The organism is Bradyrhizobium sp. UNPA324, assembly GCF_006658635.1.
Classification (GTDB): domain Bacteria; phylum Pseudomonadota; class Alphaproteobacteria; order Rhizobiales; family Xanthobacteraceae; genus Bradyrhizobium; species Bradyrhizobium nanningense.
This window is the reverse complement of record NZ_LFJD01000004.1, coordinates 5,368,741-5,480,209: the sequence shown is the minus strand read 5'-3', so window position 1 is coordinate 5,480,209 and position 111,469 is coordinate 5,368,741. Positions and strand designations below refer to the sequence as shown.

Sequence of the window (111,469 nt, the reverse complement as noted above, 5' to 3'; positions counted from 1 at the left end):
TGGGCCTGGATCGACACGTCGAGCGCCGAGACCGGCTCGTCGCAGACGATCAGCTTCGGCTCGACCGCGAGCGCCCGCGCAATCACGATGCGCTGGCGCTGGCCGCCGGAGAATTCGTGCGGATAGCGCCGCATGTGTTCGGCCTTGAGCCCCACCTTGACGAGCAGGCTAGCGACGCGCTCGTCGCGCTCCTTTGCCGAGGACCCGAGCTTGTGGATGATCAGCGCCTCGCCCAGGATCGCACCGACCGTCATGCGCGGATTGAGCGAGGCGAACGGGTCCTGGAACACCAGCTGCATGTTCCGCCGCATCGCGCGCAGATCATTGCCGCTGAGCTGGCGCACGTCCTGGCCGTCGAAAGTGACCTCGCCGTCGGTCGGCTCGATCAGGCGCAGCACGCAGCGTCCCGTGGTCGACTTGCCGCAGCCGGATTCGCCGACGAGACCGAGCGTCTCGCCGCGGTTGACCGAGAACGACACGCCGTCGACCGCGTAGACCGTGCCGACCTGGCGCGACAGCAGGCCGCCGAGCACGGGGAAATGTTTCTTCAGGCCGCTGACGCGGAGCAAGGGTTCGCTCATGACGCGGCTCCCAGGTTCGGATCGCCGAGATGACAGGCCATGCGATGACCGGGCGCGATCTCGCGCAGCAGCGGCTCCTTCTCGGTGCAGACGTTCATGGCGAACTTGCAGCGCGGCGCGAAGCGGCAGCCGACCGGCGGATTGATCAGGATCGGCACCGAGCCGCCAATCGCCTCGAGCCGCGTCTTGTGCTCGCTGTCGAGATCGATGCGCGGGATCGAGCGGATCAGTCCTTGCGTATAGGGATGGCCGGGATTGCCGAAGAGATCGTCGACGAGCGCTTCCTCGACCACCTTGCCGGCATACATCACGACGACGCGCTGCGCGGTTTCGGCGACGACGCCCATGGCGTGGGTGATCAGCATCACCGCCATGCCGAAGCGCTCCTTCATGTCCTGCAAGAGGTCGAGGATCTGCGCCTGGATGGTGACGTCGAGCGCGGTGGTGGGCTCGTCGGCGATGATCAGCTTCGGCTTGCAGGCCAGCGCCATCGCGATCATCACGCGCTGGCGCATGCCGCCGGAGAACTGGTGCGGATAATTGTGCACGCGGCCTTCGGCGTTGGGGATCTGCACCAGCTTCAGCATCTCGATGGTGCGATCGAGCGCCTGCTTTCTGGTAACGGCCTCGTGGCGGCGCAGGCTCTCGGCGATCTGCTCGCCGATGGTCAGGACCGGATTGAGCGAGGTCATCGGCTCCTGGAAGATGAAGCCGATTTCCTTGGCACGGATCTCGTCGAGCTGGTTGCTGGTCAGCGGCACCAGATCGCGCCCCTCGAAGATGATCTGACCGGCCGCGATCCGGCCCGGCGGCATTGCGATCAGCTTCAGGATCGACATCGCGGTCACGGTCTTGCCACAGCCGGATTCGCCGACGACGCAGAGCGTCTCGCCCCGGTTGATGGTGATGTCGACGCCGTCGACGGCCTGGAGGATGCCGTCGTCGGTGGAGAAGTGGGTTTTCAGGCCCTTGATCTCGAGCAGCGGCGCCATCAGATCACCCGTCGCGCATCGAGCGCGTCACGCAGACCGTCGCCGATGAAGTTGATGGCCACCACCGCGATGAAGATCGCGCCGCCGGGAAACAGGGCCCAGTGCGGACCGATGTCGAGAAAGTCCTTGGCGTCATACAGCAGCCGGCCCCAGGTCGGGGTATCAGGCGGGAAGCCGAGGCCGAGGAAGGACAGCGTCGATTCCGCGATGATCGCGGCGGCAACATCAATGGTGCCGGCGATGATCACCGGGCCGAGCGCATTGGGAAGGATATGCCGCAACACCTGCCGCACCGGGCTGGCGCCGAGCGCCCGTGCTGCCTCGACGAACTCCTTCTCGCGGATCGACAGGAACTGGGCGCGCACGAGCCGCGCCACCGGCATCCAGCGCAGGCCGCCGATCACGAGCACGATCAGGATGAAGATGCCGCCCTCAGGGCCGAACACCTGCTTCAGCCCGTCGCGGAACAGATAGATCAGCAGCAGCAGCAGCGGCAGCTGCGGCAGCGACAGGAAGAGGTCGGTGAGCCACATCAGGCCGTGCCCGAGCGCACCGCGCGACATTCCGGCGAGCGCGCCGATCAGTGTGCCGATGAAGACCGAGACCAGCATCGCGGCGAGGCCGACCGCGAGCGAGATGCGGCCGCCATAGATCATGCGCGCCAGAATGTCCTGACCGAGATCGTCGGTGCCGAAGGGATGGGCGAACGATGGGCCTTGCATGCCCGCGACGATGTCGATCTCGTTGATCTTGATGCGCCACACGAACGGCCCGGCCACGACGGCAAGCACCAGAATGAGGAGCAGGAAAGCGCTGACGACGGCGAGCTTGTGGCGGCTGTAGCGCCGCCACGTCTCGCGCCAGGGCGAGTAGACGCGCCGCTCAGCGGAGGGAGATGCGAGGGTCAAGCCAGCCATAAAGCACGTCCGCGATGAGATTGAACAGCACGACCAGGCACGCGAAGACGAAGGTCACGGCCATCACCACCGGCGTGTCGTTGGAGAGGATAGAGGAGATCAGCAGCGAGCCGATGCCGGGGATGCGGAATATCTGCTCGGTGACGATGGCGCCGCCGAACACGGCGGGCATCTGCAACGCGATCAGCGTCACCACCGGGATCATGGCGTTGCGCATGACGTGCTTGACGATGACCTTGGCCTGCCCGAGCCCCTTGGCGCGGGCGGTGGTGACGTAGTCGAGCCGGATCACATCCAGCATCGCCGAACGTACGAAGCGCGTCATCGACGCCGCCTGGAACAGACCGAGCACCGCCACCGGCATGATCGCCTGGCGGATCATCTCCAGCACCCAATGGATGCCGGTCGCCTTGATGTCGGTGGTATAGACGAACGGCAGCCAGTCCAGCGTGACCGAGAAGATCAGGATGAACAGGATGCCGGTGAAGAAGGTCGGCAGCGAGAAGCCCACGAAGGCGAGCGTGTTGGCGATCTGGTCGAACAGCGAATACGGCTTCGTCGCGGCATAGACGCCGACCGGGATCGCGATCAGCAGGGCCAGGATCTGCGCCGAGCCGATCACGTAGAGCGTGGCCGGCAGGCGCTGCAGGATGAGCGTGTCGACGTTCATCCGGCTGACGAAGGAGAAGCCCCAGTCGCCGTGCAGCATGGCATTGAGCCAGTGCAGGTAGCGGAGGTGGATCGGATCGTCGAGGCCGAACTTGGCCCGAAGTGCGGCCTGCACCTCGGGCGGCACGTTCGGGTTCGTTGCCAGTTCGGAGAACGGATCGCCGGGGGCGAGCGCAAGCACGACGAACAGCACGATCGAGATTCCGAGCAGGCTCGGAATCGCGATCAGCAGACGACGCAGGACGTATTGACTCATAGGGAAATATCCCGCTTACGCCCGCGCGATTACGCCTCCCGGTACCAGTCGAACAGGTTGTCGGTTTCGTTGGCCCAGCCGCTGACAATACAGACGAGGTTGTTGGCCGCGGCCTCCACTTTGAGGCGATGCTGCACGGGGATGAACACGACCTCCTGGATCAACAGGTCGTTGGCCTTGATGTAGAGCGCGGCGCGCTTGATTGGATCCATTTCGCTTTCCGCCGCTGCGATGATCGCATCATAGTCCTTGTTGACCCAGCGCGGATAATTCGTGCCCTGCCACTTGTTTTCCTTGGTTGCCACCCTGTCCGACGTATAGCGGCGCATGTGCTGCGACGGATCCGGCTGGCTCATGGGGATCTGGAACATCTCCAAGTCCGCATAGAACTTCGGATAGGTGTCGGGATTGCCGACGTCCGAGGAGAAGAACACCGAGGCGACGACTGATTTGAGTTCGACCTCGATGCCGGCCTTCTGGCAGGCCTGCTTGACGATCGCCTGGGTCTTCTGGCGCGGGCCGTTGGTCGAGGTCTGGTACAGCAGCTTCAGCTTCTTGCCGTCCTTCTCGCGGATGCCGTCTGCACCAGGCTTCCAGCCGGCGTCATCGAGGAGTTTCGCAGCCTTCTCGATGTTGAATTCCCAGGTGTTGTTCTTGGAGACGAACTTCTCCGGACCGTTGAGGAAATTGGCGGTGGTGCGGCCGGCGCGGCCGTAGATCGCCTTCTTGACCGACTCGCGATCGACCAGCATCGTCAGCGCCTTGCGCACGGCCGGATCGGAGAACAGCGGATGCTTGGTCTTCATCGAGGAACGCTCGCCGTCGACCTCGGTATTGGGATCAGTGAAGTTGAGCGCGATGAACTCGGTGTCGCCGCCCACGGCGTAGATGGCCTTGCCCTTGCCGCCCTTCTCCAGGCGCAGGAGCACATCGTCTTCGACCTGGATGTTGTAGCCGAAATCGTATTCGCCGGTCTGGATCACCGCGCGCGCCGCCGAAACGGCGTCGCCGCCACCCTTCATTTCGAGCGTGTCGAAGTAGGGGCGGTTCGGCATGTGATAATCAGGATTGATCACACCGCGCACGAGATCGCCGGGCTTGAATTCCACGAATTTGTAGGGGCCGGTGCCGATTGGTGACAGGTTGTTCGGCGCCTCGCGTGATTTGGCGCCTTTGTAATCCGCAAAAAGATGCTTGGGGATGATGGTATTGGGGGCGCCGACGAAAGCATCGGCCCAGAAGGGGGTCGGCTTGTTGAAAAGGACGCGCACCGTGAGATCATCGATCTTTTCGACCTTGATGTCGCGGTAGGTGCCGATGGTGACCGCTGCGGTCGCGGGATCACTGGCATATTCCCAGTTGAACACGACGTCGTCGGCGGAGAACGGCTTGCCGTCGTGCCATTTGACACCGGGCTTCAGCTTCCACGTCACCGATTTGCCGTCGGCGGCGAGCAGGCCGTTCTGGATCGACGGGATTTCCGCCGCCAGTACCAGCTTCATGTTGCCGTCGGGATCCCAGGAGGCGAGCGGTTCGTAGAACAGGCGCGAGCCGTCCTGGTCCTTGGTGCCGGTTGCGAAATGCGGATTGAGCAGGGTCGGGCCCTGCCACCACAACAGCTTCAGCGCACCGCCGCCGCCGCGCTTGGTCGGCTTGTAGATCGAGGGGCCCTCGGCCATGGCGACGCCGCCGAGCGCGAGGATCTGATTGGCGAGGGGAGCGGTGAGACCGACCGCGGCCATGCGCTTGATGAAGCCGCGGCGATCCATCCGCCCGTCCTTCACCTCGCCGATCATCGAACGCAGTTCTTTATCCAGCATGGTTGTCCCCCGTCTGGTTCCCATCGTGATGAAGACGGCCGTCAGAGGTGGCCGCCCAATTAGCTGGCAGTAGATGGCACACCGAATGGGGGGCGCGTCAACTGGGACCGTATGTATGCAAACGGTCTTCTGGCTGCCTGTTGGGCAAAACCGCGTTCTGCAGCCCATCCGTTCGGCAATCCAGCATCAAAACATGCTGGATTGCACGCTGCACTGCGAAAAATTTGTTCGCCGGATCAGACGAAGTATCGAGGCGAAATTCTACGCGACGGACATGTCGAGCGGCGGCTCGACGTGATCCGGCAGCGGACAGACGTAAGGTGTCCTGGTCGTCCGCTTCTTGAGGTCGGCCTTGGCCGCCTTGATCAGTTCCGGATCCGCCAGCGCCTTGATGCCGAGACCGGCCATCGCCTTGGCCGCCTGCACCATGGCCTTGTGCGCATGTGGACTCTTGCCCTGCGCCACCACCTGCCAAGTGTGGAACGGCGTGCCGATTGCAACTGTTGGTGCGTGAACCTGCACTGTCGGCACCACCCAGCTGACGTCGCCGACATCGGTCGAACCGACCAGCGGGTTGCGCTTGGCATCGAGCGGCACCAGGAAGTCGGCCAGCGGCCGATCGGTCGGCTCCATGCCGATCGCGTAATAGACCGACGCGATGTCCCTGTCGCTCAGCGTCGCGCGAATCTGGCCGGCAAAGCTCTTGTCAGCGTCATCGAAATGCGGCGGTCCGAGCTCTTCCATGACCCGGTGCAGCGCCTGCTCCAGCGGCGTGTTCGGCAGGATGTTGGAGACCGCGGAGATGATCTTCATCTCCACCTTGGTTTCCGTCATCAGCGCCGCGCCCTCTGCGATCTTGCTCACGCGCCCGACCAGCTCGTTCATGCCGGGAAGATCGCGCGCACGGATCGAATAGCGCACCCGCGCATGGGCCTGAACCACGTTGGGTGCGATCCCGCCGGTATCGAGCAGCGCGTAGTGCACGCGCGCGTCGCTCGGCATGTGCTCGCGCATGTAGTTCACGCCGACATTCATCAACTCCACCGCGTCGAGCGCGGAACGGCCGAGATGCGGCGAGGCCGCGGCATGCGAGGTGCGGCCGGTGAAGATGAAGTCCGCGCGCGTGTTGGCGAGCGACGGCGTCACCGCGACCTCCCAGAAGCTGTGCGGATGCCAGGTGATCGCGATGTCGGCGTCCTCGAACGCGCCGGAGCGAACCATGAAGGCCTTTGCCGCGCCGCCCTCTTCAGCCGGGCAGCCATAATAGCGCACGCGGCCGGGCACCTTGTTCTCGGCCAGCCAGTCCTTCACCGCGGTCGCGGCGAGCAGCGCAGCGGAACCGAGCAGATTGTGACCGCAGCCATGGCCGTGGCCGCCGGCTTCGACCGGACGATGCTCAGCAACGCCGGCTTCCTGGCTGAGGCCGGGCAGCGCGTCATATTCTCCCATGAAGGCGATGACCGGACCGCCCTCACCCCACTCGCCCATCACCGCGGTCGGAATGCCGGCGACCTTCTCGGTGATGCGGAAACCCTGATGACGCAGCTCGGCGAGATGCTCGGCAGCGGACCGCGCCTCGGTGTAGCACACCTCGGGCATGCCCCAGACCCTGTCGCTGAGGTCGATGAAACGCGCCTTGATCGTGTCGACGCCACGCCAGATGTCGCTGCGGTTATCCATGCTTCGATCCGTGATCCCTTGGTCAAACGAAGCGGCAATGGTTAGCAGCTTCACCGCACGGCGCCTAGCACCTCGCCGGACACCAGCCATGCGGCGCGTGCCGAATCGAGAGGCTCCCGCCGCCTACGCGCGAGGCGTTTCCGTGCCTTTCGAAGATTTCACGCGGCGTTCCCATGAATAGTTGGGAACGAGGCTTTCAAGACGGCCTCCCCCGGCCTAAATTATCCGTGCTTCGCGCCTCGCTCTGCAGCAATCTCGGAGCGATGCACTCAGCCAGGAGAGCTCCATGACCACCCTGACCGAATGGAGAGTGCCGCCGGCGAATCAGCCGCGTGCGAGCGACTACGGTTTCGATCTCGACCGCGCGCTCGCATCCGTCGTCGGCCTGCACGCCATCATCCCGCCGGACGCCTTCAGCGCCGAGACGCTGGGCACCGAACGCGCCGGCAACGGCGTCGTGATCGACGACGGGCTGGTGCTCACGATAGGGTATCTCATCACTGAGGCGGAGTCGGTCTGGCTGCATCGCGCCGACGGACGCGTGGTGGAGGGTCATGCGCTCGGCTTCGATTCCGAGACCGGCTTCGGGCTGGTGCAGGCGCTCGGCCAGCTCGACGTCGAGCCGCTGCCGCTCGGCTCGTCGGCGGCAACCCGGATCGGCGACCGCGTCATCGTCGGCGGCGCTGGCGGCCGCACGCGCTCGGTCGCAAGCCAGATCGTAGCCAAGCAGGAATTCGCCGGCTATTGGGAATATCTGCTGGACGAAGCCGTCTTCACCTATCCCGCACATCCGAACTGGGGCGGCACCGCGCTGCTCAACGAGCGCGGCGAGTTGATCGGCATCGGCTCGCTTCAGCTGGAGCGCGAACGCGACGGCAAGGCCGAGCATGTCAACATGATCGTGCCGATCGACCTGTTGAAGCCGATCCTGGAGGACTTGCGCAGGTTCGGCCGCGTCAACAAGCCGGCGCGGCCCTGGCTCGGGCTCTACTCGACCGAGATCGACAACCGCCTGGTGGTGATCGGGATCTCCGCCAACGGTCCGGCCGCGCGCGCCGAGATCAAGACCGGCGACGTCATCCTCGCCGTCGACGGCGACAAGGTCACGAGCCAGTCCGCCTTTTACAAGAAGATGTGGGCGCTCGGCGCCGCCGGTGTCGACGTGCCTCTGACCGTGCACCACGAAGGCGTCACCTTCGACGTCACGGTGGCCTCGACCGATCGCTTCAAGCTGTTGAAGGCGCCGAAGCTGCACTGACTCTCCGCTGAAGGAAGCCGCGATGAGCGAGGCCGTGATCGACGACATCGTGGCCGTGCTGCCGCCGCTGCTCAATGCGCTGGAAGCGCTCGGCTTCTTCGCCCGGCATCTGCACCCGCCGGCCTTTGCCTCCGTCATGAACAAGATCGGCACGCCGGACGCGGCGCTGCAGGCGGCACGCGCTGCGACCGGGGATTGGCCCGAGCAGTTCGCCGGCTTGCGCGCGCGACTGGATCGCGCCTGCGACGAGACGCTCGCCGCCTTTGCCGGCATCCGTGAGGTCGAACACGGCCATGGCGATCTCGTCGCGGTATTCCGCGCGCTGCGCCACCTGCCGCGCGCGCAGGAGGCGCTCTATCCGCTGGCGATGCAGTTTCCACCGGTCAGCAATTTCTTCCTCAACGCTGCCAATCGCGACAATGCCGACCTGTTGTCGCGGCTCGAAGGCGGCACGGGCGAGCACGCCGGCATCTTCCACGATCACAACGAACCCGGCAGTCGCGGCGGCTTCTCGGTCTATGTGCCCGAATATTACACGCCCGATCGCGCCCTGCCGTTGGTGATGGCTTTGCATGGCGGCAGCGGCAACGGACGCGGCTTTCTGTGGAGCTGGCTGCGCGATGCGCGCAGTCTTGGCGCGATCCTGGTGGCGCCGACCGCGACCGGCCCGACCTGGGCGCTGATGGGCGATGATGCCGATACGCCCAATCTCATCCGCATCCTCGAGACTGTACGCAGCCGCTGGGCCGTCGATGCTTCGCGCATGCTGCTGACCGGCATGAGCGACGGCGGCACCTTCTGTTATGTGAGCGGGCTCGACGGCGCTTCGCCGTTCACTCATCTCGCACCGGTCTCGGCAACCTTCCATCCGCTGATGGCGGAGATGGCGGACGCCACGCGCCTTCGAGGCCTGCCGATCTTCATCACCCACGGCAAGCTCGACTGGATGTTTCCCGTGCAGACCGCGCGCCAGACGCAGGCAGCGCTCGCAGCCGCCGGCGCTGATGTCACCTATCGCGAGATCGATGACCTCAGCCACACCTACCCGCGCGAGATCAACGCGGAGCTGATGCAGTGGCTGAATGCAGGATGAACGCCCCGTCCTTGTCCGCGCCGCACTGCCGGGGAACCATCATATCGGGCCAACGTTATTGCCTGTCACCGGAGGTTTCGCCATGCAGACTTTTTTCGGAATGATCCTGGGCGCGCTGCTGCTCGCGGGTAGCGTCTATGTCTATGACTCGATGCAGACGTCCTCGGTCGCCAATGGCGAGGTCGCGATCACCAATCGCACCATCGTGAACTGGGACGTGGCGAAAGCGGATTGGGATGCGTTGCGCGATCGCGCCCATAAGGACTGGGTCCGGATCTCGTCGAAGTAACCGACGCTCCATCATGAACAAGGCGCCGTCGCGGATCCGCGGCGGCGCCTTTGTGTTGGCTGCGATCAACGCCGCGCGTCAGTTCATCTTGGCCTTGCGGGCATCGGCAATGACCTGCTCGAACTCGGCCATGCTGAGCACGCCCGGCACGCGGTACTTGCCGACGATGAAAGACGGGGTGCCGTTGAAGCCGAAGGCTTCGGCCTGCTCGTTGTTGCGCTTGAGGAGCGCATCGATGTCGCTGCCACGGCCGGCAAGATCGCGCTTCAGCCGGTCGATGTCGACGCCGGCCGCGGCCAGCAGCTCGTTGATGCGCGGCTCGGTCAGGCGCGAGCTGACGCCCATCATCGCGTCATGGGCCTGGTGATACTTGTCCTGGAATTTTGCCGCGAGCGCGGCGCGGGCCGCAGTGACCGAGACCGGCCCGAGGATCGGCCAATCCTTCATCACCAGCCGCACCTTGCCGTCGTCCTGGACGACCTGGCGCAGCTCGGGCTCGAGCTTGCGGCAATAGGGGCAATTGTAATCGGACCATTCGACGATGGTGACGTTGCCATTGGGATTGCCGGCGACGGGCGTGTCGGGATCACGAAGCACCTTGGCTTCGGTCAGCACCTCGTCATCACCCGCGGCTGCCAGTGCCGAGGTGATGCGGCCTGCCGCGAGGGCGCCCGCCCCGATCAGCGTCAGCGCCGCGCGCCGCGTTGGCACAAAGCCCTTATTCCCAGATCCAGCCATATCTCGTCCCGTTTCGGTCCCATCTTCCCGAATACGGTTCGGGACCGGGAATTGTTACTGGTCATATAGAGTGTCGCGGCGGTGATGTCATCGCACCAGCAGCGTGACCGCCAGGGGGACCAGGAACGAGGTCACCAAGACGTTCAGGCTCATGGCGATACCGGAAAAGACGCCGGCGATCTCGTCGACCTGGAAGGCGCGCGCGGTCCCGATGCCATGGGCGGCAAGGCCGGCCGCAAATCCGCGCGCCCGGTAATCGGTAACGCCGGTGCGGTTCATCAGCGGTGTCACGATGATGGCGCCCATGATGCCGGTGAGGATCACCGCCACCGCCGCCAGCGAGGGATCGGCATGCAGGGATTCGGCGATGCCCATGGCAACGCCGGCGGTGACCGATTTCGGCGCCAGCGACAGCACCACGTCGCGGGGAAGGCCGGCGAGCTCCGCCAACAGCACCACCGACACCACGGCCGTGACCGAGCCCGCAACCAGCGCCACCAGCATCGGGACGATGGAGGCGACCACACGCTTGCGGTTCTCGTACAGCGGCACGGCGAGTGCGACGGTCGCAGGCCCGAGCAGGAAATGCACGAACTGCGCGCCGGCAAAATAGGTCGTGTAGGACGTGCCGGTCAGCAGCAGGAACGCGCCGATGATCCACATCGCATGCAGCACGGGATTGGCCAGCGGATGGCGCCGCGTCGCCAGCGAGACCGCGTCGGTGGCCGCATAGACCAGCAGCGTCACGGTCAGCCAGAGCAGCGGCGACTGCGAGAGGTAGACCCAAAGCGAGAATGGATTGTCGCTCATCGCGCATCCTGTTGCTTCAACAGGCGGCTGACCAGTCGAAAGGCCAGCACGGTCGCGAGCAGCGTGACGACCACGGAGAGCGCGAGCACCAGAACGATGGCGATGCCGTGGGACGCAAGCAGATCGAGCTTCTGCACCACGCCGACGCCCGCCGGCACGAACAGCAGCGAGAGATGGGCCAGCAGACCCTTGCTTGCCGTCTCCACGCCGTCGTTGCCCAGCGGCCCGCGCGCGATCAACGCAACGCGGTCGCGCACGAGAAGCAGGACCAGGAGCAGCAACAGGCCGAGCACGGGGCCCGGCAACGGCAGGCCGAGGCCGCGCACGACGGCTTCGCCGATCAATTGGCACAGCAGGATGAGGCCGAGACTCGCGAGCATGACCGTCGCATGAAGGGATGGGCCGGCAGGCTTGTCAATCGCCGCTATGCGCCGGACGTGCCCGGCGCGGGCGACGTTGCCATGCGCGGAAGCATCGCCATCAACGTCCCGGTCATCGTGGCGATCAGCGTGATCTTGCCCTCATGCTCGGCAAACGCCCTGGCCTCGCAGAAGGTCAGCGTGCGGCCGGGCTTGACGACCTCGGCCTTGAAGACGAAGCGCTCGCCCCGCGCCGGGGCAAGCAGCGTGGTCTTGAATTCGACGGTGAGGATGTCCGCCTCGCGCGGCATCAGGGTGAAGGCGGCAACGCCGCAGGCATTGTCCAGTCCGGCGGTGATGATGCCGGCATGGATAAAACCGTTCTGCTGGGTGAATTCAGGCGAATGCAGCATCGCCAGCTCGACCTCGCCCGGTCCAAGGCGGACGATCACGATGCCGAGCGTACGCATCGCCGGCTGGCCATCGAACATGGCGACGGCCGCCGCCCGATAGCCCGGATTCTTCGGCTCGTACGCAGCCATGGCTCAGAGCTCGGCCGGCTCGGCGAGATGGCTCAAGGCGATCTCGCGGACGGCATCCGCGAACGGCGCCGATTTGCGCTGGCTTCGGTCCATGTGCACACCCGTGATCTCGCAAGTTGCGGCGATCTCGCCGGTCTCGGCGTTCGCCATGTCGTGCCGGAAGCGGATCGACCTGTCGCGGACCTCGAGCAGATGGCTGCGGATCTCGACGATGTCGCCGGCGAGCAGCTCGCGCCTGTACGTGATGTTCTGCTGGACGGCGGCCATGCCTCGGCCGGAGGACCGTAAGTAGCTCGGCGTCAGCCCGAGGCGGGCGAACAGATTCCAGTTGGCCTCGTCGAACTTGCCGACATACCACATGATGTTCATGTGGCCGACGTGATCGCACTGCCACGGATAGACCGTGCCGCGATAGGTTGCCTCCTGCTCCATCGCCATTTTCTTCCGCCCTGGTTTGTCTTTCGATCTTGATACGGTAGCGTATCAAGTCCGGGAAGGGTTAGCAATACGGCACCGTATCAAGAGTCGGTGAGGCTTCCTTCATGAGCGACGGCAAGGGCGATGTCTGGGTCGAGGCGGGGTTTACCGAGCTCGCCCGCTCGGGGGTCGGGGGCGTCAGGGTCGAGGTGCTCGCCAAGAATCTCGGCGTCACCAAAGGCGGTTTCTACCGCCGCTTCGCCGACCGCGCCGCGCTGCTCGATGCCATGCTGCAACGCTGGCGGGAGGGGCGCTCAGCGTCGATCGCGCAGCAGACGCGCCTCGACGGCGAGGCACCCCGCGAACGACTGAAGGCGGTGATCCAGCTCTATTCGGAGCGGCTCAATCCGGAAGCCATGGCGATCGAGCTCGCGATCCGCCAATGGGCCCGCTCGGACGAGAACGCCGCGGCGGCGGTGGCGGACGTCGACGCCGCGCGGCTCAAGCACGTGGCCGAGCTCTATCGCGCCACCGGGCTTGCGGCCGAGGAGGCCGACGCTCAGGCCTTCCTGTTCTATTGCTTCATCTTCGGCCAGAGCCTCTTGTTCGTCGAGCGCGGCCCGCGCAAACGGTCGCAACTGGTGGCGAAGTCGGCCGAGAAGCTGTTGGACTAGACAAAAAGGCCGGAGCGTTGCCCCGGCCTTCGCATTAGTTTGGAGCTCAGGCGGCGCCCTTCAGCTTCTTGGTGCATTCGCTGTAATAGCCGCCGCCCTTCTGGATCCACTTCAAGCCGCCATTGCCGTTGGTGGTCTTGTTGGCGTTGTACTGGTCGACGCAGGTGTGCATGCGCGCCTTGCCGGGGGTCTCCTTGGCGTATTTCGGATCGACCGCGTTCGGATAGATCGCGGGTCCGGCCGGCAGGGTCGGTGCGGCGGCGGGGGCCGCCTCCTTCTTCGCCTGTTTCGGCTCGGCGGGAGCGGCCGGAGCGGCGGGCGCAGCAGCGGTCGGCGCAGCGGCCGGCGTCGCATCCGCGCCGCACTGGGCCTTGCGGAAGTCATTCCACTTCATGGTGCCGAGCGAGCCGTCCTTCTTGGCCGCCTGGTATTTTGCGCTGCACTCCTGCGAGGTCAGCGCCTGCGCTGGCGCCGCCAACGCCGCAAATCCCGACAGTGCAATTGCGCACAGCCATTTTGATTGAATGGTCATTCTAGGTCTCCTCCTTGATCTTCTCCCGACGGGGAAGCGAAATAACAATTGCTATCCTAGCGTGCCGGCCATTTGCGACAAGAAAGCGACGGCGCCTGCCGCCAAAATATAGTGAGCACCTTGTCCGGATTATTCATGTCGCGTTCAGCAATGCGAGCCGACGTTCGCAACCCCATGCAATTCTCGCAAGATGAGTGCAACACCATGACCCTCGCCTCTCGCCTCGCCGCCGTCGCCCTCGCCTCCCTGCTCGCCACCGGCGCTACCTTCGCGCAGACCGCCGCGCCGGCCGCCAAGACCGACACTGCTGCCACCACCGACAAGAAGGCAACGAAGGAGCGCACGGCCGAGTCGATCGAATGCTCCAAGCAGGCGGACGCCAAGGGGCTGAAGGGCAAGGAGCGCAAGAAATTCCGCCGGGAGTGCAAGAAGGAAGCGAAGGCCGGCACCGCCGCGCCCGCCGCCCCTGCCGCCGACAAGAAGTAATCCCGGCGCGATCCTCCGCACGCGTCAGGGAGAGGCGCACGCATTGCGGCATGACGAGCCTGCAATTGTGCGTCTCTCGCTGATTTGCGATAAGGTGGCGTGAAGCAAACCGCCGCCTCCCTACCGTTCGAATGGCCGAGCCGTGCCAGGCTCTTGAGCACGGCGGAGACGCTCGTCATCGGCACCGCCGGAGGCCTGGTGTTTCTCCTCGCCGGCCTTCCCGGCGGGCTGATCTCGGGCGCGATGATCGCGGTCGGGATTGCTGCCATCGCCGGCCGCCAATTGTCGCTGCCGCCGCTGCTGACCCAGACCGTGCTGGTGCTGCTCGGCATTTCGCTGGGCTCGGTGGTCTCGCGCCATCTGCTGCAGCAGGTCAGTGCCTATCCCCTCACCATCGGCCTGCTTGCGCTCGCGACCTTCTGCTCGACCTTCGGCTCCAGCTATTACCTCCAGCGCGTCCATGGCTGGGACCGCACCTCGGCCTTCCTCGCCGGCAGCCCCGGCGCGCTGTCGCAGATCACGATTCTGGCCGTCGAACGCGGCGCCGACCTGCCGGGCATCGCGGTGGTGCAGACCATGCGCGTCATCATCCTCACCGCAGCGCTGCCGATGGTGCTCGCGATTGCCGGCGTGGCCCCCTCCGCCGCGCCGTCGCTGACGACGACGATTGCCTCGCCGCTCGACCTCGTGGAGCTGGTCGCGGCTTCGCTGGCCATGGCGCTGTTGCTGCGGCTGATCAGGTTTCCGGCGAGCTGGATGTTCGGCGCCATGATCGCCTCCAGCGTGCTGCATGGCGCCGGCTGGGTCGAGGGCGGCCTGCCGAACTGGGTGCGCGGCGTGGCGCTGGTCGGGATCGGCGCATTGATCGGCAGCCGTTTCGCGCGGATGCGGATCAAGACGCTCGCCGGCCACATCAATGCAGCGCTGGGCTCGTTCGCGGTCGCGATCGCCGTCTCTGCCATTTTCGTCGGCATCGTCGCGCTCACCACGCAGGTCAAGTTCTCCGACGTCGTCGTCGCCTTCGCGCCGGGCGCGATGGATGCCATGCTGGCGCTGGCGCTGACGTTGCACATCGACCCGATCTTCGTCGGCGCCCATCATTTGTCGCGTTTCGTGTTCGTGACGATCGCAACGCCAGGCATCGTGCATCTGTTCGGGCGCACGCAAGACGATGTGGATGATTGATCGAGTGCGACTCGCGTCGCGAACTCCGCTCTCGTAGGGTGGACAAAGGCGCATGAGCGCCGTGCCCACCATGAGGATCAACGCTTCGCCGTCCGCACAAATCCCCACGCGGCGATCGCGGCCATCAGCAGCGAGATCAACACGTTGTAGCCGGCGAGCGAGAGGCCGAGAAAGCGCCACTGCACCTCGTCGCAACGCACCACCTTCACGGTGTCGAGCCTTGAAAAAAGATCGCCGGCATTGCCGAGGTTGACGACGGGACCGGTGCAGTCGGTCGGCCCTTTCCAGACCCCCCATTCGACCCCGGAGTGATAGGTGCCGAGGCCGGCATTGGCGAGCGTCGCCAGCGCAATGATCGCGAGCCCCGCCAACAGCAGCGGCCGCGGCGCGCCGCTTCGCGCCGCAAAAGCCGTGAGCGCACCAAGGGGAATCGCGAGGTAATAGGCGTAGCGCTGCTCGAGGCAGAGCGGACAGGGCAGGATCTCCAGCACGAGCTGGAAGAACCAGGCGCCCGCGATGGTCACGGCCGCGATCAGCGTGACGAGCAGCGAAGCCGTCAGCGCGGGACCGCCGGCAGCCGGCTTGAACGCAGGTATCGCGGCACTCTGGGTCGTCACGGCAGCCTCTTTCCGGTGGGTCGCGTCCTTAGGCTCTAGCCCCGGTCCATGCGGCTGTCGAGAACGGCGGACATCACTTTGGCGCGGGTTGACCCCGCTTTGTCCATGGCTATAGTCCGCCGGCTTCGCGACGCTCCCTTCAGGGGCCGACCGAGGGCCCCTGTGGCGGAACTGGTAGACGCGCTCGACTCAAAATCGAGTTCCGCAAGGAGTGCTGGTTCGATTCCGGCCAGGGGCACCATTCCAACGCTAACGATCGCCGGGCGCCCGCGAGATACTTGCTGCGACATCAGGCCGGTTCTTCTCCAGCCAGGCCATAGCCTCCGAACCATCGACGACACACTCGAAGGTTTCCCAGGTTGGGTCCTCCAGCGATTCTGATTGCAGGCGCTGCGCGGCATACTCAACGAGGTCATGCAAGCGCGCATATCCTGGTCGGCCCTCGAGGGATTCCGCGATCGCGGCGCTGGACCAGCCTTGTCGGGCCAACTCGACAATGCTTGGCGCGCCAGCCGCACTGAACCATGGTGTGGCATCGAACTCGAGGCAGAGGACGTTGTCGGCGGTATGGCAGGTCGCGTGAATCATTGGGTCCCTTTCCGTCGTGCATCAACTCTTGACCAGGTCCCCCAGCAAATTGGCCGCCACCGTCAGCTTGGCGAGCGTCAGGCCGCTGGCCGCGATTTCCTCGACCGAGCGGCGGATGCGCGTCGCCTCAGGATGAGCCGCAAGCCAGTTGCCGGCGGCCTCTTGGCCGGACTCGCCGTTTGCCAGCATGTTGGCGACCAGTCTTCTTTCCGCGGCCGCGATCTGGTCGACGGCGCGATCGATCGCGAGACGTTCATAATTGTCGTTTACCGGCACGCTGCGCGCGGCGGCGATGATCCGATCGAGCCTGAAATCGGCCTCGGCGGCGAAGAAGGTCGTGGCGGCGTCACCGATGGCCCGGCTGGCGCCCTCCGCGACGGTGACGATATCCGGTGCGGAGACGAGCACGTCGAGATCGGCGAGCTCTGCGGCAAGTCCTGCTGGGACGCCGGCACCGATCAGATCCTGCCGCCGCTTGGTGCGCCCAGCCTGCAAGTCCTGCGGCAGGGTCTTGTCGAGCCCGGCGGCGACCTCCCGAATTCCGGGACCGAAGTGCGCGATCACGGCGTCCAGACCGGCCTTGAAATCAGCATTGCGCACGTACCACACCATGCGTGAGAGCAGGAGATCCTGGATCGTCGCGTAGAGGCCGAGTTGCAATTGCCCGTCGATGTGGGTGTCGAGTGCATCGATCGCGGCATTGAGCCGCTGAAGGCCGTAGGATTCATCGACCGCGACGAAGGCCATGACGATGGTGGCGACATCGGCATCGGTCTCGTCGGCCAGGCGCACGACACAGGCCGGGCCGCCCCGGTTGATCACGGCATTGGCGAGACTGGTGGCGATGATCTCCCGCCGCAACCGATGCAACTGCACCGCCGTGGGGAATTTCTCCTGCACCTGGCGCGGAAAATACTGGAATAGTTCGCGGGCGAGATAGGGATCGTCAGGCACGCCGGTCGCGAGCAGGTCGTCGTAGAGCGTCAGCTTGGCGTAAGCGAGCAACACGGCAAGCTCGGGCCGTGTCAGGAGCTGGCCGCGCCTGGTGCGCTCGGTGATCGCCGCATCGTCGGGCAAGAACTCCACGGCGCGGCTGAGCAGGCCGCGCTGCTCGAGCGATTGCATCAGGCGGGTGAGGGAGCCGGTCTCGGCCACGCCCTTCCGTTCGGCCAGCGAGAGCGCCAGCGTCTGAAGATAATTGTTGCGCAGCACGAGTGCGCCAACCTCCTCGGTCATCGCGGCGAGCAGGCTGTTACGGTCGCCAGGACTGAGGTGTCCCTCGCGCTCGGGGCGCGCCAGCGCGATCTTGATGTTGACCTCGACGTCGGACGTGTTCACGCCGGCCGAATTGTCGATGGCGTCGGTGTTGAGCTTGACGCCCTTCTGCGCCGCCTCGATACGGCCGCGCTGGGTGACGCCGAGATTGGCGCCTTCGCCGATCACCCGCGCACGGACATCGGCGCCCGCGATGCGGATCGGATCGTTGGCGCGGTCGCCGGCCTGATCATCGCTTTCCGAGGACGAGCGAATATAGGTGCCGATGCCGCCAAACCACAGGAGGTCCACGCGGGCCTTGAGGATCGCTGTCATCACCTCGAACGGCGTGGCCTGCGGCTTGTCGAGATCAAGCAGTGCGCGCACTTCCGGTGCAAGCGGGATCGCCTTGAGCGAGCGCGAGAACACGCCACCGCCTTGCGAGATCAGGGACTTGTCATAGTCCTGCCAGCTCGATCGCAGCAGGCCGAACAGGCGCTTGCGTTCGGCGAGGCTGATCGCCGGTTCAGGCGATGGATCGATGAAGATGTCGCGGTGATCGAACGCCGCGACGAGCTTCGTCGCCGGCGAGAGCAGCATGCCGTTACCGAAGACATCGCCCGACATGTCGCCGACGCCGGCAACCGTGAACGGCTTGGTCTGGATGTCGGTGCCAAACTCGCGGAAGTGACGCTTGACCGCCTCCCATGCGCCTCGTGCCGTGATTCCCATCTTCTTGTGGTCGTAGCCCTGGCTGCCGCCGGAGGCGAAGGCATCGCCGAGCCAATGGTGCTTCTCGGTCGAGATCGCGTTGGCGATGTCGGAGAAGGTGGCGGTGCCCTTGTCGGCTGCGACGACCAGGTAGGGGTCGTCACCGTCATGCCGCACGGTCGCGTCGGGCGGCACTATGGTGTCGCGGTCAAGATTGTCAGTGAGTTCGAGCAGCGTGCGAACGAAGATACGATAGGCTTCGGTACCTTCCGCCATGAAGTGGTCGCGACTCGAGGGCGACGGCAGGCGCTTGGGCACGAAGCCGCCCTTCGCGCCGACCGGCACGATCACGGCGTTCTTCACCTGTTGTGCCTTCACGAGGCCCAGGATCTCGGTACGGAAATCCTGCGGCCGGTCGGACCAGCGCAGACCGCCGCGCGCGACCTTGCCGAAGCGCAGATGAATGCCTTCGACGCGGGGCGAGTAGACGAAAATCTCGTACAGTGGTCGCGGAGCCGGCAGGGCCTCGATCTTGCGCGCGTCGAACTTGAAGGAGATCACCGGATGCGGGTGCCCGTCCTGACCGACCTGCCACAAATTGGTGCGGATGGTTGCCTGCACCAGATTGGTGAAGCGGCGCAGGATGCGGTCTTCATCGAGCGAGGCGACGGAATTGAGCTGCTCCTCGATCTCGGCGACGAGGGCCATCTCGCGCGACGAGCGCTCCGCAATCGTGAGTCCAAGGCGCGGATCGAGGCGGCCCTGGAACAGGGCAACGATGTTGGCGGTAATCGCGGCATTCTTGCGCAGTGTCTCCCACATATAGTCCTGGGTGAACGGAGCGCGGATCTGATGGAGGTAGCGCGACAGCGCGCGGATCGTCGATACTTCCCGCCAGCTCAGGGCTGTGCGCAGGATCAGTGCGTTGAATCCGTCGGATTCGGCGCGATCGCGGACCACCGCCATGATCGAGGCTTCCAGACGACGGTTGAATTCATCGTTGATTGCGATCGGCTTGCCGTCGCTGGTCTCGATTGTCATATCGTGCAGCCATGCCGGCGACTGCCAGGTGCGCGGCACGATCTGATAGGTGCGTTCGTTGACCACGTTCAGGCCGTGATTTTCAATCACCGGCACGCGATAGGATAGCGACAGCGGCGCGGCGTCCGAGAAGACCTTCAGGCCGAATCGTCTGGGATCGTCGTCCCCCTCGAGGCGGTAAACCGAAATCGTCACCGGTCTGGCTGAGGAGAGCTTTTCGATGGTGGCGATGTCGGCGATCGCCTGTTCGGCGCTGAATATCTCGGTGTAGCCGGCGGAAAAGGCCTGGGCATAACGGCTTGCGAGCATGCGCGCCCGCATGCCATCTGCAGACGCAGTCAGCGCGACCTTCAACTTGTCGGCCCAGGTCTCGGCAATGGCGCTGATCCCGGCTTCGAGGGTCGGGCGTTCGACCACCGGAGTTTTACCTTCATATCGGCCGATGATGTAGTGGACGCGCGCAAGCGAACCTTCCGGGAAGGATACGTAGGAGGCCGACAGGGTCCCCTTGTAGACCTGCGACAGGAAGGCGCCGACGCGCGTGCGCACATCGGTGTCGTATTTGTCGCGCGGAATGAAGCAGAGGATGGAGACGAAGCGATCGAACTTGTCCACGCGTGCCAGCACCCGGACGCGGGGGCGCTCATAGAGGATCAGGATCTCCACGACGAAATTGTAGAGCGTGTCGACGTCGATCTGAAACAGATCGTCGCGCGGATAATCCTCGAGAATATGCGTCAGCGCCTTGCCCGAATGGCTGTTCGGGTCGAAGCCGGCACGCTGCAGCACCTGCACCACTTTGTGGCGGGCATAAGGGATTTGCTTGACCGAGCGGGTATAGGCGCCGGACGTGAACAGACCGACGAGGCGCAATTCCCCTTCGAGCCGGCCGTCGGGTGTGTAGAGCTTGATGCCCACGTAATCCATCCGGATGCGGCGATGAACGCGGCTGGAGACGTTGGCCTTGATGATGATGAGGAGGCTCGGCTCCCGCATGAACTCGCGAATTTCCGACGTCATCACCACCATTTCGCGACCGCGGCGCAGGACCTTCACCTCGGGATCGCGCAGGATGCCGAGGCCCTCACCGGTCGTGATGTCGTCCGACGCATCGCTGTCGGGCGAGAAACGATATTCGCGCACGCCCAGAAAGGTGAAATTGTCCAAGCACAGCCATTGCAGGAACTGGCTGGCTTCGGCGATCTCGTCGATCGGCAGCGGAGGCGGATCGGTCGCGAAGGTCTTGATCGCCCGCTCGATGCGGGCACGCATGGGCTTCCAGTCGGTGACGCAGGCGCGCACGTCATTCAACGTCATGGTCAGCTCATCAACCAGCTTTTGGCGGTCGGCGTCGACGTCCATGCGGGCGATGTGCAGATGAATGAGGCTTTCGCGGGCGCCCTTTGCTCCCTCTGGCAGGGCTTCGCCATGGAAGCGCATCAGCTTGCCTTGCTCGTCGCGCTCTACCGCGATGATCGGATGAGCGACCAGGGTGACCTCGATGCCCTGCTCGGCAAGCTCCGCCAGGGTGGAATCGAACAGGAACGGCATGTTGTCGTTGAGAATTTCGAGCACGGAGATCTCGCGGCCATCCGGCATCATCGGATTGACGATGCGAATATCGGCGTGACCCGCCGTGCGCCGCTGTACGTGTTCCCAGGCCTGCTCGGCCAGGAAGGCCAGCGAAGCGGCGTCGTGGTTGGCGAGATCCTCGCTATTGGTGTGGCCGAACAGGAGTTCGGCGAAAGTCCGGGGCGTGTTGCCTAGCTGCACGCTTCCCGCTGCATCGCGAATGAGGGTCGACCGGGCCTTGTCGTCGCGCCACGCTTCCATAACGTTCTCCATCTCTCGCAGCGTCCGATCGCAATCGCGATCATCTGCTTGCTTTTGGAGTTCATCACTTCGAGCGCCGTCATCTTGACCGCGATCCGGCGCCGCGAAATCTGCCCTCGGCACCTGATCTTACCACTCCGAGCGGTCAAGGCGCGCGGAGTCGTGGCGAAGAGCCCTACGACCGCCGCGTCGTCGGCGCCATGAGAAATCGTAAGTACATTCAATGACATACGAGTTCGCAGTTTTGTTTGGAGTGGCGCACCACGCTTCGCCCTTCGGGCTACGCGTGGCGCGGCCATCCTGGACCGAAGGGCGAAGCGTGTCCGCCGAAACCACGCGGAGCCGAAAAGGCGAAGCGTGTCCGGCGAAGCCTCTTGGCGAAGACGGACTGTCTCATCCAGGCCCGCTCCCCACCCTAGCCACACCCGCATCTCCACTGTATAAACCGGTAGCTTCTTCCGTCATTCGAAGGAGCTCATATGAACGACCTGCACGCGTGGCTTTCGCAGCAGCACCACGGTTTGCGGACCTTCCGGACCTTTCAGCAAAAGCTCGAGACGCTCGGCCGGCGCGATCCCGCCCAGCGCGGCCTGTGCCGCCTGCTCAGCGGCATCATCGGCAGCTATGTCGAGGCCTTTGATGAGGCTCCGCTGCCAGTCGAGGTCGCCGCCGGCGCTTATCACCGCCTGCTGACACTGGTCGAAAGCCTCGATCTGCAGGGCGATGCCTCGCGGCGCCTCGCCGACATCAACCGCGTGGCGACCTGCGACTTGTGGCGATGATTGGCAGGACGGCACTTTCACTTGTCAAATAGCAAGACGCGCTGCCACGCTCTCGCGGCGCCTGACGCCCGAGTCCTGAGCTTCTCTCGACGCCCCTTCCCAGGGAAAGGCGCAGGGAAGGCCGGGCGCCGGCTGGCACCCACGGTCCGCTGTGCGCAAATTGCGCGAAGATAGATGCACAGCGGCATACAGGGCAGCCCGGACATCCCGGCCTTTTCCCTGCGCAATGGTTTGACGGCTTATGGCGCGCTCTCCCCGGGGAGCGATGCACTATTGCCCCCGTCGCCTTGCGGATGATCGGTGCGCGTGCCCGGTCGGGCCGCTTCACCACCGCTAGCCTTGACGCACAGACCCCGGGCGTCAGGACCACACGCTTTTGCCGTACGCGGACCGCACCGGTCGTGTGCGCGCCGCCGATCCCTGCGGCCATCCTTCGAGACGCCCGCCGTTGGCAGGCCCTCAGGATGAGGATCGAGTGCGCGGCTCTGGTTCAACGACACCGATGCTGCTGAGCCTCATCCTAAGGAGACCGCGAAGCGGGCGTCTCGAAGGACGAGGCGTGTGCGCTGGTCGCCCAGCGGGCCATGCGTGGCCGCCCTGCCCGTACTGCCGCGAGGTGTTCGACTTCCTCGCGCCAATCCCTATATCCTGTTTAACCGATCTGATGCAGCGGACAGTTTGATGGCCAGGAGACGCACGACGGATACGGACGCCGACGACCTCCCCCGCTATTTCGTCTGGGTTCGGGGCCTCGAAGGCCCCGAGCCGCAGAAATGGATGGCGATGGATTTCGGCATCGGCGATTGGAAGCGGCCGCTCGTGCTGGCGTATCTGGAGTTGCCGGAAGACGAACGGCGTCTGTCGCTGTCGATGCTGGCCCGGCGCTATCCGCCGCCGCGGGATGACCTTTCGTGAGCCGGACTCAACGATTGGACTTCAATCTATTTGGAAAGCTGATAGGTCGTTTTCGTTGTTGATAGTAATCGTACGTCCGTCATCGAACAGGAAAACAACTTGGCTCCCGGTGGCGGTGGTCACCATCCTATAGTCATCAAGACGATGTCCGACAACGCCAGCGATGGCACCAACATCTACGTGAGGACATTCCCAGCCCTCGCTCGCGACGCTCCATGGGTGAGGCTGATTCTCCGATGGCCGCCAGATTATGACGCCGCAGTCGTAGACGAGCTTGTGCCAAACACCGGCGAAACAGGCGTGAACGACGTTGGCATTTGCTACGAGCTGTCCGTTGTGAGCAAACCCCTCACAGATGAATGCGTCCCAGAGCAACCCAGTTAATTCAGGTGCGCGACCAACGATCTCCATGCCGTCTTCCATTGCCCTTTGCTGCTCCGGGTCGCCTCAAATGGCGGCCTCCTTCTAAATCTCACAGGATCATCCCTGTCGCCTTCCGGTCCAACTCGGACGTCTGGTGAGCTGCCGCGATCGGCCGGTGTCCGAGGCAGAACGGACCTCTTACGCGCCCTGAGTGCAGCGCGAACGACGAGCACGCGCTCCAAATCCGGCGCAACTCACGCCTCTCTCTCGACGCCGACCTGGGACCGTGTCATTCCCGCCCCCATGATTATGGGTGTCACGGCATCTCCTCACAGGCTAAACTTGCTCTTGCGCTGCGGGGGACACGCGGGTGCGGGACCATGATCATGACCGAACAGGGCGAGACGGGTGAGATCATCACCATCCTCCTCGTCGAGGACGACGCGCCGACCTGCTGGCGGCTCCAGGATGCGCTGGTCAAGGCCGGCTACGAGGTGCGCAGCGCCGGCACGCTCGGCGAAGCCCGGTCCGCGCTTGCCGCCGGCGCGCCTCGCGTGCTGCTGACCGATCTGCGGCTGCCCGACGGCCACGGCATCGAGCTGATCCGCGAGATGAGGCAGCGCTTCCCCGACACCGAGATCATGGTGATCTCGGCGCTCGGAGACGAGGAAAGCGTGATCTCGGCGATCACGGTCGGCGCCACCGGGTATCTGCTCAAGGACGCCTTCCCCACCGACATCGCCACCACCGTGCGCGATCTGGTCGCCGGCCATTCGCCGATCTCGGCCTCGATCGCCCGCTTCATCGTGCGCAGAACGCAAGGCGCCGCGCAGAATTCGGCGGAGCCGCCGCCCGGCCCCGTGCTCAACACGGCCAGGCTGACCCCGCGCGAGATCGACATCCTCTGGGGCATCGCCAAGGGCTTCAGCTATGCCGAGATCGCGAGCCATCTCGGCCTGTCCAAGCAGACCGTGCCCGGCCATATCAAGAACATCTATCGCAAGCTCGAGGTGCATACGCGCAGCGAAGCGGTGTTCGAGGCGGTGCAGCAGGGCCTGATCAAGCTGTGAGCGAAATCGCGGCCAAAGTACCTACAAAGGCACCTACGAAGGCAGCGGCCAAACCCGCACGGCGCCGGCTGCTGGCCTCGCGCCTCGTGCCCTATCTGCTGCTCCAGGCCCTGATCGTGATCGTCACCATCCTCGGTCTTCGGCTGCTGCAGCCGAGCGACCCCGATGACTTCGCGTTAAGCGACTTTTCGGCTCGGGAGGACGGCCTGATCCGCCCCGTGACGCTGCCGCATTTCACCTCGTCGCGCTATTCCCTGGCCGACCCGCCGTTCTACACTGGCGCCTTCACGTTCCGGAGCGCCGATGCGGCCTCGGGCTGGTCGGTATATCTGCCGCGCTTCAGCAACGCGGTGGAGGTCGCCGTCAACGGCGTCGTCATGCTCGACTCCCGGCGCGATGCCAATGCCAACCGGCCCGACCGCAACACCCCGCAGATCGCGGCCATTCCCACTTCGCTGCTGCGCGAGGGCGGCAACGAGATCACGGTGCGGCTGTTCGTGTGGGGACCGCTCAAGGGCTTTCTCGACACCGTCTATGTCGGGCCGGATGTCGCCTTGCGCCCGGCCTATGAAACACGCACGCTGCTGTTTGTCACGCTGCCGGTGGTGTTCTCGGCCTGGCAATCGATCCTGGCCGTCATCCTCGCCATCATGTGGCTGATGCGGCGTCATGAGCCGGTCTACGGCGCGCTGGCAGCGGCGATGGTGCTCGGCGTGGTGCAGGCGTTCGCGCCCCCGCCGGTGCCGCCGGCCGCCACGTCGCGGCTCGCCGCCGTGCTGCTGGCGTCCGCGCCGATCGAGAGCGCGCTGATCGTCGTGTTCGGCGTGCTGTTCTTCGGCTGGCGCTGGCCACGCTACGGCACGCTGCTGTTCGTGCCTGGCATCATCGTGTTCGTGGTCGGGCTGATCGGGGGGCCGCCACTGCCGCGCATCCTTTTCCTGGTGCTCGGCATTCCAACGGTCGGGCTTTGCCTGATCCTGATGGCTTGCATCACGGCAACAGCGGTGGTGCGGCGGCAGGACGCGGCGAGCTTCACGATCGGATGCGCCGTGACCATCGTGCTGGTCTGCTGGATCCAGGACATGCTCACGGTGCTCGAGATCGTGAGCAACGATCGCATCTTCGTCTCGCGCCTGTCCTACTCGGCGATGCTGGTCGCGATCGGCGCCGGGCTGACCTGGCGCTTCGCCCGCGCATTGAACCAGGTCGACAGTTTCGCCGGCCAGCTCGTGACGCGGGTGCGCGAAGCCGAGGAACGCCTGAAGGCGAGCTTTGCCCGCGAGGAGGAGCGCGCCCGCGCCGCCGCGCTCGCCAACGAGCGTACGCGCCTGATGCGCGATCTGCATGACGGCCTCGGCGGCCAGCTCGTCAGCATCGTCGCGCTCTCCGAGCGTGGCCATGAGGGCGCGTCCATCACCGATGCCGCCCGTGCCGCATTGAAGGATCTGCGTCTCGTCATCGATTCCATGGACGACATCGGCGGCGACCTGATGCTCGCTCTCGGCTCCTGGCGCGAGCGCACGACGGCGCAATTGCGGCCGCACGACATCACGCTCGACTGGCGCGTGGCGACACCGCAAGGCGTGCCGCTGCATCCGGAACTGCGGCCATGGCACGTCATCCAGATCGTGCGCATCCTCGACGAGGCCGTGACCAATGCGGTCAAGCACGCGCAGGCCCGCCGCATCGCGGTCACCATCGACACGTTCGACGCGGGCCAGGGGCCTTACGGCGTGATCAGCGTGACCGACGACGGCCATGGCTTCGCGCCGAGCGGCAACGGCGAGGCCGGACGCAACGGCCAGACCGCCCGCGGCCTGCGCAACATGAGAAACCGCGCCGCGCGCTGCGGCGCCGTGCTCGATCTGAGTTCGGATGCTTCCGGCACGCGCGTGCGGCTGCAATTGCCGCAGCGTTTTCCCGACAGCGACATGGCTGTGGGCTGAAAGACCCCCTCCCCGAACGTGTGGGGCGCACGGAGAGAGGGGACGGGCCGGGAAATCCGCCTGCGGAGGACGGGGGGTGTTCGTCCGCAGGCCCCGTTGGCCCGAAGCGATGCAATCAATTCAATCCAATGGAAATATCAGCGCACGCCGACGCGATTGACCGGGCCGCCGCGATTCATCGGCGTTCCCGCGCGGACGCCGACACCGGGCGCACCGACGCCGGGCGTTGCGACCGCCGCCGCGGCGACCGGCGCTCCCGGCGCCACGACCACTGCTGCCGTCGGCCGCACTACGCAGCCCTTGGGCACGCCGACCGTCTTGCAATAGACCACCGCCTGCGCCGGGCTCGTGCCCAGCGACACCATCGCCGCGCCCGCGAGCGCCATGACCGTCAGCCCTGCGCTCAGCGCTCCAGCTCTCTTCGACATCCTTGCTCTCCTGCTTCCCGTTCGGCGTCCCGATGCAATCACCGGGTTTCGCAGCCGAGGTGCAGCCTGAATGGCAAAAGACGGCGCGCGAATACATGCCATGAAGATGGGGGTAGTGCGGCCGGGAGGGCTTGCCGGTGCCATGAACATGGCATGGACCGGCGCCTCGCCTTTGCGGAATGGTCCGGCCCGATTGATCCCGGTCGGGACCAACGAGGATTCCAAAGAGGTGCTCTATGAAGATTTCGGTTCTTGCCGCGCTGCTGCTCGCCGCCAGCGCCCTGCCCGCTGCCGCGCAATCCGGTCCGTCGCCCCAGGAGCAAATGGCCTGCCGCGGCGACGCCAGCAAATTCTGCGCCGAACATATCGGCAAGCCGCCGCAGATGAACGCCTGCCTGCGCGAGAACAAGTCGAAGCTTTCGGACTCCTGCCGCAAGGTCGTCGAATCGCACGGCGGCTAGTCCGTTATCGTTCTATCCAGAAGACGACAATGAGGGCGGCGCATTGCCGCCCTCATGATTCCAGCGCCGCTATTCCTGCATCATCTCGCCGCTGCCGCCGAATTCGGCCGGAAAATCCTTCAGCTTGGGCAGGCCGTCGCGCATCGGCAGCACGGTTTCGGCATAGTTGACGTGAACGCCGGGCGCGAATGCGAGCGTCGGGATGGTGGCGCTGAAGACGTCGACGAGGCCGAGCGGCGGGTGGTTGGTCATGAGATGACCGCCGCACTTCTTGCAATATTTGCGCTGGCTGAGCGGCGTCTTGGCAAAGGTCTCGACATTCTCGGCGCCTTCGCTGACGCGCACCGCCTCCGGTTTCCACAGGCTGAAGGCATTGACCGGACCGCCCGACCACGACCGGCAGGAGCGGCAATGGCAATAGCCCATCGCCTCCGGTGCACCCGTGACCTCGATCGTCACCGCGCCACAGAAGCAGGTTCCGACATGTTTCATTTGGTCGTCTCCGTTTGATGAAGGGGAGAAATCCTCTCCCCGCCCCCGTTCCACGATAGCTCGGGAAGGCGGGATGCGGGGAGAGGTGTCGGGGCGAAGGGGGAGATCACCCCAAGGGGACACAGAGGGGGACGCTGAGGGGACGGACGCGTGCGATCCTCGCGTACCTCACGCGGCGTGGCCGGGCGTCCTCCGTTCGGCGGACGCGCGCGGTGCCGCTCCGAGGCTAGAGTGACCGGCGCCAGGGAATAAGCATCGACACCCGTTGTTTGTACTGCCGGTACTCGTCACCGAAGAGAGCGACGAGGTCGTGCTCCTCCAGCGCGATGCCGACGAAGATGTAGAGCGTGGTGACTGCCGCGAACAACAGATGGCCCGCGGTCATGGTCGGCGCCGCCCAGAACGCAATGATGAAACCGAGATAGATCGGATGACGGACGAAATTGTAGAGCAGCGGCGTCTTGAAGCGCGGCGGCGGCGTCTCCTTCCCGATCAGATGGTTGGTCACCTGATGCAATCCGAACAATTCGAAATGATTGATCAGATAGGTGCTGGTGAACACCAGGACCCAGCCTGCGAAGGACAGCGTGACCAGAGTCACGGCGAGATCCGGATCCTCGACGCTCCATATGACCGCAGGCAATGGACGCCATTGCCAGAACAGGAGAAGCAATGACAGGCTCGCCAGCAGCACGTAGGTGCTTCGCTCGACCGGCTTGGGGACGAACTGCGTCCACCAGGCCTTGAACTGATGGCGCGCCATCACGCTGTGCTGAACGGCGAAGAGCGACATCAAGAGTAGATTGATGATGACGGCTTCAGTCGTCGAGGCCTGGGTTCCAATGTCGATGTCGATAGTCTTGGGCACGACCAGGCCCGTCACGAAGCCGATGGCATAGAGAATGGTGACGAAAAACGCGAGATACGCCGCAATTCCGTACAGAAAGGCGATGAACTTGAAAGTGCGCAAGCCCGCAACCTCCGGGCCGACCGAATGAACCTGATGATCGAGTTGGGTCATGAAACAGCTCCGTTGTGCCAGAACGCCGGCACTTCGTTGGTTGCTTCACCATGCATCCCGGACGGCCCCGAGGCTTTTGGGAACGATTGATTTTCGCCTGAGACGACTTTGATTTTTGCTTGAGACGAACGACGTGCGATTTCGATTTGAAAACAACGTGCTCGACGGCAACCTGCGGGAACTCACCTGCGGCGGGGCGGCCGTGCCGTTGCAGCCGCAAGTATTCGATCTCTTGCTTTATCTCGTCGCGCAACGCGCGCGTGTGGTCAGCAAGGATGACCTGATCAGCCAGATCTGGAGCGACCGGATCATCTCGGATTCGGCGTTGAACAGCCGCATCAACGCCGCGCGCAAGGCGCTCGGTGACGACGGCGCGACGCAGCGGCTGATCAAGACCATTCCGCGCAAGGGCTTTCGCTTCGTCGGCGACGTCCGGGAAGAAACCGCAGCGTCGATCGTGCCGGCCGAAGCCAGGCCCGCTCTCCCGCGCGTGGCGGATCGCCCGGCGGTCGCGGTGCTTGCCTTCGAGAACATGAGCGGCGATCCCGCACAGGACTATTTCGGCGACGGCATCAGCGAGGACATCCTCACCGCGTTGTCGAAACAGCGCTGGTTCATGGTGATCGCCCGCAACTCGTCCTTCACCTACAAGGGGCGCGCGGTCCACATCAGGCAGATCGCGGAGGAGCTCGGCGTCCGCTACGTGGTCGAAGGCAGCGTGCGCAAGGCGAACAACCGGGTCCGCATCACCGCGCAGCTCAACGATGCCAATTCGGGCAGCCACCTGTGGGCCGAGCGCTATGACCGCGAGCTGGTCGACGTCTTCGCCGTCCAGGACGAGATCACCAACGCGATCGCGGCGGCGATCGAACCGCAGATTCATGCGGCCGAGAGTTTTCGCGCCTACAGCAAAGCGCCGGCGAACCTGGACGCATGGGATCTCTTGATGCGGGCGCTGTCGCATTTTTGGCGCGTGACGAGGTGCGATCACGAGACCGCAACGACGCTGCTCGAACGCGCGATCGCGATCGATCCGAACTACGGCCAGGCGCTGTCGCTGCTAGCGGCCAACCACATGTTCGGCGTGCATCTCGGCTGGGCCGAGCTCGCCGCGGTGGCGCCAATGGCGGAAGCCGCCGCACTGGCCGCGGTGCGCTGCGACCATGAGGATGCCTGGGCGCATGTCGCGCTCGGCAGCGTCTATTTCTCGACGCGCAGGCTTGCGGATGCGCTGTCCGAGTTCGAGCAGGCGCTCGCGCTCAATCTGAACTTCTCGCTGGCGCAGGGCTATTACGCGCTGGCGCTATCCTATGCCGGTCGGCCGAAGGATTCGTTCGAGGCCGCCCAAAGGGCGATCCGGCTGTCACCGCGCGATCCGTCGCTGGCGATCTATCAGGGCATCGCCGGCTATGCGCACTTCACCGAACGCCGTTACGACGAGGCCATCGCGCTCGCGCGCGAGGCGATCCGCCATCGCGGCGATCTCACCGGCGCCTACCGCGTGCTCGCGGTCTCGGCCGGCATGACGGGCGACGACGTGCTCGCGGAGACGGCGCTGGGCGAGCTGCGCCGCGCCCAGCCGGACATCTCGCTGCACTGGATCGCGACCCAGCTGCCGTGGGCCAATGACGCCGATCGCGCGCATTATCTCGAAGGATTCCGGCGCGCCGGATTGCGCTGAGGCGCGCACGGCGGCGCTACGTTCGCTTGCGGCGCAAATGGACGATGACGTCGAGCCGCGCGATCTCGTGGCCGGGAAGCGCTTCGGGAATCTTGGTGAAGGCGAGGCCGTCGGCAACATCGATCAGCACGTCCTCGCCTTCGAGATAGAAGTGCGGATGCACCGACGTGTCGGTGTCGAAGAACGACTTCATCCCATCGGCGGCGATGCGGCGCAGCAGGCCAGCCTCGGTAAACTGATTCAACGTGTTGTAAACGGTCGCCAGCGACAGATACGCGCTCGCCGCCATCGCCTCCTCATAGAGGCTCTCTGCGGTGACGTGACGGTGGCCGTTCAGGAACAGTAATTGGCCGAGCGCGAGACGCTGGCGCGTCGGGCGCAGGCCGGCATTGCCGAGCAGTTGCAGGCAGTGCTGCACGCCCGCATCCGGCGGTGGCTCGAGGCCGGCGACATCAGGCCCGCTATCGTCAATCGCCGGGATATTGGTGGCCTGGATGTCCATCAATCGTCTCACGCCTCTCACGGCTCCAAGGAAACGGGACGCGGCGTGCCGGGTCCGCCAGTTGCTATTGGATCGCAAGAGCGGCGGCCTGACTTTGATCCAGATCAAATCCGGAAGCCGCTCTGACCTATCGCAAGGCGGCCCGGTCCATTCCCGGCCAAAATTGGTCGGCATCGATGAGGGTCACATGTCCAGGCCGGTTCCCGACAAAGCCGAGGTCGCGCTCGAATATCCCGATAAGTTCTATGTCGGCACTTTCGAGCATGCGTCGCGGTTCGAGGCGCGGCTCGACGGCAACGGCGTTGCGCTGGTGCTGCAGCATCCTGGCCCCGCCGACGAACGCAAATCGGTTCACCTGCACATCAATTTCGGCCTGCTCGCGGGCATCCTGCGTGAGCTCGCCGGCAGCGTCGCCTTCATACCCAAGGACGACATCGCGCATCGCGAGCAGCTCGCAGAGGCGCTCGACGAATTGCGACGGGCGCTGCGCGCCTCCTGACGGCTACTTCGTTTTCGCCGGTACCGGCTTTGGGGCCGGCACCGCCGCCCACTCCTTGTCGGCGCGCGGGCCGTTGAGGTCACCGGTCAGGCCGACAAGCTGGCCGGGCAGCACGTCGAAGGTCTGCTGCCAGGTCTGGGTCTGGCACAGGAATTTTATGAGACAGCCTTTCAGCTTCAAGCGATCGGCGGATTCGCGCCAGATCGACACCGAGTAGAACTTGCCGTCCTCGGCATTATAGATCTCGCCGGCAAACCTTCCCTCCGGCGTCGCTTGCAGACCCATGATGAGCTGGTGGCCGAGCAGCATGCGGGCGCGCTTGTCCGGATCCGGATTCTGGCTGTCGCGGTAAGGCTGGCCGCGCTTGTCGGCCGGCTCCTTCATCCAGACGATGAAGCCGCAGAGGCGGTCGCGCGACGGTCCGCAGCGCTCGAGGCGAATGCGGGCGCGGCCGTCCTCGACCAGCCAGGTGCCGCTCGGATCTGCCGGCGCGACGGCGCCGGCGCGGCCGCCGAACGCCAGCATCACGACGGTGATGGCGATGCGCAGCACGAAGCGAAGGAGAATGTTCATCAGCAGCACCTTTCGTTGAATGGATCGCGGCGTCAGTTCAGCTGCGCCATCAGCGCGTCGGCGCCCTTGTCGAGACCGGCCGTAGCGGCCGCGAGCGCGCCGGCGGTGGCCTTGATGTCGTAGGCAGCTGGATATTGCTTGGTGACGTAGGCCGAGAGCAGTCGCGAGCTCGTCGCGTCGAAGATCTCGACGCCGTAGATGACCGATCCGGTCATCGTCCCTTCGCCGTCGCGCGCGGCCTGCACGCCGTTGTAGATCGCGCCCGCCATGTCGAAGCGCGAGAGCGTGCCGAGCACCGGCGTGTTGGTCACCGCGCCGGTGAGCGTCAGCCTGATCCGCAGCGTGTTCGGTCCGCGTTCCCGCACCAGCGCGAAGCGGCCGCGCAGCCGGTCGGCGAAACAGGTTTGCATGTAGGCAGCGAGCGTCGCCTTGTCCTTGCCGGACATGTCGCCGAACTGGTGGTCCTTCCCGCGGTAGACCACGACGGGATCGAGGATCACCTTGTTATAGGCGCGCCAGTCGACCGGCGTGGAATAGCGGTAGGGCACACGGCCGGAGGCGTCCGATTTGTCCGGGGCCAGATAGGCCGAGGATGCCATCTCCGAATAGGGCACCGGAGCGACCGAGGCGCAGCCGCCCAGGCCCGCACAAAGCACCAGCGTTCCCAGACCGCGCACGGCGATCGAGCGATTCATTTCAAACTCCTCTTGGCACTGTCCAGGCGATGGCGACCGCAGCCGCGTCAGGGACCGGACGCGGCTGCGGCGCTCACCATGGCCAGCCCTCAGCTTCGTCCGGGGGCCATGTCGGAAGCCTTGGGGCTGCCTCAGTATCGGGTTTATAAAACCGACTAGGCGGTTTGTAAAGTTCAAAAGTGAAAGCCTGACGCATTTGGCCGCAGGCGCGGCTTTAGGCAGGTCTTGATGCGGTTTCGTTAACGATGAATCAGGCGCGCTTGCGCCGGGTTGCGGCCTTCGCAGCCGGTGCCGTTCCGGATTTGGCGGCGCGCGTTGCATCCGGCTGGGCAAGACCGCTCCATTGTGCGTCGTCGAGCAGGCGTGCGAACAGTCGCTGGTGCTCGCCCTTGCTGAGCGGCGACATGCCGAACAGCGAGCTCAGCAGCAGTCCCATCGCTCCGGCCCAGCGCAGCATCGCAAGATCCGGGTCCGCGGCCTCTTCCCTGATTGCCGCCATCCGCTCCATCTCGCGCTCGCGCGGCAGCGCCATCAGGCGAGGATTCTCCACCATGGCCGCAACCAGCGCCAGCGCAGCGGAATTCGGCGAGGTCGCCGCTTCGCGCAGGGTCGCGAGCTGGGCCGCCAAATTTGGATTCGCGGAGGTCTCGCTCGCCTTCGCCATATAGCGCGTCGAGAACTCCTCGAAATGCGCCATCTGCCGCTCGAGCAACGCCTTCAGCACCGCCTCCTTGGTGCGGAACTGATGCATCACGCCGCCCTTGCTGAGGCCGCTCTCGCGCGCGATTGCATCGAGCGTCAACCGCCCGGGCCCGTCGCGCGCGATGATTGCGATCGCTGCTTCGAGTGCAGCATTGCGGGACCGTTCGGAGCGCGTGGCATTGTCCATCGCGGACTTGTCTGCGTGACCGGAGAATGAATCAAGTGAAAACAGGACGCGCTGTACATTTTTTGTGCGGATAGTGTCGCGACTTTCATCTTGCGGCGCTGAACGAGACTGTGTGAGCCTCGATATCGGATGGGGACTGGGATGGGCCGGCCATAGCTTTGCACGCCATGACGTCGCGAAGCGTTTTCGGCTGGTCACGCTTGAGAAAGATACGACATGCCGAAACGAGTGTTGCTTGGTCTCCTCCTGGCTTGCGGCCTTGCGGCCCCGGCGCTGGCGCAAGAGCCGAAAACGGGAGGCATGGTCAATGCCGTGATCCAGCCCGAGCCGCCCGGCCTGATGCTGGCACTGGTGCAGAACGGCCCGACCCAGATGGTGTCGGGCAACATCTTCGAGGGGCTGCTGCGCTACAGCCCCAAGCTCGAGCCCCAGCCGGAGCTCGCCGAGAGCTGGAGCGTCAGCGAGGACGCCAAGACCTACACCTTCAAGCTCAGGAAGGGTGTGACCTGGCATGACGGCAAGCCCTTCACCGCCGCGGACGTCTTGTTCTCGATCGAGATGCTGAAGCAGACCCACGCGCGAGCACGTAACAACCTCGCGCAGGTCGACAAGGTCAAGGCGCCCGACGATTACACGGTGGTGTTCACGCTGAAGCAGCCGTTCGGCCCGTTCCTCGGCATCTTCGAGGTCGGCTCGATGCCGATGGTGCCGAAGCATCTCTATGACGGCACCGACTTCAAGACCAATCCCTACAACAACGCGCCCATCGGCACCGGCCCCTTCATGTTTAGGGAGTGGCAGAAGGGTTCGTTCATCCGCCTGGTCAAAAACCCCAATTATTACGAGAAAGGCAAGCCCTATCTCGATGAGATCTACTGGCAGATCATTCCCGACGCCGCGGCGCGATCGGTGGCGTTCGAGACCGGCAAGGTCGACGTCCTGCCCGGCGGCTCGGTCGAGAATTTCGACGTGCCGCGGCTGTCCAAGCTGAAGGACACCTGCGTCACCGGCGCCGGCTGGGAGTTCTTCTCGCCGCTGGCCTGGTTGTGGCTCAACAACCGTCAGGGTCCGCTCGCCGACAAGCGGGTGCGGCAGGCGATCATGTTCGCGATCGACCGCGATTTCGCCAAGGACGTCATCTGGAACGGGCTCGGCAAGGTCGCGACCGGCCCGTCCGCCTCGACCATCAAGTATTACACCGATGACGTGAAGAAATATCCGTACGATCCGGCCAAGGCCAAGGCGCTGCTGAAGGAGGCCGGCTACCAGGGCGAGAAGATCCGTCTGTTGCCGCTCGCCTATGGCGAAACGTGGCAGCGCTGGGGCGAAGCCGTGAAGCAGAACCTCCAGGACGTCGGCCTGAACATCGAGACCATCGCCACCGACGTTGCCGGCGGAAACCAGAAGATCGGCGACTGGGACTACGACATCGCCTTCACCTACCTCTACCAGTATGGCGATCCCGCCCTCGGCGTCGGCCGCAACTACGTCTCCAGCGCCATCGCCAAGGGCCAGGTGTTCAACAACGTCGAAGGTTATTCCAATCCGGAGATCGACAAGCTGTTCGCGGACGGCGCGGTCGCAACCCCCGACTCCAAGCGCAAGGAAATCTACGACAAGGCGCAGAAGATGCTGGTCGAGGACGTGCCGGTGGCCTGGATGCTCGAGCTGCAATTCCCGACCATCACGCGCTGCAAGGTCAAGAACCTGATCACCACGGGGATCGGGGTCAATGACGGCTTCAAGGACGCATGGCTCGACAAGTAGCCGCAAGCTCGCTGCACCTCCCCCGCTCGCGGGGGAGGTCGACGCGCTCGCAGAGCGCGGCGGGAGAGGGCTTCCTCCTCTTGGCGCCCTCTCTGCGGAAATACCCTCTCCCCTGCCCTCTCCCGCAAGCGGGAGAGGGAGCACACCGCGGTTCTGGCTGCGTTCAACCTCATCCGATCGCCATCTAATATGCTCTCCTTCATCACTCAGCGTGTCCTCAAGGGCGTGATCGTCCTGCTCGCGATCGTCGTCCTCAATTTCTTTCTGATCCGGCTTGCGCCCGGCGACCCCGCGGTCGTGATGGCGGGCGAGGCCGGCGCCAGCGACCAGGTCTTCGTCAAGCAGCTCCGTGAAAAGTTCGGTCTCGACAAGCCGCTGCCCGAACAGCTCTTCATCTACGTCAAGGGCGTGATCACCCTCGACCTCGGCTTTTCGTTCCGCCAGCAGGCGCCGGTGGCAAAGCTGATCGGCGAACGGCTGCCGGCAACGCTGCTGTTGACGCTGACCGCGTTCGCGATTTCTCTGATGCTCGGCGTGCTTTTCGGCTCCTTCGCCGCCCGCTTCGCCGGAACCTTTCTCGACACCGCCATCACCGTCTTTGCGCTGATCTTCTACGCCATGCCGATCTTCTGGGTGGCGTTGATGGGCATCCTCTTGTTTTCGGTCACCATGGATTGGCTGCCGAGCTTCGGCTACGAGACGGTCGGCGCCAACCTCACCGGCCTCGGCCACGCGGTCGACGTCGCAAAGCACCTGATCATGCCGGCGATGACGCTCGGCCTGTTCTTCATGGCGACGTACACCCGCATGACGCGTGCTTCGATGTTGGAGGTCAAGCGGCTCGACTTCGTCAAGACCGCGCGGGCCAAGGGCCTTTCGGACGCCGTGATCCAGCGCCGCCACGTGCTGCGCAACGCGCTGCTGCCGGTCGTGACGCTCGCCGGCGTGCATTCCGGCACGCTGATCGGGGGCGCCGTCATCACCGAGACCGTGTTCGCCTGGCCCGGCATCGGGCGCCTGATGTACGACGCCCTGCTCCAGCGCGACTACAATCTGCTGCTCGGCGTGTTCGTGATCTGCTCCGCCATGGTGCTGATCTTCAACCTCATCACCGACCTCGTCTATCGCCTGGTCGATCCGCGCATCGAATTCGCTTCATGAAACAGTTCTGGAAATCGATGCTCGGAAGTCCGAGCGGAATCATCGGGCTCGTCATCCTCCTGCTCGCGGTCGCCGTCGCATTGTTCGGACCGATGCTGTTTCCGAACTCGCCCTGGCGCATGGTGCAGCGGCCGTTCCTGCCGCCCTTCACGCTCGGGACCGTGCCGCTCGGCACCGACGCGCTCGGCCGCGACGTATTTGCCGGTATGATTTTTGGCGCACGTGTCTCGCTATTGGTCGGTCTCGTCTCGACACTGGTCGCGCTGGTCGTCGGCATTCCCATTGGCGCGATGGCCGGCTATTTCGGCGGCAGGGTCGACGATGCCCTGATGCGTTTCACCGAGTTCTTCCAGACCATCCCGAGCTTCGCGCTCGCGATCGTGCTGGTCGCGATCCTGCAGCCTTCGATCTATTCGATCGTGACGTCGATCGCGCTGGTGAGCTGGCCGCCGGTCGCCCGCCTCGTGCGCGGCGAGGTGCTGTCGCTGCGCACGCGCGAATATGTCCAGGCTGCGATCGTCACCGGGCAGTCGCACAGCTGGATCATCCTGCGCGAGATCCTGCCCAACGCGCTATCGCCGGTGATCGTGCTGGCCTCGCTGATGGTGGCGACCGCCATCCTCCTGGAATCCTCGCTGTCCTTCCTCGGCCTCGGCGATCCCAATCTGATCTCCTGGGGTTACATGGTCGGCGCCGGCCGCACCGTGATCCGCCAGGCCTGGTGGATCACCGTGTTTCCCGGGATCGCCATCCTGATCTCCGTGCTCGGATTGAACCTGATCGGCGAAGGCCTCAACGACGCGCTCAATCCGCGCCTGTCGCGGGAGGGACGTTGATGATCACCGCCCCGGCCGCCGTCTCGATCAAGGACCTCAAGATCGCGCTGCCCAAGGGCGCCGAGCGGCCATTCGCGGTCGACGGCGTCTCGCTGGACTTGCGCCCCGGCAAGATCGTTTGCGTTGTCGGCGAGTCCGGCTCCGGCAAGTCGATGTGCGCGCATGCGCTGATGGGCTTGTTGCCTGATACGGTGTCTATCGCCTCCGGCGAGATCCAGTTCGAAGGCGGCGATCTGCTCAAGCTCGATGACGCCGGCTGGCGCGATCTGCGCGGCCGGCGGCTGGCGATGATCTTTCAGGAGCCGATGACCGCGCTCAATCCGTTGATGCGGATCGGCGACCAGATGGCGGAGATGTTCGAGGCGCACGGCCTGCTGACGCCGAAGGAGCGGCGCGCGAAGGCGTTGTCGCTGGCGCGCGAGGTCGGCCTGCCCGATCCTGAAAGGATCGTGCGCGCCTATCCGCACCAGCTCTCCGGCGGCCAGCGCCAGCGCGCCATGATCGCGATGGCGCTCGCGCTCGAGCCCGCGGTGCTGGTGGCGGACGAGCCGACCACCGCCCTCGACGTCACCACCCAGGCGCAGATCCTCAAGCTGATCCGCAACCTCCAGCAGAGCCGCAACATGGCGGTGATGTTCATAACCCACGATTTCGGCGTGGTCGCTGACATCGCCGACCAGGTCGTGGTGCTCCGCCACGGCAAGGTGGTGGAGGAAGGCCCGGCCGCGACCGTCTTCAACGAGCCGCAGCACGACTACACCAAGGCGCTGCTCGCCGCCGTCCCCTCGATGGATCCGCCGGCGCGAAAGCCCCTCGACGATCAGGCCAGGGCGGTCGAGGTGATCGGGCTGGACAAGACCTATGTGACATCAGGCGGCTGGTTTCGCGAGGACCGCCGCGTCGATGCCGCGCGCGCAGTCAATTTTTGCATGCTCAAGGGCGAGACGCTCGGCCTCGTCGGCGAATCCGGGTCCGGAAAATCGTCGGTGGCACGCCTGGTGATGCGGCTGATCGAGGCCGACCGCGGCACGGTACGGATCGGCGAGACCGATCTCACCTCACTCTCTGGCAAGGCGCTGCGCGCCGAACGTCATCGCATCCAGATGATCTTCCAGGATCCGTTCGCCTCGCTCAATCCGCGCCGCAAGATCGGGCATATCATCGCCGCCGGCCCGATCGCGGCCGGTATCGATCCGAAAGTCGCGTTCGGTCGTGCCCGCGATCTGCTCAAATTGGTCGGCCTCGATGCCGGTGCACTCGAACGTTATCCGCACGAGTTCTCCGGCGGCCAGCGCCAACGGATCGGCATTGCGCGCGCGCTGGCGCTCGAGCCGGAGATCGTCGTCGCGGATGAAGCCGTCTCCGCACTCGACGTCTCCGTGCAGGCGCAAGTCTTGAGGCTGCTCGAAGACCTCAAGGCACGCCTCGGCCTCTCGATGCTGTTCATCACCCACGACTTGCGCGTCGCGGCCCAAATCTGCGACCGGATCGCGGTGATGCAGCGCGGCGTCATCGTCGAGCTGAAGCCGACGGCACAGCTCTTCGCCGCGCCGGAGCATGCCTATACACGCGAGCTGCTGGCGGCGGTGCCGGGACGGAAAGAGCGCGCTGCCGCGACGTGAAACGTTGCCTGCATCGGATCACCAAACCTCGGGATGGTTCCAAAAACTTGCAGGCCCTCGAAGGTGAAACATATTCGATCCAGCGGCATTTGCTTTCCGAAATGATCCTTGCTGATAAGGCAAGGAGCGAAGCTGAAACCAGCATTCGCTCGCATGGCTGCAAAGAGCCTTGCAGCGAATATGCGTTGGTGAGCGGCTTCTCGACCCAGCACATGAGCGGTGCTGGATGTGTCGAGATGCCCGGGTGCGTTCACGCGTTTTTTATTCCGTCGTGATCGGCCGCGCCGCTTCAACGGCGAAGCCGGCACCATACATCGCGATGGAATGATCGACGTCATCTGATGACGGATGCCAATTGATACGGAGCCAGCATGGGCGAAATTATTCGATTTGTCTCGAAGTCCGAGCGCGAGCGGATGCGTCTCATCCAGGAGGCGCGCGCCATCTACGACAGCATCTTCCCTTCGGCTGATCCGGCCGGCGAAGGTCAGGATAAGACGCCGCTTGGCCGGGCCTTCGTCGGCGACGGGAGCAGCCGGTCGTGATCAAGATCATCGCGGTGCTCTGCAGTCTCGCCTCTCCGACCAATTGTCACGAGCAGCTCGTCACCTCCTCGGATTTCGCCGAGGTCTCGGTGCAGTCGTGCCTGATGGGCGCGCCGCAGCTCGCCGACTGGATGAACCAGCATCCGGCCGAGCGACTGGCAGCATGGCGCTGCGTGATCGGTCAACAGATCCGCCAGGGCATTTAGCTGTTTGCGCTTTACCGGCACACGCTGATCGGCTTTGCTCTACCGGGTGGTGTTGCTCCAGGTCGGAACGGAATTGGTCACGCCGACCGACGGCCAATTGTACGATCCGATCGACGGCGCCGTGACCGTGCCGACCGACTGTCCGGACGATCCGTAGGACGCCCTCGGCTGCGCCGCCGGCGACGCGGCGCCGCCGTAAGTCGGGGCCACCACGCCAGCGCCGTAATGTCTGCTCGCGCGCTGCTTCTTCGCCTCAGCCGCGAACGGCACAAGGAGAAGTCCGGCAGCGATGAAGGCGGCAATGGCGAATTTGATGCCGGTGAATTTGATGCCGGTCATGGCTGATCCCTCCGAAGCTGGCGCCCTTGTCACCATGTGTTCATTCAGCGGACGATTTCCATAGGCACCCGTTCATAACTCCGTGCGCGGGAGGAAGGTGCCCGAGAGCGGACGGCCCGCCTTCGGATGGACCCGAATCAGCGCTAGTGCATTGACCTCACCGACTTCGCGCATTGAGGCGACATGACCGGCCCTGAACTGAAGCAACTCCGCGCCGACCTCTCAGATGCCCTCGAGCGAAAACTCACAGCGGCCGACATGGCAAAGCTCTGCGGATTGCCGGAGAAAGGCGGCAGCGACACCATTCGGCGTTGGGAGGTGAGCGGCCCGACGCCCTCGGCGACCAAGGTGCTGCGCGTGCTCGCGATGGCGAGCGAGCGTTATCCGATCCTGGAGAAGTTCGACATCTTCGATCGCCATGACGTGCGCGAGGAAGACCGCCCCGCAAAGCGCGCGGCGTTCCGCGAGCAGATGCGGGATGAGGCGCGCCGACGTCTTGGTTAACGAAGTGCGCACAGAGGTTACCGCAAGGCTACGAAATTAAGCCTTCCTTCAGCATTTCTTAAGCCGGCATTAAGCACGAAAACTGATTGCAGCCCAATAAGTTAGGTTGGCTGCCGTTGTGCCATGCATGTGACAGCATTTTCGTCAAAAGCGAGCTATCTGCAAAACCAACGCGGCGCGAAAGAGCGCGCCTGCCGGGGACCTTCAAGTGTTGGAGTTTGGACTATGAAGAAGATTCTGTTTGCGACCGTGGCGCTGCTCGCGATGGGCGCGGCTGCGCCGGCCGTCGGCGCCGATCTCGGCAACCGCAACTATTACAAGGCGCCCGCGCCGGCCTATGCCGCGCCGATCTACAACTGGACGGGTTTCTATGTCGGTGGCCATGTCGGCGGCGCGTTCTCCAGCGACAACAATTTCAACGGCCTCTCCACCGGCAACAACGGCAACGGCCGTTTCCTCGGCGGCGTGCAGGTCGGTGCGGACTGGCAGTTCAACCCGAACTTCGTGGTCGGCGTCGAGGGCCAGTATTCCTGGCTCTCCGGCAGCGTCGGTGCGGTGTTTCCGGGCAGCGTCGCCTACACCAACGACCAGCGCGGCCTCGGCTCGATCACCGGCCGCGTCGGCTACACCTGGGGCCCCGGGCTCCTCTATGTGAAGGGCGGCTACGCCTACTCGGACAACAACGAGAAGGTGACGGTCGCCGGCGTGCCGACCGGCTTCGTCATCGATGGCGATCACCGCAACGGCTACACCGTCGGCGTCGGCCTCGAATACATGTTCGCCCCGAACTGGTCGGCCAAGGCCGAGTACCAGTACTACAATTTCGGTGACGCGCATTTCACCGCGCCGGCCGCGCTGGTGCCCGCCGGCAACTTCACCACCGACGACCACACCATCAAGGCGGGCGTCAACTACCGCTTCAACTGGGCCAGCCCGGCCGTGGCGCGCTACTGATCGGTTACCGCAACTTTACCATGACAGAGGGCCGGCGATTTCGCCGGCCCTCTTTTTTCGTCCTGCGGAACGCACGCAACCGTTTGCGGATATTGCGATTTTTTTAACCGGCGGTGCGGATACTGCCGGCCACAAACAGAAGCAAGAACGTTGGGGGAATTTCGATGGCGATCCGTCTGGGCGTTGGCCGTTTGCTTGGTCGATTCACGCCGCGATTCAAAATGCCGACATGGGGCGTGCGGGGCAGCCTGTTTGCGGCGTTCGCGGTGATCGCAGGCATGGGCCTCGTGATTGCAGCCGGCGCCGGCCTGGCGCTGCAGAATCTCGGCGGACGCATGACCGAATTGAGCGGACGGGACATTCCGCGCCTTGCCGCCAGCCTGCAATTGTCGGCGCTGAGCGCGAGCCTTGCGGCACAGGGACCGGCGTTGCTTGCGGCGCAAAGCGAGGACGCCCTCAACGAGCGCACCAAGAAGCTCAAGGAATTGCAGGAGCAGACGCAGCAAAAGCTCACCGAGATCATCCAGCTCGGCGGCGACAAGTCCGTCGTCTCCGGACTCGGCGAGACGATGAAGAGCATCAACGAGGCGGCGCAGAGCCTGGCCAAGGCCGCCCGCGAACGGCTGGATATCGCCGCCCTCCACGACAAGCAATATGACGCGCTGCGCAACGCGCAGAGCGCCTTCGTCGGCGCGGCCAGCCCGGCGATGCTCGACGCGCAGACCCGGGTCAACGCCATCCTCGGCTCGGCCGACCTGTCCGCCGCAGATGCCAGCGACGCCGCGCAGACCGTCGGTCAGCTCGGCAACGTCGTCGCCAGCGGCAATCTCGCGGCTGCCGACATGAGCGCGGCGCTGTCGGCCAACACCAGCGACAAGCTCGACGACATCCAGAAGGAATTCAAGACGGCTCAGGGCCGCCTGCGATCCAACCTCGATCTGTTGCCCGACAACCAGGGCAACAAGATGCTGCGCGACACCGCGGAGAAATTGCTGGCGCTCGGCACCGGCAAGGCCGGCGTGTTCAATCTGCGTGAGAAGGAGCTCGACTCCGTCGACTACGGCCAGACCATCCTGGACGAGACCCGCAAGCTCAATGTCGGCCTCGGCATCAGCGTGCAGCAGCTCGTCGACGGCGTGCAGAAGGAGACCCATGCCTCGACCTCCCAGGCGCAGCAGGAAACCTCGCTTGCGACGACCGTGATGCTGGCCCTCGGAGCCTTGATGCTGGTCGGCTCGGCGCTGTTCGTCTGGCTCTATGTCGGCCGCAACATTCTGCGCCGCATCCGTGAGCTTCAGCGCGCCATGCAGCTGCTGTCGGCCGGCGACCTCGACACCGAGATCGTCCGCTCGCGGCAGAACGACGAGATCGGCGTGATGAAGGAAACGCTGACCGTGTTCCGCGACAGCATGATCGAAGCCCGGGCGCTCGCCAGCGAGCAGGACAAGGACCGCATCGCCAAGGCCGAGCGGGCCGCGCGCATGGAGGCGAAGATCGCGGAATTCGAGAACACGGTGCGCTCCGCGCTCGACAATCTGGCGCAGTCGGCCAATTCGATGCAATCGACCGCGCAGAGCATGTCCACCACCGCCGACCAGTCCAACGCGCTGGTCAACGCGGTCGCCTCCGCCGCCGAGGAGACCTCGGTCAACGTGCAGACCGTGTCGTCCGGCACCGAGCAGCTGTCGTCCTCGATCGAGGAGATCAGCAGGCAGGTCGTGACCTCGGCCGCGATCGCCAAGAAGGCGGTCGACGAAGCCGGCGCGACCGACGCCACGGTGCAGAGCCTCGCCGACAGCGCGAGCCGCATCAGCGTCGTGGTCGATTTGATCCAGACCATCGCCTCGCAGACCAATCTGCTCGCGCTCAACGCCACCATCGAGGCGGCGCGCGCGGGCGAGGCCGGCCGCGGCTTCGCCGTGGTTGCCTCCGAGGTGAAGAGCCTCGCGAGCCAGACCGCCAAGGCGACGGAGGAAATCCGCACCCAGATCGCCAGCATGCAGGACATCACGACATCGGCGGTCGGCGCCATCCAGGGCATCGGCCGGATCATCGGCGAGATCAACGACGTGACCACGACGATCGCGGCCGCCGTCGAGGAGCAAGGCGCGGCCACCCGCGAGATCGCCCGCAACATCCAGCATGCGGCCGGCGGCACCAGCGAGGTCTCCAGCAACATCGTCGGCGTCTCCACCGCCTCCGCCGAAGCCGGCGTCGCGGCGAGCGAGGTGCTGGGCGCCTCCGACGCGCTGCGGCGCGAAGCCGACATGCTGCGCGGAGAGATCGACGCCTTCCTCAACAATATGCGGGCGGCGTAAGGACGCCAGCGGCATCGGCACTGCGCTTCCTCTCCCGCGTGCGGGAGAGGGTTGGGGTGAGGGTGTCTCCGCAATGGGATAGTCGCGACGTGTCGAGAATATCCCCGTGGGCAGAGAGCCCCACCCGGCGCTCGGGACGATGCTTCGCATCGCCCGGGACGCGCCGACCTTCCCCGCAAGCGGGAGAGGTGATCAAGTTCGGAGCACGAGCGTCCCACATCGCGGAAAAACCTTCCCCGGTATGACGGCCATGCGAGGGCCGCCAAGCGCCCTTTTTCGGCTGGCGCCCCGCGCGCGCTGGGTTTAAGCGGGTAGCATGAACGCAAAAACCGACACCGCACAATCCTCGGCCGAGGCCCTGCGCTATCCCTGGGACCAGCATCCCGGCCACGATCAAATCGTCGAGGTCAGGCCCGGCGTGTTGTGGGCGCGGCTGAAGCTGCCGTTCCGCCTCAACCACGTGAACATCTACCTGCTCGCCGACGGCGACGGCTATGCGATGGTGGATACCGGCTTCGGCAACGAGGAGACGATCGAGGCCTGGACGAAGCTGTTCGACGGACCGCTGAAGGGCGTCACCATCACGCGCCTGATCGTCACCCACTCCCACCCCGACCATGTCGGACTTGCCGGCTGGGTCGTCGAGCGGTTCAACTGCCCTCTGGTGATGTCGCAGGTCGAGTATCTGCAATCGGTCTATCACCAGAACCGCGGCACCGCGGAGCGGCAGGAAGCGCAGCGGCTGTTCTTCCGCCGCCACGGCATGGACGAGTCGCTCACCGAAAAGCTGCTGGGCCGCGGCCAGGATTATCTCAAGCGCGTCTCGGTGCTGCCGCCCTCCTACCGCCGCATCTCCCATGGCGAGGACGTCGTGATCGGCACGCGCCGCTTCAAGGTGATCACCGGCGGCGGCCACGCGCTCGACCAGGTGATGCTGTATTGCGCCGACGACAAGCTGTTCCTTTCCGCCGACCAGGTGCTGAGCAAGATCTCGCCCAATGTCAGCGTCTGGGCGGTCGAGCCCGACCAGAACTCGCTCGGCGAATATCTGGCCTCGCTCGCCAGCCTCACCACGACCCTGCCCTATGACGTGCTGGTGCTGCCCGGCCACGGCGTACCGTTCTACGGACTGAAGACCCGCATCAAGCAGCTCGCCGACCACCATGAGGAGCGCTGCCGTCTGATCGCGGAAGCCTGCCGCGAGGTGCCGCAGACCTCGCGCGCTTTGGTGCCCGTGGTGTTCAACAAGCACGTGCTCGACGAGCACCAGATGGGCTTCGCCGCCGGCGAGTTGGTCGCTCACGTCAACTACATGATCGTCGAAGGCCGGCTGACCGCGGAGACGAAGGACGGCGTGCTGCAATTCCGGACGACGTAATGTATTCGCCTCTCCCCGCAAGCGGGGCGAGGGAGCAGATCTCACTTCATGTTCGCGATCGCGTGCAGCGCCGCGATGTAGCCGAATGGTCCGAGGCCACAGATCACCCCGGTCGCCACGAACGAGATCTTGGAGTGGCGGTGATATTCGTCGCGGGCGTGGATGTTGGAGATGTGGACTTCCAGCACCGGGCCTTCGAACGTCTTGATTGCGTCCATGATCGCGACCGAGGTGAAGGAGAAGCCGGCCGGATTGATGATGATGGCGTCGGCATCCTGCCTTGCCGACTGGATCAGGTCGACGAGCACGCCTTCATGGTTGGACTGGTGGAAGGCGAGCTTGAGCCCGAGCTTGGCCGCCGCCTCCTCGCAGCTCGCGTTGACCTCCGCGAGCGTCGTCGTGCCATAGATATGCGGCTCGCGGATGCCGAGCATATTGAGGTTGGGACCGTTGAGGATCATGACACGTTTCATCAGGGGTCCTTTCGCATGAGCTTGCCGGGCGCCGATCCGCGCCCATCGGCGCGACCGGCCCAGCCATCATGAACGCAGCGCGCCCCATGGACAAAATGTCCAAGCCAGCTGCAGCGGTCTCCGGCTTCCCCGGGCGCGCCGGCGGGCAAGTGGTAGGCGTTTGATCCACATCAACTATCGCCCGCGAGACGCCGCTATCAACATACCCGCGCGGCTCGCCACAAATGTGTGCTGGCGCATAGACATTGGAGCTGGAAAAGCTCTAAAAACGAGTGGCCGCCGTGGCCGGGTTCCGTTGCAGGTTTTGCCGATGGATTACAACCAGTTCTTCGATTCCGCCCTCGATCGTCTCCACGCCGAGCGGCGCTACCGCGTGTTCGCCGACCTCGAGCGCACGGCCGGCCGATTCCCGCACGCGGTCTGGCACTCGCCCAAGGGCAAGCGCGACGTCGTGATCTGGTGCTCCAACGATTATCTCGGCATGGGCCAGCACCCGAAGGTGGTCGGCGCCATGGTCGAGACCGCGACCCGTGTCGGCACCGGTGCCGGCGGCACCCGCAACATCGCCGGCACGCATCATCCGCTGGTCCAGCTCGAGGCCGAGCTCGCCGATCTCCACGGCAAGGAAGCCGCGCTGCTGTTCACCTCGGGCTATGTCTCGAACCAGACCGGCATCCCGACCATCGCAAAGCTCATTCCGAACTGTCTCATCCTGTCGGACGAGCTCAACCACAATTCGATGATCGAGGGCATCCGCCAGTCGGGCTGCGAGCGGGTCGTGTTCCGCCACAACGATCTGGCGCATCTCGAGGAGCTGTTGAAAGCGGCCGACCCGAACCGGCCGAAGCTGATCGTCTGCGAGAGCCTCTATTCCATGGACGGCGACGTCGCCCCGCTCGCCAAGATCTGCGATCTCGCCGAGAAGTACGGTGCGATGACCTATGTCGACGAGGTCCACGCCGTCGGCATGTACGGCCCGCGCGGCGGCGGCATCGCCGAGCGTGACGGCGTCATGCACCGCATCGACGTTCTCGAAGGCACGCTCGCCAAGGCGTTCGGCTGCCTCGGCGGCTACATCGCCGCCAACGGCCAGATCATCGATGCTGTGCGCTCCTATGCGCCGGGCTTCATCTTCACCACCGCGCTGCCGCCGGCGATCTGCTCGGCCGCGACCGCCGCGATCAAGCATCTGAAGACCTCGAACTGGGAGCGCGAGCGCCACCAGGACCGCGCCGCCCGCGTCAAGGCGATCCTCAACGCCGCCGGCCTGCCGGTGATGTCGAGCGATACCCATATCGTGCCGCTGTTCGTCGGCGATCCCGAGAAATGCAAGCAGGCGTCCGACCTGCTGCTCGAGGAGCACGGCATCTACATCCAGCCGATCAACTATCCGACGGTCGCCAAGGGCAGCGAGCGGCTGCGAATCACGCCCTCGCCCTATCACGACGACGGCCTGATCGATCAGCTCGCCGAAGCCCTGCTGCAAGTGTGGGACCGTCTCGGCCTGCCGCTGCGCGAGAAGTCGCTGGCGGCGGAGTAGGCTGTTCGCCTCTCCTTGGAGCCAACTTCTATCGAGCCCGTGGCTGGGCGAGGGTCAGAGAGGGGGGTGCCACACGGGGACTGCCTCGGCGCCCTTCAGGCAACGCGCTTAACGACAACCCCAGTTCCCGCCCCAGCCCGGCATTTCGCTGTCGCCTCCACCCGTCCAACGCGCTAGGTTTGCAGGGAAAATGAGCTTGGGCGCCGCTAGCGCCCTTTCGAGAAGCGCGCTCGCCATGCTGCACGACTGGGGCGTGATCGCCGCCGCCTTCGGCTATATCGGCTTTCTGTTTCTGGTGGCGAGCCATGGCGACCGCCGCTCGCCGGCCGGGCGTGGGCGTGCCTCCGGGCTGATCTATCCGCTGTCGCTGGCGATCTACTGCACCTCCTGGACCTTCTTCGGCTCGGTCGGCTTTGCCACCCGCACCTCGACCGACTTCCTCGCCATCTATGTCGGCCCGATCCTGATGATCGGCCTCGGCGCCGGCGTTCTGCGCCGCGTGATCCAGCTCGCGAAAGCCCACAACATCACCTCGATCGCCGACTTCATCGGAGCCCGCTACGGCAAGAGCCAGGCGGTGGCGGCCACCGTCGCCGGAATCGCGATCATCGGCTCAGTGCCCTACATCGCGCTCCAGCTCAAGGCGGTCGCCTCCTCGCTGGAGACGATCCTGAGCGAAGACCAGGCCTTCTCCCACATCCCGATCATCGGCGACGTGGCGCTGATGGTGACGCTGGCGATGGCGGCCTTCGCCGTGCTGTTCGGCACCCGGCAGACCGACGCCACCGAGCACCAGCACGGCCTGATGCTGGCGGTTGCGACCGAATCCATCGTCAAGCTGGTCGCCTTCCTCGCCGCCGGCATCTTCGTCACCTTCTGGATGTTCTCGCCGCACGAACTGATCGAGCGCGCCATGAAGACGCCGGAGGCGGTGCGCGCCATCAACTATTCGCCGTCGATCGGCAACTTCCTGACCATGACGCTGCTGTCGCTGTGCGCGATCATGCTGCTGCCGCGCCAGTTCCACGTCAGTGTGGTCGAGAACTCCAGCGATGCCGAGGTCGGCCGCGCGCGCTGGCTGTTTCCGCTCTACCTCGTCGCCATCAATCTGTTCGTGATCCCGATCGCGCTCGCCGGCCTCGTCACCTTCCCATTCGGCGTGGCCGACCCCGATATGTACGTGCTGGCGTTGCCGATGGAGGGAGGTGCGGATCTGCTCAGCGTCGCCGTGTTCGTCGGCGGCCTGTCGGCGGCAACCGCGATGGTGATCGTCGAATGCGTCGCGCTCTCCATCATGGTCTCGAACGACCTCGTGGTGCCCCTGGTGCTGCAGCGACGGCCGGAGGGGCGCACCGGCGGCGCCGATTTCAGCAACTTCCTGCTGCGCTCGCGGCGGCTGGCGATCTTCGCCATCATGGTGATGGCCTATTTCTATTACCGCGCGCTCGGCAACACCCAGCTCGCGGCGATCGGCCTGCTCTCCTTTGCCGCCATCGCCCAGCTTGCACCGAGCTTCTTCGGCGGATTGTTGTGGCGGCGCGCCACCGCGCGCGGCGCGATCGGCGGCATGCTGGTCGGCTTCGCGGTGTGGCTCTACACGCTGTTCATACCGAGCTTCATGGATTCCTCGACATCAGGCATCCTGCTGCTTCAGCACGGCCCGTTCGGCATCGAGGCACTACGGCCGCAGGCGCTGTTCGGCGCCGATCTGCCGCCGCTGATGCACGGCGTCATCTGGTCGCTGTCGCTCAACATCCTGACCTATGTGCTGCTGTCGCTGGCACGAAGGCCCTCATCCATCGAGCTGTTGCAGGCCGATCTGTTCGTGCCCAATACGCTCGCGCCGATCTCCCCGAGTTTCCGCCGCTGGCGCACCACCGTCACCGTGCAGGACATCCAGACCACGGTGGCGCAATATCTCGGACCCGACCGTGCGCGGCATTCCTTCGAGGCATTCTCCGCACGGCGTAATTTGCGGCTGGAGCCCGGAGCCCCCGCCGATTTCGAGCTGTTGCAGCACGCCGAGCACCTGATCGCCTCCTCGATTGGAGCTGCCTCCTCCCGCCTCGTGATGTCGCTGCTGCTGCGCAAGCGCACGGTCTCGGCCAGGGCCGCACTCAAGCTGCTCGACGATTCACACGCGGCGCTGCATTTCAACCGCGAGATCCTGCAGACCGCGCTCAACCACGTGCGCCAGGGCATTGCCGTGTTCGATGCCGACCTGCAGCTGATCTGCTCCAACCGGCAGTTCGGCGATCTCCTCAATGTGCCCCCGCACATCGTCCAGTTCGGCACGCCCCTGCGCGAAATCCTGGAATTCATGGGCGTGAGCGATCCCGACCATCAGGCCGACCGTGAGGCGATGATCGAGCAGCGGCTCATAGCCTACACCACCGACAGCGAGCCGTATCTCGAACGCCTGCCGGAACGCCACATGGTGATCGAAGTGCTCACCAACCGCATGCCCGGCGGCGGCTTCGTCATCACGTTCACCGATGTCACGCCTAGCTTCGAGGCGGCGGAGGCTCTGGAGCGCGCCAACGCGACGCTGGAAAAGCGCGTGCGCGACCGCACCGAGGAGCTGACGCGGCTGAATTCCGAGCTGGCCCTGGCCAAGAGCACGGCCGAAGACGCCAGCATCTCCAAGACCCGCTTCCTCGCCGCCGCGAGCCACGACATTCTCCAGCCGCTGAACGCGGCGCGGCTCTATGTCACGAGCCTGGTCGAGCGCCAGCACAGCGGCGAGGAGACCCGGCTGGTCGAGAACATCGACGAATCGCTGCAGGCGATCGAAGAGATCCTCGGCGCGCTCTTGGACATCTCGCGCCTGGACGCCGGCGCGATGACGACCTCGATCTCGAGCTTCAAGATGGCCGATCTGATGCGCTCGCTGGAGATCGAGTTCGCGCCGATCGCGCGCGCCAAGAACTTGGAGCTCACCTTCGTGCCCTGCTCGCTGCCGGTCGAGTCGGATCGGCTCCTGCTGCGGCGCCTGCTGCAGAACCTGATCTCGAATGCGATCAAATACACCCCGCGCGGCCGCGTACTGGTCGGCTGTCGCCGCCAGGGCCCTTCGCTCAAGATCTGCGTCTACGACACCGGCGTCGGCATCCCGCCGGTCAAGCGCGGCGAGATCTTCAAGGAATTCCACCGCCTTGAGCAGGGCGCGCGGATCGCGCGCGGGCTGGGGCTCGGCCTCTCGATCGTCGAACGGCTGGCGCGGGTGCTCAAGCATGGCATCGCCATCGACGGCAACAGAAGCGGCGGCTCGGTGTTCTCAGTGACGGTGCCGACGGCGAAGGCGATCACCCACACCGCCGCCGTGACCAGCGCGACGCCGCTGGCGCGCACACCGATCTCGGGCGCGCTGATCGTCTGCATCGAGAATGACGCGGCGATCCTCGACGGCATGCGCACACTGCTGAAAGCGTGGGACGCCGAGGTGATCGCGGTCGCCGATCCCGAAGGCGCGATCGCCGCGATCGAAACCGCCGGCCGCCGCGTCACCGGCCTCCTGGTCGACTATCATCTCGATCGCGGCAACGGCATCGCCGCGATCCGCGATATCCGCCGCCGTTTCGGCGACGGCATCCCCGCTATCCTGATCACCGCCGACCGCAGCCCCGCCGTGCAGATCGCCGCACGTGACGAGAAGGTCGCGGTGCTCAACAAGCCGGTCAAGCCGGCCTCGCTCCGCGCCCTCCTCGGCCAGTGGCGCACGCAGCAGATGGTGGCGGCGGAGTGAAACGGGCTGCTTGAACGCCACCGGCCTCCGCAACCCAGGTCGCGCATCGCATATGACACTTTGCTCGACCTGAGCGTGCGCCTCGTCCTTCGAGACGACCGCTTCGCGGTCTCCTCAGGATGAGGCTAAGCAGCATCACGGCTCTTTCAATCACAGCCGCGCACTCAATCCTCATCCTGAGGGCCCGCCGAGGCGGGCGTCTCGAAGGACGGCCACAGGCGAAATCGATCCCAGATGCGAGTGCCCCTGGCAAGTCAGGGCGCAAGCCGCGTGAAGACGTAGTCGCGGCTCTTGGCGCGAGCTTCGTGACACGCGAAGCAGGTGCGATGCTGCGCCTCGTCGACCGGCTTGCCATCGACGAAGCGGCCAAAACCCCAGCCGCCGGTCGCGGGATATCTTTTGGAATCCTTGACCATCACCTGGACCGTGGTGGCGGCGCCTGGAATTGTCGCGGATGCAAACTCCGGCGACTGTTTCCGTTTCCAGGCACGCTTGACCAGAATGGTGCCGTCGGGGAACGGGAGCTTGCCGGCTTGATAGGCGTCGATGGCGGTCTGGTTGCCGACCACGGCACGAAGCTCGTCGAGCGGCGCGGCTTCTTCGGCCGGCGCGATCAGCTCCCATTGCTTGTAACCCGGCGGAATGGTGACGCCGAAGATCGGCGAGGCGTCTGCCGTGTTTTGCGCAGGCCCCTCGGCGAGAGCGATCGAGACCAGATAGGGCACGCAAGTCAGCAGAACGACCAGAAGAAGCACGGCCAGCGTGATCACCGTGACGTAGGATCGCTCATCCTTTTCAGGTTCGATGGATGGCATGACGTTTCTTCAAGCTGGGATCGCGAGACATCCCCGGTCCAGCCACGCTGGACCGAGGCACGAATGAACGATCAGGCGCCGTCGGCGTCGATGACGGCCTTGGCAAAGGCCTGCGACGCTTCCTGCGGCAGATTGTGGCCGATGCCGCCGGTGATCAGGCGATGCTCGAACCGGCCCGCGAACTTCTTGGCGAAGGCGCTGACATCGGGGTGCGGCGCGCCGTTGGCGTCGCCTTCCATCGTGATCGTCGGCACCTCGATGACCGGCGCCGCAGCGAGCCTCTTTTCGAGATGCTCGTACTTCGCTTCGCCCTGGGCGAGCCCGAGCCGCCAGCGGTAGTTGTGGATCGTGATCGCGACATGATCCTTGTTGTCGAGCGCCGCTGCGCTTCGATTGAAGGTGGCGTCGTCGAACTTCCACTGCGGCGAGGCGAGCTTCCAGATCAGCTTGGCGAAATCGTGCGTGTACTTCTCGTATCCGGCCCGGCCGCGCTCGGTCGCGAAATAGAACTGATACCACCATTGCAGCTCCGCCTGCGGCGGCAGCGGCATGTTGCCGGCGGCTTGGCTTGAGATCAGATAACCGCTGACCGACACCAGCGCGCGGCAGCGCTCCGGCCACAGCGCGGCGATGATGTCGGCGGTGCGTGCGCCCCAGTCGAAGCCGGCGACGACGGCCTTCTTGATATCGAGCTTGTCCATCAGCGCGATGATGTCGGCGGCCATTGCGGCAGGCTCGCCGTTGCGCGGCGTCTCACTGGAGAGGAAGTGCGTCGAGCCGTAACCGCGCAGATAAGGGATGATCACGCGATAGCCAGCCTTTGCCAGGATCGGTGCGACGTCCACGAAGGCGTGAATGTCGTAAGGCCAGCCATGCAGCAGGATCGCCACGGGACCGTTCGAAGGACCAGCCTCGGCATACCCGACATTGAGGACCCCGGCATCGATCTGCTTGATTGCGCCGAAGGACGCTGTCGATCCGGATGATCCCGGCGCTTCCGTTTCGGCGCGCGCGAGGTCGATCACGCCGAGGCCGACGGCGACGGTTCCGGCGGCGACGCCGAAAAACTTGCGACGATGCTGGTCGATGATCTGCTTCATGGTCGTGCTGCCTCTTGATGGTCGGTGCTGGTGCGTCAGATCAGTGCGACCGTGACGTCGATGTTGCCGCGAACGGCCTTGGAATAGGGACAGGTCTGATGCGCATCATCGATGATGCCGCGTGCGATCTCAGGGTCGAGGCCCGGCAGGCTGACATTGAGGCGTGCCCGGAGCGAATAGGCGCCGTCGTCGAGCACGAGATCGATCTCCGCGTCGATCGCGCATTTCCTGGGAAGGTCGATTTTCCGCTTCCGGGCTGCGATCTCCATCGCGCCTTCGAAGCAGGCCGACCATCCGGCGGCGAACAATTGCTCGGGATTGGTGCCGATGCCTGTGCCGCCCGGTGGCGACAGCTTGACGTCCAGGCGACCGTCGGAGCTGCGCGATATGCCGTCGTGCCGTCCGCCGCTGGTGTGGGTCCTGGCCGTGTAGAGTATCTTTGCCGCCTGGGTCATGAAGCTCTCCTTGCCGTCACGCCACTGACTAGCAGCGGCCGCGACGGCACACCCGTTTGGACTTGTGAGAAGTTGTGAGGTCTTGCCTGGCGCGCCTCACAAAGGCCTGCATCCGCGGTCTGATGCCGATGCAGGAGCAGCCTTGCCGGAGCACGATCATCTGGCTATCGAATGCCTCTCGAAGGGACCAAGATTTCGCCATGACCGAGCCGGCCGGCACTGCGACGGGAACATTGTCGTTCGGGCCATTCTCCGTGACGCCGCATGAAAGGCTGGTGATGCGCGACGGCGTCGCGGTGCCGCTTGGCGCGAAAGCCTTCGACACGCTGGTGGCGCTGATGTCGCGGCCGAACGAGGTCGTCAGCAAATGGGACCTGATGGCGCTGGTGTGGCCCGGCATCACGGTCGAAGAGACCAATCTGCGCTTTCACGTCGCAGCGCTTCGCAAGGCGCTCGGCGACGGCAAGGATGGCGCCCGCTACATCACGACGCTCTCCGGCCGCGGCTATTGCTTCGTGGCGCCGATTTCGCAAACAAATATCGCCTCAGCGCAGCGCCTCGCGCCTCGGCCGGAATTGCCCCCCGTGAAACTGCCGAACCGGCTGCAGCGGATGGTCGGGCGCGACGATGCGATCGCCGCCGTCTCCGACAAGCTCCTCACCTCGCGCTTCGTCACGATTGTCGGCCCCGGCGGCGTCGGCAAAACCGCGGTCGCCGTGGCGATCGCGCACGACCTGCTCGAATCATTCTCGGATGCCGCGCATTTTGTTGATCTGGCCGCGCTGAGCGATCCCGATCTCGTGATCACCTCGATCCTGCTGATGCTTGGCCTGCCGGCCCAGACCGACGATCCCCTGCCCGCACTGCTCGCGCATGTCAGCGACAAGCGGATGCTGCTGATCCTGGACAATTGCGAGCACGTCATCGCGGCGGCCGCACCACTGGCCGCGGAGATCTTCCATGCGGCGCCGCACGTCCATATCCTCGCGACCAGCCGCGAAGCCCTGCGCGTCGAGGGCGAGCAAGTCTATCGATTGGCCCCGCTCGCCGTTCCGCCCGACAATTCCGGGCTGACGATCGCCGCAGCGCAGACCTATCCCGCGCTTCAACTGTTCCTCGAACGCGCCACAGCCAGCGGCGCGCAGATCACGCTCGACGACGCAAATGCCACAATCATCGCGAGGATCTGCCGCAAGCTCGATGGCATGGCGCTGGCGATCGAGCTCGCCGCCGGCCGGGTCGAAGCCTACGGCCTGGAGCAGACCGCCGCGCTGCTCGACGAGCGCCTCAATCTGCTCTGGCAAGGCCAGCGAACGGCGCCACCCCGGCAGAAGACATTGCAGGCCACGCTCGATTGGAGCTACGGATTGCTGTCGGATCTCGAACGCCTGGTGCTGCGCAGGCTTGCGGTCTTCGCCGGGCATTTCACCATCGATGCAGCGCTCGAGGTCGTGCCGGACCAGTGCGTCGATCATGCCCGTCTGTTCGACGCCGTCGACGGTCTCGTTGCCAAATCGATGGTCGCGCCGCGACCGATCGGCGCCATGATGCGCTACCGTCTGCTCGACACGACGCGCGCCTATCTGCTCGAGATCGAACCTGATGACGCGGCGCTCGCCGCCCGCCATGCGATCTACTACCAGCGACGGCTGGAACAGGTCGGCATGACGTGGGCCACGGTGCCGAGCGCGGACGAACGGGCGGCTCACTTCTCGGCGCTTCACAATGTGCGCGCCGCGCTCAACTGGTGCTTCGGCGCGGACGGCGATCTCGGCATCGGCATTGCGCTCGTCGCCGCCGCGGCGCCGATCTTCCTGGCGATGTCCTTGCTGATCGAATGCCGGCGCTGGTCGGAACGGGCGCTGCTGGCGATGGCGCCCTCTTCGCGCGGCAGCGCCGAGGAAATGCACATCCAGGCCGCGCTCGGACTGACCTTGATGTTCACGCGCGGCGGCAGCGAAGCGGCGCGCGGCGCCCTGAGCCGGAGCCTTGCGATCGCCGACGCGCGCGGCGACGACCTCAACCAGCTCCAGCTGCTGGGCCGGATGCATATCTTTCACGAGCGGATGGGAGAGTTCGACGCCGCGCTTGGCTATGCGCAGCAGAGCCTCGCGGTCGCGAGATTGTTGGGCGACCCCGCCTCGATCGCCCTCGCCCACTCCCTCCTCGGCGTCTCGCTGCATCTAGCAGGCAGGCATCGTGACGCGCTTGAGATGCTGGAGATGGCTTGGCAGGGACCGGGCACGGAACGAATCAGCACGGTCTACGGCTTCGATCATCGCAACCGGGCCGGCATCACGCTGGCCCGCGAGCTCTGGCTGCAGGGCCGGCCCGCAGATGCGCTGCAACTGGCGCAGCAGACGGTCACCGAGGCCGCGCAGATGGATCACCCGATCACGCTCTGCATCGCGCTGATCTGGGCGGTCTCGATCGACCTCTGGAGCGGAGACCTCGACGGCGCGGACGAGAACATCGACCGCTTCATCGCGCATGCCAATTCGCGCTCGATGGGGCCCTATCTCGCGGTCGGCCGCGGCGTCAAAGGCGAGCTGGCGATCCGGCGCGGCGATGCCGCCGGTGGCGTCGAGACGATCAGGACTTGCCTGCGCGAGCTCCACGATGCCGGCTACGAGCTGCTCACCACGACGTTCAACATCGCGCTGGTTCAGGGCCTGCTGGCGCTTGGGCAAATCGAACAGAGCGCAGAGCTGATCGACGATGCGCTCCGCCTCGTCGAGCGGAGCGGCGACGATCTCTACATGCCGGAGCTGCTGCGGATGAAGGGCAAGGTCCTATCGCACTTGCCGGAGCCGCGGATCGAGGAAGCAGAGAATTGCCTCATGCAGGCGCTGGAACTCAGCCGCGCCGAGGGCGCGAAAGCCTGGGAGCTGCGGGCAGCAACCGATCTGGCACAGCTTCTTGCCGACCGACGCCGCTACGAGGAAGCAAGACTATTGCTCCGATCGGCACTCGCAGGTTTCGTTGCAGGTTCCGAGACTGCAGATATCAGAGCCGCCGATGCGCTCTTGAAGACGCTGTAGCGGGGGCTCACCCCGTCGGCGTGCCCTGCTTCCACTGGCCGCCGGCGATCTTGGCGGCCGCGATCACCGCCTGGGTGCGGCTCTCGACGCCGAGCTTTTGCAGGATCGCCGAGACATGCGCCTTGATGGTGGCCTCGGAGACCCCGAGCTCGTAGGCGATCTGCTTGTTGAGGAGCCCCTCCGACAGCATCATCAGGACCCGGACCTGCTGCGGCGTCAGCGTCACCAGGCGGTCGCGCAGGCGCGTCATGTCGGGATCGCTAGCTGCGGACAGGTCGGTGTCGGCGGGAACCCAGACGTCGCCTTCCATCACCTTGAGGATGGCGTCGCGCAAGGTCTCGACGCCGAACCGCTTCGGAATGAAGCCGGAGGCGCCGAAATCGAGCGAGCGGCGGATCGTGGCATTGTCGTCGGATGCCGAGACGATCACCACCGGGATCGCCGGGTATTGCGCGCGCAGATAGATCAGGCCGGAAAAGCCTGAGATCCCGGGCATCGAGAGGTCGAGCAGGATCAGGTCGACGTCCGAGGTGTGTTCCAGAAGCTTGGTCAGATCCTCGAACGATCCGGCTTCGTCGATTCTGGCCGAAGTCAGAACGCCCGCCACCGCCTGTCGCAGCGCGTCGCGGAACAGGGGATGGTCATCGGCGATGACGAGATGGGTCGAGGGAGCGTTCATCGTTCTCTTGCTGTCGTTCGCAGGCCGGCGGACCGATCCCGGGTGTGGCAATTCTTCCCCGAGCGGCCGTGGCATGCAAGTGCACATTATCCCTTTGCTGCAAAGGGGTTAATCCGGAATTCTCCGCGACTGTGCACCGTTGCCCGATACCGGGCGTCAGCTGCACGTCAGTGCGCAAGGCCGAAAGTCGTATTGGGGCGGGTTTCACGCCGATGTTACCTTGCGGGCAAGACCTGGGTTGATCCGGCATGTCCGGACATCCGGGGCGCGAGGAAACACGTTTCGGGGAGCGACTCAACATGTCGACAATGGCTGTATCTCAAGCAGGCGCAGGAGGGATGACGAAGGACGAACGGTTCGTCATTCTCGCTTCCTCGCTCGGTACCGTCTTCGAATGGTACGATTTTTACCTCTACGGTTCGCTGGCCAGCATCATCGGCACGCAGTTCTTCTCGGCCTATCCGCCGGCAACCCGCGACATCTTCGCGCTGCTTGCGTTCGCAGCCGGCTTCCTGGTGCGTCCGTTCGGTGCGATCGTGTTCGGCCGCATCGGCGACATCGTCGGCCGCAAATACACCTTCCTCGTCACCATCCTGATCATGGGTCTGTCGACCTTCATCGTCGGCCTGCTGCCGAGCGCGGCAAGCATCGGCATCGCGGCTCCGATCATCCTGATCGCGCTGCGCCTCGCCCAGGGCCTGGCGCTCGGCGGTGAGTATGGCGGCGCGGCGACCTATGTCGCGGAGCATGCTCCGAACGGCAAGCGCGGCTACTACACCTCCTTCATCCAGACCACCGCGACGCTCGGCCTGTTCCTGTCGCTGCTGGTGATCCTGTTCACCCGCAGCGCCCTCGGCGAACCAGACTTCGCCGCCTGGGGCTGGCGTATCCCGTTCCTGGTCTCGGTGCTGCTGCTCGGCGTCTCGGTCTGGATCCGGCTCCGCCTCAACGAATCCCCGATCTTCCAGAAGATGAAGGACGAGGGAAAGAGCTCGAAGGCACCGCTGACCGAAGCCTTCGGCAACTGGCAGAACGGCAAGCTCGTGCTGCTCGCGCTGCTCGGCGGCGTGATGGGCCAGGGCGTGGTCTGGTACACCGGCCAGTTCTACGCGCTGTTCTTCCTGCAATCGATCCTGAAGGTGGACGGATACACCGCCAATCTGCTGATCGCCTGGTCGCTGCTGCTGGGCACCGGCTTCTTCATCGTGTTCGGCATGCTGTCCGATCGTATCGGCCGCAAGCCGATCATCCTCGGCGGCTGCCTGATCGCGGCACTGACCTTCTTCCCGATCTTCAAGATGATCACCACCAACGCCAACCCGGCGCTGGAAAAGGCCATCGAGCAGACCAAGGTCGAGGTGGTGGCCGATCCCAAGGGCTGCGGCGACCTGTTCAATCCGGTCGGCACCCGCGTCTTCAGCGCGCCTTGCGATACCGCACGTGCCTTCCTGTCGCAGTCGTCGGTCAAGTACTCGACCACGTCAGGCGCGGCCGGCTCGGGCGTGAAGGTGATGGTCAACGGCAAGGAAGTGCCGTACGCCAACGCCAAGGACGGCAACCCGGCGGTCCTGGCCGCGGTGCAGGCGGCCGGCTATCCGAAGGCCGGCGACGCCGGAATCGTGAAGATGGCGCATCCGCTCGACATCTTCCGTCCGCAGGTGGCAGCGATCATCGGCCTGCTGTTCGTGCTCGTGGTCTACGTCACCATGGTGTACGGCCCGATCGCGGCGATGCTGGTCGAACTGTTCCCGACCCGCATCCGCTACACCTCGATGTCGCTGCCCTACCACATTGGTAACGGCTGGTTCGGCGGCCTGTTGCCGGCGACCGCCTTTGCCATCGTGGCCTCGACCGGCGACATCTATGCCGGCCTCTGGTACCCGATCATCTTCGCCGCGATTACCGTCGTGGTCGGCTTCCTCTTCCTGCCCGAGACCAAGGACGTCGACATCAAGTCGACCTGATCGAAAGCAGCGATCTCAACCAGCACGAACCGGCCGCGGTCTCCGCGGCCGGTTTTGTTTTGTGGGAGCCTTTTGTTTTGACGCGTTTTCCTGATGCGAACCGGCGCTCGCAAACGCTCTATTGATTGCTGCCGACGAATTGCAGCACCACCTCGCGCCGGTGCGGGCGCTTGCGATGCTCGATCAGATAGATCGCCTGCCAGGTGCCGAGTGCAAGCCTGCCGTTCAGAACCGGGACCTGAAGCGAGGTCCCGGTCAACATCGTCTTGACGTGCGCCGGCATGTCGTCCGGTCCTTCGGTGTCGTGGGTCCACCCGGCATTCTCCGGCGCCAGCCGGGACAGCGCCGTGGCGAGGTCGACAAGCACGGAAGGATCAGCGTTCTCCTGGATCGTCAGCGAGGCCGAGGTATGGCGGATGAACAGCGTCAACGCACCGTCGCGTGCGTGAACCTCGTTGATGAATCCTGCGGCTTCGCTGGTGAGGTCGGTGAAGCCATGGCCCGATGTCTGCACCGTCAGCAGCGACGATGAGATGGTGGTGGCCTGCACCGTCGATGGCGCCGAGCGGGTCACGGATTTGCCTGATGTCATGAAGGGCCTCTCAACTCGCAAAGCTGCCGTAGGGTGGGCAAAGGCGCGAAGCGCCGTGCCCACGCCTTCCTTCACCGTCGTGGAGACAACGTGGGCACGGCGTAAGAACGCCTTTGCCCACCCTACGGCCTCTCAACGCATGGAGGGACCGTCAAATCTTTCCCGACACGTCCTTTTGCACCCGGTTGGCCATGTCGATCAGCCGCCGCCAGGCCTTTTCCAGAAACGACATCACGCGATCGACGTCCTGGTCGCTCGGCAACGGGATCTCGATCTTGCGCTCGCCCTCGGCACTCCTGGGCTCGGCTTTCTTCAGCGGGTCGGATTTCGGCAGCGCCTCGTCGATCTTGCCCGACACCGTCGGCCCCGCCGCGAGTTGTCCCTTCAGCTTCTCGACCTCGGCCTGGAGCCTGCCGATCTCGGCATCGAGCGCCGTCCGTTCGTCGGGCACTGCATAGCAGGCCCAGCCGGCGCCGTTCTTGCTGCAGGTCGAAACCGTGCCGGTGCGTGTGTCGAGCCGCAGCACGCCCTCGGGGATCGGCGCCATGCTGTAGCGACCGTTTTCGCCGTCGGGCGCGGATTCCGCGGCCACGAGACCGCCGCCGATCGCCATCGCCGCGGCAAACGCCGCCGCCGCAAGCCAGGAAGTTGTGCAGGATGTTGTGGATGACGTCTCGGGTCTCATCACGCTCTCCGCCACGACGTGCAGGTGGCAATCTGGCAAATTCTACACCCGGGCGAGGCGATCCGCCGCCCAAAACCCACACCGACATCAACGATCCCAGCGGCGTCTTCGATCCCGGCAGCGCGGCGAAAGGGCGGTCGCGTCCGCCGATCATGAGGCGAGCTGCTGCGGTGCGGCGTCACGCTGTGTGCAGCGCTGCCGTGCACGCCAATATTGTCAAATAAATCAGTCACATAACCGAAAGCGACGCAATCGTGACTTGGCTTGACTTGATTATAGGCCATCAGTATGGTCCGCGCGGCTTTTGAGGGTGGCGGGCGTAATTTCCATTCAGCCGCGGCGTTTCGGGTCTTCGTTGCATGACACAGGGCACGGGGCACGGCGAGAATGGGGATCGCGATAGATCGTCCGAGGAAGCTGCGCTTTCCGAACGGCTCGGAAGTCTTGATCAGAGGTTGTCCGAATTTCGCGACCGCCGGATCAAGACCGAGCAACCCGCAGGTGACGGTGGAGACGGAGCGGCCAGAGCCTCGGCGATGGCGCTAGGTTTCCGACTATCCTCGGAGTTGATCGCCGGCGTCGTGGTCGGAGCGGGGATTGGCTGGGGTTTCGACCGCTTGCTGTCGACCTCGCCTTTCGGGTTTATCGTGTTCCTGTTGCTGGGCTTCGTCGCCGGCGTAGTGAATGTGGTGAGAACGGCAGGCGCGGGTCAAAACAGGCGCGGTGGATCATAGCCGATCCGCACCATGAGTGTGATCGTGCCGGTCTTGCCGGTACGGGCCGGCCCGGCCGGCAGACCGAGACCCGCCGGCATTGCCCGGCAGACCAAGAGATGCCGCGCTGATGAAAATCGATCCGATCCACCAGTTCAACATCGAGCCTCTCTTCACCCTGGGCCATATCGGCAATCACACGATCGCCTTCACCAATTCGTCGCTCTACATGCTGGTGGCGGTGGCGGTGATCTCGATCCTGATGCTCGCCAGCGGCACGCAGCTGGTTCCCGGGCGCCTGCAGTCGGTCGCCGAGATCTCCTACGAATTCGTCGCCTCGACCATCCGTTCGACGGCCGGCGCGGAAGGCATGAAATTCTTCCCGCTGATCTTCTCGCTGTTCATGTTCATCTGCGTCTCGAACCTGGTCGGCATCATTCCCTACACCTTCACGGTGTCGAGCCATCTGATCGTCACCGCGGCGCTCGCGCTCCTGGTGTTCTTCACGGTGCTGATCTACGGCGTCGCCAAGAACGGCCTGAAATTCTTCTCGATCTTCGTGCCCCACGGTGTCCCCGGCTACATCCTGCCGCTGGTGATGTTCATCGAGGTCCTGTCGTTCTTCCTGCGGCCGGTCTCCCACAGCGTCCGTCTGTTCGCCAACATGCTGGCCGGCCACATCGCGCTGAAGGTGTTCGCGGGCTTCGTTGCCATGCTCGGCTTCTCGCTCGGCGCCCTGGGCTGGGTCGGCGGCGTGCTGCCGCTGGCGCTCACGGTCGCGCTGTACGCCCTCGAGATTCTGGTCGCGTTCCTGCAGGCCTATGTGTTCGCGATCCTGACCTGCATCTACCTCAACGACGCCATTCATCCGGGACACTGAGCGGTCCGGGGAATTTCCACCCAAAACCCAATCTTTCTTCCAAGGAGTCTAAAATGGATCCGGCAGCAGCAAAACTTATCGGCGCGGGCATCGCGTGCATCGGCATGGGCGGTGCGGGCGTCGGCGTCGGCGTGATCTTCGGCAACTACCTCGCCGCAGCCGTTCGCAACCCGTCGGCCGCTCAGGGCCAGTTCGGCAACCTGATCTTCGGCTTCGCCGTGACCGAAGCGCTCGGCATTTTCTCGCTGCTGATCGCGCTGCTGCTGCTGTTCGTTCCGCTCTGAGAACGACGTTCTTCGCGCCGCTTCAACCGAAGCGGCGCGCATGACAGCAACAGGAGTAATCCATGGCTGAGAGTCATGGCGGGGCGAAGGGTCCGGCGGCGGGCGCCCACACCGAGGCTGACGGTGGTCATCACGGTGGCGGCTTTCCGCCGTTCGAGAGCAGCAACTATGCTTCGCAGCTGGTGTCGCTCGCGATCTTCTTCGTCGTGCTTTACGTGATAGTGTCCAAGCTCGCTCTGCCGAAGGTCGGCGGTGCGATCGAAGCGCGTCAAAACAAGATCGATGGCGACCTCGCCGAAGCGCAGAAGCTGAAGGACCAGTCCGACGCGGCGCTGAAGGCCTATGAAAGCGAACTCGCCTCGGCGCGTTCGCGGGCGCAGGCGATCGGCAACGAATCCCGCGACAAGGCGAATGCGCAGGCGGACGCCGAGCGCAAGGCTCTGGAGGAGCAACTGGCGGCCAAGCTCGCCGGGGCGGAAAAGACCATCGCCTCGACCCGCACCGCCGCCATGAGCAACGTCCGCGGCATCGCGGCCGATGCGGCAGGTCAGATCGTGCAACAGCTCACCGGCGTCGTCCCTGATGCCGCGTCGGTCAATGCAGCGGTCGATGCGTCGCTGAAAGGTTAGTCGAGATGTTCTTCGATCCTGAAACCTGGGTCGCCATCGCTTTCGTGATCCTGATGGTCGTGTTTGGCTATCTCGGCGTCTTCAAGTCGGCGATGACCGCGCTCGATCATCGTGCCGAGCGCATCAAGGCCGAGCTCGACGACGCCCAGCGCCTCAAGCAGGAAGCCGCCAAGGTGCTGGCCGACTACAAGGCGCGCACCGCCTCGGCCGAACGCGAGGCCGCCGAGATCATCGCCAACGCCAGAAGCGAAGCCGAGCGCATCGCGGCTGACGCCAAGGCGAAGATGGAAGACTTCGTGGCACGTCGGACCAAGACCGCGGAAAGCAAGATCGCGCTCGCCGAGGCCCAGGCGCTGGCCGATGTCCGCGCCGCAGCCGCGGAAGCCGCCGTCCAGGCCGCCTCGACGATCCTGTCGCAGTCGGTCAAGGGTCAGGTCGCCGACGATTTGCTGGCCAAGGGCATCAACGAAGTCAGGCAGAAGCTGAACTGAGGGATTTGCCTTCGCCAATCAAAAAGCCGGCGCGATGAGCGCCGGCTTTTTTGTTTGTCGACTACTGAGTGTCATCACCCGCGAAAGCGGGTGATCCAGTACGCCGAGGCTTCTCGGTTCAAGCACCGCGGCCTCTGGAATACTGGACTGCCCGCCCCTGTGCGCAATTGCACACTAGGCGGGCAATGACAGCTGAGATTGCCGCGCGACCTTCCCTACTTCTTCTTCCGCCCCTTCGGCTCGGGCGAGAGCGCCTGCGGGTCGAAGCCGACATAGAAAATGTAGCTATCGGCGACCGCAGGCGGCGGCACCGGATAAGTCATGTCCTCGATCACGAAGGTAAAGGGCACGCTGCCCCCTTCGGTCATGTCGACCGTGGTCCGGTAAGCCTTCGAGGCGATCACCTTCTCGCCGACGCCGCCCTGCACGACGGCGATGCGCAGGGGCACTTCGACGGAGGCAGGCGCACCGGCGGGACCGGCGATCACGCGGCCCTGGATGCCAATCCGGGCGGTGATGCCGCCGCTGCTGCGGGCACATTCGCGCGCCATCTTGGTGATCGAGGCCTGGAAGCGAATCTCATTGCCGACGGCCGGTTTGCCGGCGGCGCCGACCGCGTAGGTCGAGGCCCCCGCACGCACCGTGACCTGCGGGCAATCGAGCTCGTCTTCGGCCGGCTGGCCGGGCGCAGGCGGTGGCTTGGGCTGGGCCGACTCATCGGACTTGCCGCCGAACAGGCTCTTGAAGCGGTCGGTCAGTGACTGGGCCGCCACCGGCGAGACAGAGGCGAGCGCAACCGACAACGCCAGCGCGATTCCCCCTCCCAGCCGCAACGCATTCCGCGATGACCGAAGCTGCTGCACCTTCAACGCCTATACTCCAATGACAATTGTCCGGCCGATTGCCGGCCAGCGCATGCGGTTATATCGCCAAAATCGGCGAACCCAAGGCAGCAAAAAGGGGGACTTGGCCGCATGAATCGGGCGGCTCAGCCGCGGAAATCCTCATGGAGCAGGCCAAACAGCAAATGATCCTGCCAGACGCCGTTGATGCAGAGATAACGGCGGGCAAGCCCCTCGCGGGAGAAGCCGCACTTTTCCAGCACCCGGATCGACGGCGCATTGGTGGGGATGCAGGCGGCCTCGACCCGGTGCAGGTTGAGCTCGCCGAACAGTGTCGGCAGCAGCACCCGCAGCGCCGCCGTCATGTAGCCGCGATGGGCATGAGGCTGCCCGATCCAATAGCCGATGGTGCCGGCCTGCACGATGCCGCGGCGGACATTGGCCAGCGTGATGCCACCGACCATGGCGCCGTCGAGCTCGCGGAAGATCAGAAAGGGATAGGAGCGGTCCGCGGCGATGTCCTCGGAATAGCGGCGCAGACGGCGGCGGAAGCCCGAGCGGGTGAGATCGTCCGAAGGCCAGATCGGCTCCCAGGGCGTCAGGTAGTCGCGGCTGGACTCGCGCAAGTGAGCCCATTGCAGGAAGTCCGACATCTGCGGCGCGCGCAACAACAGCCCGTTGCCGCGCGGCGCGAGGGCGGCGGGTCCACTGGACGGCAGGCGAAAGAGGGCCATGGTGATGCTTTCCGGGGCAGTCTCGCCGTTGCGCGGCTCCTAATGCAGCCGCGCCTTGGCGCGCGCCCGAGTCAATCCTTCCGCAAAAGACACCGCCGTGTCCAGACCCCTGCCACTGCCTAATGCGACAACGGCAGGCCGGCTCCGCGACAACAGCGCACGCGCCGCGTCCCGGGTCGATTCGACGCTGACGGCGTCGATCCGGCCCACCAGCTCCTCGACCGTCTGCGGCCGGCCATAGGCCAGCACGTGCCGGGCGAGCTGTTCGGCGCGGGAAGAGCAGCTCTCCAGCGCCATCAGGAGACCTGCCTTCATCTGCGCCTTGGCCCGCGCGATCTCGGCCTCGGTCAGCGTCTCCACCGAATCGTTCATGATGTCGACCACGACCTCCATCATCTCCGGCGCATCGGCCGGATCGGTACCGGTGTAGAGGCCGAAGAATCCGGTATCGGTATAGGGCGCGTGGAACGAATAGATGGAGTAGCAGAGGCCGCGCTTCTCGCGCACCTCCTGGAACAGGCGGGACGACATTCCGCCGCCGAGGATGTTGGTGAAGACCTGGAGCGAAAACAGCGACAAATCGCTCTGCGGCACGCCTTCCAGCGCCAGCGTCAGATGCGCCTGCTCCAGTTCGCGATGCACCACCTTGGCGCCGCCCTTGCCGAACTGAGCGGTTTGCGGCTTCGGGCCCGGCGTCCCCGCGAAACTGGCAAAGCGCTTCTCGGCCTCGGCGACCACCTGATCGTGATCGACCGCGCCGGCCGCCGCCACCACCATGTCGGGCCCGCGATAATGGGTCGAGAGGTAGCCGCGCAGCATGTCGCGGTTGAAGCTGCGCAGCGTCTTGGCCGTGCCAAGCAGCGAGCGGCCCATGGGCTGGTCGGGATAGCAGAGCTCGTTGAGATGCTCGAATACGACGTCATCCGGCGTATCCTGCGCAGCCCCGATCTCCTGCACGATGACGTTCTTCTCGCGCTCCAGCTCGTCGGGCTCGAAGGCGGGATTGGCAAGGATGTCGGCCAGCACGTCAAGCGCGAGCGGCACGTCGGCCTTCAGCACCCGCGCATAATAGGACGTGGTCTCGGTCGAGGTGCCGGCATTGAGGTCGCCGCCGACCGCCTCGATCTCCTCGACGATCTCGCGCGAGGAGCGCTTCGTCGTGCCCTTGAACGCCATGTGCTCGAGCAGATGCGAAATGCCATGCTCGTTCGGCTTCTCGTCACGGCCGCCGACGCCGGCCCAGACGCCGAGCGCCGCGGTCTCGAGATGGGGCATCTTGTCGGTAACCACGGTCAGGCCGGAAGCAAGCTTGGAAATCTCGACGCTCATCCGGCAACTCCCTGCTTCGCAGCGCGGCTGACCGACAGCACGAACCGCTCGACCTCGGCCTGATCGTTCTTCATCACCTTCATGTGTTCGGATTTGGTCATCAATCCGTCGAGCCAGGCCGGCAGTTGCGGCCGCTGGCCGCAGGCCGCTTCGACAGCGTCGGGGAATTTGGCTGGATGCGCGGTGGAGAGCACGATGCTCGGCACCCTCGTGTCCGTGGTGTCGCGATCGGCGACAGCGAGCGCCACCGCCGTATGGGGATCGACCAGCTCGCCTGCCTCGCGCCAGCCGGCGCGGATCGCAGCCGCGGTCTCGGTCTCGTCGGCGCGCCCGGCGTCGAACTCCTCGCGGATTGCGGCCAGCGTCGCATCGGGCAGCACGAAACGCCCGGACTGCTTCAGCGAATCCATCAGACGGCGCACGCCCGCCGCATCGCGCCGGCCGGCCTCGAACAGCAGCCGCTCGAAATTCGACGAGATCTGGATGTCCATCGATGGCGACGCCGTCGCGTGCACCTCGCGCACTTCGTAGATCCCGGTCTTCAGCGTACGCGCCAGGATGTCGTTGACGTTGGCGGCGATGCGCAGGGTCCGCACCGGCAATCCCATGCGCTTGGCGACGTAGCCGGCAAAGATGTCGCCGAAATTGCCGGTCGGCACGACGAAATCCACCGCGCGCGCCGGCGCACCGACGGCGACCGCCGAGGTGAAATAGTAGACCACCTGTGCGACGATGCGCGCCCAGTTGATGGAATTGACGCCGGAGAGCGAGGTCGCATCGCGGAAGCGGTGGTTGTTGAACATCCCCTTCACGAGCGCCTGGCAGTCATCGAAATTGCCCTCGATCGCGAGCGCATGGACATTGGCCGCGCCCGTCGACGTCATCATCCGCCGCTGCACCTCGGAGATGCGGCCGTGCGGAAACAGCACGATCAGGTCCACGTTCTCGAGGCCGGCGAATGCCTCCACAGCGGCGCCGCCAGTATCGCCTGACGTCGCGACCACGATGGTGGTGCGCTGGCCGCGCTTGGCGAGCACATGGTCCATCAGCCGCGAGATCAGCTGCATCGCCACGTCCTTGAAGGCGAGCGTCGGGCCGTGGAACAGCTCCAGCACGAACTGGTGCGGCGACATCTGGCGCAGCGGCACCACCGCCGGGTGGCGGAAGGTCGCATAGGCCTCGTTCGCCATGCGGCCGAGCTCAGCGTCGGTGATCTCGCCGCCGATGAAGGGACGAATCACATCGACCGCGACCTCCCAATAGGGACGGCCGAAGAACCCGGCGATGGTCTCGGTGGAGAGAAGCGGCCAGATGGTTGGCACATACAGGCCGCCATCGCGCGCGAGCCCGGTCAGCATCACGTCGCAGAAGCCGAGTTCGGGGGCCTCGCCCCGGGTCGAGATATAACGAGTCAAACTGCCCTCCAAAGGCCGAGCAGCCTGAGCCGCTCGTTAAGCCTTTGATTTTACGAAATTACTTGTTAGCGGCCAGAGGCTTTGGGCCACCATAAAGTGTTTTGCGGCATCAGGAAACCGCTTCCGCCTCTACCCGCTCCAACGAAAAAGGGCTGCGGTGGTGGCCGCAGCCCTTCTCTTGGAAGGTCTGTCGTTGATGTGTGCAGACCGGTTTGCCTCTCGGGGTCGCCGACCCGTCAAAACTGTTCGCGCAACCTTTCGTCGCCTGTCACGAAACCGTCAAGGGCGAAAACGATGAGGGCGAGAAAATGTTCCTATTTTTCCCGACCTGGATCCGGCGCTGGCAAGCGCAGCCAAGCAGCGACACGCCGCGTATTGCCGCCATTTCCCGAATTCACGAAGATCTCGGGAACGAATGCCGCCTCCCCTCATTGGGGTCGGCGGATGGGTGTCGGCGGTGTCCATGCATTGCCCGGCTGCACGCTGACACCGATCCGTTCCGCCGAACCGGCTGCATCCTGGAGCGGCCGGTTCGGTGCTTCCGGGCCGCCAGTGCCCGGGCCGCCAGTGCCCAGAGCCGCCAGCATCCAGGACGTCAATTCATCCCGATTTCCACTGCGATCCTGATCAGGTCGGAATGGTTCTTGGCCCCTAATTTCTGCTTGAGCAGAGACGTGGTGTTGGCGACCGTCTTGTAGGAGATGCCAAGCGCCTCCGCGACTTCCACGATCTTGTCGCCGCGTCCGAGCAGGCGGAGGATCTCGAGCTCCCGCGGCGTCATCTGCGAGGCCGGGTTGGCCTTGATCGCCGCGCCGGAAAACGTCACGGCTTCCGCGAGTTGCGGTGAGATGAAATTGTCGCCCGCGACCACCTTGCGCACCGCTTTGAGCAGGATCCTGGGATCGTCGCCCTTGGAAACATAGCCCTGCGCTCCAAGCTCGACGGCCCGCACCACGAAGGCCGGATCGTCGTTCATGCTGAACATGATGATCTTGGCCTCGGGATCGTCCTTGCGAATGCGTCGCATCAGCTCGAAGCCGGAGACATCGGGCAGGCTGATGTCGATCACGGCGACGTCCGGCCGCTTGCTGACATAGGCGCGATGCCCGGATTTGGCGTCCGTCGCCTCCTCGATCCGGATCGAATGGTCGGAAGCGAACAGGGTGCGGCAACCAGACAGCACCACGGGATGGTCGTCGACAATCAGGACCCGGGTCCCCGGCTTGGCAGTATCTTGCATCGCGCGCTCTCTTGTCTTCTTGACTCATAGACCGGCGGGAACAAATGGAAAGAGCAAATTCCGCCGATGCGCGTTAGAATTGACCTAATGTGGCAACGACTCTCGTTCAGAACGCAACTGTTTCTTCCACTCGGCGCGAGTTTTCTTGCAGCGCTGATCCTGGGCGGCATATTGCTCCGGATATTCGCAACCGGGCAGCTTGCCGATGAGAACGAGCCGGCTCGGCGCTCCATCCGAACGATCGCCACCGCACTCAACGACACTTTGCGTGCGTCGGACAACCCGCAGAAGACGCTTGACGCCTTTGTCCAATCCTTGGCCGCCTCCTCGGACGTCCATTTCCGTTCGGCGGAAGGCGCTCCTGCGCCTTCGCCAAAGGACGGCATGCCTAATCTGCGGGGGGTTCCGCAGTGGTTTGTCAACCTGCTTGTGGTGCCGGACACGGACGCTGCGGCCCCGGTGCTGATCGATGGCAGACATATCGGCGATCTCGTGTTTCTGCCGGACCTGTCAGCCGACCTGTTCGAGAAGTGGATCGGCTTCCTCGCGCTGACCAGCCTCGTCGCCGTGCTGATGGTGCTCACCGGCATCATCGCCTACGTCTTCGCGGGATCGGCGCTGCGCCCCCTGCGCCATCTCGGCGAAGGCCTGACGCGGATGCGGCGTGGCGATTTTACAAAGCCGATCCCGGTCGGGGGGCCGACGGAGATTCGGCAAAGCTGTGCGGAAGCAAACGCGCTGGCTGCAACGCTTGCGCAATTGAGCCAGGACAATCGCGATCTGATGCATCGCCTGGTGTCGCTCCAGGACGACGAGCGGCGCGATCTCGCCCGCGAACTGCACGACGAGCTCGGACCGCTGCTGTTCAGCATCCGCGCCGGCACGATCGCGCTGATCGACGCCTCGCCGCGGGTGGGAAATCTCGGCAATTCGGCGGACGAAGTGCTGCAATCGGTCGAAGCGCTCCAGCAGACCAACCGCCGCATCCTCGATCGGCTGCGGCCGCTCTACATCGAGGAGCTCGGCCTTGCGACCACCGTGCAGACGCTGCTCCGGAACTTTCGCAAGCAGGCACCCCATATCATCCTGACGGATACGATCGATCCAGATCTCAACGTGATCGACGGACCGTTGGCTCGGACCATCTATCGGGTGATCCAGGAGGCACTGACCAACGTGCTGCGCCATGCCAAGGCCGGCAGCGCCCATGTCCAGGCGACCATCGCCGGCGAGACATTGCTCATCGAGATCTCGGACGACGGCGGCGGCTTCCCCGCCGACAATGCCTTCGGCCGCGGCCTGACCGGCATGCATGAGCGCGTGCGTGCGCTCAGCGGATCGTTGTCGCTACTGCGCGTGGACGAGCGAACCTATGTCCGCTGCCGCCTTCCGGCCGAAACGACACGCGAGGCGCAGGTCAACCACTGAAGCGCGATGCGATTAGGATGAATCGTCATCGCGCTTTTGGTTGTTGTTCAAGCATGATCTTTTCGGAAGACCGCTGCGCACTTTTCCGGAACATGCTCTAGCACGCGCAGCAATCATGCGCGTTCTGTCGCGCCGGCTCGCACAAGGTGCTGCGGATCTTGCCTTCCGGACTGAAACGAAACGAGGCGCGGATGCGCAACGCGCCGGCCACGGAATATTCGAGATCGACACCATGAGGCACCGGGCGGATCTCCTCCAGCCCGAAACCCGCCAGCGAGAACGCGCTGAGCCGCGGCTGCCAATAGGCCTCGAGCTCGCTCCGGCCGCGATAGCGCTGCGCGCCGTTACACGTACATTCGACCTGGGCGTCGTCCGCATAGAGGTCGAGCAACATCATGAGGTCGCCCTGCCGGCAGGCGTCCACCCAATCGACGACAACTCCCATCTGATCGAAATCGCTCACGCCGCAATCCTGTCTGCCGCGGAAAACCACCGGCGGCTTAGGGCCACACTCGTGAATGTGCGCTGAATAATAAACCCCGGGCGATACCGGGTTCCGGCGTGGAGACCGACCAGCTCAGCTCTGCCGCCGGCCTCTGGCCCACACGACGAAGGCGATCAGCACGGCGCCCGCGAGCAAGAACCAGGTGACGGCGTATTGCAGGTGGTCGTCCTTCAGATGCACGTCGAGCGGCCCCGGACGCGGAATTCCGTTCTCGGGCGCCGGCTGCTCGAGATCGACATAGAACGGCGCCACCGCGCCCCAGCCGAGCGCGCTTGCAATGGCCGAATGATCCCGCACGAACCAGAGCCGCTTGTCGCGGTTCTCCGCCGGCGTCAGCGAGCCGGCCGCCTCGGGAAAGCGCAGATAACCCGTCAGCGCGACCGGCTGCCCGGTGACGAGCTTCTTCACCGCGCGATCCTCGACGCCGCGGTCCTGCATCGTGTTCTCGACGAAGCCCGCGTCGATCACGACCGTCTCGCCGCTTGGAAGCCGCGCCGGCAGGAACGCCCAGGTGCCCGGGCCGGAGGCGTCCTTGCGCACCGCGGAGCCGGAGGAATAGACCATCGCATCGGGCAGGGCTGCGTAGATCGCTGTGAAGCTGACGCGGCGGAATTCATCACGCGCGGGATTGAGCGCGGCCCATTGTGGCGGTGGTGGCAGCGCAATGGGCGCCGCGGCCAGCCGCTCGGTCAGCGCCGCGATCAGCTCGTGCTTGGCGGTCCGGCGCTGCAATTGCCAGACGCCGAGCGCGACGAAGACGGCCGTCAGGAACAGCGTGAACAGCGCGAAGCCGGCCACGCGGGGCTTGCGCGCGGGCTGGTTCATTTCGCGCGGTCGACCAACCGGCCCGGCGCCGCTTTGTGGTGGAATTGCAGCGCGATCAGCAGCGACTTCATCGCACGCAGCGGCAACAGCGTGGTGGCCAGGATCAGCGGCAACCACAGCACCGCATGCAGCCAGTATGGCGGCTGGTATTTGACCTCGACGATGAGCGCTGCCGCAACGACGATCCCACCGGCCAGCATGATGATGAAGATCGCCGGACCGTCGCCAGTATCGATGAAGGCGTAGTCGAGACCGCAGCGGTCGCAGGCGGGCGCGAGGTTGAGGAAGCCCGCATAGAGCTTGCCCTGGCCGCAGCGCGGGCATCTGCAGGCGAGCCCGCGGAGCGCGCTCTGCAGGACAGTAATTTCAGGATCGGACTTGCCGGCTGTGTCGTTCATGATGGCGGACCCTATCACAGTTTTCGCCGAAACTTTCCGGCGGTCCAAAAGCGAAAGGGCGGCCCTGCGGCCGCCCTTTCTGGTCGATTCCTCGCGGCTCAGTGCGCGCCGTGGGCCATGGTCTCGGCACCGTGTCCCCAGACGTAGATGCAGAGGAACAGGAACAGCCAGACCACGTCGACGAAGTGCCAGTACCAGGCGGCGAACTCGAAACCGAGGTGCTGTTTGGGCGTGAAGTGGCCGGCATAGGCGCGGAACAGACAAACCAGCAGGAAGATGGTGCCGACCAGCACGTGGAAACCGTGGAACCCGGTCGCCATGAAGAAGGTCGCGCCATAGACGTTGCCGGCGAAGGAGAACGCCGCGTGGCTGTACTCATAGGCCTGCACGCAGGTGAAGAGCGCGCCGAGCACGACGGTGAGGATCAGGCCGTATTTCAGGCCCTGGCGGTCGTTCTCGAGCAGCGCGTGGTGCGCCCAGGTCACGGTGGTGCCCGACGTGAGCAGGATCAGCGTGTTCAGGAGCGGCAGGTGCCAGGGATCGAAAGTCTCGATGCCCTTCGGCGGCCAGGTGCCGGGGACCGCGCAGGCACCGGCCTGGGTGCCGAGGCCGCAGCCGAACACAGCGTCACGGGTGGCATGGACGGCGTCCGCCGGAAACAGCGCCGCGTTGAAGTAAGCCCAGAACCAGGCGACGAAGAACATCACCTCGGAGGCGATGAACAGGATCATGCCGTAGCGGTGATGCAGCTGCACGACGCGGGTGTGGTCGCCCTTGTACTGGGCTTCCTTGATCACGTCGCCCCACCAGCTCGCCATGGTGTAGAGCACGCCCACGGTGCCGACGCCGAACACGATCGGCGCGGCCGAGTACATATGATGCATCCAGGAGATCGCGCCGACCGCCATGATGAAGGCCGAGAGCGAACCGACGGCCGGCCACGGAGAGGGATCGACCAGGTGATAGTCGTGATGCTTGGTGTGCGCCGTTGCCATTTTGCGGTCTCTCTCCTCAATCCCGTGCCTGTCAGGCACTTATCCCCTTGTTTCCGACCCCCGCGGCGCGAGCCCGGCGATCAGAGATTTCCCTTGCGCTTGTCGCTTTCGCCCGATGCCAGCGGCTTCACCACCGGATCCTTCACCGGATAGAAGGTGTAGGACAGCGTGATCGTGTTCAGCCCGTCGTTCTCGTGATCGTCGACGATCGACGGGTCGACGTAGAACACGACCGGCATCTCGCGCTTCTCGCCCGGAGCCATAGTCTGCTCGGTGAAGCAGAAGCAGTTGATCTTCTGGAAATAGGAGCCGACTGTCAGTGGCGCGACGTTGTAGGCGGCCTGCGCTGCCGTGGTGCGCGCGGCCTGGTTGGTCACGGTGTAGAAGATGGTCGTGACCTGTCCGATATTGACCTCGATCTCGTTCTGCTCCGGCTCGAATTTCCAGGGCAGGCCGGGCGCGACGTTGGCATCGAAGCGCACCGAGACCTTCCGCGCGATCGGCCCCGTGGCCGGCGCGGAGGTCGCGACTTGCGTCGTGCCGTTGAAACCGGTGGCGCGGCAGAACCAGTTGTAGAACGGCACTGCCGCGTAGGAAGCGCCGACCATCAGCGCGACCACGCCGCCGCAGATGGAAGCAACCACCGCATCGCGCCCCAGGGCGCGGTGCTTGGCCGGCTTACGATTGGCCGGCTTGGCGCTGACATCCTGCGATATGGTCGGCTCGTGATTCATCTGTCCTACATCGGCCGCACGAGAACTGCGGGTCCCTTGACCATGGTGACGGCGAAGAACAGCACCACGAGCACGCCGAGCGCGAGTGCGATCGCGATCGAGCGCTGACGACGGCTCTTCTTCTGCGCCTCGGTGAGGACGATTCCGTCTGTCTCGGGTTTGTCGGCCATCGCTGTGATCATGCGCCCCCTACCATCGGAGCAAGCGCCCGGACCACGACCTCGACCAGCAGGGTCGCGAACAGCGCGAACAGATAGAGGATCGAGAAGGCAAACAGCTTGCGGGTCGCGCGCAGCGACGCAGATCGCTCGCGGCGCATATAGACGTTGATCGCGAGCGCCAGCATGCCGGTCCCCAGGATCAGCGAGACGATGCCGTAAATGGCGTCGAAATAGCCGAGCGCCCAGGGCGCGGCGGCGACCGCGATCAGCACGATTGTGTAGAGCAGAATCTGGAGCCGCGTCGCATCGGGACCGGCGACGTTGGGCAGCATCGGAATGCCGGCGCGCGCGTAGTCGTCGGAGCGGAACAGCGCCAGCGCCCAGAAATGCGGCGGGGTCCAGAAGAAGATGATGGCGAACAGCAGCAGCGGCTCGACGTCGACCGTGCCCGTGACGGCGGCCCAGGCCACCACCGGCGGCAGCGCGCCGGCGGCGCCGCCGATCACGATGTTCTGCGCGGTCCAACGCTTCAGGCCCATCGTGTAGATCACGACGTAGAAGAAGATGGTGAAGGCGAGCAGGCTGCCAGCGATCCAGTTGACGAGGATGCCGAGCGTCATCACCGAGAAGAAAGACAGCGTCAGGCCGAACGCCATCGCCTCGGGTCGGGTGATGCGGCCGCGGGGGATCGGCCGGTTCGCCGTGCGCGACATCTTGGCGTCGATGTCGCCTTCGAGCGCCATGTTGAGCGCGCCGGAGGCGCCGGCACCGACTGCGATGCAGAGCAGCGAGGTGAACGCGAGCACCGGGTGGAAGTGTCCCGGCGCCATCGCCATCCCGACCAGCGCGGTGAAGATCACCAGCGACATCACCCGCGGCTTCAACAGCGCGATGTAGTCGCCGACCTCCGCCTCGGAGATGCGGGGATTGATGTCGATGGCGTTCTGGTCGAGGACGGACACGAATTCAACTCGCTTCGTTATAAGAGCCGCGGCGCCCGTCACGGGCGCCGCGGGTGATCGCTTACTGCACGCGGGGCAGCACTTCGAACTGGTGGAAGGGCGGCGGCGAGGGCAGCGTCCATTCCAGCGTGGTCGCACCGGCACCCCACGGATTGTCGCCCGCCGGCACCTTCTTCATGAAGGCGTCGATCACGCAGTAGAGGAAGATCAGCACGCCGAAGCCGGAGATGTAGGAGCCGACCGACGAGACCAGGTTCCAGCCTGCGAACGCATCGGGATAGTCGACATAGCGGCGCGGCATGCCGGACAGGCCGAGGAAGTGCTGCGGGAAGAACACCAGGTTGACGCCGATGAAGGTGACCCAGAAGTGCGCTTTCGCGAGCGTTTCGTTGTACATGTAGCCCGTCATCTTCGGGAACCAGTAGTACCAGCCGGCGAAGATCGCGAATACCGCGCCCAGCGACAGCACGTAGTGGAAGTGCGCGACGACGTAATAGGTCTCCTGCAGCACGCGATCGACGCCGGCGTTCGCCAGCACGACGCCGGTGACGCCGCCGATCGTGAACAGGAAGATGAAGCCCACCGCCCAGATCATCGGTGCCCGGAATTCGATCGAGCCGCCCCACATGGTGGCGATCCACGAGAAGATCTTCACCCCGGTCGGAACCGCGATGACCATCGTCGCGGCGACGAAATAGGCCTGCGTCGCCGAGGACATGCCGACCGTGTACATGTGGTGCGCCCACACCACGAAGCCGATGCCGCCGATCGCGACCATGGCGTAGGCCATGCCGAGATAGCCGAACACGGGTTTGCGCGAGAAGGTCGAGACGATCTGGCTGATCATGCCGAAGCCGGGCAGGATCAGGATGTACACCTCGGGGTGGCCGAAGAACCAGAACAGATGCTGGAACAGCACGGGATCGCCGCCGCCGTCGGGCGCGAAGAAGGTCGTGCCGAAATTGCGGTCGGTGAGCAGCATGGTGATCGCACCGGCGAGCACCGGCAGCGACAGCAGCAACAGGAACACCGTCACCAGGATCGACCACACGAACAGCGGCATCTTGTGCAGGGTCATGCCCGGCGCGCGCATGTTGAAGATCGTGGTGATGAAGTTGATAGCGCCGAGGATCGACGAGGCACCCGCCAGATGCAGCGACAGGATCGCGAAGTCGACGGCCGGGCCCGGATGGCCGGAGCTCGACAGCGGCACGTACATGGTCCAGCCGGCGCCGACGCCGTTGGCGCCCGGCTCGCCCTCGACGAAGGTCGACATCAGGAGCAGGCCGAAGGAGGCCGGCAGCAGCCAGAACGAGATGTTGTTCATGCGCGGGAACGCCATGTCGGGCGCGCCGATCATCAGCGGGACGAACCAGTTGCCGAAGCCGCCGATCATCGCGGGCATGACCATGAAGAAGATCATGATCAGGCCGTGAGAGGTCACGAACACGTTATAGGTGTGCGTCTCGTGGAATATCTGCACGCCCGGATACATCAGCTCGGCACGGATCGCGATCGACATCGCGGCACCGATGATGCCGGCGATGACCGCGAAGACCAGGTACATCGTGCCGATGTCCTTGTGGTTGGTCGAATAGACGTAGCGGCGCCATCCGGTCGGATGGGCGTGCTCGTCATGTCCGTGGGCGTGATCGCCGTGTACCGCTGCGCTCGTTGCCATTTTCAAATCCTGCCTTGCGTCCCATTCGGACCTTTGGAGGTCCCGCCCTTATATCGCTTCCAGTGCCTCAACCCGTCACCCGACGCTCACTGCGTCGGGCCGGCCGCGGAGGCGTAGGTGCTGGCGCCGCCGCTCGCGTATTTCTTCTTCGCCGATTCAACCCAGGAAGCGAACTCCTGGTCGTTCACGACGCGGATCGCGATCGGCATGAAGGCGTGGTCCTTGCCGCACAGTTCCGAGCACTGACCGTAATACATGCCGGCCTTGGTGGCCTTGAACCAGGTCTCGTTCAGGCGGCCCGGAATGGCGTCGATCTTGACGCCGAAAGCCGGCAGCGCGAAGGCGTGGATGACGTCGGCGCCCGTGACCTGGACGCGAATCACCTTGTTGACCGGCACCACCATCTCGTTGTCGACGCCGAGCAGACGGGGCTGCTTGTCCTGCGCCATCAGCGAGTCAAACTCGAACTTGCCGTTGTCCGGATAGGCATAGGACCAGTACCACTGCTTGCCGGTCGCCTTGACGGTGATGTCCGCCTTCGGCACGTCGAGCTCGAGGAACAGAAGCCGGAACGACGGCACCGAGATGCCGACCAGGATCAGCACCGGAACGAGCGTCCAGGCCACCTCGATCAGCGTGTTGTGGGTGGTCCGCGACGGCACCGGGTTGGCCCGCGCGTTGAACTTGATGACCACGACCACGAGCAGCGCCAGAACGAACAGCGTGATCAGCGTGATCAGCACGAACAGGAAGTTGTGGAACCAGACGATGTTGTCCATCACCGGAGAACCCGAGGCCTGGAGGTGCCATTCCCAGGGCTCCGGCTGCCCGACCTCGGCAAATGCCACGCCGCCCGTCGCCAGCGCGACGCCAGTCGCCACCAAGGCGATGGTGGCCAATCCCAGCAAATGCCGGCCCACCCGACCCATCGACATCCTCATGCCGTTCGCGCTCCCCTTACGAAATCACCCCAAGTGCGCCGCCCTATCTGCGGGAAACGCTTATTCGATCCGCCCGTCTGACAAACCGCCGCGCAAGAATACCTCTAAGAGGAATTCGGGCCAGATCGCTAGAACGCCGAAATCAAGCCTCTCAAACCATAGTTTTTGATCTATCGCAATGCAGTCTTGAGCCCGGTCTGCCAGCCATCACCCGCAAGATAATTCCTAGTAACATTGGACAAAAATACCGTTGGCCGGGATGCTGCCGCTTGACAGCGGAATTGCCCGCGTTAGGCACTGGCAGATGGCCGCGCAGGAACCTGATTCGTGCGGGCGGCGGCAGTGCGAGGCGGCGCGGAATTTGCTTGGGAATCGCCTTCAAGACGCCGTCATTCCCGTATCAGTCCGCCGGATTAGTCCGCCGAGCGCGAGCGAGGAAGGCGAGCAGAGGGACCGACCCGATGGGGCTTTCGAAATCGATGGCAAGGCCGGCGAGCAGGCAGGCTAGCCTCCCGGCGCTGGCAGGCCTGCTGGCTGCGATCGTCCTTCTGGCGTTTCCTGGCGTCGTCCATGCGCAGGGCGCGGTGCGCTCCGTCCATGGCGACTGGCAGATTCGCTGCGACACGCCGCCGGGCGCCCAGAGCGAGCAATGCGCCCTGATCCAGAGCGTGGTGGCGGAAGACCGCTCCAATGCCGGCCTGACCGTCATCGTGCTGAAGACCGCCGACCAGAAGAGCCGTCTGATGCGCGTGGTGGCGCCGTTAGGGGTCCTGCTGCCCTCCGGTCTCGGCCTCAAGCTCGACAACCAGGACGTCGGCCGTGCCGGGTTCGTCCGCTGCCTGCCCAATGGCTGCGTCGCCGAGGTCGTCATGGACGACAAGCTGCTCGGCCAGCTCCGCACCGCCAAGACCGCCACCTTCATCATCTTCGAGACACCGGAAGAAGGCATCGGATTCCCGCTCAGCCTGAACGGGCTCGGCGAAGGCTACGACAAGCTGCCGTAGGGGCGGCATCGAATCGCACGCTCTCCATTCCGTCATCCTGAGGCTCGCCTTGCTTTGCAAGGCGAGCACCTCAGGATGACGGTGATGGATTGACGAGTGCGGCACGTTTCGACGAGCGCCCCTGCCCAATCCTATCGTTTCGGTAATGTGACGCCCCGCCCCTCGCGGAACCGATCCGAAACCATTATCTTGCCCCAGATCTTCCGCTAATGGACGGACGCATGACCAACCCTGCCACGACCTCCCTGCTCGACCGCGCCAATCTCGACCGCGACCAGGTTCGCCACGAGGTCGCGCGCGGGCTTTCCGGTGCCGACGACGGCGAGCTGTTCCTGGAGTACAGCCAGACCGAAGCGCTGATGTTCGACAACGGGCGGCTGAAGCAGGCGACCTACGACACCTCGCAAGGTTTTGGCTTACGCGCGGTCAAGGATGATGCCGTGGGTTACGCCCACTCCTCCGACGTGTCGCTGCCGGCGCTGATGCGCGCGGCGGACGCGGTTGCGGCCGTGCGCGGCGGCTATTCCGGCAATTTTTCCGCGCCGCCTCCTCACACCAATGTCCGTCTCTATGGCGACGACAACCCGCTCGACGCGCCGGGCTTCGAGACCAAGGTCAAGCTGCTCGCAGAGATCGACGCTTACCTGCGCGACAAGGATCCGCGGGTGCGACAGGTCAGCGTCAGCCTCGGCGCGACCTGGCAGGTGGTCGAGATCCTGCGGCCGGACGGCGAGAGCTATCGCGACATCCGTCCGCTCGTGCGCGTCAACATCTCCGTCGTCGCCGGCCAGGGCGACCGCCAGGAGAGCGGCAGCAAGGGTTACGGCGGCCGTGCCGGCTATGCCGAATTCATCGAGAGCCGAAGCTGGCGCGACGCCGCCGACGGCGCGCTGCGCGAGGCGCTGGTCAATCTGGAATCGATTCCGGCTCCCGCCGGCGAGATGGACGTCGTGTTAGGGGCCGGCTGGCCCGGCGTGATGCTTCATGAAGCGGTCGGCCATGGCCTGGAGGGCGATTTCAACCGCAAGAAGACCTCTGCCTTTGCCGGCCTGATGGGCCAGCAGGTCGCGGCCAAGGGCGTCACCGTGGTCGACGACGGCACCATTGCCTCGCGTCGCGGCTCGCTGTCGATCGACGACGAGGGCACGCCGACCAATCGCACCGTGCTGATCGAGGACGGCATTCTGGTCGGCTACATGCAGGACCGTCAGAACGCGCGGTTGATGAACATGAAGCCGACCGGCAACGGCCGCCGCCAGGGCTATGCCCATGTGCCGATGCCGCGCATGACCAACACCTATATGCTCCCGGGCGACCGCGATCCGGCCGAGATCCTCGCCTCGGTGAAGAATGGCGTCTTCGCTGCGAATTTCGGCGGCGGCCAGGTCGACATCACCTCGGGCAAGTACGTGTTCCAGTGTACCGAAGCCTACAAGATCGAGAACGGCAAGCTGGGCGCGCCGCTGAAGGGTGCCATGTTGATCGGCAACGGGCCGACCGACCTGCATCGCATCCGCATGATCGGCAACGATCTTGCGCTCGATACCGGCATCGGCACCTGCGGCAAGAACGGCCAGGGCGTGCCTGTCGGCGTCGGCCAGCCGTCGCTGCTGATGGAACGCATTACGGTGGGTGGAACGGGCGCATGAGCGTGGAAAAGATAACTGCGACCTCCAAGGGGAAGAGCAGCGGCTGGGGCGGGCAGATCGTTCAGCTCGCCGGCATCGTCGTCGCCGTGTTCATCGCCAAGGGCGCGCTTGCCGAGCCGTTCTACGTACCGTCGGGCTCGATGGAGCCGACGCTGCTGATTGGAGATGCGCTGATCGCCTCGAAATTCCCTTATGGCTACGGCAGTTCGTCGCTGCCGATCCAGATCAGCCTGCCCGAGACCGGCCGCGTGTTCGCGGAGACGCCGAAGCAGGGCGACGTCGTGGTGTTTCGCTGGCCCGGCGATCGTTCGCAGGCCTGGGTCAAGCGCGTCGTGGGTCTGCCCGGTGATCGCATCCAGATGCGGCAGGGTCAGCTCTTCATCAACGACCGCCCCGCCGAGCTGAAGCCGGACGGTGTCGGATCTGCCGAGGACGACAATGGCGGCAGCGAGCCCGCCTACCGCTATGTCGAGACGCTGCCGAACGGCGTCTCGCATTTGATCTTCAAGATGCGCGACAACGGTCCGCTCGACAACACCAAGGAAGTGACGGTGCCGGCCGGTCACCTGTTCGTGCTCGGCGACAACCGTGACAATTCCTCCGACAGCCGCGTGCCGCTGCGGTCCGGCGGTGTCGGCCTGTTGCCGATCGACAATTTGATCGGCCGTGCGGATGCGGTGCTCGGCTCCTGGGATCTCGGCATGCGCGGCCAGCCGGTGTGGACCTGGCTGTCCGGCTTCCGGCTGGCGCGGTTCTTCACCGCGGTGCATTGACTGGATCGTATATCGTAGGGTGGGCAAAGCGAAGCGTGCCCACGATTTGTCGTAACGCGAAAAGATGGTGGGCACGACGCGCGAAGAGCGCGTCTTTGCCCACCCTACGATTCTCATGACGCGCGACGAATTCCTCGCATTGGCTCTGCAAAATCCCGTCAACGTCGCGATCATCGATGAACTCGATCATCTCGCGCTGCCGGATGCGTGGCTGGTCGCAGGTTGCCTCGTGCAATCGGTATGGAATGGGCTCACGGGCCGCCCGGTCGATCACGGCATTGCTGATTACGACGTGTTCTATTTCGATTTCGATACGTCGTGGGAGGCGGAGGACACGGTGATCCGCAAGCTGCAGGCGCAGCTCGGCCATCTCGGCGCCAAGATCGAGATCCGCAATCAGGCGCGTGTGCACCTGTGGTACCCCGACAAGCATGGCCTGCCCTATCCGCCATTGACCCGCTCGACCGACGGCATCGACCGCTTCCTGACGCAGAACACACAGGTCGGAGTCAGGCGCGTAGAGGATGGCTACGAGGTCTACGCGCCGCACGGGTTTGACGACGTCGCGAGATTGATCGTGCGGCCCAATCGGGCACTGAATTTCTCGGTGGCGAATTACGCGGCCAAAGCCGCCCGCTGGAAGACGCTGTGGCCGGAGCTCACGGTGATTGCCGCGGAGTGAGGTGCCGTAGAGTGGGCAAAGCGAAGCGTGCCCACCCGATCTGTGGCCGGATCGGAAAGATGGTGGGCACGGCGCAAGGGCGCCTTTGCCGACCCTACGGCACCTGCGTCCGTGGCACGCGTCCGAACGCTACCGCACCACGCCCGACGTGAACCCTGCCTTCCGCCGCGGCGGCTTGATTTCCTTTTTCAGGAAGCAGCGCGCCTCGCGCCCGGTGTAGCCGGGGCGGGCATAGGTGAAGGCGCGGCATTTGTTATCGGCGGTGCACGCGGCCTTGCAGGCCTCCACGCTCTCGCCGTCCTTCAGGTCGAAATTGCGCAAGTCCCCACCGGGGCGGTCGATCGACGTTTCCACGCCCTCGACCCGTGGCTCGATCACGCCGGCGCCGCGCACGCCGGAGATACAGCAGCTTCCCGGCACGCGCGCCGGCACGGTGTTCTTCAGCCAGCACACCGCCGAGCCGCCTTCGACGTCGGGATAGCTGAAGCTCCACGAGCGGCAGCGGCGGTCGCGCTCGCACAGCAGCGCGCAATCCTCCGGATCGCCCGACGCAACCGGTGTGCTGAAATAGTCGCCGCCGGGCCGGTCGAACGCGGTCTGGGCGCGCGCCGGCACGCTCGCGAATGCGAGCGAAAGCAGCGTGACACATGCCACGACGCTTGCCAGGACCTTTGCCATGACGGCGCCGGACAGGCGGCCCTTCCCCATCGGAACAGCTTTCGAGTTATTGACGACGCTCAGGTTTTTCAGCCGGTCATTTGATCGCCGCAAACCTGTATGGGCGATGAACGGCTGAACTCCCGATCGGCGGCTGACCGGCCTCAAGCATGATCCGGAAAAGTGCGAACCGCTTTTCCGGAAAGATCATGCGCAAACAACGACCTAAAGCGCGATGACGATTCTTCCAAATCTCACCGCGCTTTAGAACGCGTATTCCGCGTAGGCCGGTTCCACCGAGCCCTTCCAGGGACCGTTGAACTTGTCCAGCATTTCCTCAGCCGGCGTCCGGCCGGAATCGATGATGCGGTCGAGCGGCTCCAGATGCCGCGTTTCGTCGCGGCCGAGCTGGTCGATCCGGCCGCGCCGGCGCAGGCCGGCATGTGCCAGCACGAGGCATTCCTTGGCGATCTCGAACAGGTAGCGATCCTTGATCCGCGCCTTGAAGCCCATGCGCGGCACGTCGTCGCGCAGGGCCTGGCGTTCATGCGCGTTCCAGTGCTTGACGATCTCCCAGGCGGCGTCGAGCGAGACGTCGTCATAGAGCAGCCCGACCCAGAACGCCGGCAGCGCCGGCAGCCGGCCCCACGGACCGCCGTCGGAGCCGCGCATCTCGAGATAACGCTTGAGCCGCACTTCCGGGAAGATGGTCGACAGATGATTGGCCCAGTCCGACAGCGTCGGACGCTCGCCGGGAAGGTTGTTGTTGCGGCCGTCGAAGAATGCGCGGAACGAGGAGCCCGACACGTCGATGTAGTCCTCATCGCGCTTGACGAAATACATGGGCACGTCGAGCGCGTAGTCGACATAGCGCTCGAAGCCCATGCCGTCCTCGAACGCCCAAGGCATCATGCCCGAACGCGCATTGTCGGTGTCGCGCCAGATCTCGGAGCGGAAGGAGAGGAAGCCGTTCGGCTTGCCTTCGGTGAACGGCGAATTGGCGAACAGCGCGGTCGCGACCGGCTGCAGCGCGAGCGACACGCGCAGCTTCTTGACCATGTCGGCTTCGGAGGAGAAGTCGAGATTGGTCTGCACCGTGCAGGTCCGGTACATCATGTCGAGGCCGTACTGGCCGACCTTCGGCATGTAATTGGTCATGATCTTGTAGCGGCCCTTGGGCATCATCGGGATGTCGGCGCGCGACCAGGACGGCGTCATGCCGAGCCCGAGGAAGCCGATGCCGAGCGGCGTTGCGATCTCGCGCACCTGCGCCAGATGCGCCATCAACTCGCTCTGGGTCTGGTGAACGTTCTCGACCGGGGCGCCGGAGAGCTCGAACTGTCCGCCGGGCTCGAGCGAGATCGCACCGCCGCCGGTGACGTCGTAGAGGCCGATGATGTTGCCCTTCTCCATGATCGGCTCCCAGCCGAGCAGGAGCTTCATGCCCTCGAGCAATGCACCGATGCCTCGCGCGCCTTCGTAAGGCACCGGACGGTGGCCTTCGAGCGTGAACGGCGTCTTCTCGTGCTCGGTGCCCATGCGGAATTCGGACGGGTCCTTGCAGCCGGCCTCGAACCACGCAACGAGCTCGTCGCGCGATTGCAGCGGCGTCATATCGATCTGGTCTCGCGCCATATCAAACTCTAATCAAAGGCGCTTCGATCGAATGCGCGCGGGTGACGGGGATGGTCCGCGAACCCACCGGGCGCACGGACGAGCTGGTGTGCCGCGCGATCATCGCGACGGCGAGCTTTCGTTGACGTTGGCGACGGGCGGCAGCTTCATCTCGCCGCACGAGCAGCCCAGCCGGTCGAGCAGACCGCTGAGCTTGACGGCATCGGCATCGGACAGTTTCGAGCCGACATATTTCTCGATCGCGGCCGAATAGGCGCCCCACATCCGCTTTTGCAGCTCGCGGCCGGCTTCGGTGATCTCGACGAACTGGCCGCGCTTGTCGATCTTGCATTCGCGCCGGGAGGCGAGGCCCTCGTCCACCAGGCGGTCGATCAGGCGCGAGGTGGAATATTGGGGGATCAGCATCTGCCGTTCGAGTTCCACCGGCCGCAGTTCGCCCGACGGCGCGCGCGACAATTCGAGCAGCGCGTCGTACCATGCCAACGGCGGGAAGCCGGCCTTCTTCAGGTCCTGCTCGACGCAATCGAGCACGCGGCTCTGCACCCGCATCAGGCGGATCCAGGCGGAGGTCGCCTCGGTCGATGGTTTGCGTTTCATGGTCCCGCTCAAGCTCGTCGCCCGTCTCTTACCTCATTTGATGCAGCTGCATCAATCTTGACTATTCCAAGCAGCTGCATGTAATCGCTGTTTCGGCCGAACCAAGCATCAAGAGAAGGAAATTCCATGAAACTGTACTATTCGCCCGGTGCCTGCTCGCTGTCCCCCCACATCGCGCTCCTGGAAGCCGGCCTGCCCTATGAGCTGGTCAAGGTCGATATCCGGGCCAAGAAGCTCGAAAACGGTGAGGATTATCTGAAGCTGAACCCCAAGGGCCAGGTCCCTGCGCTGGGCCTCGACAGCGGCGAGATCGTGACCGAAGGCCCGGTGATTGTCCAGATGATCGCCGATCAGGCTTCGGCTAAGGCACTGGCGCCGGCCCACGGCAGTTCCGAGCGCTACAAGCTGCTCGAGTGGCTGAATTTCCTCACCTCCGAGGTGCACAAGAGCTTCGGCCCGCTGTTCGCGCCGGCGCTGAACGACGAGGCCAAGGCCTTCTTCAAAGATCGCGTCATGGGCAAGCTGAAATATATCGACAGCCAGCTCGCCGGCCGCGACTACCTGATGGGCAAGCAGTTCACGGTGGCCGACGGCTATCTGTTCACGATGCTGACCTGGGCCGATCGGATGAAATTCGACCTCTCGGCGATGCCGAACCTTGCCGCCTACAAGGCCCGCGTCGCGGCGCGGCCGCAGGTGCAGGAAGCGCTGAAGAAGGAAGGGCTGGCGCAGGCGAAGTAAGGCCAGACTTAACAGACGAGACGATGGAAGAGCCGGATCGATGATCCGGCTCTTTTTGCTTGAATCGGTTGCGGAAGCCCGGATGTTCGAAATGCCCTGGGCATCAATTTTACGAGCATTGTCGGAGTTAACAATAATTCCGCCTTATGTATTCGGCGGAGGTCAGCATTGTTGTGAGAGCAATCCAGTTGGCTCAACTTCAGCCGTGGACTGCGATATCGGCCTGCGAACAGGGACGCTCTGGTGACAACCATACTCCTGCTCTTGCTCGCGAGCATAATCGCTGGATTGTCGACCGGCCTCTTCTTCCGGGTCTGGAGCCTGTTGCTGGTTTCGCCGGCGACCGCGATCCTTGCTGCAACAGTCCTTCAGACCTCGGGCTTCGGATTTTGGACGGGCATTCCAATCGTCGTCGCCTGCCTGATTGCCGGCCAGGTCGCCTATATGGCGGCGACGCTCTACGTGCACAGAGGCGAGCTCTCAATGCAGGACGACATCGGCGACGATCCAGGCAAGCACGGCCATGGCCACATCGACGATGAGAACGAGTAGGGCCAGGCCGGCCCATGAGGGGATTCTTCTGCGCCGCCTGAAGAGCCTGCGGCGGGGCCACGGCCGCCCCATCAGAGAAAGCGGGGCGTATCTTACAGCAACGCCGGCTGCGTTGAGTTGAGACACCGTCGGGATCATTGCGGGACACTTTCAATGCTGATGGTCATCCGTTGGATCCATTAGCAAAAGCGGTGCCACCGCGAAGCGAGCCAGTCTCGACGACGATGCGGTACCAGGCCGCGCGGTCTCGCCATTCGGCGATGGAAAATGAAAAGGCCGGATCAATGATCCGGCCTCTTGTTTCTGCGTAGCCCGGATGGAGCGCCGGGCAATCCGGCACGACGGGCCCCGTCAGGCCGCCGCCTTCTTCGGCGCGAAGCGGCCGTAGAAGGTTTCGCCCTTCGCCGCCATCTCCTCGAGCAACTTCGGCGGCGTGAAGCGCGAACCGTACTTCGCCTCCAGCTTGTGGCAGAGCTCCACGAACTTCTTGGTGCCCATGAAGTCGATATAGGACAGCGTGCCGCCGGTGAACGGGGCGAAGCCGAAGCCGAGGATCGACCCGACATCCGCCTCGCGCGGATCGGTGATGACGCGATCCTCGACCGTGCGTGCGGCTTCCACCGCCTGCACCACCAGGAAGCGCTGCTTCAGTTCCTCGACGTCGAGCGTGTCGGGGTCGAGCTGCTTCGGCTGCAAGGCCGAGAGGCCCGGCCATAGGCTCTTCTGGCCCTTGCCCTTCTCAGGGTAATCATAAAAGCCCTTGCTGTTCTTGCGCCCCAGACGGCCCTGCTTCTCGACCATCTCCACCATCAGCTTCTTCTGATCGGGGTTGATGGCGTTGGGACCGAGATCGGCTTCGGTTGCCTTCATGATCTTGAGGCCGAGGTCGAGCGCGACTTCATCCGAGAGCGAGAGCGGGCCGACCGGCATGCCGGCCATCTTGGCGCAGTTCTCGATCATCGCGGGCGGCACGCCTTCGAGGAACATCTCGTTGCCTTCGGCGACGTAGCGGCCGACGCAGCGATTGGCGAAGAAGCCTCTGGAGTCGTTGACGACGATCGGCGTCTTGCCGATCTGCCGGACGTAGTCGAGCGCGGTCGCGAGCGCGACATCGCCGGTGTTCTTGCCGAGGATGATCTCGACCAGCATCATCTTCTCGACCGGCGAGAAGAAGTGGATGCCGACGAACTTGGCCTGGTCCTTGAAGGATTCAGCGAGCGAGGTGATCGGCAGCGTCGAGGTGTTCGACGCGAAGATCACGTCCGGCTTCATGTGCTCCTGCGCCTTGGCAAAGGTCTCGGCCTTGACCTTGCGGTCCTCGAACACGGCCTCGATGACGAGGTCGACGTCCTTCAGAGCCGCATAGTCGGCGGTCGGCGTGATGCGCGCGAGTAGCGCTTCGGCATCCGCAGGCTTGGCGCGGCCCTTCTTGATCTGCTCCTCGATCACCTTCTGCGCATGCGCCTTGCCCTTGTCGGCGCTCTCCTGGTCGCGATCGATCAGGACGACGTCGAGGCCGGCACGGGCCGAGACGTAGCCGACGCTGGCGCCCATGAAGCCGGCGCCGATCACGGCGATCTTCTTCACCTTGGTTGCGGGCACGTCCTTCGGACGGCGCGCGCCCTTGTTCAATTCCTGCATCGACAGGAACAGGCTGCGGATCATCGCGGCCGCCTCCTTCGAGCGCAGCACCGAGGTGAAGTAGCGCGACTCGACGCGCAGCGCGGCGTCGATCGGCAGCTGCAGGCCTTCATAGACGCAGCTCATGATCGCGCGCGCGGCCGGATAATTGTCGTAGGTCTCGCGGCGATAGATGGCGTTGCCGGCGGGGAACATCATCATGCCGGCCTTGGAGAACACCGGACCGCCGGGCAGCTTGAAGCCCTTCTCGTCCCAGGGCGCGATCGCCTTGCCGCCGCCCTTGATCCAGTCCTTTGCGGCCTTGATGAGATCGGCGGCCGGAACGATGGCGTGGATCAGATTCAGCGCCTTGGCCTTCTCGATCGTGACCGGATCGCCCTTGAGCAGGATCGTCATCGCGTCCTGCGGCGGCACCAGGCGCGGCACGCGCTGCGTACCGCCGGCACCGGGGAACAGGCCGACCTTGACCTCGGGCAGGCCGAGGCGCGTCTTGGGATTCTCGGCCGCGACGCGATAATGGCAGCACAGCGTGATCTCGAAACCACCGCCGAGCGCGAGGCCGTTGATCGCGGCCGCCCACGGCTTGCCCGAGGTCTCGATCGAACGCAGCACCAGCGAGAAGCGACGGCTCTGATCGAACAGCATCTGGTTCGCCGCGGTCTCGCCCTGCTCCTTCAAGACCTTGGCATAGGCCTGGTTCATGCCTTCAAGCATCGACAGGTCGGCGCCGGCGCAAAACGCTTCCTTGGCCGAGGTGATGACGACGCCCTTCACCGCCGCATCGGCCGTGGTCGCCTTGACGATCGCGTCGAGTTCGTTGGTCGAAGTCTCGTCCAGTACGTTCATCGAACGGCCGGGGATGTCCCAGGTGACGAGCGCGATGCCGTCTGCGTCGGTCTCAACCCTAAAATTCTTGTACGACATGTTGGTTGCTCCTCGGTGCCGCAGCCGATCTCAGGCGCGGCGGTTTAATTCGGTTTCGTAGGGTGGGTTAGCGAAGCGTAACCCACCAACTTTGTCGACGCGGCACGGTGGGTTACGCCTTCGGCAAACCCACCCTACGGACTACACCCGCTCGATGATGGTCGCGGTGCCCATGCCGCCGCCGATGCACAGCGTGACGAGGGCGGTGGACTTGTTGGTGCGCTCGAGCTCGTCGAGCACGGTGCCGAGGATCATCGCACCGGTGGCGCCGAGCGGATGGCCGAGCGCGATGGCGCCGCCATTGACGTTGATCTTGGCGCTGTCGATGTCGAAAGCCTGGATGTAGCGCAGCACGACTGACGCAAAGGCCTCGTTGAGCTCGAACAGGTCGATGTCCGACTTCTTCATGCCGGAACGCGCAAAGAGTTTCTCGGTGACGTCGACCGGACCGGTCAGCATCATCGCCGGCTCCGAGCCGATGTTGGCGAAGGCGCGGATTTTTGCACGCGGCTTCAGGCCGTATTTCGCAGCCGCCTCCTTGCTGCCGAGCAGCACGGCGCCGGCGCCGTCGACGATGCCGGAGGAATTGCCGGCGTGATGCACGTAATTGACGCGCTCGATCTCGGGGTGCGACTGCAGCGCGACGCCGTCGAAGCCGCCCATCTGCGCCATCATCGTGAACGAGGGCTGGAGCTGCGCCAGCGACTGCATCGTCGTCGAGGGACGCATGTGCTCGTCCTTGGCGAGGATGGTGAGGCCGTTGATGTCCTTCACCGGCACGATCGACTTGTCGAAGCGGCCTTCTTCCCAGGACTTGGCCGCACGCTGCTGGCTCTGCACGGCGTAGGCGTCGACGTCGTCGCGCGAGAAGCCGTATTTGGTCGCGATCAGATCGGCCGAGACGCCCTGCGGCATGAAATAGGCCGGCACTGCCATCGAGGGATCCATCGGCCAGGCGCCGCCCGAGGCGCCGATGCCGACGCGGCTCATGGATTCGGCGCCGCCGCCGATCACGAGCTCATGCTGGCCGCTCATCACCTGCGCGGCCGCGAAGTTCACCGCATCGAGGCCGGAGGCGCAGAAGCGGCTGATCTGCACGCCGGGCACGGCTTCGCCGAGCCCCGCTTTCAGCGCCGCAAAGCGCGCGATGTCGGAACCTGCTTCGCCGACCGGATCGACAACGCCGAGGATGACGTCGTCGACGGCATCTTCAGGCAGATTGTTGCGGTCCTTCAGCGCCTTCAGCGGCACGGCCGCAAGCGCGAGCGCCGTGACTTCGTGCAGCGCGCCGTCCGCCTTGCCGCGGCCGCGGGGGGTGCGAACGTGGTCGTAGATGAATGCCTCAGGCATGACGCCCTCCTGATGTGATGTTCGATGCGATTGGGAGCAGGCAGCGGAAGCAGGCTCAGAATGCTTCCGCCGGCAATTCCATGATGGTGGCGCAGCCGGCCTGGATGCGGGCGAGATTGGCGGCGGTCTCCGGCAGCATCCGCTCCATGAAGAAACGGCCGGTGACCAGCTTGGTCGAGAGATAGGGCGTCGCCCCGCTCTCGGCAATCTTGGCATTCGTCACCTTGGCCATCTTCGCCCACATGTAGCCGAGCGCGACGAAGCCGAAGAGATGCAGGTAATCGGTTGCGGCGGCACCGGCATTGTCGGGCTTTGCCATCGCGTTCTGCATCAGCCAGGTCGTGGCCTGCTGGAGATGGCCGAGCGAGGTCGACAGCGGGGTGATGAACGGCTTGAGCGCTTCGTCGCCGCCATTCTCCTTGGCGAAGGCCATGACCTCGCCGAAGAAGGCCATGATGGCGCGGCCGCCGTCGCGCGGCAGCTTGCGACCGACGAGGTCGAGCGCCTGAATGCCATTGGCGCCTTCATAGATCATGGCGATGCGCGCATCGCGCACGAACTGCTCCATGCCCTGCTCGGCGATGTAGCCGTGGCCGCCATACATCTGCTGCGCCTGCACCGCGTTGGCAAAGCCGTAATCGGTCAGGAAACCCTTCAGCACCGGGGTCATCAGGCCCATGTGATCGTCGGCGGCCTGGCGGTCCTTCGGGTCTTCGGAGCGGTGGGCGACGTCGCTCTTCAGCGCGGTCCACATCACGAAGGCACGCGCGGCCTCGTTGAAGGCGCGGATCGAGAGCAGCGTGCGGCGCACGTCGGGGTGCACGATGATCGGGTCGGCCTGCTTGTCCGGTGCCTTGGCGCCGGTGAGCGAGCGGCCCTGGATGCGCTCGCGGGCATAGGCGACGGCGTTCTGATAGGCCACCTCGGACTGCGCGAGGCCCTGCACGGCAACGCCGAGCCTGGCCTCGTTCATCATCACGAACATGCCCTGCATGCCCTTGTTCTCTTCGCCGATCAGCCAGCCGGTGGCGTTGTCGTAGTTCATCACGCAGGTGGAGTTGCCGTGGATGCCCATCTTGTGCTCGATCGAACCGCAGACGACGCCGTTGCGCGCGCCCACCGAGCCATCGGCATTGACCAGGAATTTCGGCACCACGAACAGCGACACGCCCTTGATGCCGGCGGGTGCGCCCTCGATGCGGGCGAGCACGAGGTGGATGATGTTTGGGGCGAGGTCATGCTCGCCGGCCGAGATGAAGATCTTGGTGCCCGTGATCTTGAAGCTGCCGTCCGCCTGGCGCACCGCCTTGGTGCGGAGCATGCCGAGATCGGTGCCGCAATGCGGCTCGGTCAGGTTCATGGTGCCGGTCCACTCGCCGGCGACCATCTTCGGCACGTATGTCTTCTTCTGCTCCGGCGAGCCGTGGACGATGAGCGCCGCGGTCGCGCCCATGGTGAGGCCGCCATACATCGAGAACGCCATGTTGGCGGAGATCTGGAACTCGTTGACGGCCTGCGAGAGCGTCACCGGCAGGCCCTGGCCGCCGAACTCGGTCGGCGCCGACAGACCGAGCCAGCCGCCCTCGGCGACCTGCTTGAACGCGTCCTTGAAACCCTTCGGCGTGGTAACGCTGCCGTCATCCGCGCGCTTGCAGCCTTCGAGATCGCCGACACGGTTCAGCGGCTGCAGCACCTCTTCGGCGAGCTTGGCGGCTTCGCCCAAAATGGCTTCGCGCACGTCGCTCGACGCATCGGAGAAGCCCGCCAGGTTGTCGTAGCGGTCGATCTGGAAGACGTCGTTGAGCAGGAAGTTCACGTCTTCGACGGGGGCTTTGTAGATCGGCATGGAGTTCTCCCGGCAATGGGCCTTGCAGTGGTGATATCAGCGTGTTTCCTGCGGCGCAGCCTTGCCCGCGAGCTTAGCGGGTTCTGCAACCTCAGGGCAGTGTCATGATTGGGCGGCCAGCCGCTCCGCCATCAGGCGGTGCAGCATGTTGATCGCCTTGAGCGGACGCACCATCACCTTGAAATGCGTGATGCGTCCCTCGCTGTCGAAAGTGATGATGTCGACGCCGTTGATCTCGATGCCGTCGATCTCAGTCTTGAATTCGAGCACGGCACCATTGTCGCTGCGCCATTCGCCGACATAGGTGAAGGTCGGGCCGCCAAGCACCTGCTCGGCGCTGGAGAGGTATTTGAAGGTGATGTCACGCCCGCGCTGCGGGGTGTGGACGACCGGGCTTTCGAACACGGCGTCGGGATGCAGGAGGTCCCAAAGCGCGGCGCGGTCGTGAGACCTCATGTAGGCGTACCAGGAATCGAGGCCGGTCATTCTCAGCTGCCTCCCTAAAGGCCTGGACAGAAAACGCGAAAACAACCCCATGCACAGTAGCTTGGTGATTGATTCCGCTGGGTTTTTCGGGTCGGATCTTTCGCCCGGCCCGAGATGCCGTAATATGCACATTGACGCATATGCGCCAATACGCATAAAGTCAAGCATGGTGGTTGAGGTTGAAACAAGGAGGCCGGCGATGGCCCTGGGCGACGCAATCCTCGCATGCCTGACGGAACGTCCGATGACGGGCTACGAGCTCGCCAAGACGTTCGACTCCTCGATCGGCTTCTTCTGGAAGGCCGACCATCAGCAGATCTATCGCGAGCTCTCCAAGCTGCGCGACCGCGGCCACATCCAGGGCCGCGAGGTCGTGCAATCGGGCAAGCCCAACAAGCTGGTTTATACGCTCACTCCGGAGGGGCGAACAGCGCTGCGGCACTGGGCCGCGCGACCAAGCACGCCGGCCTCGACCAAGGACGACCTCCTGGTCCGCCTCCACGCGCTCGACAGCATCGACATCGAGCCGCTGCGCACCGACCTGATGGCCCGCCTCGAGCACCATCGCGACCGCCACGCCAATTACGAGCGCATCCTGAAGAAGCGCTTTCCCGACGGCACCGCAGAGGGCCGGCTCGACCTCGGCAACCTGCTCCTGCTCCGCTTAGGAGCCCGTCACGAGCAGATGGTGGCCGACTTCTGCGAGGAGGCGCTCGCCGCGCTGTCGACGATGACCGGCAAGGCCACGGTGGTGCCGCTGGAAGAGGGCAAGCGCGAGGGGAAGGGCTGAAGCGCCAAGCGCTGAGCACTCCGCAGTACGCACCCCGCTTCTACATATTCCGCTGTCATCGTCCGCGAAGGCGGACGATCCAGTATTCCAGAGACGGCGCGGCTAGAACCGAGGAGCCGCGGCGTACTGGATGCCTCGCCTTCGCGGGGCATGACACCGGTTGTTTGGCGACCGGACGAGCGACACGACACCGCCCCAGGTTCCTCCCGCCCAACTTTCAGACACCCGCGCCGCATTCCTTAACTCGTTATTTACCGTAACAGGAAAAAGTCGGTTTTCGAGGCAGACGACCCGCGCCAAATTCGATTGTCTTTGCAACCGGCACGCGTGGGGAGGCTGGAGGCGCCGGGTGGGGCGCCGGAGTCGGAACCGGACAGAGTCATGAATTCGCGCGTATCGTGGAGTGTGGACGGCATCGATCCATCCGTCAGGGAGCGGGCCGAAGCTGCTGCGCGTCGCGCGGGCATGTCACTCAACGATTGGCTGAACTCCACGCTCGGCGAGACGGCCCCGCCAAACCTTCGCGGATCTTACGATCAACGTCAGGATCAACGTCCGCAAGCCATGCCGAGCCAGGAGAGCCGCGAAGTCGCCGACATCCACCAGCGGCTCGACGCGATCACCCAGCAGATCGAACGGATTTCGAAGCCCGCGCCGCGCCAGGAATCGTCGAGACCAGACGTCTCGCGCGAGCAGGGGGTCGCACGCCAGCTCAACGACGCGATCTCGCGGCTCGATGCGCGGCTGTCGCAAATCTCCCGGCCGCAGCAGCCTCAACCGCAGCAGCCGCAGGCCCCGCGCCCCGCGCCGGTCGACACGCGCCAGCGCCAGGCCGATGCGGTCGAGCGCGCGGCCGCGCAGGTCTATCGCAACGCCCCTCCCCTGAGCCCCGCTTCATTCGACGTCGCCGTCGCCGAGATCACCGCGCGCCAGAGCGAGCTCGATGGCTTTGCGCCGAGGCAAATGCCGCCGCGCGCCGCGCCCTCCATTGCGCCTCATGCAGCTCCCTTCGCGCCCCCGATGGCGCCGCCCGCGCCTATCTATGCGCCGCCGCCACCGCAAGCGGGGCCGGATTTCTCCTCCCTCGAGCGCCACCTGCTCAAGATAACGAGCCAGATCGAGGCGCTGCAGCGCCCCGACAATACCGAGCAGGCGATCAACGCCTTCCGCAGCGAGCTCGCCGAGATCCGCACCGCCATCACCGAGGCGATGCCGCGGCGCGCGATCGAATCGATCGAGAACGAGATCCGCTCGCTGCATCGGCGCATCGACGAGACGCGCTCCAACGGCACCGACGGCCAGGTGCTGTCGGGCATCGAGCACGCGCTGTCCGACATCAAGCAGGTGCTGCGCACGCTGACGCCGGCCGAGCAGCTCACCGGCTATGACGAGGCGATCCGCAATCTCGGCGCCAAGCTCGACCTGATCCTGCGCGCCAATGACGATCCCTCGACGGTGCATCAGCTCGAAAGCGCGATCGCGGCGCTGCGCGGCATCGTCTCCAACGTCGCCTCCAACGAAGCGCTGGCCCGCCTGTCGGAAGACGTCCAGCTGTTGTCGTCCAAGGTCGACCAGGTCACTCGCGCTTCCGGCCAGGGCGACACCTTTGCGGTGCTGGAGCAGCGCATTGCCGCGCTCACCGCGGCGCTGGAAACCCGCGAGCGGCCGCAGCCGTCCGAAAGCACCGAGCATCTGGAAGCTGCGATCCGCGCGCTGTCGGACCGCTTCGACCGCATGCAGGTCGGCAACGATTCCGCCTCGACTTTCGCACATCTCGAACAGCGCGTCTCGTACCTGCTGGAGCGGATCGAAGCCGCCTCCGACCCACGCAACGGCAACTTAAGCCGCGTCGAGGACGGGCTGCACGACATTCTCAGGCACCTGGAGCGGCAGCAGGCGACCTATTCCGCGCTGGCCGAGAGCCGCAATTCGGCCCCCGTCGATTCCGGCGTGGTCGATCTCGTCAAGCGCGAGCTGTCCGACATCCGCTTCAGCCAGGCCGAGACCAACCGCAGCACCCAGGACTCGCTCGACGCCGTCCACAGCGCGCTCGGCCATGTCGTCGATCGCCTGTCCATGATCGAGGGTGATCTGCGCGCGGTGCGTACGGCGCCGCCGGCCGCTGCGCCGCAGCCGATGTCGATGCCGATGGCCGCTCCCATTGCTGCTTCCATGGAGCCGGCGCCGGTCGCGCGTGAACCGCGGCCGCAAGTACAGCCGCCGAAATACGATCCGAAGCCCGAGCTTCCGAATCCCGCTGCCGCGCAAGGGCCGCAATCCGCCTTCGCCGCCGCGCCGCGTGAATTCCATGCCGCTGCACCCGCCGCGCCGCCGCCGGTGCCGCCGGCACCGCCGGTTCCGCCGCGTGCGATCAGCGAGATCCTGGAGCCGCATACGGCACCCGCGCGCGCCGCGCTCGCACCCGAATTGCCGCCGGATCATCCGCTCGAGCCCGGCACGCGGCCGGGTGGACGCGCCACGCCGTCGGAGCGCATCGCCGCCTCCGAGAGCGCGATCAGCGGCATTCCCGCTGCTGCGAAAGAGCCGGTCTCGTCGTCGAGCTTCATCGCGGCCGCCCGCCGCGCCGCCCAGGCCGCCGCCGCGCAGCCACCCGAAAAGACCGGCCGCGCCGCCAAGGCTGCGGCCCGCGCCAAGAATGCGGACAAGGGCAAGGACGGCGGCTCGACCATCACCTCGAAGATCCGCTCGCTGCTGGTCGGCGCGAGCGTCGTCGTGATCGTGCTCGGCACCTTCAAAATGGCGATGAACCTGCTCGAGGGCAGCCCGCCGCCGGCGCCGCAGGCCATGGACAATACGTTGAGCCAGCCCGCGCCGCAGGCCCCGCCGTCACCGCCGGTGATCGAGAACAAGCCCGCCACGCCCGAGCAGGTCACGCCATCGATGACCTCGCCGACACCGATCGGACGGCAATCCCAGAACAACGCCGCGCCGGCTCCCGCCGCCAATTCGGGCAACTCGGCCTCGGTTGAAATTCCGCCGGCGCCAGCGACGACGCCGCCCGCGCCTGCGGCGAGCAGCGACGTCACCGGCGCGCTGTCGGGCACCAGCCGCGCCAAGCTCGGCCTCATCCAGGTGCCGCCGAGCGAAAAGCTGCCTGACGGCATCGGTGGCCCGGCCTTGCGCACCGCCGCGATGAAGGGCGATGCGACCGCGGCCTACGAGATCGGCTTGCGCTTTGCCGAAGGCAAGGGCGTTGCCACCAACTACGACGAAGCCGCGAAATGGTACGACCGCGCCGCACAGGCCGGCGTGATCCCCGCGACCTTCCGCCTCGGCACGCTCTACGAGAAGGGCTTAGGGGTGAAGAAGGACGCCGACATCGCGCGCCGCTACTACACCCAGGCCGCCGAGCGCGGCAACGCCAAGGCGATGCACAATCTCGCGGTGCTCGATGCCGATGGCGGCGGACGCGGCGCCAATTACAAGAGCGCGGCGCAGTGGTTCCGCAAGGCCGCCGATCGCGGCGTCGCCGACAGCCAGTTCAACCTCGGCATCCTCTATGCCCGCGGCATCGGCGTCGAACAGAACCTCGCCGAGTCCTACAAATGGTTCAGCCTCGCAGCCGCGCAGGGTGATGCGGATGCGTCAGGCAAGCGCGACGACGTCGCCAAGCGTCTCGACCCGCAATCGCTCGCCGCCGCCAAGCTCGCGATCCAGACTTTCAGCGCCGAGCCGCAGCCCGACGACGCGGTCAACGTCGCGTCCCCCGCCGGCGGCTGGGACACCGCGCCGCAGGCAAGCGCCAAGCCCGCGCCGAAGCCGGTCGCGGCGAAGAAGTCGGCGTCGGCAGCGCACTAAGCGGCTTAATACAACGCTCTCTCATCCTGTCGTCGCCCGGCTTGACCGGGCGACCCAGTATTCCAGAGGCCGGCGTCAAGGAGCTCGCTCTCACAACAACGGGGCGGCGTACTGGATGCCCCGGTCAAGACGGGGCATGACAGCGGAGAAGGTGGCGAGATCGCACAGGATGCACCATCCGATCCCTCGCCACCATTCACCACGCCCAAAATTCCCGGTCCCTCCCCGCTCCGAATTCCGCTATTGAGGGACGCGGCAATCGTTCCAGCCTTCCGGCGAGCATTCCGCAATCGATCCGTCTCGCCGGAGCGTGGTCCTTCGATGCAGCTCTATCTTCCGATCGCCGATCTTCCCGTCAACGTCTTCCTGGTGCTGGCCATGGGCGCCGCGGTCGGCTTCGTCTCGGGCATGTTCGGAATCGGCGGCGGCTTCCTGATGACGCCGCTTCTGATCTTCATCGGCATCACGCCGGCGGTCGCGGTCGCCTCGGTCGCGAGCCACATCGCGGCCTCCTCCTTTTCCGGCGCGCTGTCTTATTGGCGGCGACGCGCGATCGATCCGGCACTGGCAAGCGTCCTCTTATGCGGCGGCGTGACCGGCACCGCACTCGGCGTGTGGACCTTCACGCAGCTGCGCGCGCTCGGCCAGCTCGATCTGATGATCGCGCTCTCTTACGTGGTTCTGCTCGGCACCGTCGGCAGCCTGATGTTCTCGGAAGGCCTGCGCGCCCTGATGCGAACCCGGCGCGGCGCGCTGCCGCCGCGCCGCACGCACAACTGGATCCACGGGCTGCCGCTGAAGATGCGGTTCAAGCGCTCGAGGATCTATCTCTCGGTCATCCCCGTGGTGGTGGTCGGCATCATGATCGGCTTCATCGGCGCCATCATGGGCATCGGCGGCGGCTTCATCCTGGTGCCGATCATGATCTATCTCTTGCGGGTGCCGACCTCGACGGTGATCGGGACCTCGATGGTGCTGACGCTCGTCACGATGCTGTTCGCGACCATGCTGCACGCGGTGACCAATCACCTCGTCGACGCCGTGCTGGCGCTGATCCTGATGGTCGGTGGCGTCACCGGCGCGCAATTCGGGGCACGCGCCGGCCAGAAGATCCGCGGCGAGCAATTGCGGCTGCTGCTCGGCCTTCTGATCCTCTCGGTCGGCGTTCGCTTCGCGATCGAGCTGGTGATCCAACCCTCGGATCTCTTCACCATCCGCGAGCTGGGAGTGAGCGGATGATTCGCCCCCTCCTCGCCTTCCTTCTCGTCCTGCTGCTCGGCTCAGCCGCGCGCGCGGAGCGGCTGATCGTATCGGTCTCCAACCACCGCGTCACGGTGACACCGAACTATTCCGGCGAGGAGCTGGTGCTGTTCGGCTCGGTCGAGAAGGATGCCACCACGCCCCCCGATCGCACCGCCTACGATCTCGTCGTCACCGTGATGGGCCCGCACGCCGACATGGTGACGCGGCGGAAGGAACGCACCTTCGGCATCTGGATCAACACCGATTACCGGCAATTCCTGCAGGTGCCGAGCTATCTGGCGCTGTTTGCCAACCGCTCCTTCGACGCGATCACCTCGCCCGAGATCGCGCGGCGGCAGCAGATCGGGCTGAACAACGTGCTGCTGATGCAGCGGGTCGGCGGCGACTTTGCCGACGTGGTGCCGAACGACGCGTTCCGCTCGGCGTTCATCCGCCTGCGCACCCAGCGCGGGCTCTATCGCGAGGATCCAAGCGCCGTCACCTTCCTGACGCCGACGCTGTTCCGCACCGGCATTCCACTGCCGGCGGAGGTGCCGATCGGCACCTATGAAGTGGAGATCAAGCTGTTTGCGAACGGCGCGTTCATCGGCAAGACCGAGACCGCGTTCGAGATCGTCAAGGTCGGCTTCGAGCAATTCGTCGCCACCACCGCGAGGCAGAACGGGCTGATCTACGGCCTCGTCACCGCCGCGATGGCGCTGATGACGGGCTGGATGGCGTCGATCGTGTTTCGGAAGGATTGACCACATCGTCAGTGCAACGAGGGAGGTTGCGTTTATCGCGTTCCTTCCTCTCGTGTCCCGGACGCGTCGCAACGCTCTTGGCGTTGCGGCGCAGAGCCGGGACCCAGAACGCCATGTGGTGGAATGCGGAGGCATGGGCCCCGGCTCGGCAGCGCACCGCCGAAGAGGCGCTGCGCTGCGTCCGGGGCACGAGACCTGCGTTCGTGCAACGCCGCATGGACTGCGGAAATGAGGGCTGCGGCAACTACGGCGCCTCGATCACTGTCGGCACGCCCGGCTCCAGCAGCCGCAGCCGCGTCCCGAAGCCGAGCGCGTCGAACGTCTTGCGCAGATCCTCGCCGGTCTGGCGGAAATGCGCCCAGCCTTCGGTATGCACGGGCACGATCATCGCCTCGGGAAAGGCGCGCGCGGTCTCGATGGCGTCGTTGGTGTCCATGGTGAGATGGAACGGACCGCGCGTCTGCGCCGCGCCGGCAAACGGCAGCACCACGCCGCATTTGAAGCGGCGCGCGACTTCGGCAACGCCGTCGAACCATGTGGTGTCGCCGCTGATATAGACCGGGCTGGTGTCCCTCCGGCTTGAGGACACCACGAAGCCGATCACGTCGCCCGACAGCGGCTCGATGCCGGCCGGGCCATGGCGCGCCGGTGTCGCGGTGATCGTCAGTGTGTTGCCGTCGCTGTCCTTCAGTTGCGCAGTGCTCCACGGCGCAAGGCCCTCGACATGGCCGCCAAGACGCTTTGCACCCGCTTCCGTCGTCAGCACGCGCTTGACCTTATGGAGATAGTCGCGGCCCGAATTGTCGAGGTTGTCGGAATGCTGGTCGTGGCTGAGCAGCACGGCATCGACCGGGCCGATCGCATCGGGCCTCAATGCGGGGCCGATGGTCTTCTCCAGCTTCACATGCGGCAGCTGGTAGGCGCCGGGCGCATCGAAGGTCGGATCGGTAAGCAGACGGAAGCCGTCGATCTCGATCAGCGCAGTGGGGCCGCCGATCAGGGTGATGGAAATGGGCATGACGAACTCCTGTTACGAGACGGGCTTTGCCGGGCGCGTCACCAGATAGATGCCGAGCGCCACCGGAATGATGCCGAGGAGGTCACGCGCTTCGACGTGTTCACCGAGGACCAGATAGGCGAACAGCATGCCGAGTGGCGGCATCAGGAAATGATAGGCGCTGGCGGCGGTCGCGCCGCACACTTTCAGGAGATGGAACCAGAGCCAATAAGCGAGGATCGAGCCGCCCAGCACGAGGAACGCAGAGGCGCCGATCAGGCTCGGCGTGACATCGATCGCGTGGACATCGGCGAAGGTGAGCGCGATCGGCGTCAGCACGAGGCCGGCGGCGAGGTTCTGCACGCCGTTGCCGATCCACAACGATCCCTTCGGCGCGAGCAGCTTGAACAGGATGGTGCCGGCGACGATCGAGACGAGCGCGGCCAGCGTGAAGACGATGCCGTGCAGCGAGTCCGTGCCGACCGACAAGCGATGCCAGACGATCAGCGTCACGCCGGTGATGCCGAGCAGCAGGCCGCCGGCCTTCCGCCATGTCATGCGCTCGCCGAGCAGCAGGGCGGCGAGCGCCGCTGTGAATACCGGATTGGCCGACACGATCAGGCCGCCGAGGCCGGCGGAGACCGATTGCAGGCCGGTGTAGCCGAGGCCGAGATAGAGCGCGTTGTTGGCGATGCCGAGCACGGCGAAGATCACGGCATCGCGCCAGGTCAATGACCAGGCCTCGCCGCGGATCAGCGTTGCGCCGAGGATCAAAATGCCCGCGAGCGAAAAGCGCGCGGCGAGCAGGATCAGCGGCGGGCAATGGGTGACGCCGATCTTGCCGGCGACGAAGGCGTAGCTCCAGAGCAGGCAGAACAGGCCGATGGCGAGTGGCAGCGTGTTGAAGCGGGTGCGGGGAGCCGAGACCGAGGGGGCGAGCGACATGAGGGGCATTCTCGGATGTTTTCTTCTGCCCCTCGATCTAGGGAGGCCGCTTGCCATTTGGAAATTAAATGATTAACTTCCGATCAGTTGATTTTCGAATGGAGGCGGCGATGCTCGATCTCGAGCTGCTGCGCAGCTTCGTCTCGGTGGTCGAGGCCGGCGGCTTCACCCGCGCCGGCGAACGCGTCCACCGCACGCAGTCGACCGTGAGCCAGCAGATCAAGCGGCTGGAAGACGACATCGGCCAGGTGCTGCTGCATCGCGACGGCAAGAATGTGCGCCCGACCGAGGCCGGCGAGCGGCTGCTGTCCTATGCGCGCCGACTGCTCTCGCTGGCCGAGGAAGCCCGCGACGTGCTGCGCCAGCCGGATGGCGAAGGCGCGATCCGGCTCGGCATTCCCGAGGATTTCGCGGCCTACCGGCTGACCAAATTGCTCGGTGCATTTTCGCGCTCGCATCCGGGCCTGCGGCTCGACGTGCGCGCCGATCAGAGCAAGCACCTGGCGCGTGATCTCGAGCGCGGCGAGCTCGACCTTGCGCTCTACAAGCGCGAGGCCGGCGCGAAGGATGCGATCGCGGTGTGGCCGGAGCGGGTGCACTGGGTCACCAGCAAGAGCCATCCGGTCGATGTCGACGTTTCCTCGGTGCCGCTGATCGGCTTTCCGCTCGGCTGCATCTATCGGGCCGGGGCTATCCATGCGCTGGAAAGCGCAGGCCGCGCCTGGCACACCGCCTACACCTCATCGAGCCTCGCCGGCATCCAGGCCGCGGTCGCTGCCGGAATGGGACTGAGCATCCTGTCGGAGATGGCCATCCAGTCCGATCACCGCGTGCTGACGGCGAAGGAAGGTTTTGCGCCGATCAACAAGACCGAGGTCGCATTGATGGCCGCGCCGGATGCGAGCCCGGCCACGCTGCGGCTTGCGGATCGTCTCGCCGAATTTTGCGATGCGGTGCAGGCCAAGGCTGCCTAGATTGGCGGCCTAGATTCGCGAGGGCCCGCCGCTCAATTCACCGCGGACATCAGCCTGGTGCCGCACGCATTCGCATAAAACTTGCCGCCGCATTGCCGCTTGATGGCGGCGCAGCGGGCCGCGGGCGAGGCATTCTGCGGGACCGTAAAACCGCAGCTCAGACCATCTGCGCTGCGACCGGGCTTGCCGGCGGCAAACGCGGCGCTGGAGGCGCTGATGCAGACGACGAGCAGGGCCGCCGCGGCGATTTCGATCAGCAGTCGCTTCAGCAGTTTCATGGGAACGTTTCTCCACACTGATGGCTGAATTGATCGGCAACCTAGCACGGAAATCCCGGTTTCTCCGTGCTCGTCCGGGTTCCAAAGCGGCCCGTTCCTTGCATAAATTTGCGCCAGCGCAGTGCACGGCCGCGCCCGTGACTGTTCCGGTGCAGGGGCAGGACGCGTAGGGTGAGGTGTGTTGTTTCGACCAGGAAGTGACGGCTTTGCAAGATCAATCGTTCCAGCCCAGTTTTCCCGCTGCCACGCAGCCCATCGACGAGCTCGCGCTGGCTGAGATCAAGGGCGCGATCCTGGCGAAGCTGCGGCTTGCCATCGGCAAGGATGCCGGCATGGCGACCAAGCACGACTGGTATCAGGCCGCGGCGCTCGCTCTGCGCGACCGCATCGTGCATCGCTGGCTCACCGCGGACAAGCACAGCTACGACGCCGGCCGCAAGCGCGTCTATTATCTCTCGCTCGAATTTTTGATCGGCCGTCTGTTCAGCGACGCCCTCAACAACATGGGCCTGCTCAAGATCTTCGAGGTCGCGCTCGGCGATCTCGGCGTCTCGCTGCCGGAGCTCCGCAAATGCGAGCCGGACGCCGCGCTCGGCAATGGCGGCCTCGGCCGCCTCGCCGCCTGCTTCATGGAGAGCATGGCGACGCTGTCGATCCCCGCGATCGGCTACGGCATCCGCTACGATTACGGCCTGTTCCGCCAGATCATCAACCAGGGCTGGCAGCAGGAATATCCGGACGAATGGCTGAGCTTCGGCAACCCCTGGGAATTGCAGCGGCCCGAGGTGATCTACGACATCAATTTCGGCGGCGGGGTCGAGCATGTCGACGACAAGGGCCGCGACCGCGCGATCTGGCATCCGGGCGAGACGGTGCAGGCGATCGCCTACGACACGCCGATCGTCGGCTGGCGTGGCCAGCACGTCAATGCGCTGCGCCTGTGGTCGGCGCGCTCGCCCGATCCGCTCAAGCTCGATGCCTTCAACAAGGGAGACTATGTCAGCGCCAGCGCCGAGCAGTCGCGCGCGGAGGCGATCTGCAAATTCCTCTATCCGAACGACGAGAGCCCGGCGGGCCGCGAGCTGCGCCTGCGCCAGGAATATTTCTTCGTCTCGGCCTCGCTCCAGGATCTGGTGAAGCGGCATCTCGCCTCCGACGGCCAGCTGCGCAGCCTGGCCAGCAAGGTCGCCGTGCAGCTCAACGACACCCATCCGAGCCTCGCGGTCACCGAGCTGATGCGGATCCTCGTCGATTTGCACAATTTCCGCTGGGACGAGGCCTGGAAGATCACGGTCGCCACGCTCTCCTACACCAACCATACGCTGCTGCCCGAGGCGCTGGAGACCTGGCCGGTCGAGCTGTTCGAGCGGCTGTTGCCACGGCACCTCGAGATCATCTACCGCATCAACGTGCAGCATTTGGCGCTCGCCGAGGCGCGCTGCCCCGGCGACATCGATTTCCGCGCCTCGGTCTCGCTGATCGACGAGAAGAGCGGGCGTCGCGTGCGCATGGGCCAGCTCGCCTTCGTCGGCTCGCACCGCATCAATGGCGTTTCGGGCATGCATTCGGACCTGATGCGCGAGACCGTGTTCCACGACCTCAATCATCTCTATCCCGGCCGCATCACCAACAAGACCAACGGCATCACCTTCCGCCGCTGGCTGATGCTGGCGAACCCGAAGCTGACCGATCTGTTGCGCGAGACCTGCGGCGAAGCCGTGCTCGACGATCCGACCCAGCTCTCGCTGATCGAGGCGCGCGCCAGCGACGTCGAATTCCAGAAGAAATTCCGTAGCGTCAAGCTCCACAACAAGGCCGCGCTGGCGCGCCTGATCGGCGAGCGGCTCGGCATCAAGGTCGACCCGACCGCTTTGTTCGACGTGCAGATCAAGCGCATCCACGAATACAAGCGCCAGCTGCTCAACGTCATCGAGACGGTCGCCCTGTACCAGGCGATCAAGGACGATCCCAACGGCAATTGGGTGCCGCGGGTGAAGATCTTCGCCGGCAAGGCGGCGGCGAGCTACCGCTACGCCAAGCTGATCATCAAGCTGATCAACGACGTCGCGGAGGTCGTCAACAACGACGCCACGATCGGCGGCAAGCTCAAGGTCGTGTTCCTGCCCGACTACAATGTCAGCCTCGCCGAGGTGATCATTCCAGCGGCCGACCTCTCCGAGCAGATCTCGACCGCCGGCATGGAAGCCTCCGGCACCGGCAACATGAAACTGGCGCTCAACGGCGCCATCACCATCGGCACGCTCGACGGCGCCAATATCGAGATCCGCGACCATGTCGGCGCGGAGAACATCGCGATCTTCGGCATGGAGGCCGGCGACGTGATGATCCGCCGCAAGCAGGGGCTGGACGCCTCCGACGTGATCCTCAGTTCGCCGAAGCTGCAGCGCGCCATCAATGCGATCGGCAGCGGCGGGTTCTCGCCCGGCGATCCCGGCCGCTTCGAATCCATCGCGCACGCGCTGCGCTATCTCGACCATTACATGGTCAGCGCCGATTTCGATTCCTACTACGAGGCGCAGCGTGCGGTCGATGCGCGCTGGCAGGTGACGCCGGCCTGGACCCGCGCCTCCATCCTCAACGTCGCGCGCATGGCGTGGTTCTCCTCGGACCGCACCATTCGCGAATACGCCGAGGAGATCTGGAACGTGCCGGTGAATCCGAACACGCCGCTGCTGCCTGATCTGCGCGACGTCGCAGGCTGATTTTCCGCACCGTGGAAGCGGCTACTCCGGAGGTAATTGCATAAACCGGCATCGGACGTGATATGACGTCCGTCATTGAAAGCCGGATCAGACAATGCACGCCAAGCTCCCGCACCCCTTCGACGAGGCCACCCGCATCACCGCCGGTGACTCGAGCTGGCAGGGGCACACCAGCGACGATTACTGGGCCTTTGTCGGCCCGTTTGGCGGCGCCACCGCCGCGACCATCTTGCGGGCGCTGATCGAGCATCCGGACCGCGCCGGCGATCCGCTGGCGCTCACCGTCAATTACTGCGCGCCGATCGCCAAGGGTCCGTTCGACCTCGACGTGCGGCTGGTGAAGGCCAACCGTTCCAGCCAGCACTGGAGCGTCGAGCTCAGCCAAGGCGGCGGCGAGGTCGCAACGCTCGCCACCGCCGTGTTCGCCGAGCGCCGGCCGTCCTGGGAGCATCGGGTGGCGCAATATCCTGACGCAAAGCCGTTCGAGGAGACGCTGCCGTTTCCGAAGATCGCGGCGTCCTGGGCCAATCAATATGAATTCCGCTTCGTCGAGGGCGAGATGCGGATCGGCCCGCAGCAGGCCGAGCCCGCCAGCACCTATTCGAAGATCTGGATCGGCGACCGCACGCCGCGCAAGCTCGACATGCTGTCGCTGATGTCGATGTCGGATGCCTTCTTCGGCCGCATCTTCCACGCCCGCCGCGAGTTGGTGCCGTTCGGCACGGTGTCGCTGACGACCTATTTCCACACCGACAGCGAGGAGCTTGCGAGCGAAGACATCACGCGCGTGCTGGCGACCGCTGATTCGAAGATCATGCACAAGAGCTACGCCGACCAGAATGCCGAGCTGTGGTCGCCGAACGGCCGCCTGCTCGCGACCACGACGCAGATTGCGTATTTCAAGGCGTAGCCACGCTGTCGTCCCGGACAAGCGCGCCATAAGCGCGCGCCGATCCGGGACCCATAACCACAGGGAGTAGTTTGGCGAAGATTCCGAGCGTTCTTTTCTTCGCTGGTACTCGCGCCGTACTTCCCCGATGGATCACGCGGTATGGGTCCCCGCGTTCGCGGGGACGACACCAGCTGTATGGCGAGCGACGTGGCCGCAAAAAAAGGGCGGCCCTGCGACCGCCCTTTCGCATTCCAATCGCTGCGAGCCTTACTCCGCCGCCAGCTTCACATCCGGGGCCGCCGCGCGCACGTCGGCGTCGACCTGGGCTTCGAACTTGGCGAAGTTCTTCTGGAACATGCCGACCAGCGCGCGGGCGGTCTTGTCGAACTCGTCCTTGTCCTTCCAGGTGTTGACCGGGTTGAGGATTTCGCTGGGCACGCCCGGCAGCGCGGTCGGGACCGAGAAGCCGAAATACTTGTCGGTGCGGAATTCGACGTTGCGAAGCGAGCCGTCGAGCGCGGCGGTGAGCAGCGCGCGCGTCACCTTGATCGGCATGCGGCTGCCTGTGCCGTACTTGCCGCCGGTCCACCCGGTGTTGACCAGCCAACAATCGACATTGTGCTGGGCGATGAGGTCGCGCAGCATGTTGCCGTAGACGGATGGATCGAGCGGCAGGAAGGGTGAGCCGAAGCAGGTCGAGAATTCCGGCTGCGGCTCTTTGCCGAGACCGCGCTCGGTGCCGGCGACCTTGGCGGTGTAGCCGGACAGGAAGTGGTACATCGCCTGCGCCGGCGACAGCTTGGCGATCGGCGGCAGCACGCCGAAGGCGTCGGCCGCGAGCATCACCACGTTCTTCGGCTGCGGCGCGCGGCCGGTACGCGAGGCGTTCGGGATGAACTCGAGCGGATAGGCCGAACGCGTGTTCTCGGTCTTGGAGCCGTCGTCGAAATCCACCACGCGGGTGTCCTCGTCGAGCACGCAATTCTCGAGCACCGCGCCGAAGCGCGTGCTTGCGGCATAGATCTGCGGCTCGGCTTCCTGCGACAGCTTGATGCACTTGGCATAGCAGCCGCCCTCGAAATTGAAGACGCCGTTCGGGCCCCAGCCATGCTCGTCGTCGCCGATCAGCGTGCGGTTGGGATCGGCCGACAGCGTGGTCTTGCCGGTGCCCGAAAGCCCGAAGAAGATCGCGGTGTCGCCCTTGGCGCCGACATTGGCCGAGCAGTGCATCGGCATCACGCCGCGCTCGGGCAGATAATAGTTCAGCGTGGTGAAGACCGACTTCTTCATCTCGCCGGCATAATAAGACCCGCCGATCAGGACGATCTTGCGGGCGAAATCGATCGCGACGACGTTCTCCGAACGGCAGCCGTGACGTTTGGGATCGGCGCGGAAGCTCGGCATGTCGATGATGGTGAGCTCAGGCACGAAGGTCGACAGCTCGATCGCCTCGGGGCGGATCAGAAGCGTGCGGATGAACAGCGAGTGCCAGGCGAGCTCGGTGAAGACGCGCGTCTTGATCCGGTAGGCCGGGTCGGCGCCGCCGTACAGGTCCTGCGCGAACAGCGTCTTGCCTTCGGCGTGCTTGAGGAAGTCCTGATGGAGCGTCTCGAACTGCTCCGCGGTGATGGACTGGTTGCCGGTCCACCACATCTTCTTGTCGGTGGTGGCGTCACGCACCGTGAACTTGTCCTTCGGGCTGCGCCCGGTGAACTCGCCGGTGTCGGCGCAGAGTGCGCCATCAGCGGACAGCACCGCCTCGCCCGCAGCGAGCGAGTATTGATAGAGTTGCGGCGCACCGAGGTTCCAGTGAACCTGCTTGAGCTTCTTTAAGCCGAATTTGTCGGCGCCAAAGGCACCGTTGCGCACGCCGGTCTCTTGCACGAAAAAATCCTCCTAGAACCCGCGACATTCAGCGGACCAAGTTTGGCGCCGTCGCGGTCACCGTGATTGTGGGCCATTCGGCCTCGGCTGAACGACCTAATAATCATGAACGCTGGCGTTGCCAAGCTGATCCCGTAGGATTTGGTTTATTCAAGGACCGCGCCAAACGTCGCGCATGTCAGCTCTGAGCAGCTGCATCACGAAATCACCAATGATCGCGCAACCAAATGCGTGTTTGTGCGTTACATCGGGTTATTGCGACGCACAATCCGCGTCGTCTTCTTATCTTCCCTCGCCTTCGCCGATCAGCGCGAACGGTCCCCACATCGCTGGATAAGCGTTGCCGGGTGACGAGGTATCATCAACAAACCTTAACATCGCGCGGCGCAAGGCTTCGGCACGACCGATCTTTGGTTCGTTCTTGAGCAGCTCGAACGTCGAAATGGTCAAGCGAGTGGCGGCTTCCGAATCCACGGCCCAATGCGAGACCAGGAGCGCGCGGGCACCTGCGTAGAAGAACGAGCGCGCCAATCCCGACAGCGCCTCGGCGCCGGGCTTGTCGCCTGCGATGGTGTTGCAGGCAGACAGCACCACCCAATCGGCGTTGAGCTTGAGCTGAGCCACCTCGCTCGCGGTCAGAAGACCGTCGTCGAGCTCCGACGGCTGATCGGGAATGGACAGCGCGAGCGAGGGCTCGCCCAGCCCCTTGACGTCGCCGGCGACGAGGCCGTGGGTGGCAAAGTAGATGATGCCGTATTGAGCAAGCGCTGCACGCTTCAGCGTCGTTTCGCTGGCATCGCGTCCAAGATGGATGTCGGCAACGGCGGCGCCGACGTCCCTTGCCACCGCGTTCAATTCGTCCGCAGTGTCGGGCAGTTGCGGCAGCGCCTGCGCCAGCCGCGCGCGATCGACGCCGGCGCCGCGCCAGAAGTCGGTATAGGCCAAGGTCGCAATGTTGCGCGCCGCGACCTTCCCGCTTGCAGCGCCACGGTCGGTGGGGCCTTCGGCTGCCGGATTGAAGACGGGATCGCCGAAGCCGGTCATCGGCTTTGCGCCTTGATCCTTGCGGGCGAAGGCACGCAGCGATTTCAGGCTGATCACCGAGGGCAGCACCGAGACGGCCTGACGCCGGAGCAGCCAGGCGGCGTCGCGATAACCTTCGAGCCTGTCCGGAATCGCAGCCGGCGGCTTCTCGGTCACTAAGAGATGAAACGGCAATGCCGTCAGCGCCGCCGATGGCACCACCAGCAAATTGCGCTTGTCCTTCGTCAAGGCCTCGACCGGGCCGAGCAGAGCGACATAGAGCTCGTTGGCGAGCGCAAGATCGAACAGTCCCGATTTGCCGGAGGCATCGCGCGCCTTGCCAACGTCGAGCCCCCTGCGGAAGGCCGACACCTTCCGCGCCAGCGCATCCGCGCCGAACGAGATCTCTCTCCAGTCGGCACCATCGCGTGTGATCGCGACCACATAGCTCTGCTTGTCACCGACGGAATAGATCACCATCGCCTCGTCGGCCGACAGCAGCGGCTGGATATCCTTGACCGCCAGCGGCAGCGGGTTGGAGAGCGCGGCGTAGTCGGGAAACTCGAGCGTGAGTGTCTTCTGCATGCCCGCGCGCTCATTCGCAATCGTTGCGATCCGCGCGCGGCTGCGCTGCTCGGCCGCGACGTCGCGCTGCGCCGGCGGCTTCGAGACCGCGGTGATGATCGCCTTGTCGAGCGCCTCGGCCTCAGCGGCGAGATCCTGATCGCGGCGCACCAGCTCGGCGAGCCGGTCGCTGCCGGCGGCAAGCCGCACCGCGAGCTTGTTCACGGCAGAGGCGGCGGACGATTGCGTGCCGCGCTGGATCGCGCCGAGCGCGTCGTCGAGCGCCTTGTCGGCAGGTAACAAGGATTGCTGGCGCGCGGCAAACAGCACCGGCATCACCACGCGCAACGGCGCGCGGCTCGTCGCAAGCGTTCTTTCCGCAAGCGGCAGCGCGTCCGCTGTACGCCCGGAGACGTAGAGGAAATAAGCGAGATTGCTCGCCGAGGTCACGACATCGGGATGATCCGGCCCGAGCGCCCGCTCGCGGAGCGCCAGAGCACGGCGGTAGAGCGGCTCGGCCTCGGCATAGCGCTGCTGGTGCTCATAGAGTCCGGCGAGATTGTTGAGCGAGCGCGCCACGTCGGGATGATCAGGGCCCAGCACCTTTTCGCGGATCGCGAGCGAGCGCTTGATTGGCGCTTCGGCATCGGCGTCGCGGTCGAGGTCGCGATCGACCTGACCGATGTTGTTGAGCACGGTGGCAACCGCGGGATGCTCGGGCCCGGCAGCCTTCTGGTAGATCGCAAGCGCCCGCTGAAACAACGGTTCGGCCTCGGCATGACGCTGCTGCTTCACATAGTAAGTGGCGAGGTTGTTGAGGGACTGGCCGACGTCGGGATGCTCGCGCGACAGCGCCTGCTCGCGAACGACCAGCGCGCGCCTGAACAGTGGCTCGGCTTCGGTGAAGCGGCTCTGCCGCTGATAGAGCGCCGCAAGATTGTTCAGGAGCGGCGCGATCTCGACGCTACCCTGACCGGTCCCCTTCTCCATCAGCGCGATGGCTCGCTTGTAGAGCGGCTCGGCCTGATCGTCGTGGCCCTGGTCGGCGTCAATCTGGGCGAGATTGTTGAGCGCTGCGGCGAGGTCGCGGTTGTTGCTGGTCTTCTCGAGCGAGGCCACCATGGCCTGCGCCAGCTGGAGCGCCTCCGAATATCTGCCGGCGCTCCGGAGCGCATTGATGCGCGCGCTCTGCGTCGACAGGTCGGCCTTCTGGGCAAGGCCGGGCGCGGCAAACGACGTGGTGATCGCGACCACCAGACTCGCAGCCAATGTCAAACGACGACGCGTCATGAATCCTCGCGCTGCGAGCCTCAAAACCTTATCGTCTTGGGTCGCAGCGACGGGTCGCAGCGTTCAAATCGTTGCGTTCCAAGGCGTGATGAGATCAGGTTTATAGCTACAGCGGAGATGCGCTCCCTCTCCCGCAAGCGGTAGAGGTGAACGAGCCGCAGCAATCGCTTCAACCTAAGCGCATTCCGCTCAATCCAGCTTCGCGCGCGCTTCGCCAGCCAGGCGCACCAGCATCTTGCGCAGCGACGTGCCGTCGGTCACCCGCTCCGGGAAGTCCAGCCGCAGCGCGGTCTGGCCGTCCTGCATGTCGAGGCCTTCCGGATCGCAGCCGGTGCAGCGCCAGTCACCCGCGGCCGCGCCCAGGAGCTTCGTCGCATAGAGGCCCATGGCGTCGCGATGGTCGGCGTTCATATGCGCGACAGCGCCCTCCTCTGCTGCCAGCAGGTCCTCGGCACCGGTGAGATCCGTGAGGAACCGCGCGGGCTTGAGATCGACGATCCGGCCGAAGCCGGCGACCAGATGGGTTCCCGTGGGGCGGATCCGGAAGAAAGAGAAATCCTGAAAGGATACAAAGCCTTCCGCCGAGGGATGGGCATTGAGATACCGTCGCTGCAGCAGTTCCTTCTCGGCATCGGCCTGCTCCGCCCGGCCGGACAGCATGATCCGGGCGCCTTCCAAGGGATCGCCGGCTGCCCGCTCGTCCAGCATCAACGAGACCCTGTCGTCGGCCAGGATGTTCCTGGTATGCACGGCGAGGCCCGAGATCAGCAGAATGGGCGAGCCGTCGGGGTGGCTAGCCAGATTGACCAGGGAACAATAGGGGTCGCCGCTGCCGGCCATGAGGGTTGCCAGCGCCCCCTGCCGCGATCTCCGCAGCAGCGATTTGGCGAGCTTTCCGGGGTCGAAATCAGGGGTCGGTTGCATCGGCTTTCTCGGCTCAGGTGGTTGCAAGGGGGGCCTTTTTTCGGGTAAACGGGGGCCCGGTTATGGGTCGACATGCGGCGAATCTGCCGTGTTTCGTGGAACTTGGTCACACTTCAGCCCAGCTTGCATTGCTCGGTGACAAGGTTCGAACGCCGACTTCGGCACCCATGTATGCGGCGCATCAGTGGATTGCTCGCCGTTTCAAGCCACGACCCAAACGGAAAGCAGAAAGCAGAGGCTCATGCCCACAATCGCTTT

The 111,469-nt window shown here is 64.9% G+C and carries 106 protein-coding genes and 1 tRNA gene (2 of these 107 running past the window's edge); 49 read left to right on the top strand and 58 right to left on the bottom strand.

What is annotated here, in order from left to right:
• From UNPA324_RS26320 to UNPA324_RS26295, 6 genes are all read right to left on the bottom strand, one after another.
• Positions 1 to 581, bottom strand: the 5' portion of a protein-coding gene (locus UNPA324_RS26320) for an ABC transporter ATP-binding protein (RefSeq protein WP_128920408.1). 388 nt of this gene lie to the left of the window's left edge; only the first 581 of its 969 coding nucleotides appear in the window; the start codon lies at positions 579 to 581; the stop codon falls past the left edge of the window.
• On the bottom strand, positions 578 to 1,573 hold the full coding sequence (locus UNPA324_RS26315; RefSeq protein ID WP_128920407.1) for an ABC transporter ATP-binding protein: 996 nt from the start codon (positions 1,571 to 1,573) through the stop codon (positions 578 to 580). The genes UNPA324_RS26320 and UNPA324_RS26315 overlap by 4 nt, the downstream gene beginning before the upstream one ends.
• Positions 1,573 to 2,490 (bottom strand): ABC transporter permease, encoded by a 918-nt coding sequence (locus UNPA324_RS26310; RefSeq protein WP_128920406.1) that lies wholly within the window; start codon positions 2,488 to 2,490, stop codon positions 1,573 to 1,575. The genes UNPA324_RS26315 and UNPA324_RS26310 overlap by 1 nt, the downstream gene beginning before the upstream one ends.
• Entirely contained in the window at positions 2,456 to 3,415 is a 960-nt protein-coding gene (locus tag UNPA324_RS26305; protein ID WP_128920405.1) for an ABC transporter permease, read from the bottom strand. The genes UNPA324_RS26310 and UNPA324_RS26305 overlap by 35 nt, the downstream gene beginning before the upstream one ends.
• 29 nt (positions 3,416 to 3,444) lie before the next feature.
• A complete protein-coding gene (locus UNPA324_RS26300; protein WP_141936677.1) occupies positions 3,445 to 5,235 on the bottom strand; it encodes a peptide ABC transporter substrate-binding protein in 1,791 nt (596 codons plus the stop codon).
• A gap of 261 nt (positions 5,236 to 5,496) precedes the next feature.
• Positions 5,497 to 6,915, bottom strand: coding sequence for a M20 family metallopeptidase (locus tag UNPA324_RS26295; RefSeq protein ID WP_164936386.1), 1,419 nt, complete (start codon positions 6,913 to 6,915; stop codon positions 5,497 to 5,499).
• Between the two features lie 286 nt (positions 6,916 to 7,201).
• On the opposite strand from UNPA324_RS26295, the gene UNPA324_RS26290 reads away from it, so the two are divergent.
• The 3 genes from UNPA324_RS26290 to UNPA324_RS26280 all read left to right on the top strand — a co-directional run bounded on the left by UNPA324_RS26290 (position 7,202) and on the right by UNPA324_RS26280 (position 9,555).
• The gene (locus UNPA324_RS26290; RefSeq protein WP_128920402.1) at positions 7,202 to 8,173 is read left to right on the top strand and encodes a S1C family serine protease; all 972 of its coding nucleotides are present in this window, start codon (positions 7,202 to 7,204) and stop codon (positions 8,171 to 8,173) included.
• Positions 8,174 to 8,195: 22 nt separating this feature from the next.
• A complete protein-coding gene (locus UNPA324_RS26285; RefSeq protein WP_128920401.1) occupies positions 8,196 to 9,266 on the top strand; it encodes an alpha/beta hydrolase in 1,071 nt (356 codons plus the stop codon).
• Between the two features lie 82 nt (positions 9,267 to 9,348).
• Entirely contained in the window at positions 9,349 to 9,555 is a 207-nt protein-coding gene (locus UNPA324_RS26280; protein WP_128920400.1) for a hypothetical protein, read from the top strand.
• Positions 9,556 to 9,633: 78 nt separating this feature from the next.
• Here the strand turns inward: UNPA324_RS26280 and UNPA324_RS26275 are convergent, their stop codons facing one another.
• From UNPA324_RS26275 to UNPA324_RS26255, 5 genes are all read right to left on the bottom strand, one after another.
• Positions 9,634 to 10,293 (bottom strand): DsbA family protein, encoded by a 660-nt coding sequence (locus tag UNPA324_RS26275; RefSeq protein ID WP_128920399.1) that lies wholly within the window; start codon positions 10,291 to 10,293, stop codon positions 9,634 to 9,636.
• A gap of 87 nt (positions 10,294 to 10,380) precedes the next feature.
• A complete protein-coding gene (locus UNPA324_RS26270; RefSeq protein ID WP_141936675.1) occupies positions 10,381 to 11,103 on the bottom strand; it encodes an LrgB family protein in 723 nt (240 codons plus the stop codon).
• On the bottom strand, positions 11,100 to 11,483 hold the full coding sequence (locus tag UNPA324_RS26265) for a CidA/LrgA family protein (protein ID WP_128920397.1): 384 nt from the start codon (positions 11,481 to 11,483) through the stop codon (positions 11,100 to 11,102). The genes UNPA324_RS26270 and UNPA324_RS26265 overlap by 4 nt, the downstream gene beginning before the upstream one ends.
• 44 nt (positions 11,484 to 11,527) lie before the next feature.
• Positions 11,528 to 12,004, bottom strand: coding sequence for a PaaI family thioesterase (locus tag UNPA324_RS26260; protein WP_128920396.1), 477 nt, complete (start codon positions 12,002 to 12,004; stop codon positions 11,528 to 11,530).
• Between the two features lie 3 nt (positions 12,005 to 12,007).
• Positions 12,008 to 12,436, bottom strand: coding sequence for an acyl-CoA thioesterase (locus UNPA324_RS26255; protein ID WP_128920395.1), 429 nt, complete (start codon positions 12,434 to 12,436; stop codon positions 12,008 to 12,010).
• 110 nt (positions 12,437 to 12,546) lie between these two features.
• On the opposite strand from UNPA324_RS26255, the gene UNPA324_RS26250 reads away from it, so the two are divergent.
• Complete coding sequence (locus UNPA324_RS26250; protein WP_128920394.1) at positions 12,547 to 13,095, top strand: TetR/AcrR family transcriptional regulator; 549 nt, start codon at positions 12,547 to 12,549, stop codon at positions 13,093 to 13,095.
• A gap of 46 nt (positions 13,096 to 13,141) precedes the next feature.
• Here UNPA324_RS26250 and UNPA324_RS26245 read toward each other — a convergent pair whose 3' ends face one another.
• Positions 13,142 to 13,627 carry a hypothetical protein gene (locus UNPA324_RS26245; RefSeq protein ID WP_141936673.1) on the bottom strand — a complete coding sequence of 162 codons (486 nt, stop codon included), beginning with the start codon at positions 13,625 to 13,627 and terminating at the stop codon, positions 13,142 to 13,144.
• 204 nt (positions 13,628 to 13,831) lie between these two features.
• On the opposite strand from UNPA324_RS26245, the gene UNPA324_RS26240 reads away from it, so the two are divergent.
• Both UNPA324_RS26240 and UNPA324_RS26235 read left to right on the top strand, forming a co-directional pair.
• Positions 13,832 to 14,113 (top strand): PsiF family protein, encoded by a 282-nt coding sequence (locus UNPA324_RS26240; protein WP_128920392.1) that lies wholly within the window; start codon positions 13,832 to 13,834, stop codon positions 14,111 to 14,113.
• Positions 14,114 to 14,212: 99 nt separating this feature from the next.
• Complete coding sequence (locus UNPA324_RS26235; protein ID WP_128920391.1) at positions 14,213 to 15,298, top strand: AbrB family transcriptional regulator; 1,086 nt, start codon at positions 14,213 to 14,215, stop codon at positions 15,296 to 15,298.
• Positions 15,299 to 15,375: 77 nt separating this feature from the next.
• On the opposite strand, the gene UNPA324_RS26230 is transcribed toward UNPA324_RS26235, so the two are convergent.
• The gene (locus UNPA324_RS26230) at positions 15,376 to 15,915 is read right to left on the bottom strand and encodes a disulfide bond formation protein B (protein ID WP_141936671.1); all 540 of its coding nucleotides are present in this window, start codon (positions 15,913 to 15,915) and stop codon (positions 15,376 to 15,378) included.
• Positions 15,916 to 16,071: 156 nt separating this feature from the next.
• Here UNPA324_RS26230 and UNPA324_RS26225 point away from each other — a divergent pair.
• Positions 16,072 to 16,156: transfer RNA gene (locus UNPA324_RS26225), tRNA-Leu, on the top strand.
• 8 nt (positions 16,157 to 16,164) lie between these two features.
• Here the strand turns inward: UNPA324_RS26225 and UNPA324_RS26220 are convergent.
• Both UNPA324_RS26220 and UNPA324_RS26215 read right to left on the bottom strand, forming a co-directional pair.
• Positions 16,165 to 16,503 carry a hypothetical protein gene (locus UNPA324_RS26220; protein ID WP_128920389.1) on the bottom strand — a complete coding sequence of 113 codons (339 nt, stop codon included), beginning with the start codon at positions 16,501 to 16,503 and terminating at the stop codon, positions 16,165 to 16,167.
• A gap of 21 nt (positions 16,504 to 16,524) precedes the next feature.
• Positions 16,525 to 21,354, bottom strand: a complete 4,830-nt coding sequence (locus UNPA324_RS26215) for an NAD-glutamate dehydrogenase (RefSeq protein WP_141936668.1) — start codon at positions 21,352 to 21,354, stop codon at positions 16,525 to 16,527.
• Between the two features lie 467 nt (positions 21,355 to 21,821).
• Here UNPA324_RS26215 and UNPA324_RS26210 point away from each other — a divergent pair, with 467 nt between their 5' ends.
• Both UNPA324_RS26210 and UNPA324_RS26200 read left to right on the top strand, forming a co-directional pair.
• Positions 21,822 to 22,124, top strand: coding sequence for a hypothetical protein (locus tag UNPA324_RS26210; RefSeq protein WP_128920387.1), 303 nt, complete (start codon positions 21,822 to 21,824; stop codon positions 22,122 to 22,124).
• Positions 22,125 to 22,805: 681 nt separating this feature from the next.
• On the top strand, positions 22,806 to 23,039 hold the full coding sequence (locus tag UNPA324_RS26200; RefSeq protein WP_128920386.1) for a hypothetical protein: 234 nt from the start codon (positions 22,806 to 22,808) through the stop codon (positions 23,037 to 23,039).
• A 21-nt stretch (positions 23,040 to 23,060) separates the two neighbouring features.
• Here the strand turns inward: UNPA324_RS26200 and UNPA324_RS26195 are convergent, their stop codons facing one another.
• Positions 23,061 to 23,462 carry a hypothetical protein gene (locus UNPA324_RS26195; RefSeq protein ID WP_128920385.1) on the bottom strand — a complete coding sequence of 134 codons (402 nt, stop codon included), beginning with the start codon at positions 23,460 to 23,462 and terminating at the stop codon, positions 23,061 to 23,063.
• Between the two features lie 326 nt (positions 23,463 to 23,788).
• On the opposite strand from UNPA324_RS26195, the gene UNPA324_RS26190 reads away from it, so the two are divergent.
• Positions 23,789 to 24,472 carry a response regulator transcription factor gene (locus UNPA324_RS26190; RefSeq protein ID WP_164936392.1) on the top strand — a complete coding sequence of 228 codons (684 nt, stop codon included), beginning with the start codon at positions 23,789 to 23,791 and terminating at the stop codon, positions 24,470 to 24,472.
• Positions 24,469 to 26,418 (top strand): sensor histidine kinase, encoded by a 1,950-nt coding sequence (locus UNPA324_RS26185; RefSeq protein WP_502705459.1) that lies wholly within the window; start codon positions 24,469 to 24,471, stop codon positions 26,416 to 26,418. Before UNPA324_RS26190 ends, UNPA324_RS26185 begins: the two co-directional genes overlap by 4 nt.
• A 137-nt stretch (positions 26,419 to 26,555) precedes the next feature.
• On the opposite strand, the gene UNPA324_RS26180 is transcribed toward UNPA324_RS26185, so the two are convergent.
• Positions 26,556 to 26,846 (bottom strand): hypothetical protein, encoded by a 291-nt coding sequence (locus UNPA324_RS26180; protein ID WP_097657269.1) that lies wholly within the window; start codon positions 26,844 to 26,846, stop codon positions 26,556 to 26,558.
• Between the two features lie 236 nt (positions 26,847 to 27,082).
• Between UNPA324_RS26180 and UNPA324_RS26175 the strand changes: the two genes are divergently transcribed.
• Entirely contained in the window at positions 27,083 to 27,307 is a 225-nt protein-coding gene (locus UNPA324_RS26175; protein ID WP_128920383.1) for a cysteine rich repeat-containing protein, read from the top strand.
• 69 nt (positions 27,308 to 27,376) lie between these two features.
• On the opposite strand, the gene UNPA324_RS26170 is transcribed toward UNPA324_RS26175, so the two are convergent.
• Both UNPA324_RS26170 and mddA read right to left on the bottom strand, forming a co-directional pair.
• Positions 27,377 to 27,799: a GFA family protein gene (locus UNPA324_RS26170; protein ID WP_128920382.1), complete on the bottom strand. Its 423-nt coding sequence runs from the start codon at positions 27,797 to 27,799 to the stop codon at positions 27,377 to 27,379.
• Between the two features lie 226 nt (positions 27,800 to 28,025).
• Entirely contained in the window at positions 28,026 to 28,820 is a 795-nt protein-coding gene (gene mddA, locus UNPA324_RS26165) for a methanethiol S-methyltransferase (RefSeq protein ID WP_141936666.1), read from the bottom strand.
• Between the two features lie 133 nt (positions 28,821 to 28,953).
• Here mddA and UNPA324_RS26160 point away from each other — a divergent pair, with 133 nt between their 5' ends.
• Entirely contained in the window at positions 28,954 to 30,501 is a 1,548-nt protein-coding gene (locus UNPA324_RS26160; protein WP_141936664.1) for a winged helix-turn-helix domain-containing tetratricopeptide repeat protein, read from the top strand.
• Between the two features lie 16 nt (positions 30,502 to 30,517).
• On the opposite strand, the gene irr is transcribed toward UNPA324_RS26160, so the two are convergent.
• Positions 30,518 to 31,003: a Fur family transcriptional regulator Irr gene (gene irr, locus UNPA324_RS26155; protein WP_141936661.1), complete on the bottom strand. Its 486-nt coding sequence runs from the start codon at positions 31,001 to 31,003 to the stop codon at positions 30,518 to 30,520.
• A gap of 187 nt (positions 31,004 to 31,190) precedes the next feature.
• On the opposite strand from irr, the gene UNPA324_RS26150 reads away from it, so the two are divergent.
• Positions 31,191 to 31,502, top strand: a complete 312-nt coding sequence (locus tag UNPA324_RS26150; protein ID WP_128920378.1) for a hypothetical protein — start codon at positions 31,191 to 31,193, stop codon at positions 31,500 to 31,502.
• A 3-nt stretch (positions 31,503 to 31,505) separates the two neighbouring features.
• On the opposite strand, the gene UNPA324_RS26145 is transcribed toward UNPA324_RS26150, so the two are convergent.
• From UNPA324_RS26145 to UNPA324_RS26135, 3 genes are all read right to left on the bottom strand, one after another.
• Complete coding sequence (locus UNPA324_RS26145; protein ID WP_141936659.1) at positions 31,506 to 32,075, bottom strand: DUF2147 domain-containing protein; 570 nt, start codon at positions 32,073 to 32,075, stop codon at positions 31,506 to 31,508.
• Between the two features lie 32 nt (positions 32,076 to 32,107).
• Entirely contained in the window at positions 32,108 to 32,770 is a 663-nt protein-coding gene (locus UNPA324_RS26140; RefSeq protein WP_141936658.1) for a DUF3313 domain-containing protein, read from the bottom strand.
• A gap of 250 nt (positions 32,771 to 33,020) precedes the next feature.
• Positions 33,021 to 33,659, bottom strand: coding sequence for a TetR/AcrR family transcriptional regulator (locus tag UNPA324_RS26135; protein WP_128920375.1), 639 nt, complete (start codon positions 33,657 to 33,659; stop codon positions 33,021 to 33,023).
• A 216-nt stretch (positions 33,660 to 33,875) separates the two neighbouring features.
• Here UNPA324_RS26135 and UNPA324_RS26130 point away from each other — a divergent pair, with 216 nt between their 5' ends.
• From UNPA324_RS26130 to UNPA324_RS26105, 7 genes are all read left to right on the top strand, one after another.
• Entirely contained in the window at positions 33,876 to 35,426 is a 1,551-nt protein-coding gene (locus UNPA324_RS26130) for an ABC transporter substrate-binding protein (protein WP_141936656.1), read from the top strand.
• Between the two features lie 189 nt (positions 35,427 to 35,615).
• Positions 35,616 to 36,587: an ABC transporter permease gene (locus UNPA324_RS26125; RefSeq protein ID WP_141936654.1), complete on the top strand. Its 972-nt coding sequence runs from the start codon at positions 35,616 to 35,618 to the stop codon at positions 36,585 to 36,587.
• Positions 36,584 to 37,423, top strand: coding sequence for an ABC transporter permease (locus UNPA324_RS26120; RefSeq protein ID WP_128920372.1), 840 nt, complete (start codon positions 36,584 to 36,586; stop codon positions 37,421 to 37,423). The genes UNPA324_RS26125 and UNPA324_RS26120 overlap by 4 nt, the downstream gene beginning before the upstream one ends.
• Before the next feature lie 2 nt (positions 37,424 to 37,425).
• Positions 37,426 to 39,045 carry an ABC transporter ATP-binding protein gene (locus tag UNPA324_RS26115; protein ID WP_181769680.1) on the top strand — a complete coding sequence of 540 codons (1,620 nt, stop codon included), beginning with the start codon at positions 37,426 to 37,428 and terminating at the stop codon, positions 39,043 to 39,045.
• Positions 39,046 to 39,092: 47 nt separating this feature from the next.
• Positions 39,093 to 39,320 carry a hypothetical protein gene (locus UNPA324_RS26110; RefSeq protein ID WP_128920370.1) on the top strand — a complete coding sequence of 76 codons (228 nt, stop codon included), beginning with the start codon at positions 39,093 to 39,095 and terminating at the stop codon, positions 39,318 to 39,320.
• A 96-nt stretch (positions 39,321 to 39,416) separates the two neighbouring features.
• The gene (locus UNPA324_RS35325) at positions 39,417 to 39,590 is read left to right on the top strand and encodes a hypothetical protein (RefSeq protein ID WP_164936385.1); all 174 of its coding nucleotides are present in this window, start codon (positions 39,417 to 39,419) and stop codon (positions 39,588 to 39,590) included.
• The gene (locus UNPA324_RS26105) at positions 39,587 to 39,796 is read left to right on the top strand and encodes a hypothetical protein (RefSeq protein ID WP_128920369.1); all 210 of its coding nucleotides are present in this window, start codon (positions 39,587 to 39,589) and stop codon (positions 39,794 to 39,796) included. The genes UNPA324_RS35325 and UNPA324_RS26105 overlap by 4 nt, the downstream gene beginning before the upstream one ends.
• 39 nt (positions 39,797 to 39,835) lie before the next feature.
• On the opposite strand, the gene UNPA324_RS26100 is transcribed toward UNPA324_RS26105, so the two are convergent.
• Entirely contained in the window at positions 39,836 to 40,135 is a 300-nt protein-coding gene (locus tag UNPA324_RS26100) for a hypothetical protein (protein WP_141936650.1), read from the bottom strand.
• A 183-nt stretch (positions 40,136 to 40,318) separates the two neighbouring features.
• Here UNPA324_RS26100 and UNPA324_RS26095 point away from each other — a divergent pair, with 183 nt between their 5' ends.
• The 4 genes from UNPA324_RS26095 (at position 40,319) to UNPA324_RS26080 (ending at position 45,289) form a co-directional block, all read left to right on the top strand.
• Positions 40,319 to 40,639, top strand: coding sequence for a hypothetical protein (locus UNPA324_RS26095; RefSeq protein ID WP_128920367.1), 321 nt, complete (start codon positions 40,319 to 40,321; stop codon positions 40,637 to 40,639).
• A 225-nt stretch (positions 40,640 to 40,864) separates the two neighbouring features.
• Entirely contained in the window at positions 40,865 to 41,593 is a 729-nt protein-coding gene (locus UNPA324_RS26090) for an outer membrane protein (protein WP_128920366.1), read from the top strand.
• Between the two features lie 164 nt (positions 41,594 to 41,757).
• Positions 41,758 to 43,911: a methyl-accepting chemotaxis protein gene (locus UNPA324_RS26085; protein ID WP_141936648.1), complete on the top strand. Its 2,154-nt coding sequence runs from the start codon at positions 41,758 to 41,760 to the stop codon at positions 43,909 to 43,911.
• 316 nt (positions 43,912 to 44,227) lie between these two features.
• The gene (locus tag UNPA324_RS26080; RefSeq protein WP_128920364.1) at positions 44,228 to 45,289 is read left to right on the top strand and encodes an MBL fold metallo-hydrolase; all 1,062 of its coding nucleotides are present in this window, start codon (positions 44,228 to 44,230) and stop codon (positions 45,287 to 45,289) included.
• A gap of 41 nt (positions 45,290 to 45,330) precedes the next feature.
• Here UNPA324_RS26080 and aroQ read toward each other — a convergent pair whose 3' ends face one another.
• Positions 45,331 to 45,762, bottom strand: a complete 432-nt coding sequence (gene aroQ, locus UNPA324_RS26075) for a type II 3-dehydroquinate dehydratase (RefSeq protein WP_141936646.1) — start codon at positions 45,760 to 45,762, stop codon at positions 45,331 to 45,333.
• 310 nt (positions 45,763 to 46,072) lie between these two features.
• On the opposite strand from aroQ, the gene hemA reads away from it, so the two are divergent.
• Both hemA and UNPA324_RS26065 read left to right on the top strand, forming a co-directional pair.
• On the top strand, positions 46,073 to 47,302 hold the full coding sequence (gene hemA / locus UNPA324_RS26070; RefSeq protein ID WP_128920362.1) for a 5-aminolevulinate synthase: 1,230 nt from the start codon (positions 46,073 to 46,075) through the stop codon (positions 47,300 to 47,302).
• Between the two features lie 235 nt (positions 47,303 to 47,537).
• Entirely contained in the window at positions 47,538 to 51,047 is a 3,510-nt protein-coding gene (locus UNPA324_RS26065; RefSeq protein ID WP_141936644.1) for a PAS domain-containing hybrid sensor histidine kinase/response regulator, read from the top strand.
• Between the two features lie 254 nt (positions 51,048 to 51,301).
• Here the strand turns inward: UNPA324_RS26065 and UNPA324_RS26060 are convergent, their stop codons facing one another.
• The 3 genes from UNPA324_RS26060 to UNPA324_RS26050 form a co-directional block, all read right to left on the bottom strand.
• A complete protein-coding gene (locus UNPA324_RS26060) occupies positions 51,302 to 51,862 on the bottom strand; it encodes a cytochrome P460 family protein (RefSeq protein WP_141936643.1) in 561 nt (186 codons plus the stop codon).
• A gap of 71 nt (positions 51,863 to 51,933) precedes the next feature.
• Positions 51,934 to 52,962, bottom strand: coding sequence for an alpha/beta fold hydrolase (locus UNPA324_RS26055; RefSeq protein ID WP_141936641.1), 1,029 nt, complete (start codon positions 52,960 to 52,962; stop codon positions 51,934 to 51,936).
• A 35-nt stretch (positions 52,963 to 52,997) separates the two neighbouring features.
• Positions 52,998 to 53,417, bottom strand: a complete 420-nt coding sequence (locus tag UNPA324_RS26050) for an organic hydroperoxide resistance protein (protein ID WP_128920358.1) — start codon at positions 53,415 to 53,417, stop codon at positions 52,998 to 53,000.
• A 200-nt stretch (positions 53,418 to 53,617) separates the two neighbouring features.
• Here UNPA324_RS26050 and UNPA324_RS26045 point away from each other — a divergent pair, with 200 nt between their 5' ends.
• Positions 53,618 to 56,458: an ATP-binding protein gene (locus UNPA324_RS26045; RefSeq protein ID WP_141936639.1), complete on the top strand. Its 2,841-nt coding sequence runs from the start codon at positions 53,618 to 53,620 to the stop codon at positions 56,456 to 56,458.
• 7 nt (positions 56,459 to 56,465) lie between these two features.
• On the opposite strand, the gene UNPA324_RS26040 is transcribed toward UNPA324_RS26045, so the two are convergent.
• Entirely contained in the window at positions 56,466 to 57,137 is a 672-nt protein-coding gene (locus UNPA324_RS26040) for a response regulator (RefSeq protein WP_128920356.1), read from the bottom strand.
• Between the two features lie 338 nt (positions 57,138 to 57,475).
• Here UNPA324_RS26040 and UNPA324_RS26035 point away from each other — a divergent pair, with 338 nt between their 5' ends.
• A complete protein-coding gene (locus UNPA324_RS26035; protein ID WP_181769521.1) occupies positions 57,476 to 59,101 on the top strand; it encodes an MFS transporter in 1,626 nt (541 codons plus the stop codon).
• Between the two features lie 118 nt (positions 59,102 to 59,219).
• Here the strand turns inward: UNPA324_RS26035 and UNPA324_RS26030 are convergent, their stop codons facing one another.
• Positions 59,220 to 59,693 (bottom strand): secondary thiamine-phosphate synthase enzyme YjbQ, encoded by a 474-nt coding sequence (locus UNPA324_RS26030; RefSeq protein WP_181769520.1) that lies wholly within the window; start codon positions 59,691 to 59,693, stop codon positions 59,220 to 59,222.
• A gap of 151 nt (positions 59,694 to 59,844) precedes the next feature.
• The gene (locus tag UNPA324_RS26025; protein ID WP_128920353.1) at positions 59,845 to 60,378 is read right to left on the bottom strand and encodes a hypothetical protein; all 534 of its coding nucleotides are present in this window, start codon (positions 60,376 to 60,378) and stop codon (positions 59,845 to 59,847) included.
• Positions 60,379 to 60,737: 359 nt separating this feature from the next.
• On the opposite strand from UNPA324_RS26025, the gene UNPA324_RS26015 reads away from it, so the two are divergent.
• From UNPA324_RS26015 to UNPA324_RS25995, 5 genes are all read left to right on the top strand, one after another.
• Positions 60,738 to 61,112 (top strand): AtpZ/AtpI family protein, encoded by a 375-nt coding sequence (locus UNPA324_RS26015; protein WP_128920352.1) that lies wholly within the window; start codon positions 60,738 to 60,740, stop codon positions 61,110 to 61,112.
• A 109-nt stretch (positions 61,113 to 61,221) separates the two neighbouring features.
• Positions 61,222 to 61,971, top strand: a complete 750-nt coding sequence (locus UNPA324_RS26010) for a F0F1 ATP synthase subunit A (protein ID WP_028139850.1) — start codon at positions 61,222 to 61,224, stop codon at positions 61,969 to 61,971.
• 53 nt (positions 61,972 to 62,024) lie between these two features.
• Positions 62,025 to 62,255 (top strand): F0F1 ATP synthase subunit C, encoded by a 231-nt coding sequence (locus UNPA324_RS26005; RefSeq protein WP_007599451.1) that lies wholly within the window; start codon positions 62,025 to 62,027, stop codon positions 62,253 to 62,255.
• Positions 62,256 to 62,317: 62 nt separating this feature from the next.
• Positions 62,318 to 62,884, top strand: coding sequence for a F0F1 ATP synthase subunit B family protein (locus UNPA324_RS26000; RefSeq protein ID WP_128920351.1), 567 nt, complete (start codon positions 62,318 to 62,320; stop codon positions 62,882 to 62,884).
• Positions 62,885 to 62,889: 5 nt separating this feature from the next.
• Entirely contained in the window at positions 62,890 to 63,375 is a 486-nt protein-coding gene (locus UNPA324_RS25995; RefSeq protein ID WP_128920350.1) for a F0F1 ATP synthase subunit B family protein, read from the top strand.
• A 215-nt stretch (positions 63,376 to 63,590) separates the two neighbouring features.
• On the opposite strand, the gene UNPA324_RS25990 is transcribed toward UNPA324_RS25995, so the two are convergent.
• The 5 genes from UNPA324_RS25990 to UNPA324_RS25970 form a co-directional block, all read right to left on the bottom strand.
• On the bottom strand, positions 63,591 to 64,238 hold the full coding sequence (locus tag UNPA324_RS25990) for a hypothetical protein (protein WP_141936633.1): 648 nt from the start codon (positions 64,236 to 64,238) through the stop codon (positions 63,591 to 63,593).
• Between the two features lie 125 nt (positions 64,239 to 64,363).
• Positions 64,364 to 64,951 carry a GNAT family N-acetyltransferase gene (locus UNPA324_RS25985; protein ID WP_128920349.1) on the bottom strand — a complete coding sequence of 196 codons (588 nt, stop codon included), beginning with the start codon at positions 64,949 to 64,951 and terminating at the stop codon, positions 64,364 to 64,366.
• Positions 64,952 to 64,990: 39 nt separating this feature from the next.
• A complete protein-coding gene (locus UNPA324_RS25980) occupies positions 64,991 to 66,280 on the bottom strand; it encodes a M16 family metallopeptidase (RefSeq protein ID WP_128920348.1) in 1,290 nt (429 codons plus the stop codon).
• Positions 66,277 to 67,695 carry a threonine synthase gene (gene thrC / locus UNPA324_RS25975; protein ID WP_164936383.1) on the bottom strand — a complete coding sequence of 473 codons (1,419 nt, stop codon included), beginning with the start codon at positions 67,693 to 67,695 and terminating at the stop codon, positions 66,277 to 66,279. The genes UNPA324_RS25980 and thrC overlap by 4 nt, the downstream gene beginning before the upstream one ends.
• Before the next feature lie 595 nt (positions 67,696 to 68,290).
• On the bottom strand, positions 68,291 to 68,935 hold the full coding sequence (locus UNPA324_RS25970) for a response regulator transcription factor (RefSeq protein ID WP_128920346.1): 645 nt from the start codon (positions 68,933 to 68,935) through the stop codon (positions 68,291 to 68,293).
• An 87-nt stretch (positions 68,936 to 69,022) separates the two neighbouring features.
• On the opposite strand from UNPA324_RS25970, the gene UNPA324_RS25965 reads away from it, so the two are divergent.
• Positions 69,023 to 70,363 (top strand): ATP-binding protein, encoded by a 1,341-nt coding sequence (locus tag UNPA324_RS25965; protein WP_128920345.1) that lies wholly within the window; start codon positions 69,023 to 69,025, stop codon positions 70,361 to 70,363.
• A 97-nt stretch (positions 70,364 to 70,460) separates the two neighbouring features.
• Here the strand turns inward: UNPA324_RS25965 and UNPA324_RS25960 are convergent, their stop codons facing one another.
• From UNPA324_RS25960 to coxB, 9 genes are all read right to left on the bottom strand, one after another.
• Positions 70,461 to 70,826 (bottom strand): nuclear transport factor 2 family protein, encoded by a 366-nt coding sequence (locus UNPA324_RS25960; protein ID WP_128920344.1) that lies wholly within the window; start codon positions 70,824 to 70,826, stop codon positions 70,461 to 70,463.
• Between the two features lie 114 nt (positions 70,827 to 70,940).
• On the bottom strand, positions 70,941 to 71,693 hold the full coding sequence (locus UNPA324_RS25955) for an SURF1 family protein (RefSeq protein ID WP_128920343.1): 753 nt from the start codon (positions 71,691 to 71,693) through the stop codon (positions 70,941 to 70,943).
• The gene (locus UNPA324_RS25950) at positions 71,690 to 72,091 is read right to left on the bottom strand and encodes a DUF983 domain-containing protein (protein WP_128920342.1); all 402 of its coding nucleotides are present in this window, start codon (positions 72,089 to 72,091) and stop codon (positions 71,690 to 71,692) included. Before UNPA324_RS25950 ends, UNPA324_RS25955 begins: the two co-directional genes overlap by 4 nt.
• Before the next feature lie 98 nt (positions 72,092 to 72,189).
• Positions 72,190 to 73,086, bottom strand: a complete 897-nt coding sequence (locus tag UNPA324_RS25945; RefSeq protein WP_128920341.1) for a cytochrome c oxidase subunit 3 — start codon at positions 73,084 to 73,086, stop codon at positions 72,190 to 72,192.
• A gap of 80 nt (positions 73,087 to 73,166) precedes the next feature.
• Positions 73,167 to 73,820 (bottom strand): cytochrome c oxidase assembly protein, encoded by a 654-nt coding sequence (locus UNPA324_RS25940; RefSeq protein ID WP_141936631.1) that lies wholly within the window; start codon positions 73,818 to 73,820, stop codon positions 73,167 to 73,169.
• Positions 73,821 to 73,825: 5 nt separating this feature from the next.
• Positions 73,826 to 74,002, bottom strand: a complete 177-nt coding sequence (locus UNPA324_RS25935; protein ID WP_063197888.1) for a cytochrome c oxidase system small membrane protein — start codon at positions 74,000 to 74,002, stop codon at positions 73,826 to 73,828.
• Positions 73,999 to 74,943, bottom strand: a complete 945-nt coding sequence (locus tag UNPA324_RS25930) for a heme o synthase (RefSeq protein ID WP_128920338.1) — start codon at positions 74,941 to 74,943, stop codon at positions 73,999 to 74,001. Before UNPA324_RS25930 ends, UNPA324_RS25935 begins: the two co-directional genes overlap by 4 nt.
• Positions 74,944 to 75,004: 61 nt before the next feature.
• Positions 75,005 to 76,624 carry a cytochrome c oxidase subunit I gene (gene ctaD / locus UNPA324_RS25925; RefSeq protein WP_128920337.1) on the bottom strand — a complete coding sequence of 540 codons (1,620 nt, stop codon included), beginning with the start codon at positions 76,622 to 76,624 and terminating at the stop codon, positions 75,005 to 75,007.
• A gap of 86 nt (positions 76,625 to 76,710) precedes the next feature.
• The gene (coxB, locus tag UNPA324_RS25920; protein WP_141936629.1) at positions 76,711 to 77,565 is read right to left on the bottom strand and encodes a cytochrome c oxidase subunit II; all 855 of its coding nucleotides are present in this window, start codon (positions 77,563 to 77,565) and stop codon (positions 76,711 to 76,713) included.
• A 461-nt stretch (positions 77,566 to 78,026) separates the two neighbouring features.
• On the opposite strand from coxB, the gene UNPA324_RS25915 reads away from it, so the two are divergent.
• The 4 genes from UNPA324_RS25915 (at position 78,027) to UNPA324_RS25900 (ending at position 81,673) form a co-directional block, all read left to right on the top strand.
• Complete coding sequence (locus UNPA324_RS25915; protein WP_128920335.1) at positions 78,027 to 78,569, top strand: invasion associated locus B family protein; 543 nt, start codon at positions 78,027 to 78,029, stop codon at positions 78,567 to 78,569.
• 221 nt (positions 78,570 to 78,790) lie between these two features.
• Positions 78,791 to 80,218 carry a metalloprotease TldD gene (gene tldD, locus UNPA324_RS25910; protein WP_141936627.1) on the top strand — a complete coding sequence of 476 codons (1,428 nt, stop codon included), beginning with the start codon at positions 78,791 to 78,793 and terminating at the stop codon, positions 80,216 to 80,218.
• Entirely contained in the window at positions 80,215 to 80,991 is a 777-nt protein-coding gene (gene lepB, locus UNPA324_RS25905) for a signal peptidase I (protein ID WP_128920333.1), read from the top strand. Before tldD ends, lepB begins: the two co-directional genes overlap by 4 nt.
• 115 nt (positions 80,992 to 81,106) lie before the next feature.
• Positions 81,107 to 81,673, top strand: a complete 567-nt coding sequence (locus UNPA324_RS25900) for a nucleotidyltransferase family protein (protein ID WP_141936625.1) — start codon at positions 81,107 to 81,109, stop codon at positions 81,671 to 81,673.
• A 129-nt stretch (positions 81,674 to 81,802) separates the two neighbouring features.
• On the opposite strand, the gene UNPA324_RS25895 is transcribed toward UNPA324_RS25900, so the two are convergent.
• The 3 genes from UNPA324_RS25895 to UNPA324_RS25885 form a co-directional block, all read right to left on the bottom strand.
• A complete protein-coding gene (locus UNPA324_RS25895) occupies positions 81,803 to 82,381 on the bottom strand; it encodes a PAN domain-containing protein (RefSeq protein WP_141936622.1) in 579 nt (192 codons plus the stop codon).
• 213 nt (positions 82,382 to 82,594) lie between these two features.
• Positions 82,595 to 83,965: a glutamate--cysteine ligase gene (locus UNPA324_RS25890; protein WP_128920330.1), complete on the bottom strand. Its 1,371-nt coding sequence runs from the start codon at positions 83,963 to 83,965 to the stop codon at positions 82,595 to 82,597.
• A gap of 99 nt (positions 83,966 to 84,064) precedes the next feature.
• Entirely contained in the window at positions 84,065 to 84,562 is a 498-nt protein-coding gene (locus UNPA324_RS25885; protein ID WP_128920329.1) for a MarR family winged helix-turn-helix transcriptional regulator, read from the bottom strand.
• A gap of 126 nt (positions 84,563 to 84,688) precedes the next feature.
• Between UNPA324_RS25885 and gstA the strand changes: the two genes are divergently transcribed.
• Together gstA and UNPA324_RS25875 are read left to right on the top strand one after the other, a co-directional pair.
• On the top strand, positions 84,689 to 85,303 hold the full coding sequence (gene gstA, locus UNPA324_RS25880; RefSeq protein WP_128920328.1) for a glutathione transferase GstA: 615 nt from the start codon (positions 84,689 to 84,691) through the stop codon (positions 85,301 to 85,303).
• Between the two features lie 243 nt (positions 85,304 to 85,546).
• Entirely contained in the window at positions 85,547 to 85,855 is a 309-nt protein-coding gene (locus UNPA324_RS25875; protein ID WP_245472003.1) for a hypothetical protein, read from the top strand.
• A 351-nt stretch (positions 85,856 to 86,206) separates the two neighbouring features.
• Here the strand turns inward: UNPA324_RS25875 and UNPA324_RS25870 are convergent, their stop codons facing one another.
• From UNPA324_RS25870 to UNPA324_RS25855, 4 genes are all read right to left on the bottom strand, one after another.
• The gene (locus tag UNPA324_RS25870; protein WP_141936620.1) at positions 86,207 to 88,420 is read right to left on the bottom strand and encodes an FAD-dependent oxidoreductase; all 2,214 of its coding nucleotides are present in this window, start codon (positions 88,418 to 88,420) and stop codon (positions 86,207 to 86,209) included.
• Between the two features lie 141 nt (positions 88,421 to 88,561).
• Positions 88,562 to 89,770, bottom strand: a complete 1,209-nt coding sequence (locus UNPA324_RS25865) for an acetyl-CoA C-acetyltransferase (protein WP_128920325.1) — start codon at positions 89,768 to 89,770, stop codon at positions 88,562 to 88,564.
• A 55-nt stretch (positions 89,771 to 89,825) separates the two neighbouring features.
• Positions 89,826 to 91,616: an acyl-CoA dehydrogenase C-terminal domain-containing protein gene (locus UNPA324_RS25860; RefSeq protein ID WP_128920324.1), complete on the bottom strand. Its 1,791-nt coding sequence runs from the start codon at positions 91,614 to 91,616 to the stop codon at positions 89,826 to 89,828.
• Positions 91,617 to 91,718: 102 nt separating this feature from the next.
• Entirely contained in the window at positions 91,719 to 92,102 is a 384-nt protein-coding gene (locus tag UNPA324_RS25855) for a nuclear transport factor 2 family protein (protein WP_164936382.1), read from the bottom strand.
• Positions 92,103 to 92,301: 199 nt separating this feature from the next.
• Here UNPA324_RS25855 and UNPA324_RS25850 point away from each other — a divergent pair, with 199 nt between their 5' ends.
• The 4 genes from UNPA324_RS25850 (at position 92,302) to UNPA324_RS25835 (ending at position 98,717) form a co-directional block, all read left to right on the top strand.
• Positions 92,302 to 92,892 (top strand): PadR family transcriptional regulator, encoded by a 591-nt coding sequence (locus tag UNPA324_RS25850; protein WP_128920323.1) that lies wholly within the window; start codon positions 92,302 to 92,304, stop codon positions 92,890 to 92,892.
• Between the two features lie 381 nt (positions 92,893 to 93,273).
• Positions 93,274 to 96,711, top strand: a complete 3,438-nt coding sequence (locus tag UNPA324_RS25845) for an SEL1-like repeat protein (RefSeq protein ID WP_164936381.1) — start codon at positions 93,274 to 93,276, stop codon at positions 96,709 to 96,711.
• Between the two features lie 321 nt (positions 96,712 to 97,032).
• Complete coding sequence (locus UNPA324_RS25840) at positions 97,033 to 97,950, top strand: sulfite exporter TauE/SafE family protein (RefSeq protein WP_128920321.1); 918 nt, start codon at positions 97,033 to 97,035, stop codon at positions 97,948 to 97,950.
• Entirely contained in the window at positions 97,947 to 98,717 is a 771-nt protein-coding gene (locus tag UNPA324_RS25835) for a TIGR02186 family protein (protein ID WP_128920320.1), read from the top strand. Before UNPA324_RS25840 ends, UNPA324_RS25835 begins: the two co-directional genes overlap by 4 nt.
• A 244-nt stretch (positions 98,718 to 98,961) precedes the next feature.
• On the opposite strand, the gene UNPA324_RS25825 is transcribed toward UNPA324_RS25835, so the two are convergent.
• On the bottom strand, positions 98,962 to 99,735 hold the full coding sequence (locus tag UNPA324_RS25825; RefSeq protein ID WP_128920319.1) for an MBL fold metallo-hydrolase: 774 nt from the start codon (positions 99,733 to 99,735) through the stop codon (positions 98,962 to 98,964).
• Between the two features lie 12 nt (positions 99,736 to 99,747).
• Positions 99,748 to 100,659, bottom strand: a complete 912-nt coding sequence (locus UNPA324_RS25820; protein ID WP_128920318.1) for a DMT family transporter — start codon at positions 100,657 to 100,659, stop codon at positions 99,748 to 99,750.
• Between the two features lie 110 nt (positions 100,660 to 100,769).
• On the opposite strand from UNPA324_RS25820, the gene UNPA324_RS25815 reads away from it, so the two are divergent.
• The gene (locus UNPA324_RS25815; RefSeq protein ID WP_164936380.1) at positions 100,770 to 101,633 is read left to right on the top strand and encodes a LysR family transcriptional regulator; all 864 of its coding nucleotides are present in this window, start codon (positions 100,770 to 100,772) and stop codon (positions 101,631 to 101,633) included.
• A 32-nt stretch (positions 101,634 to 101,665) separates the two neighbouring features.
• Here UNPA324_RS25815 and UNPA324_RS25810 read toward each other — a convergent pair whose 3' ends face one another.
• Positions 101,666 to 101,911, bottom strand: coding sequence for a hypothetical protein (locus tag UNPA324_RS25810; protein ID WP_128920316.1), 246 nt, complete (start codon positions 101,909 to 101,911; stop codon positions 101,666 to 101,668).
• Positions 101,912 to 102,117: 206 nt separating this feature from the next.
• On the opposite strand from UNPA324_RS25810, the gene UNPA324_RS25805 reads away from it, so the two are divergent.
• Together UNPA324_RS25805 and UNPA324_RS25800 are read left to right on the top strand one after the other, a co-directional pair.
• The gene (locus UNPA324_RS25805) at positions 102,118 to 104,634 is read left to right on the top strand and encodes a glycogen/starch/alpha-glucan phosphorylase (RefSeq protein WP_181769519.1); all 2,517 of its coding nucleotides are present in this window, start codon (positions 102,118 to 102,120) and stop codon (positions 104,632 to 104,634) included.
• Between the two features lie 94 nt (positions 104,635 to 104,728).
• A complete protein-coding gene (locus tag UNPA324_RS25800; RefSeq protein WP_141936614.1) occupies positions 104,729 to 105,544 on the top strand; it encodes an acyl-CoA thioesterase in 816 nt (271 codons plus the stop codon).
• 249 nt (positions 105,545 to 105,793) lie between these two features.
• Here UNPA324_RS25800 and UNPA324_RS25795 read toward each other — a convergent pair whose 3' ends face one another.
• From UNPA324_RS25795 to UNPA324_RS25785, 3 genes are all read right to left on the bottom strand, one after another.
• Complete coding sequence (locus UNPA324_RS25795) at positions 105,794 to 107,410, bottom strand: phosphoenolpyruvate carboxykinase (protein ID WP_141936612.1); 1,617 nt, start codon at positions 107,408 to 107,410, stop codon at positions 105,794 to 105,796.
• A 282-nt stretch (positions 107,411 to 107,692) separates the two neighbouring features.
• The gene (locus tag UNPA324_RS25790; RefSeq protein ID WP_141936610.1) at positions 107,693 to 110,287 is read right to left on the bottom strand and encodes a CHAT domain-containing tetratricopeptide repeat protein; all 2,595 of its coding nucleotides are present in this window, start codon (positions 110,285 to 110,287) and stop codon (positions 107,693 to 107,695) included.
• Between the two features lie 189 nt (positions 110,288 to 110,476).
• The gene (locus tag UNPA324_RS25785; protein WP_128920311.1) at positions 110,477 to 111,211 is read right to left on the bottom strand and encodes a HugZ family pyridoxamine 5'-phosphate oxidase; all 735 of its coding nucleotides are present in this window, start codon (positions 111,209 to 111,211) and stop codon (positions 110,477 to 110,479) included.
• Between the two features lie 241 nt (positions 111,212 to 111,452).
• Between UNPA324_RS25785 and UNPA324_RS25780 the strand changes: the two genes are divergently transcribed.
• Positions 111,453 to 111,469, top strand: the beginning of a protein-coding gene (locus UNPA324_RS25780; protein WP_008542552.1) for a response regulator transcription factor. The gene runs 685 nt beyond the window's last position; 17 of the gene's 702 nt are visible here — the first part of the coding sequence; the start codon lies at positions 111,453 to 111,455; its stop codon lies beyond the right edge, outside the window.

What these genes read in the sequence shown, in the direction of transcription:
- UNPA324_RS25870 (WP_141936620.1), bottom strand. Translation starts at nt 88,420, where the DNA reads ATGTCGTACAAGAATTTTAGGGTTGAGACCGACGCAGACGGCATCGCG.
- UNPA324_RS26200 (WP_128920386.1), top strand. Translation starts at nt 22,806, where the DNA reads ATGGCCAGGAGACGCACGACGGATACGGACGCCGACGACCTCCCCCGC.
- lepB (WP_128920333.1), top strand. Translation starts at nt 80,215, where the DNA reads ATGAGCGTGGAAAAGATAACTGCGACCTCCAAGGGGAAGAGCAGCGGC.
- UNPA324_RS26100 (WP_141936650.1), bottom strand. Translation starts at nt 40,135, where the DNA reads ATGACCGGCATCAAATTCACCGGCATCAAATTCGCCATTGCCGCCTTC.
- UNPA324_RS26190 (WP_164936392.1), top strand. Translation starts at nt 23,789, where the DNA reads ATGACCGAACAGGGCGAGACGGGTGAGATCATCACCATCCTCCTCGTC.
- UNPA324_RS26170 (WP_128920382.1), bottom strand. Translation starts at nt 27,799, where the DNA reads ATGAAACATGTCGGAACCTGCTTCTGTGGCGCGGTGACGATCGAGGTC.
- UNPA324_RS25790 (WP_141936610.1), bottom strand. Translation starts at nt 110,287, where the DNA reads ATGACGCGTCGTCGTTTGACATTGGCTGCGAGTCTGGTGGTCGCGATC.
- UNPA324_RS26260 (WP_128920396.1), bottom strand. Translation starts at nt 12,004, where the DNA reads ATGGCTGCGTACGAGCCGAAGAATCCGGGCTATCGGGCGGCGGCCGTC.
- UNPA324_RS25890 (WP_128920330.1), bottom strand. Translation starts at nt 83,965, where the DNA reads ATGGCGCGAGACCAGATCGATATGACGCCGCTGCAATCGCGCGACGAG.
- UNPA324_RS26300 (WP_141936677.1), bottom strand. Translation starts at nt 5,235, where the DNA reads ATGCTGGATAAAGAACTGCGTTCGATGATCGGCGAGGTGAAGGACGGG.
- UNPA324_RS26080 (WP_128920364.1), top strand. Translation starts at nt 44,228, where the DNA reads ATGAACGCAAAAACCGACACCGCACAATCCTCGGCCGAGGCCCTGCGC.
- UNPA324_RS26275 (WP_128920399.1), bottom strand. Translation starts at nt 10,293, where the DNA reads ATGGCTGGATCTGGGAATAAGGGCTTTGTGCCAACGCGGCGCGCGGCG.
- UNPA324_RS26120 (WP_128920372.1), top strand. Translation starts at nt 36,584, where the DNA reads ATGAAACAGTTCTGGAAATCGATGCTCGGAAGTCCGAGCGGAATCATC.
- UNPA324_RS26245 (WP_141936673.1), bottom strand. Translation starts at nt 13,627, where the DNA reads ATGACCATTCAATCAAAATGGCTGTGCGCAATTGCACTGTCGGGATTT.
- UNPA324_RS25915 (WP_128920335.1), top strand. Translation starts at nt 78,027, where the DNA reads ATGGGGCTTTCGAAATCGATGGCAAGGCCGGCGAGCAGGCAGGCTAGC.
- UNPA324_RS25855 (WP_164936382.1), bottom strand. Translation starts at nt 92,102, where the DNA reads ATGACCGGCCTCGATTCCTGGTACGCCTACATGAGGTCTCACGACCGC.
- UNPA324_RS25860 (WP_128920324.1), bottom strand. Translation starts at nt 91,616, where the DNA reads ATGCCGATCTACAAAGCCCCCGTCGAAGACGTGAACTTCCTGCTCAAC.
- UNPA324_RS26315 (WP_128920407.1), bottom strand. Translation starts at nt 1,573, where the DNA reads ATGGCGCCGCTGCTCGAGATCAAGGGCCTGAAAACCCACTTCTCCACC.
- UNPA324_RS26145 (WP_141936659.1), bottom strand. Translation starts at nt 32,075, where the DNA reads ATGAACATTCTCCTTCGCTTCGTGCTGCGCATCGCCATCACCGTCGTG.
- UNPA324_RS26140 (WP_141936658.1), bottom strand. Translation starts at nt 32,770, where the DNA reads ATGAATCGCTCGATCGCCGTGCGCGGTCTGGGAACGCTGGTGCTTTGT.
- coxB (WP_141936629.1), bottom strand. Translation starts at nt 77,565, where the DNA reads ATGAGGATGTCGATGGGTCGGGTGGGCCGGCATTTGCTGGGATTGGCC.
- hemA (WP_128920362.1), top strand. Translation starts at nt 46,073, where the DNA reads ATGGATTACAACCAGTTCTTCGATTCCGCCCTCGATCGTCTCCACGCC.
- UNPA324_RS26130 (WP_141936656.1), top strand. Translation starts at nt 33,876, where the DNA reads ATGCCGAAACGAGTGTTGCTTGGTCTCCTCCTGGCTTGCGGCCTTGCG.
- UNPA324_RS25825 (WP_128920319.1), bottom strand. Translation starts at nt 99,735, where the DNA reads ATGCCCATTTCCATCACCCTGATCGGCGGCCCCACTGCGCTGATCGAG.
- UNPA324_RS25900 (WP_141936625.1), top strand. Translation starts at nt 81,107, where the DNA reads ATGACGCGCGACGAATTCCTCGCATTGGCTCTGCAAAATCCCGTCAAC.
- UNPA324_RS26270 (WP_141936675.1), bottom strand. Translation starts at nt 11,103, where the DNA reads ATGAGCGACAATCCATTCTCGCTTTGGGTCTACCTCTCGCAGTCGCCG.
- UNPA324_RS26135 (WP_128920375.1), bottom strand. Translation starts at nt 33,659, where the DNA reads ATGGACAATGCCACGCGCTCCGAACGGTCCCGCAATGCTGCACTCGAA.
- UNPA324_RS26175 (WP_128920383.1), top strand. Translation starts at nt 27,083, where the DNA reads ATGAAGATTTCGGTTCTTGCCGCGCTGCTGCTCGCCGCCAGCGCCCTG.
- UNPA324_RS25955 (WP_128920343.1), bottom strand. Translation starts at nt 71,693, where the DNA reads ATGAACCAGCCCGCGCGCAAGCCCCGCGTGGCCGGCTTCGCGCTGTTC.
- UNPA324_RS26220 (WP_128920389.1), bottom strand. Translation starts at nt 16,503, where the DNA reads ATGATTCACGCGACCTGCCATACCGCCGACAACGTCCTCTGCCTCGAG.
- UNPA324_RS26025 (WP_128920353.1), bottom strand. Translation starts at nt 60,378, where the DNA reads ATGAGACCCGAGACGTCATCCACAACATCCTGCACAACTTCCTGGCTT.
- UNPA324_RS25940 (WP_141936631.1), bottom strand. Translation starts at nt 73,820, where the DNA reads ATGAATCACGAGCCGACCATATCGCAGGATGTCAGCGCCAAGCCGGCC.
- irr (WP_141936661.1), bottom strand. Translation starts at nt 31,003, where the DNA reads ATGGACATCCAGGCCACCAATATCCCGGCGATTGACGATAGCGGGCCT.
- UNPA324_RS25935 (WP_063197888.1), bottom strand. Translation starts at nt 74,002, where the DNA reads ATGATCACAGCGATGGCCGACAAACCCGAGACAGACGGAATCGTCCTC.
- UNPA324_RS25850 (WP_128920323.1), top strand. Translation starts at nt 92,302, where the DNA reads ATGGCCCTGGGCGACGCAATCCTCGCATGCCTGACGGAACGTCCGATG.
- UNPA324_RS25840 (WP_128920321.1), top strand. Translation starts at nt 97,033, where the DNA reads ATGCAGCTCTATCTTCCGATCGCCGATCTTCCCGTCAACGTCTTCCTG.
- UNPA324_RS26000 (WP_128920351.1), top strand. Translation starts at nt 62,318, where the DNA reads ATGGCTGAGAGTCATGGCGGGGCGAAGGGTCCGGCGGCGGGCGCCCAC.
- UNPA324_RS26125 (WP_141936654.1), top strand. Translation starts at nt 35,616, where the DNA reads ATGCTCTCCTTCATCACTCAGCGTGTCCTCAAGGGCGTGATCGTCCTG.
- UNPA324_RS26195 (WP_128920385.1), bottom strand. Translation starts at nt 23,462, where the DNA reads ATGGAAGACGGCATGGAGATCGTTGGTCGCGCACCTGAATTAACTGGG.
- UNPA324_RS26295 (WP_164936386.1), bottom strand. Translation starts at nt 6,915, where the DNA reads ATGGATAACCGCAGCGACATCTGGCGTGGCGTCGACACGATCAAGGCG.
- UNPA324_RS25845 (WP_164936381.1), top strand. Translation starts at nt 93,274, where the DNA reads ATGAATTCGCGCGTATCGTGGAGTGTGGACGGCATCGATCCATCCGTC.
- UNPA324_RS26255 (WP_128920395.1), bottom strand. Translation starts at nt 12,436, where the DNA reads ATGGAGCAGGAGGCAACCTATCGCGGCACGGTCTATCCGTGGCAGTGC.
- UNPA324_RS26250 (WP_128920394.1), top strand. Translation starts at nt 12,547, where the DNA reads ATGAGCGACGGCAAGGGCGATGTCTGGGTCGAGGCGGGGTTTACCGAG.
- UNPA324_RS26085 (WP_141936648.1), top strand. Translation starts at nt 41,758, where the DNA reads ATGGCGATCCGTCTGGGCGTTGGCCGTTTGCTTGGTCGATTCACGCCG.
- UNPA324_RS25895 (WP_141936622.1), bottom strand. Translation starts at nt 82,381, where the DNA reads ATGGGGAAGGGCCGCCTGTCCGGCGCCGTCATGGCAAAGGTCCTGGCA.
- UNPA324_RS26305 (WP_128920405.1), bottom strand. Translation starts at nt 3,415, where the DNA reads ATGAGTCAATACGTCCTGCGTCGTCTGCTGATCGCGATTCCGAGCCTG.
- UNPA324_RS25970 (WP_128920346.1), bottom strand. Translation starts at nt 68,935, where the DNA reads ATGCAAGATACTGCCAAGCCGGGGACCCGGGTCCTGATTGTCGACGAC.
- gstA (WP_128920328.1), top strand. Translation starts at nt 84,689, where the DNA reads ATGAAACTGTACTATTCGCCCGGTGCCTGCTCGCTGTCCCCCCACATC.
- ctaD (WP_128920337.1), bottom strand. Translation starts at nt 76,624, where the DNA reads ATGGCAACGAGCGCAGCGGTACACGGCGATCACGCCCACGGACATGAC.
- UNPA324_RS26210 (WP_128920387.1), top strand. Translation starts at nt 21,822, where the DNA reads ATGAACGACCTGCACGCGTGGCTTTCGCAGCAGCACCACGGTTTGCGG.
- UNPA324_RS25985 (WP_128920349.1), bottom strand. Translation starts at nt 64,951, where the DNA reads ATGGCCCTCTTTCGCCTGCCGTCCAGTGGACCCGCCGCCCTCGCGCCG.
- UNPA324_RS26065 (WP_141936644.1), top strand. Translation starts at nt 47,538, where the DNA reads ATGCTGCACGACTGGGGCGTGATCGCCGCCGCCTTCGGCTATATCGGC.
- UNPA324_RS26285 (WP_128920401.1), top strand. Translation starts at nt 8,196, where the DNA reads ATGAGCGAGGCCGTGATCGACGACATCGTGGCCGTGCTGCCGCCGCTG.
- UNPA324_RS26060 (WP_141936643.1), bottom strand. Translation starts at nt 51,862, where the DNA reads ATGCCATCCATCGAACCTGAAAAGGATGAGCGATCCTACGTCACGGTG.
- UNPA324_RS26055 (WP_141936641.1), bottom strand. Translation starts at nt 52,962, where the DNA reads ATGAAGCAGATCATCGACCAGCATCGTCGCAAGTTTTTCGGCGTCGCC.
- UNPA324_RS25835 (WP_128920320.1), top strand. Translation starts at nt 97,947, where the DNA reads ATGATTCGCCCCCTCCTCGCCTTCCTTCTCGTCCTGCTGCTCGGCTCA.
- UNPA324_RS26030 (WP_181769520.1), bottom strand. Translation starts at nt 59,693, where the DNA reads ATGACATCAGGCAAATCCGTGACCCGCTCGGCGCCATCGACGGTGCAG.
- UNPA324_RS26035 (WP_181769521.1), top strand. Translation starts at nt 57,476, where the DNA reads ATGACGAAGGACGAACGGTTCGTCATTCTCGCTTCCTCGCTCGGTACC.
- UNPA324_RS25815 (WP_164936380.1), top strand. Translation starts at nt 100,770, where the DNA reads ATGCTCGATCTCGAGCTGCTGCGCAGCTTCGTCTCGGTGGTCGAGGCC.
- UNPA324_RS25965 (WP_128920345.1), top strand. Translation starts at nt 69,023, where the DNA reads ATGTGGCAACGACTCTCGTTCAGAACGCAACTGTTTCTTCCACTCGGC.
- UNPA324_RS26040 (WP_128920356.1), bottom strand. Translation starts at nt 57,137, where the DNA reads ATGAACGCTCCCTCGACCCATCTCGTCATCGCCGATGACCATCCCCTG.
- mddA (WP_141936666.1), bottom strand. Translation starts at nt 28,820, where the DNA reads ATGACCCAACTCGATCATCAGGTTCATTCGGTCGGCCCGGAGGTTGCG.
- UNPA324_RS25785 (WP_128920311.1), bottom strand. Translation starts at nt 111,211, where the DNA reads ATGCAACCGACCCCTGATTTCGACCCCGGAAAGCTCGCCAAATCGCTG.
- UNPA324_RS25995 (WP_128920350.1), top strand. Translation starts at nt 62,890, where the DNA reads ATGTTCTTCGATCCTGAAACCTGGGTCGCCATCGCTTTCGTGATCCTG.
- UNPA324_RS26280 (WP_128920400.1), top strand. Translation starts at nt 9,349, where the DNA reads ATGCAGACTTTTTTCGGAATGATCCTGGGCGCGCTGCTGCTCGCGGGT.
- UNPA324_RS35325 (WP_164936385.1), top strand. Translation starts at nt 39,417, where the DNA reads ATGGGCGAAATTATTCGATTTGTCTCGAAGTCCGAGCGCGAGCGGATG.
- UNPA324_RS26215 (WP_141936668.1), bottom strand. Translation starts at nt 21,354, where the DNA reads ATGGAGAACGTTATGGAAGCGTGGCGCGACGACAAGGCCCGGTCGACC.
- tldD (WP_141936627.1), top strand. Translation starts at nt 78,791, where the DNA reads ATGACCAACCCTGCCACGACCTCCCTGCTCGACCGCGCCAATCTCGAC.
- UNPA324_RS26240 (WP_128920392.1), top strand. Translation starts at nt 13,832, where the DNA reads ATGACCCTCGCCTCTCGCCTCGCCGCCGTCGCCCTCGCCTCCCTGCTC.
- UNPA324_RS25945 (WP_128920341.1), bottom strand. Translation starts at nt 73,086, where the DNA reads ATGGCAACGGCGCACACCAAGCATCACGACTATCACCTGGTCGATCCC.
- UNPA324_RS26090 (WP_128920366.1), top strand. Translation starts at nt 40,865, where the DNA reads ATGAAGAAGATTCTGTTTGCGACCGTGGCGCTGCTCGCGATGGGCGCG.
- UNPA324_RS26050 (WP_128920358.1), bottom strand. Translation starts at nt 53,417, where the DNA reads ATGACCCAGGCGGCAAAGATACTCTACACGGCCAGGACCCACACCAGC.
- UNPA324_RS25980 (WP_128920348.1), bottom strand. Translation starts at nt 66,280, where the DNA reads ATGAGCGTCGAGATTTCCAAGCTTGCTTCCGGCCTGACCGTGGTTACC.
- UNPA324_RS26310 (WP_128920406.1), bottom strand. Translation starts at nt 2,490, where the DNA reads ATGGCTGGCTTGACCCTCGCATCTCCCTCCGCTGAGCGGCGCGTCTAC.
- UNPA324_RS26290 (WP_128920402.1), top strand. Translation starts at nt 7,202, where the DNA reads ATGACCACCCTGACCGAATGGAGAGTGCCGCCGGCGAATCAGCCGCGT.
- UNPA324_RS26005 (WP_007599451.1), top strand. Translation starts at nt 62,025, where the DNA reads ATGGATCCGGCAGCAGCAAAACTTATCGGCGCGGGCATCGCGTGCATC.
- UNPA324_RS25810 (WP_128920316.1), bottom strand. Translation starts at nt 101,911, where the DNA reads ATGAAACTGCTGAAGCGACTGCTGATCGAAATCGCCGCGGCGGCCCTG.
- UNPA324_RS25865 (WP_128920325.1), bottom strand. Translation starts at nt 89,770, where the DNA reads ATGCCTGAGGCATTCATCTACGACCACGTTCGCACCCCCCGCGGCCGC.
- UNPA324_RS26095 (WP_128920367.1), top strand. Translation starts at nt 40,319, where the DNA reads ATGACCGGCCCTGAACTGAAGCAACTCCGCGCCGACCTCTCAGATGCC.
- UNPA324_RS26265 (WP_128920397.1), bottom strand. Translation starts at nt 11,483, where the DNA reads ATGCTCGCGAGTCTCGGCCTCATCCTGCTGTGCCAATTGATCGGCGAA.
- UNPA324_RS26045 (WP_141936639.1), top strand. Translation starts at nt 53,618, where the DNA reads ATGACCGAGCCGGCCGGCACTGCGACGGGAACATTGTCGTTCGGGCCA.
- UNPA324_RS25800 (WP_141936614.1), top strand. Translation starts at nt 104,729, where the DNA reads ATGCACGCCAAGCTCCCGCACCCCTTCGACGAGGCCACCCGCATCACC.
- UNPA324_RS25885 (WP_128920329.1), bottom strand. Translation starts at nt 84,562, where the DNA reads ATGAAACGCAAACCATCGACCGAGGCGACCTCCGCCTGGATCCGCCTG.
- UNPA324_RS25820 (WP_128920318.1), bottom strand. Translation starts at nt 100,659, where the DNA reads ATGTCGCTCGCCCCCTCGGTCTCGGCTCCCCGCACCCGCTTCAACACG.
- UNPA324_RS25950 (WP_128920342.1), bottom strand. Translation starts at nt 72,091, where the DNA reads ATGAACGACACAGCCGGCAAGTCCGATCCTGAAATTACTGTCCTGCAG.
- UNPA324_RS26015 (WP_128920352.1), top strand. Translation starts at nt 60,738, where the DNA reads ATGACACAGGGCACGGGGCACGGCGAGAATGGGGATCGCGATAGATCG.
- UNPA324_RS26010 (WP_028139850.1), top strand. Translation starts at nt 61,222, where the DNA reads ATGAAAATCGATCCGATCCACCAGTTCAACATCGAGCCTCTCTTCACC.
- UNPA324_RS26180 (WP_097657269.1), bottom strand. Translation starts at nt 26,846, where the DNA reads ATGTCGAAGAGAGCTGGAGCGCTGAGCGCAGGGCTGACGGTCATGGCG.
- aroQ (WP_141936646.1), bottom strand. Translation starts at nt 45,762, where the DNA reads ATGAAACGTGTCATGATCCTCAACGGTCCCAACCTCAATATGCTCGGC.
- UNPA324_RS26150 (WP_128920378.1), top strand. Translation starts at nt 31,191, where the DNA reads ATGTCCAGGCCGGTTCCCGACAAAGCCGAGGTCGCGCTCGAATATCCC.